The organism is Mesorhizobium sp. P2_B11 (assembly GCF_056404855.1).
This window is the reverse complement of sequence record NZ_JBFUDF010000010.1, coordinates 1-107,809: the sequence shown is the minus strand read 5'-3', so window position 1 is coordinate 107,809 and position 107,809 is coordinate 1. Positions and strand designations below refer to the sequence as shown.

At 63.5% G+C, this 107,809-nt stretch carries 119 protein-coding genes and 1 tRNA gene (1 of these 120 cut by a window edge); 67 read left to right on the top strand and 53 right to left on the bottom strand.

From position 1 onward, the window contains the following. Nucleotides 1-193, bottom strand: the start of a protein-coding gene (locus tag AC1DYJ_RS28435; RefSeq protein ID WP_477287183.1) for a putative bifunctional diguanylate cyclase/phosphodiesterase. The gene continues 1,157 nt to the left of window position 1, outside the view; 193 of the gene's 1,350 nt are visible here — the first part of the coding sequence; the start codon lies at nt 191-193; its stop codon lies off the left edge, out of view. Nucleotides 194-293: 100 nt separating this feature from the next. Next, the gene (locus AC1DYJ_RS28430) at nt 294-2,087 is read right to left on the bottom strand and encodes a GtrA family protein (RefSeq protein WP_477287181.1); all 1,794 of its coding nucleotides are present in this window, start codon (nt 2,085-2,087) and stop codon (nt 294-296) included. 124 nt (nt 2,088-2,211) lie between these two features. Between AC1DYJ_RS28430 and AC1DYJ_RS28425 the strand changes: the two genes are divergently transcribed. From AC1DYJ_RS28425 to AC1DYJ_RS28410, 4 genes are all read left to right on the top strand, one after another. Then, nucleotides 2,212-3,216: a glycosyltransferase gene (locus AC1DYJ_RS28425; protein WP_477287179.1), complete on the top strand. Its 1,005-nt coding sequence runs from the start codon at nt 2,212-2,214 to the stop codon at nt 3,214-3,216. A 4-nt stretch (nt 3,217-3,220) separates the two neighbouring features. Beyond that, entirely contained in the window at nt 3,221-3,595 is a 375-nt protein-coding gene (locus AC1DYJ_RS28420; RefSeq protein WP_477287177.1) for a GtrA family protein, read from the top strand. An 82-nt stretch (nt 3,596-3,677) separates the two neighbouring features. Beyond that, nucleotides 3,678-4,619: a glutathione synthase gene (gshB, locus tag AC1DYJ_RS28415; protein ID WP_477287175.1), complete on the top strand. Its 942-nt coding sequence runs from the start codon at nt 3,678-3,680 to the stop codon at nt 4,617-4,619. A 58-nt stretch (nt 4,620-4,677) separates the two neighbouring features. Then, nucleotides 4,678-5,235 (top strand): hypothetical protein, encoded by a 558-nt coding sequence (locus AC1DYJ_RS28410; protein ID WP_477287173.1) that lies wholly within the window; start codon nt 4,678-4,680, stop codon nt 5,233-5,235. 124 nt (nt 5,236-5,359) lie between these two features. Here AC1DYJ_RS28410 and AC1DYJ_RS28405 read toward each other — a convergent pair whose 3' ends face one another. Together AC1DYJ_RS28405 and AC1DYJ_RS28400 are read right to left on the bottom strand one after the other, a co-directional pair. Beyond that, on the bottom strand, nt 5,360-6,700 hold the full coding sequence (locus AC1DYJ_RS28405) for an aspartate aminotransferase family protein (protein ID WP_477287171.1): 1,341 nt from the start codon (nt 6,698-6,700) through the stop codon (nt 5,360-5,362). 1 nt (nt 6,701) lies between these two features. Beyond that, complete coding sequence (locus AC1DYJ_RS28400; protein ID WP_477287169.1) at nt 6,702-7,754, bottom strand: phosphotransferase; 1,053 nt, start codon at nt 7,752-7,754, stop codon at nt 6,702-6,704. Between the two features lie 318 nt (nt 7,755-8,072). On the opposite strand from AC1DYJ_RS28400, the gene AC1DYJ_RS28395 reads away from it, so the two are divergent. Further along, the gene (locus tag AC1DYJ_RS28395; RefSeq protein WP_477287168.1) at nt 8,073-9,605 is read left to right on the top strand and encodes a YifB family Mg chelatase-like AAA ATPase; all 1,533 of its coding nucleotides are present in this window, start codon (nt 8,073-8,075) and stop codon (nt 9,603-9,605) included. Nucleotides 9,606-9,660: 55 nt separating this feature from the next. On the opposite strand, the gene AC1DYJ_RS28390 is transcribed toward AC1DYJ_RS28395, so the two are convergent. From AC1DYJ_RS28390 to AC1DYJ_RS28375, 4 genes are all read right to left on the bottom strand, one after another. Beyond that, nucleotides 9,661-10,308 carry an outer membrane protein gene (locus AC1DYJ_RS28390; protein WP_477287166.1) on the bottom strand — a complete coding sequence of 216 codons (648 nt, stop codon included), beginning with the start codon at nt 10,306-10,308 and terminating at the stop codon, nt 9,661-9,663. Nucleotides 10,309-10,496: 188 nt separating this feature from the next. Beyond that, complete coding sequence (locus AC1DYJ_RS28385) at nt 10,497-12,668, bottom strand: malate synthase G (protein ID WP_477287164.1); 2,172 nt, start codon at nt 12,666-12,668, stop codon at nt 10,497-10,499. Between the two features lie 316 nt (nt 12,669-12,984). Continuing rightward, nucleotides 12,985-13,362: a hypothetical protein gene (locus tag AC1DYJ_RS28380; protein WP_477287162.1), complete on the bottom strand. Its 378-nt coding sequence runs from the start codon at nt 13,360-13,362 to the stop codon at nt 12,985-12,987. Nucleotides 13,363-13,595: 233 nt separating this feature from the next. Continuing rightward, a complete protein-coding gene (locus AC1DYJ_RS28375; protein WP_477287160.1) occupies nt 13,596-15,617 on the bottom strand; it encodes a hydantoinase/oxoprolinase N-terminal domain-containing protein in 2,022 nt (673 codons plus the stop codon). A 201-nt stretch (nt 15,618-15,818) separates the two neighbouring features. Here AC1DYJ_RS28375 and AC1DYJ_RS28370 point away from each other — a divergent pair, with 201 nt between their 5' ends. Then, nucleotides 15,819-16,796 (top strand): threonine ammonia-lyase, encoded by a 978-nt coding sequence (locus AC1DYJ_RS28370; RefSeq protein ID WP_477287158.1) that lies wholly within the window; start codon nt 15,819-15,821, stop codon nt 16,794-16,796. On the opposite strand, the gene AC1DYJ_RS28365 is transcribed toward AC1DYJ_RS28370, so the two are convergent. Then, nucleotides 16,780-17,199, bottom strand: a complete 420-nt coding sequence (locus AC1DYJ_RS28365; RefSeq protein WP_477287156.1) for a DUF5071 domain-containing protein — start codon at nt 17,197-17,199, stop codon at nt 16,780-16,782. The two genes, AC1DYJ_RS28370 and AC1DYJ_RS28365, sit on opposite strands and share 17 nt — an antisense overlap. Nucleotides 17,200-17,283: 84 nt before the next feature. Here AC1DYJ_RS28365 and AC1DYJ_RS28360 point away from each other — a divergent pair, with 84 nt between their 5' ends. Together AC1DYJ_RS28360 and AC1DYJ_RS28355 are read left to right on the top strand one after the other, a co-directional pair. Continuing rightward, on the top strand, nt 17,284-17,664 hold the full coding sequence (locus AC1DYJ_RS28360) for a nuclear transport factor 2 family protein (RefSeq protein ID WP_477287154.1): 381 nt from the start codon (nt 17,284-17,286) through the stop codon (nt 17,662-17,664). A 12-nt stretch (nt 17,665-17,676) separates the two neighbouring features. Next, nucleotides 17,677-18,276 (top strand): DNA-3-methyladenine glycosylase, encoded by a 600-nt coding sequence (locus AC1DYJ_RS28355; protein ID WP_477287152.1) that lies wholly within the window; start codon nt 17,677-17,679, stop codon nt 18,274-18,276. 3 nt (nt 18,277-18,279) lie between these two features. On the opposite strand, the gene AC1DYJ_RS28350 is transcribed toward AC1DYJ_RS28355, so the two are convergent. The 4 genes from AC1DYJ_RS28350 to AC1DYJ_RS28335 are packed head-to-tail and all read right to left on the bottom strand — an operon-like array spanning nt 18,280 to nt 21,984. Next, entirely contained in the window at nt 18,280-19,416 is a 1,137-nt protein-coding gene (locus tag AC1DYJ_RS28350) for an ABC transporter permease (RefSeq protein ID WP_477287150.1), read from the bottom strand. Further along, nucleotides 19,413-20,333 carry an ABC transporter ATP-binding protein gene (locus AC1DYJ_RS28345; RefSeq protein WP_477287148.1) on the bottom strand — a complete coding sequence of 307 codons (921 nt, stop codon included), beginning with the start codon at nt 20,331-20,333 and terminating at the stop codon, nt 19,413-19,415. The genes AC1DYJ_RS28350 and AC1DYJ_RS28345 overlap by 4 nt, the downstream gene beginning before the upstream one ends. Next, the gene (locus AC1DYJ_RS28340) at nt 20,330-21,283 is read right to left on the bottom strand and encodes an HlyD family secretion protein (protein ID WP_477287146.1); all 954 of its coding nucleotides are present in this window, start codon (nt 21,281-21,283) and stop codon (nt 20,330-20,332) included. Before AC1DYJ_RS28340 ends, AC1DYJ_RS28345 begins: the two co-directional genes overlap by 4 nt. Continuing rightward, nucleotides 21,280-21,984, bottom strand: a complete 705-nt coding sequence (locus AC1DYJ_RS28335; protein WP_477287144.1) for a DUF1956 domain-containing protein — start codon at nt 21,982-21,984, stop codon at nt 21,280-21,282. Before AC1DYJ_RS28335 ends, AC1DYJ_RS28340 begins: the two co-directional genes overlap by 4 nt. Nucleotides 21,985-22,076: 92 nt before the next feature. On the opposite strand from AC1DYJ_RS28335, the gene AC1DYJ_RS28330 reads away from it, so the two are divergent. Genes AC1DYJ_RS28330 through AC1DYJ_RS28320 form a run of 3 tightly spaced genes read left to right on the top strand, consistent with a single transcriptional unit; the run spans nt 22,077 to nt 24,361 of the window. Beyond that, complete coding sequence (locus AC1DYJ_RS28330; protein ID WP_477287143.1) at nt 22,077-22,550, top strand: CYTH domain-containing protein; 474 nt, start codon at nt 22,077-22,079, stop codon at nt 22,548-22,550. Continuing rightward, on the top strand, nt 22,547-23,488 hold the full coding sequence (locus AC1DYJ_RS28325; protein WP_477287141.1) for a CHAD domain-containing protein: 942 nt from the start codon (nt 22,547-22,549) through the stop codon (nt 23,486-23,488). The genes AC1DYJ_RS28330 and AC1DYJ_RS28325 overlap by 4 nt, the downstream gene beginning before the upstream one ends. A gap of 45 nt (nt 23,489-23,533) precedes the next feature. Continuing rightward, nucleotides 23,534-24,361: a C40 family peptidase gene (locus AC1DYJ_RS28320; RefSeq protein WP_477426320.1), complete on the top strand. Its 828-nt coding sequence runs from the start codon at nt 23,534-23,536 to the stop codon at nt 24,359-24,361. Nucleotides 24,362-24,421: 60 nt separating this feature from the next. Here the strand turns inward: AC1DYJ_RS28320 and AC1DYJ_RS28315 are convergent, their stop codons facing one another. Further along, nucleotides 24,422-25,801, bottom strand: coding sequence for an adenylate/guanylate cyclase domain-containing protein (locus AC1DYJ_RS28315; protein ID WP_477287137.1), 1,380 nt, complete (start codon nt 25,799-25,801; stop codon nt 24,422-24,424). 124 nt (nt 25,802-25,925) lie between these two features. Further along, nucleotides 25,926-26,726, bottom strand: a complete 801-nt coding sequence (locus AC1DYJ_RS28310; RefSeq protein WP_477287134.1) for a helix-turn-helix domain-containing protein — start codon at nt 26,724-26,726, stop codon at nt 25,926-25,928. A 114-nt stretch (nt 26,727-26,840) separates the two neighbouring features. Here AC1DYJ_RS28310 and AC1DYJ_RS28305 point away from each other — a divergent pair, with 114 nt between their 5' ends. After that, nucleotides 26,841-27,710 carry an SMP-30/gluconolactonase/LRE family protein gene (locus AC1DYJ_RS28305; RefSeq protein ID WP_477287132.1) on the top strand — a complete coding sequence of 290 codons (870 nt, stop codon included), beginning with the start codon at nt 26,841-26,843 and terminating at the stop codon, nt 27,708-27,710. Nucleotides 27,711-27,739: 29 nt separating this feature from the next. Here the strand turns inward: AC1DYJ_RS28305 and AC1DYJ_RS28300 are convergent, their stop codons facing one another. The 5 genes from AC1DYJ_RS28300 to AC1DYJ_RS28280 all read right to left on the bottom strand — a co-directional run bounded on the left by AC1DYJ_RS28300 (nt 27,740) and on the right by AC1DYJ_RS28280 (nt 32,284). Then, nucleotides 27,740-29,482, bottom strand: coding sequence for a SulP family inorganic anion transporter (locus tag AC1DYJ_RS28300; RefSeq protein ID WP_477287130.1), 1,743 nt, complete (start codon nt 29,480-29,482; stop codon nt 27,740-27,742). A gap of 79 nt (nt 29,483-29,561) precedes the next feature. After that, nucleotides 29,562-29,831 carry a helix-turn-helix domain-containing protein gene (locus AC1DYJ_RS28295; protein ID WP_477287128.1) on the bottom strand — a complete coding sequence of 90 codons (270 nt, stop codon included), beginning with the start codon at nt 29,829-29,831 and terminating at the stop codon, nt 29,562-29,564. A gap of 388 nt (nt 29,832-30,219) precedes the next feature. After that, a complete protein-coding gene (locus AC1DYJ_RS28290) occupies nt 30,220-31,068 on the bottom strand; it encodes a dienelactone hydrolase family protein (protein WP_477287126.1) in 849 nt (282 codons plus the stop codon). Between the two features lie 168 nt (nt 31,069-31,236). Beyond that, nucleotides 31,237-31,938 (bottom strand): phosphatase PAP2 family protein, encoded by a 702-nt coding sequence (locus tag AC1DYJ_RS28285; RefSeq protein WP_477287124.1) that lies wholly within the window; start codon nt 31,936-31,938, stop codon nt 31,237-31,239. 4 nt (nt 31,939-31,942) lie between these two features. After that, nucleotides 31,943-32,284, bottom strand: a complete 342-nt coding sequence (locus AC1DYJ_RS28280; RefSeq protein ID WP_477287122.1) for a hypothetical protein — start codon at nt 32,282-32,284, stop codon at nt 31,943-31,945. Between the two features lie 241 nt (nt 32,285-32,525). On the opposite strand from AC1DYJ_RS28280, the gene AC1DYJ_RS28275 reads away from it, so the two are divergent. Beyond that, nucleotides 32,526-32,750, top strand: coding sequence for a hypothetical protein (locus AC1DYJ_RS28275; RefSeq protein WP_477287120.1), 225 nt, complete (start codon nt 32,526-32,528; stop codon nt 32,748-32,750). A 115-nt stretch (nt 32,751-32,865) separates the two neighbouring features. On the opposite strand, the gene AC1DYJ_RS28270 is transcribed toward AC1DYJ_RS28275, so the two are convergent. From AC1DYJ_RS28270 to AC1DYJ_RS28260, 3 genes are all read right to left on the bottom strand, one after another. After that, nucleotides 32,866-33,546 carry a GNAT family N-acetyltransferase gene (locus tag AC1DYJ_RS28270; RefSeq protein ID WP_477287118.1) on the bottom strand — a complete coding sequence of 227 codons (681 nt, stop codon included), beginning with the start codon at nt 33,544-33,546 and terminating at the stop codon, nt 32,866-32,868. Beyond that, entirely contained in the window at nt 33,543-34,028 is a 486-nt protein-coding gene (locus AC1DYJ_RS28265; RefSeq protein WP_477287116.1) for a MarR family winged helix-turn-helix transcriptional regulator, read from the bottom strand. The genes AC1DYJ_RS28270 and AC1DYJ_RS28265 overlap by 4 nt, the downstream gene beginning before the upstream one ends. Nucleotides 34,029-34,430: 402 nt before the next feature. After that, a complete protein-coding gene (locus AC1DYJ_RS28260) occupies nt 34,431-35,603 on the bottom strand; it encodes a flavin-containing monooxygenase (protein WP_477426319.1) in 1,173 nt (390 codons plus the stop codon). A 150-nt stretch (nt 35,604-35,753) separates the two neighbouring features. Here AC1DYJ_RS28260 and AC1DYJ_RS28255 point away from each other — a divergent pair, with 150 nt between their 5' ends. From AC1DYJ_RS28255 to AC1DYJ_RS28240, 4 genes are all read left to right on the top strand, one after another. Next, entirely contained in the window at nt 35,754-36,785 is a 1,032-nt protein-coding gene (locus AC1DYJ_RS28255) for a phosphatidylglycerol lysyltransferase domain-containing protein (RefSeq protein ID WP_477287113.1), read from the top strand. A gap of 209 nt (nt 36,786-36,994) precedes the next feature. Beyond that, nucleotides 36,995-37,321 carry a PadR family transcriptional regulator gene (locus AC1DYJ_RS28250; protein WP_477287111.1) on the top strand — a complete coding sequence of 109 codons (327 nt, stop codon included), beginning with the start codon at nt 36,995-36,997 and terminating at the stop codon, nt 37,319-37,321. Continuing rightward, a complete protein-coding gene (locus AC1DYJ_RS28245) occupies nt 37,318-37,884 on the top strand; it encodes a DUF1700 domain-containing protein (RefSeq protein ID WP_477287109.1) in 567 nt (188 codons plus the stop codon). Before AC1DYJ_RS28250 ends, AC1DYJ_RS28245 begins: the two co-directional genes overlap by 4 nt. Before the next feature lie 34 nt (nt 37,885-37,918). Beyond that, nucleotides 37,919-38,626, top strand: a complete 708-nt coding sequence (locus tag AC1DYJ_RS28240) for a GIN domain-containing protein (protein WP_477287107.1) — start codon at nt 37,919-37,921, stop codon at nt 38,624-38,626. 21 nt (nt 38,627-38,647) lie between these two features. On the opposite strand, the gene AC1DYJ_RS28235 is transcribed toward AC1DYJ_RS28240, so the two are convergent. Together AC1DYJ_RS28235 and AC1DYJ_RS28230 are read right to left on the bottom strand one after the other, a co-directional pair. Beyond that, nucleotides 38,648-39,409 (bottom strand): ABC transporter permease, encoded by a 762-nt coding sequence (locus tag AC1DYJ_RS28235; RefSeq protein WP_477287105.1) that lies wholly within the window; start codon nt 39,407-39,409, stop codon nt 38,648-38,650. Then, nucleotides 39,406-40,332, bottom strand: coding sequence for an ABC transporter ATP-binding protein (locus AC1DYJ_RS28230; protein ID WP_477287104.1), 927 nt, complete (start codon nt 40,330-40,332; stop codon nt 39,406-39,408). Before AC1DYJ_RS28230 ends, AC1DYJ_RS28235 begins: the two co-directional genes overlap by 4 nt. 252 nt (nt 40,333-40,584) lie before the next feature. On the opposite strand from AC1DYJ_RS28230, the gene AC1DYJ_RS28225 reads away from it, so the two are divergent. Then, the gene (locus AC1DYJ_RS28225; protein WP_477287102.1) at nt 40,585-41,946 is read left to right on the top strand and encodes a cytochrome ubiquinol oxidase subunit I; all 1,362 of its coding nucleotides are present in this window, start codon (nt 40,585-40,587) and stop codon (nt 41,944-41,946) included. Nucleotide 41,947: 1 nt separating this feature from the next. Then, complete coding sequence (locus AC1DYJ_RS28220) at nt 41,948-42,952, top strand: cytochrome d ubiquinol oxidase subunit II (RefSeq protein WP_477287100.1); 1,005 nt, start codon at nt 41,948-41,950, stop codon at nt 42,950-42,952. Nucleotides 42,953-43,198: 246 nt separating this feature from the next. Here AC1DYJ_RS28220 and msrA read toward each other — a convergent pair whose 3' ends face one another. The 4 genes from msrA to AC1DYJ_RS28200 form a co-directional block, all read right to left on the bottom strand. Beyond that, complete coding sequence (msrA, locus tag AC1DYJ_RS28215) at nt 43,199-43,924, bottom strand: peptide-methionine (S)-S-oxide reductase MsrA (protein WP_477287098.1); 726 nt, start codon at nt 43,922-43,924, stop codon at nt 43,199-43,201. Between the two features lie 111 nt (nt 43,925-44,035). After that, the gene (locus tag AC1DYJ_RS28210) at nt 44,036-44,302 is read right to left on the bottom strand and encodes a hypothetical protein (protein ID WP_477287096.1); all 267 of its coding nucleotides are present in this window, start codon (nt 44,300-44,302) and stop codon (nt 44,036-44,038) included. A gap of 75 nt (nt 44,303-44,377) precedes the next feature. Continuing rightward, nucleotides 44,378-45,070, bottom strand: coding sequence for a DUF1223 domain-containing protein (locus tag AC1DYJ_RS28205; protein WP_477287094.1), 693 nt, complete (start codon nt 45,068-45,070; stop codon nt 44,378-44,380). Nucleotides 45,071-45,183: 113 nt separating this feature from the next. Continuing rightward, complete coding sequence (locus AC1DYJ_RS28200; protein ID WP_477287092.1) at nt 45,184-46,215, bottom strand: TadE/TadG family type IV pilus assembly protein; 1,032 nt, start codon at nt 46,213-46,215, stop codon at nt 45,184-45,186. Nucleotides 46,216-46,544: 329 nt separating this feature from the next. On the opposite strand from AC1DYJ_RS28200, the gene AC1DYJ_RS28195 reads away from it, so the two are divergent. Both AC1DYJ_RS28195 and lepA read left to right on the top strand, forming a co-directional pair. Then, nucleotides 46,545-46,916, top strand: coding sequence for an endonuclease domain-containing protein (locus tag AC1DYJ_RS28195; RefSeq protein WP_477287090.1), 372 nt, complete (start codon nt 46,545-46,547; stop codon nt 46,914-46,916). Nucleotides 46,917-47,126: 210 nt separating this feature from the next. Further along, nucleotides 47,127-48,932 carry a translation elongation factor 4 gene (gene lepA / locus AC1DYJ_RS28190; RefSeq protein WP_095202822.1) on the top strand — a complete coding sequence of 602 codons (1,806 nt, stop codon included), beginning with the start codon at nt 47,127-47,129 and terminating at the stop codon, nt 48,930-48,932. A 17-nt stretch (nt 48,933-48,949) separates the two neighbouring features. Here the strand turns inward: lepA and AC1DYJ_RS28185 are convergent, their stop codons facing one another. Continuing rightward, entirely contained in the window at nt 48,950-51,418 is a 2,469-nt protein-coding gene (locus AC1DYJ_RS28185; protein WP_477287087.1) for a DEAD/DEAH box helicase family protein, read from the bottom strand. Between the two features lie 266 nt (nt 51,419-51,684). Here AC1DYJ_RS28185 and AC1DYJ_RS28180 point away from each other — a divergent pair, with 266 nt between their 5' ends. From AC1DYJ_RS28180 to AC1DYJ_RS28160, 5 genes are all read left to right on the top strand, one after another. Continuing rightward, nucleotides 51,685-52,191, top strand: a complete 507-nt coding sequence (locus tag AC1DYJ_RS28180) for a hypothetical protein (RefSeq protein ID WP_477287085.1) — start codon at nt 51,685-51,687, stop codon at nt 52,189-52,191. 10 nt (nt 52,192-52,201) lie between these two features. Further along, on the top strand, nt 52,202-52,711 hold the full coding sequence (locus tag AC1DYJ_RS28175; protein ID WP_477287083.1) for a hypothetical protein: 510 nt from the start codon (nt 52,202-52,204) through the stop codon (nt 52,709-52,711). Nucleotides 52,712-52,942: 231 nt separating this feature from the next. Continuing rightward, on the top strand, nt 52,943-53,290 hold the full coding sequence (locus AC1DYJ_RS28170) for a hypothetical protein (RefSeq protein ID WP_477287082.1): 348 nt from the start codon (nt 52,943-52,945) through the stop codon (nt 53,288-53,290). A gap of 326 nt (nt 53,291-53,616) precedes the next feature. Next, on the top strand, nt 53,617-54,246 hold the full coding sequence (locus AC1DYJ_RS28165) for a CDGSH iron-sulfur domain-containing protein (RefSeq protein ID WP_477287080.1): 630 nt from the start codon (nt 53,617-53,619) through the stop codon (nt 54,244-54,246). Nucleotides 54,247-54,353: 107 nt separating this feature from the next. Then, nucleotides 54,354-54,725 carry a hypothetical protein gene (locus tag AC1DYJ_RS28160; RefSeq protein ID WP_477287078.1) on the top strand — a complete coding sequence of 124 codons (372 nt, stop codon included), beginning with the start codon at nt 54,354-54,356 and terminating at the stop codon, nt 54,723-54,725. 202 nt (nt 54,726-54,927) lie between these two features. Here AC1DYJ_RS28160 and AC1DYJ_RS28155 read toward each other — a convergent pair whose 3' ends face one another. After that, a complete protein-coding gene (locus AC1DYJ_RS28155) occupies nt 54,928-55,248 on the bottom strand; it encodes a hypothetical protein (RefSeq protein ID WP_477287076.1) in 321 nt (106 codons plus the stop codon). 166 nt (nt 55,249-55,414) lie between these two features. Here AC1DYJ_RS28155 and mbfA point away from each other — a divergent pair, with 166 nt between their 5' ends. Then, entirely contained in the window at nt 55,415-56,398 is a 984-nt protein-coding gene (gene mbfA, locus AC1DYJ_RS28150; RefSeq protein ID WP_477287074.1) for an iron exporter MbfA, read from the top strand. A 174-nt stretch (nt 56,399-56,572) separates the two neighbouring features. Here mbfA and AC1DYJ_RS28145 read toward each other — a convergent pair whose 3' ends face one another. Genes AC1DYJ_RS28145 through AC1DYJ_RS28135 form a run of 3 tightly spaced genes read right to left on the bottom strand, consistent with a single transcriptional unit; the run spans nt 56,573 to nt 57,560 of the window. Beyond that, a complete protein-coding gene (locus tag AC1DYJ_RS28145) occupies nt 56,573-56,917 on the bottom strand; it encodes an antibiotic biosynthesis monooxygenase family protein (RefSeq protein ID WP_477287071.1) in 345 nt (114 codons plus the stop codon). Further along, nucleotides 56,914-57,270: an NIPSNAP family protein gene (locus AC1DYJ_RS28140; RefSeq protein ID WP_477287069.1), complete on the bottom strand. Its 357-nt coding sequence runs from the start codon at nt 57,268-57,270 to the stop codon at nt 56,914-56,916. The genes AC1DYJ_RS28145 and AC1DYJ_RS28140 overlap by 4 nt, the downstream gene beginning before the upstream one ends. After that, nucleotides 57,267-57,560 (bottom strand): DUF1127 domain-containing protein, encoded by a 294-nt coding sequence (locus tag AC1DYJ_RS28135; protein WP_477287067.1) that lies wholly within the window; start codon nt 57,558-57,560, stop codon nt 57,267-57,269. Before AC1DYJ_RS28135 ends, AC1DYJ_RS28140 begins: the two co-directional genes overlap by 4 nt. Nucleotides 57,561-57,629: 69 nt before the next feature. On the opposite strand from AC1DYJ_RS28135, the gene AC1DYJ_RS28130 reads away from it, so the two are divergent. Further along, on the top strand, nt 57,630-58,304 hold the full coding sequence (locus AC1DYJ_RS28130) for an ArsR/SmtB family transcription factor (protein WP_477287065.1): 675 nt from the start codon (nt 57,630-57,632) through the stop codon (nt 58,302-58,304). Between the two features lie 69 nt (nt 58,305-58,373). Here the strand turns inward: AC1DYJ_RS28130 and ligD are convergent, their stop codons facing one another. Both ligD and ku read right to left on the bottom strand, forming a co-directional pair. Then, complete coding sequence (gene ligD / locus AC1DYJ_RS28125) at nt 58,374-60,884, bottom strand: DNA ligase D (protein ID WP_477287064.1); 2,511 nt, start codon at nt 60,882-60,884, stop codon at nt 58,374-58,376. A 5-nt stretch (nt 60,885-60,889) separates the two neighbouring features. Further along, on the bottom strand, nt 60,890-61,756 hold the full coding sequence (gene ku / locus AC1DYJ_RS28120; protein WP_477287063.1) for a non-homologous end joining protein Ku: 867 nt from the start codon (nt 61,754-61,756) through the stop codon (nt 60,890-60,892). 352 nt (nt 61,757-62,108) lie between these two features. On the opposite strand from ku, the gene AC1DYJ_RS28115 reads away from it, so the two are divergent. From AC1DYJ_RS28115 to AC1DYJ_RS28095, 5 genes are all read left to right on the top strand, one after another. Further along, complete coding sequence (locus tag AC1DYJ_RS28115) at nt 62,109-62,249, top strand: hypothetical protein (RefSeq protein ID WP_477287061.1); 141 nt, start codon at nt 62,109-62,111, stop codon at nt 62,247-62,249. 179 nt (nt 62,250-62,428) lie between these two features. Further along, the gene (locus AC1DYJ_RS28110) at nt 62,429-62,854 is read left to right on the top strand and encodes a thiol-disulfide oxidoreductase DCC family protein (protein WP_477287059.1); all 426 of its coding nucleotides are present in this window, start codon (nt 62,429-62,431) and stop codon (nt 62,852-62,854) included. A 63-nt stretch (nt 62,855-62,917) separates the two neighbouring features. Next, the gene (locus AC1DYJ_RS28105) at nt 62,918-64,588 is read left to right on the top strand and encodes a DUF4166 domain-containing protein (RefSeq protein WP_477287057.1); all 1,671 of its coding nucleotides are present in this window, start codon (nt 62,918-62,920) and stop codon (nt 64,586-64,588) included. Nucleotides 64,589-64,729: 141 nt separating this feature from the next. Then, a complete protein-coding gene (locus AC1DYJ_RS28100; protein WP_477287055.1) occupies nt 64,730-65,092 on the top strand; it encodes a YciI family protein in 363 nt (120 codons plus the stop codon). Between the two features lie 13 nt (nt 65,093-65,105). After that, nucleotides 65,106-66,350: an RNA polymerase sigma factor gene (locus AC1DYJ_RS28095; RefSeq protein WP_477287053.1), complete on the top strand. Its 1,245-nt coding sequence runs from the start codon at nt 65,106-65,108 to the stop codon at nt 66,348-66,350. Nucleotides 66,351-66,365: 15 nt separating this feature from the next. Here AC1DYJ_RS28095 and AC1DYJ_RS28090 read toward each other — a convergent pair whose 3' ends face one another. The 3 genes from AC1DYJ_RS28090 to AC1DYJ_RS28080 form a co-directional block, all read right to left on the bottom strand. Then, nucleotides 66,366-66,992: a glutathione S-transferase family protein gene (locus AC1DYJ_RS28090; protein ID WP_477287051.1), complete on the bottom strand. Its 627-nt coding sequence runs from the start codon at nt 66,990-66,992 to the stop codon at nt 66,366-66,368. 336 nt (nt 66,993-67,328) lie between these two features. Then, nucleotides 67,329-68,309, bottom strand: a complete 981-nt coding sequence (cysK, locus tag AC1DYJ_RS28085; RefSeq protein ID WP_477287049.1) for a cysteine synthase A — start codon at nt 68,307-68,309, stop codon at nt 67,329-67,331. A gap of 175 nt (nt 68,310-68,484) precedes the next feature. Further along, entirely contained in the window at nt 68,485-69,102 is a 618-nt protein-coding gene (locus AC1DYJ_RS28080; protein WP_477287047.1) for a LysE family translocator, read from the bottom strand. Between the two features lie 221 nt (nt 69,103-69,323). Between AC1DYJ_RS28080 and AC1DYJ_RS28075 the strand changes: the two genes are divergently transcribed. Continuing rightward, entirely contained in the window at nt 69,324-70,262 is a 939-nt protein-coding gene (locus AC1DYJ_RS28075; protein WP_477287045.1) for a hypothetical protein, read from the top strand. On the opposite strand, the gene AC1DYJ_RS28070 is transcribed toward AC1DYJ_RS28075, so the two are convergent. From AC1DYJ_RS28070 to hrcA, 3 genes are all read right to left on the bottom strand, one after another. Then, entirely contained in the window at nt 70,241-71,584 is a 1,344-nt protein-coding gene (locus AC1DYJ_RS28070; protein WP_477287043.1) for a PQQ-dependent sugar dehydrogenase, read from the bottom strand. The genes AC1DYJ_RS28075 and AC1DYJ_RS28070 overlap by 22 nt on opposite strands. A gap of 104 nt (nt 71,585-71,688) precedes the next feature. Next, the gene (locus tag AC1DYJ_RS28065) at nt 71,689-71,892 is read right to left on the bottom strand and encodes a hypothetical protein (RefSeq protein WP_477287041.1); all 204 of its coding nucleotides are present in this window, start codon (nt 71,890-71,892) and stop codon (nt 71,689-71,691) included. Between the two features lie 29 nt (nt 71,893-71,921). Next, complete coding sequence (hrcA, locus tag AC1DYJ_RS28060; RefSeq protein WP_477287039.1) at nt 71,922-73,007, bottom strand: heat-inducible transcriptional repressor HrcA; 1,086 nt, start codon at nt 73,005-73,007, stop codon at nt 71,922-71,924. A 190-nt stretch (nt 73,008-73,197) separates the two neighbouring features. On the opposite strand from hrcA, the gene rph reads away from it, so the two are divergent. The 6 genes from rph (at nt 73,198) to AC1DYJ_RS28030 (ending at nt 77,015) form a co-directional block, all read left to right on the top strand. Beyond that, nucleotides 73,198-73,914: a ribonuclease PH gene (gene rph / locus AC1DYJ_RS28055; RefSeq protein WP_023672052.1), complete on the top strand. Its 717-nt coding sequence runs from the start codon at nt 73,198-73,200 to the stop codon at nt 73,912-73,914. 185 nt (nt 73,915-74,099) lie between these two features. After that, complete coding sequence (locus AC1DYJ_RS28050) at nt 74,100-74,510, top strand: VOC family protein (protein WP_477287037.1); 411 nt, start codon at nt 74,100-74,102, stop codon at nt 74,508-74,510. Continuing rightward, nucleotides 74,510-75,172: an RdgB/HAM1 family non-canonical purine NTP pyrophosphatase gene (gene rdgB / locus AC1DYJ_RS28045; RefSeq protein WP_477287035.1), complete on the top strand. Its 663-nt coding sequence runs from the start codon at nt 74,510-74,512 to the stop codon at nt 75,170-75,172. The genes AC1DYJ_RS28050 and rdgB overlap by 1 nt, the downstream gene beginning before the upstream one ends. 1 nt (nt 75,173) lies before the next feature. Beyond that, the gene (hemW, locus tag AC1DYJ_RS28040) at nt 75,174-76,331 is read left to right on the top strand and encodes a radical SAM family heme chaperone HemW (protein ID WP_477287033.1); all 1,158 of its coding nucleotides are present in this window, start codon (nt 75,174-75,176) and stop codon (nt 76,329-76,331) included. A 9-nt stretch (nt 76,332-76,340) separates the two neighbouring features. Beyond that, on the top strand, nt 76,341-76,661 hold the full coding sequence (locus AC1DYJ_RS28035) for a hypothetical protein (RefSeq protein ID WP_477287031.1): 321 nt from the start codon (nt 76,341-76,343) through the stop codon (nt 76,659-76,661). A gap of 30 nt (nt 76,662-76,691) precedes the next feature. Further along, on the top strand, nt 76,692-77,015 hold the full coding sequence (locus AC1DYJ_RS28030) for a low molecular weight protein tyrosine phosphatase family protein (RefSeq protein ID WP_477287029.1): 324 nt from the start codon (nt 76,692-76,694) through the stop codon (nt 77,013-77,015). A gap of 288 nt (nt 77,016-77,303) precedes the next feature. On the opposite strand, the gene AC1DYJ_RS28025 is transcribed toward AC1DYJ_RS28030, so the two are convergent. Then, a complete protein-coding gene (locus tag AC1DYJ_RS28025; RefSeq protein ID WP_192258691.1) occupies nt 77,304-77,492 on the bottom strand; it encodes a hypothetical protein in 189 nt (62 codons plus the stop codon). A gap of 7 nt (nt 77,493-77,499) precedes the next feature. Further along, on the bottom strand, nt 77,500-77,733 hold the full coding sequence (locus AC1DYJ_RS28020; RefSeq protein WP_477287027.1) for a hypothetical protein: 234 nt from the start codon (nt 77,731-77,733) through the stop codon (nt 77,500-77,502). 171 nt (nt 77,734-77,904) lie between these two features. Between AC1DYJ_RS28020 and rsmI the strand changes: the two genes are divergently transcribed. From rsmI to AC1DYJ_RS28005, 3 genes are read left to right on the top strand one after another with little or no spacing between them, the layout of a single operon-like run. Continuing rightward, nucleotides 77,905-78,813 (top strand): 16S rRNA (cytidine(1402)-2'-O)-methyltransferase, encoded by a 909-nt coding sequence (gene rsmI / locus AC1DYJ_RS28015; protein WP_477287025.1) that lies wholly within the window; start codon nt 77,905-77,907, stop codon nt 78,811-78,813. Then, complete coding sequence (locus tag AC1DYJ_RS28010) at nt 78,806-79,183, top strand: YraN family protein (protein WP_477287023.1); 378 nt, start codon at nt 78,806-78,808, stop codon at nt 79,181-79,183. The genes rsmI and AC1DYJ_RS28010 overlap by 8 nt, the downstream gene beginning before the upstream one ends. Continuing rightward, entirely contained in the window at nt 79,161-79,577 is a 417-nt protein-coding gene (locus AC1DYJ_RS28005; RefSeq protein ID WP_477287021.1) for a hypothetical protein, read from the top strand. The genes AC1DYJ_RS28010 and AC1DYJ_RS28005 overlap by 23 nt, the downstream gene beginning before the upstream one ends. Before the next feature lie 44 nt (nt 79,578-79,621). On the opposite strand, the gene AC1DYJ_RS28000 is transcribed toward AC1DYJ_RS28005, so the two are convergent. Beyond that, complete coding sequence (locus AC1DYJ_RS28000) at nt 79,622-80,428, bottom strand: undecaprenyl-diphosphate phosphatase (RefSeq protein WP_477287019.1); 807 nt, start codon at nt 80,426-80,428, stop codon at nt 79,622-79,624. 168 nt (nt 80,429-80,596) lie between these two features. On the opposite strand from AC1DYJ_RS28000, the gene AC1DYJ_RS27995 reads away from it, so the two are divergent. The 9 genes from AC1DYJ_RS27995 to AC1DYJ_RS27955 all read left to right on the top strand — a co-directional run bounded on the left by AC1DYJ_RS27995 (nt 80,597) and on the right by AC1DYJ_RS27955 (nt 89,419). Beyond that, nucleotides 80,597-81,289 carry a glutathione S-transferase family protein gene (locus AC1DYJ_RS27995; protein WP_477287017.1) on the top strand — a complete coding sequence of 231 codons (693 nt, stop codon included), beginning with the start codon at nt 80,597-80,599 and terminating at the stop codon, nt 81,287-81,289. Further along, the gene (gene queG / locus AC1DYJ_RS27990) at nt 81,270-82,424 is read left to right on the top strand and encodes a tRNA epoxyqueuosine(34) reductase QueG (RefSeq protein ID WP_477287015.1); all 1,155 of its coding nucleotides are present in this window, start codon (nt 81,270-81,272) and stop codon (nt 82,422-82,424) included. The genes AC1DYJ_RS27995 and queG overlap by 20 nt, the downstream gene beginning before the upstream one ends. Further along, nucleotides 82,421-83,323 carry an SDR family oxidoreductase gene (locus AC1DYJ_RS27985; RefSeq protein WP_477287013.1) on the top strand — a complete coding sequence of 301 codons (903 nt, stop codon included), beginning with the start codon at nt 82,421-82,423 and terminating at the stop codon, nt 83,321-83,323. The genes queG and AC1DYJ_RS27985 overlap by 4 nt, the downstream gene beginning before the upstream one ends. A 112-nt stretch (nt 83,324-83,435) precedes the next feature. Next, complete coding sequence (gene mepA, locus AC1DYJ_RS27980) at nt 83,436-84,533, top strand: penicillin-insensitive murein endopeptidase (protein WP_477287280.1); 1,098 nt, start codon at nt 83,436-83,438, stop codon at nt 84,531-84,533. Nucleotides 84,534-84,651: 118 nt separating this feature from the next. Next, entirely contained in the window at nt 84,652-85,671 is a 1,020-nt protein-coding gene (locus tag AC1DYJ_RS27975; protein ID WP_477287011.1) for a glucokinase, read from the top strand. A 169-nt stretch (nt 85,672-85,840) separates the two neighbouring features. Then, a complete protein-coding gene (locus tag AC1DYJ_RS27970; RefSeq protein ID WP_477287009.1) occupies nt 85,841-87,676 on the top strand; it encodes an ABC transporter ATP-binding protein in 1,836 nt (611 codons plus the stop codon). Next, nucleotides 87,673-88,494: a 4-hydroxy-tetrahydrodipicolinate reductase gene (dapB, locus tag AC1DYJ_RS27965; protein WP_477287007.1), complete on the top strand. Its 822-nt coding sequence runs from the start codon at nt 87,673-87,675 to the stop codon at nt 88,492-88,494. The genes AC1DYJ_RS27970 and dapB overlap by 4 nt, the downstream gene beginning before the upstream one ends. 88 nt (nt 88,495-88,582) lie before the next feature. Next, nucleotides 88,583-89,203 carry a 2,3-bisphosphoglycerate-dependent phosphoglycerate mutase gene (locus tag AC1DYJ_RS27960; RefSeq protein WP_477287005.1) on the top strand — a complete coding sequence of 207 codons (621 nt, stop codon included), beginning with the start codon at nt 88,583-88,585 and terminating at the stop codon, nt 89,201-89,203. Nucleotides 89,204-89,334: 131 nt separating this feature from the next. Beyond that, nucleotides 89,335-89,419 (top strand) — tRNA-Leu (locus tag AC1DYJ_RS27955). Between the two features lie 73 nt (nt 89,420-89,492). On the opposite strand, the gene AC1DYJ_RS27950 is transcribed toward AC1DYJ_RS27955, so the two are convergent. After that, nucleotides 89,493-90,236 carry a cation efflux transmembrane domain-containing protein gene (locus AC1DYJ_RS27950; RefSeq protein ID WP_477287003.1) on the bottom strand — a complete coding sequence of 248 codons (744 nt, stop codon included), beginning with the start codon at nt 90,234-90,236 and terminating at the stop codon, nt 89,493-89,495. Between the two features lie 66 nt (nt 90,237-90,302). Here AC1DYJ_RS27950 and AC1DYJ_RS27945 point away from each other — a divergent pair, with 66 nt between their 5' ends. The 7 genes from AC1DYJ_RS27945 to AC1DYJ_RS27915 all read left to right on the top strand — a co-directional run bounded on the left by AC1DYJ_RS27945 (nt 90,303) and on the right by AC1DYJ_RS27915 (nt 94,642). Further along, nucleotides 90,303-90,728 carry a MerR family transcriptional regulator gene (locus AC1DYJ_RS27945; protein WP_477287001.1) on the top strand — a complete coding sequence of 142 codons (426 nt, stop codon included), beginning with the start codon at nt 90,303-90,305 and terminating at the stop codon, nt 90,726-90,728. A gap of 105 nt (nt 90,729-90,833) precedes the next feature. Next, nucleotides 90,834-91,166 (top strand): ArsR/SmtB family transcription factor, encoded by a 333-nt coding sequence (locus AC1DYJ_RS27940; protein WP_477286999.1) that lies wholly within the window; start codon nt 90,834-90,836, stop codon nt 91,164-91,166. Nucleotides 91,167-91,192: 26 nt separating this feature from the next. Then, on the top strand, nt 91,193-91,702 hold the full coding sequence (locus AC1DYJ_RS27935) for an arsenate reductase ArsC (RefSeq protein WP_477286997.1): 510 nt from the start codon (nt 91,193-91,195) through the stop codon (nt 91,700-91,702). A gap of 4 nt (nt 91,703-91,706) precedes the next feature. Continuing rightward, nucleotides 91,707-92,396, top strand: a complete 690-nt coding sequence (locus tag AC1DYJ_RS27930) for an aquaporin (protein ID WP_477286995.1) — start codon at nt 91,707-91,709, stop codon at nt 92,394-92,396. Further along, the gene (gene arsC, locus AC1DYJ_RS27925; protein ID WP_477286993.1) at nt 92,393-92,815 is read left to right on the top strand and encodes an arsenate reductase (glutaredoxin); all 423 of its coding nucleotides are present in this window, start codon (nt 92,393-92,395) and stop codon (nt 92,813-92,815) included. Before AC1DYJ_RS27930 ends, arsC begins: the two co-directional genes overlap by 4 nt. A gap of 68 nt (nt 92,816-92,883) precedes the next feature. Next, the gene (locus tag AC1DYJ_RS27920; protein ID WP_436262201.1) at nt 92,884-93,204 is read left to right on the top strand and encodes an ArsR/SmtB family transcription factor; all 321 of its coding nucleotides are present in this window, start codon (nt 92,884-92,886) and stop codon (nt 93,202-93,204) included. 49 nt (nt 93,205-93,253) lie between these two features. Further along, the gene (locus tag AC1DYJ_RS27915; RefSeq protein ID WP_477286991.1) at nt 93,254-94,642 is read left to right on the top strand and encodes an NAD(P)-binding protein; all 1,389 of its coding nucleotides are present in this window, start codon (nt 93,254-93,256) and stop codon (nt 94,640-94,642) included. A 35-nt stretch (nt 94,643-94,677) separates the two neighbouring features. Here AC1DYJ_RS27915 and AC1DYJ_RS27910 read toward each other — a convergent pair whose 3' ends face one another. After that, nucleotides 94,678-95,196: an N-acetyltransferase family protein gene (locus AC1DYJ_RS27910; protein ID WP_477286989.1), complete on the bottom strand. Its 519-nt coding sequence runs from the start codon at nt 95,194-95,196 to the stop codon at nt 94,678-94,680. 156 nt (nt 95,197-95,352) lie between these two features. Between AC1DYJ_RS27910 and AC1DYJ_RS27905 the strand changes: the two genes are divergently transcribed. Continuing rightward, nucleotides 95,353-96,492 (top strand): MFS transporter, encoded by a 1,140-nt coding sequence (locus tag AC1DYJ_RS27905; protein WP_477287278.1) that lies wholly within the window; start codon nt 95,353-95,355, stop codon nt 96,490-96,492. A gap of 297 nt (nt 96,493-96,789) precedes the next feature. Here AC1DYJ_RS27905 and AC1DYJ_RS27900 read toward each other — a convergent pair whose 3' ends face one another. Both AC1DYJ_RS27900 and AC1DYJ_RS27895 read right to left on the bottom strand, forming a co-directional pair. Then, on the bottom strand, nt 96,790-97,071 hold the full coding sequence (locus AC1DYJ_RS27900; RefSeq protein WP_477286987.1) for a hypothetical protein: 282 nt from the start codon (nt 97,069-97,071) through the stop codon (nt 96,790-96,792). A gap of 824 nt (nt 97,072-97,895) precedes the next feature. Beyond that, nucleotides 97,896-98,261, bottom strand: a complete 366-nt coding sequence (locus AC1DYJ_RS27895; protein WP_477286985.1) for a response regulator — start codon at nt 98,259-98,261, stop codon at nt 97,896-97,898. A 138-nt stretch (nt 98,262-98,399) separates the two neighbouring features. On the opposite strand from AC1DYJ_RS27895, the gene AC1DYJ_RS27890 reads away from it, so the two are divergent. From AC1DYJ_RS27890 to AC1DYJ_RS27875, 4 genes are all read left to right on the top strand, one after another. Then, nucleotides 98,400-99,188, top strand: coding sequence for an alpha/beta fold hydrolase (locus AC1DYJ_RS27890; RefSeq protein WP_477286983.1), 789 nt, complete (start codon nt 98,400-98,402; stop codon nt 99,186-99,188). 111 nt (nt 99,189-99,299) lie between these two features. Continuing rightward, nucleotides 99,300-100,400 (top strand): PAS domain-containing sensor histidine kinase, encoded by a 1,101-nt coding sequence (locus AC1DYJ_RS27885; protein ID WP_477286981.1) that lies wholly within the window; start codon nt 99,300-99,302, stop codon nt 100,398-100,400. Between the two features lie 101 nt (nt 100,401-100,501). Then, entirely contained in the window at nt 100,502-102,175 is a 1,674-nt protein-coding gene (locus AC1DYJ_RS27880) for an FAD-dependent oxidoreductase (RefSeq protein ID WP_477286980.1), read from the top strand. Then, nucleotides 102,172-102,480 carry a UBP-type zinc finger domain-containing protein gene (locus tag AC1DYJ_RS27875; protein WP_477286978.1) on the top strand — a complete coding sequence of 103 codons (309 nt, stop codon included), beginning with the start codon at nt 102,172-102,174 and terminating at the stop codon, nt 102,478-102,480. Before AC1DYJ_RS27880 ends, AC1DYJ_RS27875 begins: the two co-directional genes overlap by 4 nt. 30 nt (nt 102,481-102,510) lie before the next feature. Here AC1DYJ_RS27875 and AC1DYJ_RS27870 read toward each other — a convergent pair whose 3' ends face one another. The 4 genes from AC1DYJ_RS27870 to AC1DYJ_RS27855 all read right to left on the bottom strand — a co-directional run bounded on the left by AC1DYJ_RS27870 (nt 102,511) and on the right by AC1DYJ_RS27855 (nt 106,402). Then, complete coding sequence (locus tag AC1DYJ_RS27870) at nt 102,511-102,684, bottom strand: hypothetical protein (RefSeq protein ID WP_477286976.1); 174 nt, start codon at nt 102,682-102,684, stop codon at nt 102,511-102,513. Nucleotides 102,685-103,038: 354 nt separating this feature from the next. Next, nucleotides 103,039-104,217 (bottom strand): trans-sulfuration enzyme family protein, encoded by a 1,179-nt coding sequence (locus AC1DYJ_RS27865; protein ID WP_477286974.1) that lies wholly within the window; start codon nt 104,215-104,217, stop codon nt 103,039-103,041. After that, complete coding sequence (locus AC1DYJ_RS27860; protein ID WP_477286972.1) at nt 104,214-105,647, bottom strand: pyridoxal-phosphate dependent enzyme; 1,434 nt, start codon at nt 105,645-105,647, stop codon at nt 104,214-104,216. Before AC1DYJ_RS27860 ends, AC1DYJ_RS27865 begins: the two co-directional genes overlap by 4 nt. 356 nt (nt 105,648-106,003) lie before the next feature. Beyond that, on the bottom strand, nt 106,004-106,402 hold the full coding sequence (locus AC1DYJ_RS27855; RefSeq protein WP_477286971.1) for a RidA family protein: 399 nt from the start codon (nt 106,400-106,402) through the stop codon (nt 106,004-106,006). Between the two features lie 143 nt (nt 106,403-106,545). On the opposite strand from AC1DYJ_RS27855, the gene AC1DYJ_RS27850 reads away from it, so the two are divergent. The 3 genes from AC1DYJ_RS27850 to AC1DYJ_RS27840 form a co-directional block, all read left to right on the top strand. Beyond that, nucleotides 106,546-106,878 carry a hypothetical protein gene (locus tag AC1DYJ_RS27850; protein WP_477286969.1) on the top strand — a complete coding sequence of 111 codons (333 nt, stop codon included), beginning with the start codon at nt 106,546-106,548 and terminating at the stop codon, nt 106,876-106,878. Beyond that, complete coding sequence (locus tag AC1DYJ_RS27845) at nt 106,875-107,522, top strand: cysteine hydrolase family protein (protein ID WP_477286967.1); 648 nt, start codon at nt 106,875-106,877, stop codon at nt 107,520-107,522. Before AC1DYJ_RS27850 ends, AC1DYJ_RS27845 begins: the two co-directional genes overlap by 4 nt. 103 nt (nt 107,523-107,625) lie before the next feature. Further along, nucleotides 107,626-107,809, top strand: a 184-nt coding sequence (locus AC1DYJ_RS27840; protein ID WP_477426318.1) for a hypothetical protein, incomplete at its 3' end; no start/stop codon positions are given.

Sequence of the window (107,809 nt, the reverse complement as noted above, 5' to 3'; positions counted from 1 at the left end):
CGTTGATCGGCTTGAAGCCGTCGAGGTCGAGAATGCCGACGGTGAAGGGCGCGGGATCGTCGGCGCGGTCGCTGATCAGGCGATCGACCTTGTCGAAGAAGCGGCGATGGTTGCCAAGCCCGGTCAGCGTGTCGGTGAACGCCAGATCCGTGTTTTCCCTGCTTGCCTGCCCGGTGCCAAACGTCGTTTGCATCGGTATCCCTGTTTTTGACGTCCGAAATTTAGGCTGAGACTGGCAGCAAAGCGTTTAGGAACCGTATCGCGAAATCGATTTTTCGCTGGCGAATTATGCTTTAGCGGACGCGGTAGAGTTCGACCGGGCTTCCCAGTGTTTCGGCCACCGGTTCGAGCCAATCGGGGAGGCCTCCCTGCATCAGCTCGGCCAGGAAGCCTTGCGGCGCCTTGGCGGCGAGCACTTTGGTTTCGGCGCTGCCGCGGCAGAGCGCCACCAGGCCTACATGGTGCTGCGCCACGATCGCCTTGGCCTGGTCCGCCGACCCCAGGAAGGCATCGAGTGCAAGCAGGTCGCCGGCGATGTTGCGATGGTAGGGGCCGGCAAAGACACGGTGTCCCGAATAGGCCAGGATGGGCGAGCCGAGATTGGAAATGGCGAGCACCGTGGTGTCCGGCAGCGCGGCCAGCGCCGTGAAGGAGGCCTTGCTCGTGCAGGCCGGATCGGCGTCCTTGGCCGCGGCGGCGACCTTGTCTGCCTCGAACGCGCTCGAGGTGGCGGCGGCAGCGCCGGCCCAGACGGCATTGACCGACACCAGCCAGACTGCCGCCATGCGCAGCGACACGCTGCGCGAAGGGCTGATGCTGGCCCGTTCGCGCCAGCTTGCGATCCAGGCCGACAGCGGGATGACGGCCAGGGCGATCGAGAATGTCGAGCCGCGGACCTGCCAGACGCTGACGATGAAAGCGGCAACCATCAACGCGCCAACGAGACTGTCCTGGCGGCGCCATGGTCCGCGCAGGCGAAGCGCCATCAGCAGGATCGCCACCAGCGGCGTGACATAGCGCGCCGCCAGCGAGGCCGGTTCGTTGACGGCGATATGGAACAGCGACTGTGCCTCATCGATGTGGTCGAGCCACAATTCCTTGAGGCGCGGATCGAGGTTTGCGTAGGGCGCCGCAAGGCATTGCGGGAACAGTACGACCACGACGGCGCCCAGCACCAGCGCGAGCAGGCCGAGCGAGATCAGGCGGCGGGTGGCCGTGCCATTGGACGCCTTGAGCGACGTCACCACGGCAAGGCCCAGTCCGGCGACTGCCGCCACCACGAATTGCACCGCCGAGAAGGCATCGCACTGCGCCTGGCCCCAGGCCGATGGCGGGATGGTGGTGACGAAGACGAGTGCCGAGACCCCGGCGAAGCCGAGACCGAAGTCCCTTGCGATCCGATGCTCGCCGCCGGGATCGACGACAAACAGCAAGGCGATGCAGGCGCCGATGGTGGCGACATAGGGCGCGGTTTCCATGCCGACAGCCAGCGTCAGTGCCGCGCACAGGCCAGAAATCAGCGCCGCCCAACGGCGCGTCGGCGCCTCGAGCAGCAGGCTGAGGCTGGCCATGGTCAGCGTCAGCTGGACATTGTGATGATCGAGCGCACCTGGCAGGAAGATGCCGATGAAATGCAGCGCCGCCGCGCCGATGACGATGGCGGGCAGGACGGCGCCGGCGCCGGCAAAGCTGCGCGCCGCGCGGGCGAGGAAGAACACCGCCAGGCAAAACAGCAGCGCCGGCCACAGCACCTGTGCGATCGCCTCGGCCATGGCCATGCTGCCGGTCAGCGCCGAGGCGGCAAGGATGATGGCGGCGAGCGGCGCATCGACCAGCCGCGACCAGTGCATGACGAAGCCGCCTTCCGGCCCCATCCGGTACTGATGCAGGTCGAACCAGCCCTGGCCGGCCAGCATGTCGCGAACCTCGACCAGCCGCAGCAGGCTGTCATTGTCGCCGCCGGCATTGCTCAATTCGCGAAAGCCGGTGGCGGCATTGACGGCCAGCGCCACCAGCATGGCAAGCAGCGCCAGCGTCATATCGGACTTCCAGGAGGAAGCACCCGCCTTGGCTGCGTTCATCATCATGGCCTTTGTCGGAAAGAAGCTCGGCTTAAACCTAGCCTTAACAGCTTCAATAAATAGTAAAGTCGCCTGAGCGAGGCCGCATTTGAGCGCGGCCGGAGGCTCCGCCGGGCATCGGGAGACGGAAATGCCGCACGAAGTCCGCCACGAGCCGGCCATTGCCGTGCTGCTGCCCTGCTACAATGAGGAACTGACCATCGCCGAGGTGGTGCGTGGGTTTCGAGAGACGCTGCCGTCGGCCACGATCTATGTCTATGACAACAATTCGCGCGACCTGACGGCACTGAAGGCCCGCGCGGCCGGCGCCATCGTCATCCGCGAGCCGCGCCAGGGCAAGGGCAATGTCGTGCGGCGCATGTTCGCCGACATCGATGCCGATATCTATCTGATGGCCGATGGCGACGGCACCTATGCGCCGGAAGATGCGCCGCAGCTGATCAACATCCTGCTGACCGAGCGCTGCGACATGGTGGTGGGCACCAGGCGCGGCGTCACCTACGATGCCGGCCGCTCCGGCCATGCCTTCGGCAACCGCATCTTCAACAGCCTCTACAAGCGGCTGTTCGGCACCGACTTCACCGACATCTTCTCCGGCTACCGCGTCTTCTCGCGGCGTTTCGTCAAGAGCTTTCCCGCCGTTTCCGGCGGCTTCGAGATCGAGACCGAAATGTCGGTGCATGCCTCGCAGCTCAAGCTGCCGGTGAGCGAGATCGCGCTCGACTATGGCCGCCGGCCGGAGGGATCGTCGTCGAAGCTGTCGACCTATCGCGACGGCGCCAGGATCCTGTGGATGTTCGCTATGCTGATGAAGGAGACGCAGCCGCTGCGCTTCTTCGGCGCCTTTGCGATTTTCTTCCTGGCGTCGAGCCTGACCCTGATGACGCCGGTTCTGATCGAATTCGCCCAGACCGGCCTGGTGCCTCGTATGCCGACCTGGGTGCTGTCGGTCGGCCTGCTGCTGTTGTCGATGCTTGCGATGGTGACCGGACTGATCCTCGATTCGGTCTCGCGCGGACGCGCCGAGCAGAAGCGCATCTTCTATCTCTCGGTGCCGTCGGGCCGGGTCGAACGGCGCGAGCGTAGCAGTGAAACCGCGAAGGCCGAACCGGGCAAGACGCCCCGGGCCGCATGAGGCCGTGAGCCGGATCGCCCGTTTTGTCCTGGCCGGTGGCGTTGGCTTCGTCGCCGATGCCGCCGCGCTCTGGCTGCTTTTGGCGGTGACGCCGCTCGGGCCTTTCGTCGCCCGCGTGCTGTCGATCGGCTTTGCGCTCTGCGTCACCTGGCAGATCAACCGTCACCTGACCTTCTCGCCGTCGAGCCGAGGCGTGGCGCAGGAAGGTGCACGCTATGGCGGCGTCGGCATCGCCACCAGCATCGTCAACTATCTCGCCTACTGCGCCATCCTGTTCGCGCTGCCGGCAATGCCGCCGCTGGCGGCACTTGCGATTGCCTCGCTGGTGGCCATGGCGCTGTCCTTCCTCGGTTACTCCCGGCTCGTCTTCGACCGCTGAGGGCCTGGGCCAACCAAGCACGATTGGCAGAAGGCGCCGAGTTCCTTATATCGGCTGTCGTCGACCGCGCCGGAGACTGAAAATGCCGCTGAAAATCGCCGTCCAGATGGACCATGTCTCCACCGTCTCGATCGCCGGCGACACGTCGTTTGCGCTGTCTCTGGAGGCGCAGCGGCGCGGCCATCAATTGTTCCACTACACGCCCGACCGGCTGTCGATGCTGGGCGGCAAGGTGTTTGCCCGCATCGAGGAGATGAAGCTCCGGGACGAGAAGGGCAATCATTTTTCGCTGGGAGAGAAGGTGCGCACCGATCTCTCGGAGATGGACGTGATCCTGCTGCGCCAGGATCCGCCCTTCGACATGAAGTACATCACCACCACGCACATCCTAGAGCGCATTCACCCGAAGACGCTGGTCGTCAACGACCCGGCCTGGGTGCGCAACAGCCCGGAAAAGATCTTCGTCACCGAATTCCCGGACCTGATGCCGGAGACGTTGATCACCAAGGATCCGACGGAGGTTGCTGCTTTCCGAAAAGAGTTCGGCGACATCATCGTCAAGCCGCTCTACGGTAATGGCGGCGCCGGCATCTTCCATCTCAAGGAGGACGACCGCAACCTCGCCTCGCTGCTCGAAATGTTCGCCCAGCTGTCGCGTGAGCCTTACATCGTGCAGCGCTATCTGAAGGACGTGCGCAAGGGCGACAAACGCATCATCCTGATCGACGGCGAGGCGGTCGGGGCCATCAACCGCGTGCCGGCCGACCACGATTCGCGCTCCAACATGCATGTCGGCGGCCGCGCCGAAAAGACCGAGCTGACGGAACGCGAACGCGAGATCTGCGCCCGCATCGGGCCATCGCTGAAGGAACGCGGCTTCATCCTCGTCGGCATCGACGTGATCGGCGACTACATGACCGAGATCAACGTGACCTCGCCAACCGGCGTGCGCGAAGTGGCGCGGTTCGGCGGCGCCGATATCGCTGGCCTGTTCTGGGATGCGGTGGAAGCAAAGCGGAAATAAGCATCGCCCTACGACGATTTGGCGTGTTGATGGGCGCAAGCGGTTGGTAGGCTACCAGATGAGAGCAGCTCTTCTTGTCATCGTCCTTGCCATCTTGCAGTGCGAGACTGCCAGTGCATGCGTAATCCAACGTTCGTTGAGCGCCGATCAACGGGGCCGGGCTGACAGTGTTTTCTTCGGACGTGTCGTCCGCATTCAGTATGCGACAGAGCACGGCGGGATCTCTGATCGATCCGCTACAATTACCTTTGATATCCAACGAACGGTTCGCGGAAGGCCGGTAGAGGGTACCATCGAGGTCTATGGCTTCTCCAACACAGGCATTTACCAGATTTCTATAGAAGACTTCGTCGCTCGTTATGGACGCGACGTCTATGTCGGAATTGTTTTCCCCGAGACGATCAAGGCTCATACCAGGTGCCGCGACGAGGAATGGACAACCGGGTCTGGAGCCAAGTTCACAACGCCCTATTGCAGGGTTGACCTGCCGATCGTCCCCTTCGGTTATAAGCCTGCAGACGCACCCCGCATGGACCGACCACGGGTTATTGAGCAGATTTGTAGCGGCCAGTTCATCAGCAAATCGATTCCCAGCGATCTCCCAGCAGCCCAGTAACAGTTGGGCCGTCAAGAGCCTGCGCCGAACGGTCTGACCCTAGTTTCAGCAGCCGCCGCCTCCCTGCTTGCCTTCCGCAGGCCTTACGGATTCATACCGCTTCGTTATTGAAGACCGCGCGTGATCAAAGCGGTCCGGCGGTCTCGGATCGGCTGAGAATGGCCTCGAATGCCGCCACAAAAATATCGACATGCTCCGGCTGGAATATCAGCGGCGGGCGGATCTTCAACACATTGTGGCCGGCGCCGCATGAGCTGATCAGGACGCCGCGCTTGCGCATGCCGTTTACCAGTCGCGTCGTCTCCGTTTTGTCGGGCGCGCGATCGGCAGCGACGATTTCGACGCCGATCATCAGGCCGGCGCCGCGCACGTCGCCGATTTGAGGATAGCGGGCGCTGAGTGCCGCCAGCCGCAACCGAAGCGCATCACCCATCTGGCGGGCATTATCCATCAGCCTTTCGGATTGGATCGTCTCCAGAACCGCCATGGCGGCCGCGCAGGCGACGGCGTTGCCGCCGAAAGTGTTGAAGTAACGTGCGTTAAGGCCGAACTCGCGAATGATTTGGGATTGCGCGGCAATGCCGGCAACCGGGAAGCCATTGCCCATCGGCTTGCCCATGGTGACCAGATCGGGGAGCACATTGTGGCGCTCGAAGCCCCACATGTGCGTGCCGGTGCGGCCAAAGCCCGACTGGACCTCATCGGCGATGTAGAGACCGCCGGCCGCGCGTATCTTGTGCGCCGCCGCGGCGAGGAAATTGCGCGGCTCGGCGAATATGCCGTCGCTGGTGAATATGGAATCGACGATGAGCGCCGCCGGCTTGATGCCGCGCGCGGCCATCGCATCCAGCGCCACATCGACGCCGTTCAGGACGATGGCGGCGGCTTCCGCGCCAAGGCGATAATTGTCGGACGCCGGAACCTTGAAGACATGCGCGCCGAGCGGCACGTTCGGACCCAGTGACGGCGAGAACTGCGACACTGCGTCGGTTATCCCGTGATAGGCCGTCTCGGTGACGATCACCCCGGTGCCGCCGGTCTGGTATTTCGCGATCCTGTAGGCCAGGTCGTTGGCTTCGCTGCCGGAGCAGGTGAACATGACATTGTCGATGGCCGGCGGAAACGTCGCCAAGAGCCGCTCGGAATAGTCGAGGATCTCATCCTGGAGGTAGCGCGTGTGGGTGGCGAGAACCGAGGCTTGCCGGGCTATCGCCTGCGCCACGGCAGGATGGGAATGGCCGAGCGAAGATACGTTGTTATAGGCATCGAGATATTTCTCGCCTTCGGGCGAAAACAGCCAGGCGCCCTCGCCGCGCGAAACATGGATCGGCTCCTGGTACATCAGCCGATAGGCGGTGCCGAGGACGCGTTCACGCCTTTCGACCAGCGCCTGCATGGTCTGCGGGAGCGGCGAGCTTCCGGGAATGAAGGCGTTGGCCATGCTGGTATCGCGCGCGCTGCTCATGTCATGCCTTTCCACAGACGCCGTTGATCCAGGCGCGTTTCTCATCCCTCGACTGGCCGAGCAGCGCCGACAACCCCGCCTGGGCGTTGGGCCTGTTGCGCAGGATATAGTCCTTGTTGTCGGGATGCGAACTCGCCCGCCACGACGCGACCAGCACGGTCGTGGCCATGCGCGAGGCGACGAGAAAGGGCACCAGCGCGATCTCGGCATCGGTGAGCTTCAGCCGCCGGTGATAGCTCGCAATGAACTCCTCCAGCGGAAGCAGCGAGCCTCTGGCGTCGGAGAAATGGTAACTGGCCGCGACCGCGACGTCATTGACGAGCGGCGCGTGGATGATGTCGCCGAAATCGATGAGGCCGGCCACCGCCTCATTGTTGGTCTGGTCCATCAGCACATTGTAGAAATTGAGGTCGTTGTAGATGATTTGCGCTCGCAGGCCGGGAATTTCCGGCGCAACGACATCGGCGAAGTCGCGGATGGCGCGCTCGGCCAAGCCGCGCAGGGCCTCATCCTCGACTGTGCCGAGCAGCGGCTCCAGCCTTGGCAGATCCATGCTGTTCCACGGCAGGCTGTGGCTCTGCGCGGGATGGGAGAAGTTCTGAAGCCCGATATCGAGCTCGGCGAGCAGGGTTCCCAGATTTTGCCGCACGCCGCGCGTTCTGGGTAGCGCATGGAGCGGCGCGCCCGAGAGGTAGCTCAGCAGCCGAACCACGCTGGTGCGGCCTTCCCGCAGCGCGATCGGTGGCTCGACGCTGCCGTCCAGCGCCGGCACGATGCGTGGAACGCGAAGGCTTGGCCGCGTTGCCTCGAGATGAAGCAGCGCGCTCGTCTGGAGATTGGTGACGGCAGGCTCTTCCGCGGGATTTGATATCTTCAAGACATATTTCGCACCGTCCGGCGTGGTCAGCAGGAAATTCATGTCGCGCTCGGCAGTCAGCACCTGGGCTTGCGCGCTGACGCCGAAGACATCAAGACCGATCTGCTCGGCCTCGTCGGCAAGCGTCGCTGGCGCTTTCGAGGAAAGCGGGCCCTCAAGGTCGGGGATGGAAATCATTCTTGGATCGAACCTGGAGATTGGAAAGCGCCGAGACGCGCGGTGGCGAGAGGTATATCCATTTCCGATTCCCTGGTCGCTATGCCTCCAGGCGAATATCGTTTGGCAGCATCATCGCCGCTGTTTCCACGAGCGATGCCGAGCGCCGCGGCGGGTGAACACTGCGATATCTCCGCGCGAAGCGATACCGCGTGCCGCCAACACATGTTCCTGTAATGTTCTTGCCTTGGCCTGAAATCTATGGTTGTCTTGTCCTGACATCGCTCGCGGCCTGAACCACAAGGACCTGAGCGAACCGGTATCCGGGGGCAGAGCAAAATGGTGGCGCGGGTTCGCACGGTTGCTTTCCAGGGCATCGAGGCCGTGCCGGTCGATGTCCAGGTGATGATCGCGCCGGGCAAGGTCGGCATGCAGATCGTCGGCCTGGCCGACAAGGCGGTGGCCGAAAGCCGCGAGCGGGTGCAGGCGGCGCTCCATGCCTCGGGCCTGTCGATGCCGTCGAAGAAGGTGACGGTCAATCTCGCTCCGGCCGATTTGCCCAAGGAAGGCAGCCACTACGACCTGCCGATCGCGCTCGGCCTGATGGCGGCGCTGGGCGCCATCCCGGGCGACATGCTGGCCTCCTATGTCGTGCTCGGCGAATTGTCGCTCGACGGCACCATTGCCGCGGTCGCCGGAGCGCTGCCGGCGGCGATCGGCGCCAATGCCGAGGGCAAGGGCCTGATCTGCCCGTTCGGCTGCGGGCCGGAAGCGGCCTGGGCGGGCAAGGATTTCGACATTCTTGCGCCGCGCAGCCTGATTGCCATCGCCAATCATTTTCGCGGCACGCAGGTGTTGTCGCGGCCGGAGCCAGGCATCCATGTCTCGGCGCGCGATCTGCCCGACCTCTCAGACATCAAGGGCCAGGAGAGCGCAAAGCGGGCGTTGGAAGTGGCCGCGGCCGGCGGCCACAATTTGCTGATGGTCGGGCCTCCAGGCTCGGGAAAGTCGATGCTGGCGCAAAGGCTGCCGTCGATCCTGCCGCCGCTGGCGCCCAAGGAACTCTTGGAAGTCTCGATGATAGCCTCGGTGGCGGGCGAGCTCGGCGAAGGCAAGCTAACCGACCGGCGGCCGTTCCGCGCCCCGCACCATTCGGCCTCGATGGCGGCGATGGTCGGCGGCGGCTTGCGGGTGCGGCCGGGCGAGGTCTCGCTCGCTCATCACGGCGTACTGTTCCTCGACGAGTTCCCCGAATTCTCGCCGCAGACGTTGGATGCGCTGCGCCAGCCGCTGGAGACCGGCGACTGCATGATTGCGCGCGCCAACCACCGCGTCACCTATCCGGCGCGCATCCAGCTGGTGGCGGCGATGAACCCGTGCCGCTGCGGCATGGCCGGCGAACCCGGCTATCGCTGCCTGCGCGGCGAGCGCTGTCGCACCGACTACCAGGCGCGCATCTCCGGCCCGCTGCTCGACCGCATCGACCTCAGGATCGAAGTGCCGGCGGTCTCGGCCGCCGATCTGATCCGCCCGGACCGGGCGGAGAAAAGTGCTGCTGTCGCCCAGCGCGTGGCGCGTGCCCGGACCATCCAGCGCGAACGCTTCGAGCGGCTCGGCGTCACCAGCGCGACGACCAATGCGCATTGCTCGCCCTCGATCATCGAAGACATCGCCGTGCCGGATGCAGCCGGCCTCTCGCTGCTGAAAGACGCCAGCGAAAAGCTAGGCTTTTCCGCCCGCGCCTATCACCGCGTGCTGAAAGTGGCACGCACGCTGGCCGACCTCGACGCCAGCGAAACCGTCGGCCGCATCCATCTGGCCGAAGCAATTTCCTATCGCATGATGTCCGAGCGGGTAGCGCAGGCGGCGTAACGGCGCTCAGCCTGGCTTTATCGCGCGGGCTGATGGTGCCTGGCTTTGCCGAAAGTCAGAACTTGTAGGCGAAGGCTGCGCGAACGACGCTGAAATCCGTCTTCACGTTGTACGGATCGATGGGATCGAACCCGAAATCCTTCTTGCCAAGGTCGACGTATAGATATTCCGCGCGAACGGTCCAATTGTTGTTGAAAGCATATTCCGCACCGCCGCCGACCGCATATCCGGTCTGGAACTTGGTTTCGGTTTCGCTGAAGACATGCTCATCGATCTTCACATTGCCCATCGCAACGCCGGCTGTGACATAAGGAAGGAACCGATCAAAAGCGTAGCCGACGCGGCCGCGGATCGTTCCAAACGCATCCAGGCTCGCTTGCGCGCCAAGGCCACCGCCGCCAAAGCCGGGTGCGAACTCTTCCTTGAACCCCAGGTAATTGATATCACCTTCGACACCAAGAACCCACTGACCGTATTGGTAGTTGGCGCCAACCAGAACGCCGCCGGTGAAGTCGCTGATATCGGCCGATCCGGTAATGCCTATGAAATTGCCGTCGATATTGCCAAAGGCGCCACCCGCATTCGCGCCGATGTAAAAGCCGGTCCAAGAATATGTGGAGGCTACCGGCTCAACGACATCCGCTGCACTGGCCCCGGTCACAGTCATGCCGGCAACCAGCAAGATCCCTGAAAAAAGTCGCATGAATGTCCCCCGACTCGACCGTCAACTGGTCAATGTCTTGGCAAATACACCCAAATCCTTGCGAAACCTGTATCAAAACGGTCACGCTGCCGGCTAAATTAGTGATTGCAGGCACTAGGGGCAGCGTCTGCACGCGCGTGCGGTCGCGGAGTTGCATACGCCTCAGCCGACGCCTTTCCGCCGCCGGATCAGGCCCGCTCTTTCGCCTTCAGCTCCAGCCGCCGTGCATGCAGCACCGGCTCGGTATAGCCATTCGGCTGTTCGCGGCCTTTGAACACCAGGTCGCAGGCGGCCTGGAAGGCGATGGAATTGTCGAAATCGGCGGCCATCGGCCGGTAGAGCTGGTCGCCGACATTCTGCAGGTCGACGATTGCCGCCATGCGGCGCAGCGAATCCATCACCTGAATCTGCGAACAGACCTTGTGGTGCAGCCAGTTGGCGATGTGCTGCGAGGAGATGCGCAGCGTGGCGCGATCTTCCATCAGGCCGACATCGTTGATGTCGGGCACTTTCGAGCAGCCGACGCCCTGGTCGATCCAGCGCACGACATAACCCAGAATGCCTTGCGCATTGTTGTCGAGCTCGCGCTGGATCTCGTCCGGCGTCCAGTTCGGCCGCACCGCCACCGGCACCGACAGTATATCATCGAGCTTGGCCTTCGGCCGGCTCTTCAGCGCCGCCTGGACGGCATGAACATCGACCTTGTGATAGTGGGTGGCGTGCAGCGTCGCGGCCGTCGGCGACGGCACCCAGGCGGTGTTGGCGCCGGCCTTGGGATGGGCGATCTTCTGGTCCAGCATCGCAGCCATCAGGTCCGGCATCGCCCACATGCCCTTGCCGATCTGGGCGTGGCCCGCCAGCCCGCATTCCAAGCCCGTATCGACATTCCACGCCTCGTAGGCGGAAATCCAGGCCGCCTGCTTCATGTCGCCCTTGCGGATCATCGGGCCGGCTTCCATCGAGGTGTGGATTTCGTCGCCGGTACGGTCGAGGAAGCCGGTGTTGATGAACACGACGCGCTCCTTCGCCGCGCGGATGGCCTCCTTGAGATTGACGGTGGTGCGCCGCTCCTCGTCCATGATGCCCATCTTGATGGTGTTTCTGGCCATGCCGAGCAGCGCCTCGACGCGGTCGAAAATTTCCACCGCGAAGGCGACCTCTTCGGGGCCATGCATCTTGGGCTTGACCACATACATCGAGCCGGCGCGGGAATTCATCCGCCGTCCGTTGGCACCGACATCGTGCAGGGCGATCAGCGCCGTCAGCGCCGCGTCCATGATGCCTTCCGGCACCTCGTTGCCGTCACGGTCGAGAATTGCCGGATTGGTCATGAGATGACCGACATTGCGCACCAGCATCAACGAGCGGCCGGGCAGGGCGAGCGCGCCGCCATTGGGCGCCGTCCAGGCGCGGTCCGGGTTAAGTTTGCGGACAAAGCTCTTGCCGCCCTTGCTGATTTCCTCGGCGAGGTCGCCTTTCATCAGGCCGAGCCAGTTGCGGTAGACGACAACCTTGTCCTCGGCATCCACGGCCGCAACCGAATCCTCGCAGTCCTGGATGGTGGTCAGCGCCGATTCCAGCACGATGTCGGCAATGCCGGCCGGATCGGTGCGGCCGATCTGGTTGGCGCGGTCGATCAGGATTTCGATGTGCAGGCCGTTCTGGGTCAGCAGGATGGCTTCCGGGTTGGCGGCATCGCCTCGATAGCCGGCAAACTGTTTCGGGTTGGCCAGCGTGGTGCCGCCGGCGCCGGCGCTGAGCCGCAAGATGGAGCCCTGGACCGTGAGCCCGTTGACGCCAGCCCATTTGCCCGACGTCAGCTGCACCGAGTCATCGAGGAAGCTCTTCGCCCATGCAACCACCTTGGCGCCGCGCACGGGGTTGAAGCTTTTGCCCTTTTCGGCCCCGCCGGTCTCGGCAATGGCATCGGTGCCGTAGAGCGCATCGTAGAGCGAACCCCAGCGCGCATTGGCGGCGTTGAGCGCATAGCGCGCATTCATCACCGGCACGACCAGCTGCGGCCCGGCGACGATTGCGATTTCAGGGTCGACATTGTCGGTCGAGACGGAGAAGGACGGGCCTTCCGGCACGAGATAGCCGATTTCCTTCAGGAAATTTTTGTAGGCCTCCATATCGATGGGCGCGCCATTGGCGCGGTACCAAGCGTCGATCTTCTCCTGCATTGCATCGCGTTTGGCCAGCAGCGCCCGGTTTTTAGGAGCGAGATCATGCACGATGGCCGACAAGCCGGTCCAGAAAGCGTCGGCCGCAATGCCGGTGCCCGGCAGCGCTTCGTTGACTACGAAGTCGTGCAACTCGCGGGCAATCCGCAATCCGGCGATCTCGACGCGATCGGTCATCAGGGCTTCTCCAGATGAAAGGCTTTGCGGCCTTTGGCATGTCAGGGGTGAAGGGTCAATTCAGCTTAGGGTGAAGGCGGGGATTTTGGCTGATGGCGAAGGCGGCGGCGGCAGCGTCCTTCTCCCCGTTCTACGGGGAGGTGAGGAATAGTCCGCGTAGCGGACGAAAAGCCAATTGCCTGGCTTTTCGAGTGACGAACGGCGGCAGCCAGATGGGCGCGGCTTTATGTGAGGTTGCTGCTTCACAGTCATCAGCCGGAGCGATGAGGGGCAAGATCGCCACCCCAGCCCCGGAAGAAGCTATATCCCGGCTGCCCTACCGATAGAGGTTTGGGTGCCTGGCCTTCTCGGCTTTACAATTTCCCGCCCTCTGAACCGCCATCGCGAAAGCTCTCTCATAGGCGTGGATGGCCCTCTGGAACTTGGGCCGATCGGGCATCATATGCTTATCCATCCCGTCGTACAAAAGGACTGGAACAGTTATGATCGCTTTTCCATCCTCGTTCGGTCTTAACCGACATCTTTCAAATACGCCGTTCAGATCACCCGCCATGATGGCGACCTTCTTCAAATAAGCGTCGTCTTTGCCTGCCAACCAATTGATGTTGTTCTGCTCTCCTTGTCCGGCTGAGGCGGTCGATATTGCGAAGCATAGTCCTGCGGTGAAAGCAGAAAACGCAAGGCTCAACTTCATTGTTCTCTCCCAATTTGAAGCCAAGAAAGCACATTTCTGCATAGCGGAACAGGCTGGCCGGTCCCTCTCTCGATTTGAGCCGCGCAGCAAGAACACCGTCCTTGTTACCTCAAGAGAGTTAGACCTATGTCCACGCACTTTGCGACTATCATAAATGATGAAGCCGGCGTCGAAATCGTCAGTACCATCGGCCAGCTTGAAGGCGGTCCGCGCGATGTTCGCTTCGGAGGCGCTTAAACCGCAATCCTCGGCCTTCCCGACGCCACCGCCACCACATGCGCCTCGATGAACATGCGCTGGCTCTCGACGGTCGAGACCTTGAACTCCGTCGCGACCTCGATCTCGGCATTGTCCGTGCCAGCATCCTTTGCCCGCTCCGCCACAATCGCCCGCACATCCGCTTCCGCCGCAGCGATCGCCTTCGCCTCGTCGGTGAAATCACGCACCGTCTGCCCCGACGCGAGGCGAAACAGGCCTTCCTTGGGCTGGCTGACGCGGGCTTCGGCCGAGACGCGGACCTGGCCGACGACGGCGCCGAGCGCGTTGGCGACATCGGTGTCTTCCGGCACCACGCACTCATTGCCGACCAGTTCGGCCAGGCCGGCATAGTGCAGCGGGGCCGAGGCGCCGAGGCCGATGACGGGGCGGTCGAGCGCGACGCTGAGGCGTGCGATGCCGGGGTGGGCATCGACGGCGCGCTGCACCAGCGCATGCGCGACGGTGGCGGCGCCATCCAGCCCGTCCTCGGCAAAGGCGGTCTCCAGGATATACTCGGCCGACCAGCGCGTCAGCGTCAGCAGCACGCGTTCGGAGATCACTTCCGGCGAGGCGGCAATGTTCTGGCCGCGGCCATCGCGCTTGCGGGCAAACAGCTCGGCGCCGAGCCGGGCAGTCGCCGCATCCCAATTGGCCTGCTTGCCCAGCACATGGGCAGCATCCGACGGGGTGAAGCCGGAGATGTGCACGAGGCCGCGCGAGACCAGCCGGTTCAACGTGGCGTTCTGGGCGTTCGACGCCAGCAGCCTGTCGATGGCGAGCGGCACAGCACCGATCTGCTCATAGAGTTTGGCTTCAGGCGCGGTCAGGCCAGCGGCGAGCCGGTCCGGCACGCCGGTGCGCAGCGCAAAGCGGCCATCCATGCGGCCGGGGTTTGGCGCGCGCAGTTGACGTTCAAGCTCCGACGTCACGGCAACACCATGCATCATGCCGGCCAGCGCCAGCGGCACCAGACGGCGTGGGCCGAGCAGGATCTTTGGGTTGAGCGCGCCATCTTCCAACGCCACTTCGGAATCGCCGCCGAGGCCGAAGGTGCGCATCGCCACCGCCTCGACCATGGTGCGGAAGCCGCCGACAGTGGCGCCTTCGGGATCGAGCCGGGGCCGGCCGCCATCGAGCACGGCAACGTCGGTGGTGGTGCCGCCAATGTCCGACACCATGGCGTTGTCCAGGCCGGTCATATGGCGGGCGCCGACCAGGCTGGCGGCCGGGCCGGACAAAATGGTCTCGATCGGACGCTGGCGGGCGAACGCGGCCGAGACCAGCGCACCGTCGCCACGCACCACCATCAGGGGTGCGGCGATGTTGCGAGCTTCCAGAAACCCTTCGGTCGCCGCCACCAGCCGGTCGATCATCGAGATCAGCCGGGCGTTGAGCAACGTGGTGAGCGCGCGTCGCGGGCCACCGAGTTTTGCCGACAATTCATGGCTGGCGGTGACCGGCAGGCCGGTCTTTTCACGGATGAGGTCGCGGGCGGCGAGCTCATGCGCCGGGTTGCGGGTAGCGAAATAGGCGCAGACGGCAAAGCCCGACACCGAGGCGCCGAGCTCGGGGAGTGCCGCTTCCAATCCCGACAGATCGAGCTTGGCCGCATTGCCGTGGACATCGTGGCCGCCGGAGCAAAACACCACCGGATCGGTGCCGAGCGCCGTCTTCAGCCCGTCGCGGGCAAGATCGCCCTCGGTAAAGCCGATCATGATCAGCGCCACACGCCCGCCCTGGCCTTCGACCAGCGCATTGGTGGCAAGCGTCGTCGACATCGACACGAGTTTGATCGCCGTCGGGTCGGTGGCGGATTTTTCCAGCACCGCATCGACCGCGCCGGAAATGCCGACGGCAAGATCGTGGCGCGTGGTCAGCGCCTTGGCCTTGGCCAGCACCTTGCCTTTTGGCCCACCTTGTTCCGACCACAGCACGGCATCGGTATAGGTGCCGCCGGTGTCGATGCCGAGGAACAGGGGGGTTGATTTGGCGGTCATTTCTGGTGGTCCGGAATTCTGCTTCCCCCGCCCTTAACCGATACGGCCCTGCGGATAAAGGCGGGAGCGGTGGGCCAGTTTGACCCTCCTCCTCGCGAACCATGCCCGGCAAACTTTGTAACGGTCACATTTTTTCATTGGTGCGCCGCCTGCCTTTGCGTGCACCATACGCCTAATCTCCATCCCTCGCAGGACTTCGCCATGACCATGCTTCCCGGCATTGCCGACATCCACGCCGCCGCCGCGCGGCTCTCCGGCCTGATCGTCGAAACGCCGTTGATCGAATCGGAGGAACTCAACAAGCGCTTCGGCGGCCGTATCCTGTTCAAGCCGGAGACACTGCAGCGCACCGGCTCGTTCAAGTTCCGCGGCGCCTACAACAAATTGTCGACGCTGAGCGAGGAAGAGCGCGGCCGCGGCGTCGTCGCCTTTTCCTCCGGAAACCATGCGCAAGGCGTTGCCGCGTCGGCCGCCATGTTCGGCGTCAAGGCGGTTATCGCCATGCCGGCGGATGCGCCGGCGATGAAGATCGCCAATGTCCGCAAGATGGGCGCCGAAGTGGTGCCGTTCGATCGTTTTCGCGACGACCGCATGACCGTGGTGCGCCCCTATATGGACAGAGGCATGGTGCTGGTGCCGCCCTTCGACGATCCGGCCATCATCGCCGGACAGGGCACGATCGGCCTTGAACTGATGCGCCAGGCCAAGGCGCTCGGCGTCAGCCTCGACGCGGTCGCCATCCCTTGCGGCGGTGGCGGCCTGTCGAGCGGCATTTCGATCGCCGTCAAGGATGCTTCGCCGGGCACTGCCGTGTGGGCTGTGGAGCCCGAGCATTTCGACGACACCCGCCGCTCGCTGATCGAGGGAAAAAGGGTTTCGAACGAACCGGGCTTCAGCTCGATCTGCGATGCCATCCTCACCGCCGAGCCCGGCGCCATCACTTTCGAGATCAACCGCAAGAACCTCGCCGGCGCCATCGCAGTCTCCGACAAGGCAGCCGCGCAGGCGATGCGCGACGCCATGGCCCATCTCAAGCTGGTGGTCGAGCCCGGTGGCTGCGTGGCGCTGGCCGCGCTCTCGTCAGGCGAGATCGAGCTGTCGGGCAAAACCGTCGCCGTGGTGCTGTCGGGCGGCAATGTCGATTTCAGCACCTATGCCGAGATCATGGCCGCGGCTTAGGCTGGCGGCTCATGCGCTCGAAACGAAGCAAAGCCTCACGCGCTTCGATATCAACCTCTTCTCGTTTGTCGTCTTCGCTTGGGTGATCCGCCAGTCGCCGCAGGTCGTCTTCCAAGCCGCGGAAAATGTCGATCGGCGGTTCTCTTGCGAACAGATTGATGCAGTGCCACTTTTGAGTCCCATCCGTTCCTCGAAGAACCCGCAAAATCGGATCAATCAGCGGTGTGCCCAAGGTGAGAAGGAAATCGGCGAGTGGTCTGGCTACAGGCCAATTGCTGTCGGCAGTCCAATCCATCAGTTCGTCCAGTATCGGCGCAATCGCAGGATACCCCGCTTCGGCAATCCGACGGATAGCGTCGCAATCATGCTTGTTGCGCGGCAATAGCCCCTGTGCATCAATCATCTGAGATCTCGCGGCCGCCGACCTTCCGTGTTTGAGACGGCGACATCTGGAAGGCCTGTCCCGCCGAGGGTCAAGGAGATTTTTATGGACGACCAGAAGATAAGAGCAGCTCTGGATCGCCATTGGGCCGCTTCCGATGCCGATGATTTCGAGACCGAGCATCAGATCTACCGTGACGACGCGGTGCTCGACTATCCGCAATCGGGCGAACGCATTGTCGGGCGGCACAACATCCAGTCGTCGCGCGCCGCGCAGCCGAACCGGAAGCGCTTTACGGTGCGGCGGATCACTGGCTCAGGCGACCTCTGGATCACCGAATATGTCCTGACCTATGACGGGATTCCATCCTATACGGTGAGCATCATGGAGTTCCTCGATGGCAAGGTGGCCCGCGAGACCCAGTATTTTGGCGATCCGTTCGAGCCGGGCCCTTCGCGCGCGCAATGGGTCGAGCGGATACCTTGAAACGGCGTTAGCATGACCGGCCACCGCCCGCTCGACCGCGCAGACCTGCCGGATGATACGGCCGCCCTCGCCCGCTACCTCATCGGCAGGCTGGTGGTGCGGGAGCTGCCGGAAGGCGTTGTCAGAGGACGCATAGTCGAGACCGAGGCCTATGTCGTCGGCGACGCTGCCGGCCACGGTTTTCGCGGCATGACACCGCGCAATCACTCGCTGTTTCTCGAGGCCGGCCACGCCTATGTCTATCTCGCCTATGGTGTCTCCTGGATGCTCAACGTTTCAAGCGAAGGGGCGGGGACCGGCACCGGCGTGCTGATCCGGGCGCTCGAACCGCTCGAAGGCATTCCGTTTATGCAGCAGAACCGGGGCGTCGAGCGTTTGCGTGATCTGGCGCGAGGGCCGGGGCGGCTTGCCCAGGCATTGCGGATCGACCGTTCGCTCGATGGCCTCGATCTTTGCCGCAAAGGCCCGCTATGGCTGGCGGAAGATGGGCATCAAGCCGGCGACATCGGCCAAGGCATCCGGATCGGCATTACCAAGGATGCGGACCGCCCGCTGCGATTTTATGTCAGGGGCACTCCCTTCGTCAGCGGCCCAAAATCGCTCAACCCGTGAGAACTAGTCGAGCGTGCGCCTGAACCGCACCAATGCGACGCCGGCAAACAAAGCCACGAACGCAACCAGCCAGGTGATCTCGCCCGCCACCGCCGGCAGCTCGGCGCCCTTCAGCATCACCGCCCGGGTGATGCGCAGGAAATGCGTCAGCGGGAAAATCTCGCCAAAAATCTGCGCCCAGCCCGGCATGCCGCGATAGGGGAACATGAAGCCGGACAAGAGGATCGACGGCAGGAAGAAGAAGAAGGTCAGCTGCAGTGCCTGCATCTGCGTGCGGGCGATGGTCGAGATGGTGTAGCCGAGCAGCACCAGCGCCAGCACGAACACCAGCACGGCCGTGAGCAGCAGCGACATCGAGCCGGTGAAGGGGATGGCAAACAAAAGCTTCGACGCCGCCAGCACGACCACCACCTGCACCGCGCCGACCGCGAGGTAGGGCAGCACCTTGCCCATCATGATTTCAAGCGGACTGGACGGCATCGCCAAAAGGTTCTCCATCGTGCCGCGCTCGGTCTCGCGCGTCAGCGCGATCGAGGTCATCATCACCATGGTCATCTGCAGGATGACGCCGAGTAGCCCGGGAACGATGTTGTATTGCGAGATGCCTTCCGGGTTGTAGCGCCGGTGCACCACCACATTGAGCTGGCCCCTGGCGTTCTCGGTCGCCGCCTCCTGCATGCCTTGCGCCCGAAGCAGCGCCTGGTTGGCGACGGTGCTTAGCGTCGAGATGGCGCCGCTGGCGGCGGCCGGGTCGGTGGCGTCGGCCTCGATCAGAATCTGCGGATTGTCGCCGCGTTCGACCCGGCGGCTGAAATCGGCGGGGATGGTGACGACGAAGGTAACGTCGCCGTGTGCCATCAGGAACTCGGCTTCCTCGGCGCTTTGCGCGACATGGTCGAAACGGTAATAGCCGGTCGTCTGCAGCGCCGCGACAATGGCGCGGGTGTAAGGGTCGTTGCTGGTCGCCACGAGCGCGGCCGGCAGGCTCTTGGGGTCGTTGTTGATGGCGTAGCCGAACAGCACCAGCTGAACCAGCGGCACCCCCAGCATCATGGCGAAGGTGATGCGGTCGCGCCGCATCTGGATGAATTCCTTGATGAGCAGCGCGCCAAGCCTGGCGAAGGAGAAGATGCCGTTCATGCCATATTGTCCTTCGAGCCGGACATGAACTGGATGAACACATCCTCGAGACTGGTCTCGCCGGGCTTTACGCTGACGCCCTTGTGCTCCTTCTCGACATCGGCCAGCGCCTTCTCGAGCTTTGCCTTGTCGGAGCCGACGACATGCAGCGTCGCGCCGAATGGCGCCACCTGGTCGACGCCCGGCCGTTCCTTGAGAGCATCGGCGACCTGGTCGAGGCGCGGCCCCTGCAGCACGAAGGTGGTCAGCCCGGCATTCTTGACCACCTCGTCCACCGTGCCGGTGGCCAGCATCTTGCCGTAGGAGATGTAGGAGATGCGGTGGCAGCGCTCGGCTTCGTCCATATAGTGCGTGGAGACCAGCACGGTCAGCCCGCCGCTGGCGAGGCGATGGATCTCGTCCCAGAATTCGCGCCGCGCCTTAGGGTCGACGCCGGCGGTCGGCTCGTCGAGCAGCAGCAATTTCGGCTTGTGCATGATGCAGGCGGCGAGCGCCAGCCGCTGCTTCCAGCCGCCCGACAGCGTGCCGGCGAGCTGGTTGCGGCGCGTCGTCAGGCCGAGTTCTTCCAGCGTTCGCGCGACATGCTCTTCCACCGGCTTCAGCCGGTAGAGCCTCGCCACGAATTGAAGATTCTCGCCGATCGTCAGATCCTCGTAGAACGAGAATTTCTGCGTCATGTAGCCGACTTCGCGCTTGATGCGGAGCGACTCGGTGCGGATGTTGAACCCCAGCACCGTGCCTTCGCCCTCGTCAGGCGTCAGCAGCCCGCACATGATGCGGATGGTCGTCGTCTTGCCGGAGCCGTTCGGGCCGAGGAAGCCGACGATCTCGCCTTCGGCCACCGTCATCGTCACATGGTCGACGACGGTCTTGTCGCCAAAACGCTTGACCAGGCCATGGACGTCGATGGCGTTCATGGAGCCGAGGCCGCCAGCTCGACGTCGACGATCTGGCCCGGCTGCAGCGGGCCTGCATTGCCCTCGGGCCGTGCTTCGACGAGGTAGACCAGCTTCTGCCGGTTCTCGAGCGAATAGATCACCGGCGGGGTGAATTCCGGATCGGGCGAGACATAGCTGACGCGCGCCTTCACGCCCTCGCCGCAGCCGTCGCAATGGACGGCAAGCAGCGTGCCGACCTTGATCGACGAGAAGGCGCTTTCCGGGATATAGACGCTGAGCTTCACGGCGCCGTCCGGCAAAATCGAGATGACCGGCGCCGTTGGGCCGGCGGTGTCGCCGGGGTTGCGGATGACATCGTTGACGCGGCCGGGCGAAGGGGCGGCCAGCACCCGCTTCGACAGCCGCCACTCAGCCTGTTCCAGTGCCGACTGCGCCTGCTTGACCTGGTTGTCGGCTGCCTTGATGGTTTCGGGCCGCGCCGGCAGGCCGCCGACGGCGAGATTTGCCTCCGCCTGGCCGACTTGCGCAGTGGCTGTCTCCAGCGTCGCCGACGCGGTGTCGTAGTCGGCCTGCGTGCCGGTGCCGCGCTTGAACAGGTCGGCGGCGCGGTCATAGCGGCGCTTGGCGTCGGTAGCCTGCGCGCGGGCCATGTCGACCTCGGCCTTCAGCACGGCGATCTCTTCCGGTCTTTTGCCGACCTGCAGATCTGCCAGCTGCGCCTGCGCCTGGGCGAGCGCCGCTTCGGCTTGCGCCACGGCAATCTTGGCGTCGGCGCTTTCCAGCGTCACCACCGGCGTGTCTGCTACAACACGGTCGCCGCGCTTGACTCTGACGGTCTCGACCTGCGCCACCTCGATCGGCGCCAGCAGGACATAGTCGCCTTCGACATAGCCGACGGCGAGAGGCGCAGCCGGCGCGCAGGCGCCGAACAGCTGGGCCGCGAGCGGCAGGGAACAGAGAAAGCTCATCGCTTGCCCTCCTTGCGGGCGGCGGGTTTGCGCGCGCCCAGCATGGCCTCGAGATTGTTGGTGGCGACCGCAACCACCTTGGCGGCTTCCGCCGCGCCGATCTCGCGCCAGCCCATCCGGCGCAGCACCGCCTCGCGGCCGATGCGGAAATAGATGACCTGGCCGATCATGGTGAAAACGGTGAGCTTGGTGGCCTCGCTCTCGGCTGGCTCGCCGGTCGCCTGTTCCCAGACCTGGCAGAGCCGGCGATGCGTCGGCTCGAACACGCCGGCATAGATACGGTCGAGCGCCGCCGTGGGATGTGAGAGCTCGCGGAGTACGAATTGTACGATCTCGCCGGCCTCGGGACTGGCAACGATGAACCCAACCATCCGCTCCAGCGCGGCGACCAATTGCGCCCTGGCAGCCTCAGGGGTTGATGGAGCCGGCGCCTGCGCCGGACCGATCGCCTGTCCGGCAACGGCCTGGATGGTTTCGACGATATGGTCGGCGGCCGCGATGCGCAGCCCCTCCTTGCCGCCAAAATGATAGGCGATGGAGCCAATATTGGCCTTGGCCTCGGCGGCGATTTCGCGCGTCGAGGTGCCATCAAAACCCTGCCGTCCGAACAGTTTGAGCGCCGCCAGCACGAGTGCGGCGCGCGTCTGCTCGGCGGGCGATGTCTCCTGACGGGGCATTTTGTCGGGTACCGGTTTGATCATGATGGCATGTTTAATCAATCGATTGATTAAAGTCAAATTGATTCTCTGTGCCGGCTTGCCATGTCGATCCGCAGACGCTTTAGTGCGCGGCCATGGGCAAGGAAGTCGAACGCAAATTCCTGGTCTCCAGCGCCGAATGGCGTAGTCTGGCCGAGGCGGATATCCGCATTCGCCAGTTCTATCTTGCCGCAGCCCCCGGCCGCACCGTGCGGGTGCGCATCAGCGACGGCACCTCGGCGAAGCTGACGCTCAAATTCGGCAGTCGCGCCCGCGAGCGCGACGAATACGAGTATCCGATCCCGCTGGCCGATGCCGAGGAGATGCTGGCCTTCGCCATCGGACATGTCATCGAGAAGACACGCCACCATGTTAGGCATCGCGGCTATCTCTACGAAGTCGATGTTTTCGGCGGGATTCTTGCCGGCCTTGTGGTGGCCGAGCTCGAGACGCCGGAGACTGTACCAGACGAAATGCTGCCCGATTGGCTCGGCCGCGAAGTGACCGGCGAGCAAAGGTTTTACAACGCGTCGCTCGCCCTTGGGGGGATTCCGGAGATCGCCGCATGAGTTTTCGCATCGATCCGCGCCTGCCGCTGACCGGCGAGGTCAGGCGCATCCTTGGCGAGGAAATCGGCAAGGCGCTTGCCCATCTGGCCGCGGCGCACGACCGGCCGGAGCAGGCATTGCACAAATGCCGCAAGCGGCTGAAGAGCGCGCGCGCCTTACTGCGTCTCGTCCATTCCGGAAACGAAACGTTTTGCCAGACCGAGAACCAGTGCTACCGCCAGGTGGCGGCCCTGTTGGCAGGTCCGCGTGAGGCGACCGCTTTGGTCGAGACCATCGACCGGCTGGCGGCCGCCTTTCCAGAGCAAGTTGCCGGCGGCGGCCTCGACAGCGTGCGCGACCTGCTTATCGCCCGCCAGCATGAAATGCATGCCGGCGCCGGCCTCGACGCCGCCATAGGTGCTGCGACCGCCGCCTGCGAGGAGGGCCTGGTGCGGATAGAGCGGCTGCTGCTCCCGGATTTGCCCGAACATGCCGCCGACGTGCTTGCCGACGGCGCCCGCGCCACCTTGCGCCGCGCCAGGAAGGCGCTGGACAGAGCGGGATCGCGCGGCGAGGCCGAGGATTTCCACGATCTGCGCAAGGCGGCCAAGACCCACTCGATGCATTTGTCGCTGCTCGGCCGGCTATGGCCGACGCCGATCAAGGTGCGGCGCAAGGCGGTCGACGAACTCGGCGAAAGGCTCGGCGAGTTGCACGATGTCTTCGTCATGCGCGCGCTGCTCGAAGCCGACGGCGAGCCGCTCGGCGATGCGCACGACACCAAGCTCCTGGGCAAGCTGTTGAAGCGCTCGGAAAAGAGCCTGAAGAAGGGCTGTCTCGCCGGAGCCGCCGAACTGTTCGGCGACAGCCCCAAGCGCTCGACAAAGAAACTCGCCCGCAATGCGCGCGACGACCTTGCCGGCCCGGCGTCAGAAGAGACGAACGCTACGGTCGGCTGACGCCGCTGGCCCTCGCCCGCCGGCTTGTGCTAGTCACGCTCTACCATGACCGCGCCTCGCGACACGCTTCTCGACAGGCTTGGCCGCTGGCTTGCCGGCCGGCTGCAGGATGAATCGTCGGGCTATGAGCCGTACACGCCATCCGATGCCGAGACGCTGCGGCGGACGCTCGAACCCGGCGACATCCTGCTCGTCGAGGGCAACCAGAAGATCTCGGCGGTCATCAAATACCTGACCCAGTCGACCTGGTCGCATGCCGCCTTCTATGTCGGCGATGCCTTGCCCGAACCGCCGGACGGATCGGAACGTCCCCGCCTGATCGAGGTGACGCTCGGCGAAGGCTGTGTCGCCGTGCCTTTGTCGCGCTACCGCACTTACAACACCCGCATCTGCCGGGCGAGCGGGCTGGCACCGGAAGACCGCGGCCATGTCGTCGCCTTCATGATCGGCAAGCTCGGCCTGAAATACGATCTCAAGAACATTTTCGACATGCTGCGCTTTTTCCTGCCGGCGCTGCCGGTGCCGGTGCGCTGGCGTCGCCGCATGCTGGCCTTCGGCTCCGGCGATCCGACGCGCGCCATCTGCTCGACGCTGATCGCCGAGGCCTATGGCGAAATCCGCTATCCGATCCTGCCCGAGATCACCCGTGCACCCGGCCGCGCCTCGGCGCAGTCGAGCTATTCGCGCCGGGAAATCCTGCACATCCGCCATCATTCGCTCTACACGCCGCGCGATTTCGACCTGTCGCCCTTCTTCCGCATCGTCAAACCGACGCTGGAATATGGTTTCGACTACCGGGCTGTGACCTGGGAAGACAAGGCAAGCATAGACGCCGCAGCCGCGAAGGCTGGCGCAATCGCCTCAGACACGTGACGGCTTTCGGGCTGCATCAGGACATGGCCGAGGCGCAGGCATTTCACATGGCGGCCTGCATCACGCCGAAACCGCTATAGCGTCCCGGTTTTCGGCTCTGTGTTCGACCCAGACATGAACCGGTTCGTCCCGGCCGCGGATGCTCACCGGTCCATGATCGCGCGCATTCAACTGTGTCGTCGGCGATTCCGCCTTGGCCGCCTCGATCAGTCGTGACCCAAAGCAGATATTGGCTTGAAGCTCGCGGCAGAGCGCCTGCAGGCGGCTGGCCACGTTGACGGTATCGCCCACCACGGCGAAGGACAGATTGCGCTCGCTGCCAACCGCGCCGAGGACGACCGCGCCATATTGGACGCCGATCCGGACGTCCAGCTGCGGGTATCCCCTGGACACACGCTGCACATTCCAGTCTTCGAGAGCCGCGATCATCGCTTCAGCGCACTGGATGGCCCGGGTCGCGTCGTCATGGCTGGCTTGCGGAACCCCGAATGTCGCCATGATGCAATCGCCGATATAGTTGTCGACGGTGCCATGATGGTCGAAAACGACCTGCTCCATGCGCCGGTGGAACTGACGCAGAAGTTCGAACACCGCTTCGGCCGGATGATCCTCGGAATAGTGTGTGAAGCCGACAATGTCGGCGAACAGCACCGCGATATCCTGCCGGCGGACCGGGCCGAAGGGCTCGTCATCGGTGGCGAGCTGGTCGACGACATTGGGCGAAAAATGCCGGGCGAGATTGGCGCGGGCGCGCTCTGCCTTGACATAATCATCCGACAGATGTCGGGAGCGAGAGACGACCAGCGCCATGATTGCGCCGATGATCAGCACAATCAACACGTTGGTCGCCTGTGCGAATGTGTCGACGAAATTGGGGTTGAGATAGAGGTTCAGCCGCTCTGTCATCGGCATCGAATAGAGGTTCGTCGCCGGAATGACGGTTTCCGGACGAGAAATCACCCATCCCACGCCGATCGTCCACGTCAAGGCCGCGAGCGCGCCGAGATAGAGCGCCAATCGCGTCGAAAGGGTGAGCGCGCCAAGGCATACGAAAATCAGCAGGAATTTGAAGCTGCCCTCGCGCAGTTGCATCGCCGCCGGCGCGACCTCCTGGGAAAACGGGTTGGGCGTTATCAGCAGGACGGTCAGCAGAATGATGTCCAGCGTACCGACGAGGTAACCGATCCACCATCGCGCCGTGCTGCGACGACGCGCAAAGAGAAACTGGATCAGGCCGACGAGCTGGAACAGCACGAGGCCCGCCAGCACGAAGAGCAGCGAGGCATCCCAGCGGCTGATCAATGAAAAGAAGCAGGAGATCACAGCAAGCGATGCGGTACGCGCCCAGAACTGCAATGCAGCACCCTGGCGTTCCGCGCGCTCCCGCAGATTCTTCAGGCGCGAATAGCGGCGAAGTTCAAGTGTTGGCGCGGTCGGCATGGGATCACTTCGATTCATGGGGATGCGGTCTGGCAAATCAATGCGCGAACTCTATCACGAATGTGGGTTTCGTTTTTGAAACGCGGCTGCAAAGAGCAAAAACGTCCAGAGAGGCTTGGCCGTGTCAGGCCGGCAAAGGACGGCGTCCCTTTGCCGGAGCGGCGGGCCGGCCGGACGCACCGGCATCCCTGGGGTGCGGGCCGATCGGCATGATCGCCGGAAACGGCGTCGCGCCGAAAGCAAACGTCCATTTGTAGCCGGTCAGCCCGTCTTCCGGCGTCGTGTGCTGGTCGTGATGGGCGAGCAGTTTGACGCGCTCGGCCAGTTCCTCGGCCTCGCGCTTGACCATCTCCGCCGTTTCCGGCCGCATCCGCCGCGAGAAAGAAACGAAGGTCGCTTCCCGCTCCAGATGGGTGATCGCCCAGCCGATGAAATTCTTGTTGGTCATCTCGAACAATGGCCTGAGCGGCCCTTCGAAATTCCACTGGATCGGCGTGTCGACCAGCAGCCGCGCCGACAGCCCGCGGCCCAGCGCAATCAGGCCGAGCGCCTCGAGATCGCGCAGATAGAGGAACATCGAGGCTTCGCTCAGGCCTTGCGAGCGCATGACTCCCTCCGGCGTGAATTTCTCCGACAGCATAACGAAGATGAACAGCAGCGCCGGTCGCCCGGCGAGCTTGCGCTCGATCTCCGGCGCGATGCGGTTGACCGGTCCCGGCCCCCTGTTCATCGAACCCAGCACGTTTTCCAGCTCGACGCCGGCAGCAGCGCAGATCTCCACCAGCCGGTCGAGCTTGCAATTGCGCTCGTGAAAAATGCGCTTCACCGTCGGCTCGGAAACGCCCATGCGATCGGCAAGGTCACGATAGGTGACGCCCTTGGCCTTCAGCGTCCGCTTGAGCGCCTCGAAGATCAGGCCATTCATGGGATGCACCTCTTTTGCGCCATTTGGTATCGGCTTTCGATACTAGCTGTAATCGATCTTTCCGAAAAGTATCGAAATCTCTAGCTCTCCGCTCGTCACCACAGGAGACCTCCCATGAAACCCCTCATCACCTCGATTTGTTTCGCCGCCTTCGGCATCGCGCTTGCACCGGCCGCCCAGGCCGGCGAGATCTGGCGCGCCTCCGGCTTCCAGCAGCCGGAATCGGCGCTGTTCGACGCCGCCAACAATCGCATCATCGTCTCCAACATCGTCGGCAATCCCGGCGAAGCCGACGGCAACGGTTATCTCTCGGTGCTGTCGCCGGACGGCAAGACCGTCACCCAGCACTGGACCGACGGCATGGATGCACCGAAAGGCTCGGCGATCTCCGGCGGCAAGCTCTACGTCGCCGACATCACCAAGGTGCGCGTCGTCGATCTCGCCAACGGCAAGCTCGTCTCGACCATCGATGTGCCTGGCGCCGTCTTCCTCAACGACGTGACATCGGACAGGTCGGGCAAAATCTATGTCACCGACATGCTGGCCGATGCGATCTACCGCATCGACGGCGACAAGCCTGAGCTGTTCGTCAAGGACGCATTGCTGGCGTCGCCCAACGGTGTCTTCGCCGATGGCGATCGGCTGATCGTGGCGTCCTGGGGCAAGGGCATCAAGCCCGATTTCAGCACTGCCGAACCCGGCGGCCTGCTGTCGGTCGACCTCGCCAGCAAGGTCATCACGCCTTTGCCCGGCGCGCAAAATTTTGCCGACCTCGACGGCGTCGTCGCCATCGGCGACAGCATCTACGCCACCGCCTACATGACCGGCACGCTCTACCGCTACAAGGATGGCGGCGCTCCCGAGATTGTGGCGCAGTTCAAGCCGGGCAGCGCCGACATAGGTACAGATGGGACGCGGATCTTCGTGCCGCTGATGAACGAAGGCGAGATCGCCGCGGTGAACGTCGACGCAACATCGCAGTGATCGAGCGCCGGCCGGTCCCCGGCCGGCGGCTACGCCTTCTCTTGCGCCTTCTCCGGGGCCAATTGCGCCCGCGCATCCCGGATCGAAGCGGCAAAGGTCACCAGCGGCCGCTTGACGCCGTGGTTGATGAGCATGCGCCGTGTCTGCGGCGAGGCGCCGGCGATGATGAAGCGTACCCCGGCGCGCTTCGCCTTGTGGGCCGCGCCCTCGATGACATTGGCCGCGGTGGAATCGAAGAACGGCACGGCCGAGCAATCCAGGATGAAGTTCTTGCGCTGGTCGGCGATGCGGTCGAGCACCGTGCCGACAGTCGAGGCGGCGCCGAAGAAGAAGGCGCCGGAGATGCGATAGACGACCGTGTCGGCATCGCTCGCCTCGCTGGCATCGTAGGCGCGGCCGCTGCTGTCGGCGACATCGTCCTGCACCAGAGGCAGGTCCGCCTCCACGGCGATCGATTTGGCCATGCGGTCGATGAACAGGATCGAGCCCAGCGCGAAGCCGACGACGATGCCTTCGGTGAGATCGCGGAAGACGACGATCAGGAAGGTCGCCATCAGCACCAGCGCATCGCCGCGCGAAGCGCGCAGCAGCGTGGCGAAGGCCTGCTTCTCGAACATGTTCCAGCACACCACCGCCAGCACGCCGGCAAGGGCGGCAAGCGGGATGTAGCTGGCCAGCGGTGCGGCCACCAGCATGAAGACCAGCAGGAACAGCGCGTGCAGCATGCCCGAAACCGGGCCATGGGCGCCGGCCCGCACATTGGTGGCGGTGCGGGCGATGGTGCCGGTGGTGCAGATGCCGCCGAACAGGGCCGACGCGATGTTGGCAAAGCCTTGCGCGACCAGTTCGCAATTGGAGCGGTGCCGCCGCCCCGTCATGCCGTCGGCGACCACGGCCGACAGCAGCGATTCGATGGCGCCGAGCAACGCAAAGGCCACCGCGTCCGGCAGCACCGAAATCGCCTTGTCGGGGCTGAGCGCCGGCAGCGCCGGAAATGGCAGGCTGCGCGGAATGCCGCCATAGCGGGTGCCGATCGTTTCGGCCGGCAAGGAAAGCAGCGCCACGACAAGCGAGGCCAGCCCGACGGCGATCAGCATGCCCGGCCAGCCGGGCCGCCAGCGCTTCACCGCGACGATGGTGGCGATGGTCAGCACTGCCACGAACGTCGCCGCGATGTTGATCGTGCCGGCCGCAGCGCCGATCGCCATCAGCTTCGGCAGCAGCGGCCCAGGCTCCGGCCCGGCAAGCCTGAGCCCGAACAGTTCGACGATCTGGCCGGAAAAGATGATGATGGCGATGCCGGCGGTGAAGCCGACCGTCACCGGATAGGGGATGAATTTGATGTAGGTGCCAAGCCTGAGATAGCCGATGGCGAGCAGGAAGACGCCGGCCATCATCGTCGCCAAGAGCAGCCCGTCGACGCCTTCGCGCTGCACCGTCGCCGCCACCAGCACGATGAAGGCGCCGGCCGGGCCGCCGATCTGGAAGCGGCTGCCGCCGAGCGCCGAGACGATGAAGCCGCCGACGATGGCCGTGAACAGGCCGCGCTCCGGCGTCACCCCCGACGCGATCGCAATCGCCATCGACAGCGGCAACGCCACGATGGCGACGGTCAGCCCGGCCATGAAATCGGCCCTGAACTGCGGCAGGTGGTAACCCTCGCGCCAGACCGTCACCAGCTTGGGTGTGAACAGCTCGGAAAATGTCGGCTTTGCCGACTTCCGGGCCAACTTCTGGGCCGGTTGCTGCACTGTCTGCCGGATCTGATCCATGGACTGCCTTCCGCTTGCGTGAAGGCGGCGGGATCGTCGGCAGGACTGTCGGCGGTCGCCGTCGCGACTGTATGCCGACTCAGCCTTGCGGGTTCGGCGGGGCGGTAGACTTGAGGCGCACGCCTCGGCCACCGCGCTCGCTGGTCTGGTTCTCGCCGATCAATTCCACCCCGGCCTCGTCGAGTGCCTGGATGACCTTCATCAGCGTATCGACCACGCCCCTGACCACGCCATCGCTCGCTTCCATGCGCTGAATGGTCGGAAGCGAAACCCCGGCGCGCTCGGCGAGCGTCTTCTGATCGATGCCGGCAAGCGCCCTTGCGGCGCGCATCTGCGCGGCAGTGATCATCGGCCGGAATCCCCGTCTGAGTCTGCGAGGTCGAGGTATAGTACCATCATGGTCATGTTTCAAGCATCACTATGCATGTATCAGACATGGACTCATTGAAAGGGGCCGGGTGGTGGGAAACGAGACAAGCATGCTACGCTACCATCCAGTCGCCATTGGCGGGAAGATGATGACGGCAGCCTGGCTTTTTCAGCACCGACCAACTCAGGGATAAAGCAGTTGAGGATTTTCAAGACCGCGATGACATCGGCAGCCTTGCTGTCGATGGTTTTGCTGCTGGCAGGCTGCGGGCATGGGCTGATCAACCGGTTGATTTGACCGCGGGCGGACCGGCTAGGGGGAAGACTGGCGACCCGCCTTGAAGGCTCGTTGGTCAGCGGACGCGCACTTAGTTCCCAAAGACTCCTCGCAAAAAGACATGGGCATCGCTTGCGGATTGCTCTGCCGCAGCCGCGTTGTATTCCATCCGGTGACCATAGACCTCGATGCCAATCTCTAATCCTGGGGAGTCAAATCCGTGACGAGCGCCCTTGAAGACGTCAAGCTGCACGGAGCTTCCCTTGCCGCTGCGCTCCGCCATCATCTCCTGGCATTTCTTGGCGGGGGTCCAATCATCTAGCTCGCCGATCAGGATCAAGGTCGGGACCGCCATGTCGCCGTTCGAAACCGCACAATACGGATAATAGGCAATCGCTGCCTTGAACTTGCGCTCCACAAGCTGCTCGGCGCCGCCAAGTTGCACGGCCTCGAGCGTTGCGATCCCGCCAGCGGAGAACCCCATCAACGCTATGCGCTTTGGGTCGACAAAGCTGTACTTCGATAGGAACTCCAAGGCACCGTAGGCGTCATAGACGCGATCATAGAAGAAGCGATTGCAGGTATCTTTTATGCCGCGCGTGCTGAAACTGTCGACAACGAGGACGATGTAACCCCAGGAAGACAGCCGCTCGGACCAGGTTTTCTTTACATTGGGGGATAGACCTCCACATCCGTGGAGAACAACTATAGCCGGGAACGGCCCCTCACCCGGCGGTCGCGTTAGATACCCGTTCAATAGCGTGCCGGGAATTTCTTTCAGCACTTGCCCGTTTTGTTCCGCAAGGCGCTTCTGAAATGGCGTCGGCTTCACAGCCGCGCTTTCAAATTGCACGAGCTGGTCGGCATTTGCATGCGCAGAATAGAGACAGCCAGGAATACAAAGGCAGGCCAGACAAACAACCTTCTTGAGCAGTCTCAAGGGTTTGCTCCATCGGCTGAAGAGGATCACAACCGCCTTTCCGGATGATGAGCGATTTCGTTCTGGCAATCCACAAGTTGCGCTGCCACGTCGCGCTATTGTGATCTTGCTGTGACCTCGTTGAGAGGATTGGGTTTTGGCCGCAGAGCGTTGTTCTGAACGGGCGGCTCAGTTGCCGTCCGGCTGCCCGCGCCACCGCTGCAACGCGCGGGCGGCGAGCCAGCACAGCATCGCCCAGGCGAAGCCGGCGCACCAGCCGGCGAGCACGTCCGAGGGCCAGTGGACGCCGAGATAGACGCGGCTGACGCCGACCAGCAGCGTCGTCAGAACCGCCAGGCAGAGCACGAAGATCTTGGTCGTGCGGCCGGGCAGAAAACGCGCCGCCAGCGAGCCGAGCGTCAGATAGGTCACAGCCGAGACCATGGCATGGCCACTTGGGAACGACAGCGACGTCTCGGCGGCGAGATGCGAGACAAGGTCCGGGCGCGGCCGGTCGACGCCGGCTTTCAACAGGGTGGACAGTATCTGGCCGCCGACGACCGCCACCAGGATGAACAGCGCCGTGCCCGCCTTGCGGATCAGCAGGAGATAGACAATCACCGCCGTGACGATCAGCGTCAGCACCGCCGAGCTGCCGAGGCTGGTGATGTCGCGCATCGCTCCCTGCAGCCAGAGCGGGCCGAGCGGAACGTCGGGATGGCCGGCCTGGCGAAAGGCGAGCAGGATCTCGGTGTCGAAAGCATGCGGGGTGGTGTCGCGCGCCACTTCCATCAGCTCCTCGAACCCCCACAGTCCGCCGGCGATGATCAGCCCGGCGAGCAGAACCGGAAATTCGATCCAGTTGGCGAGGGTGCGGAGGGCAGCCTTCATCGATCTACAGCCGCCCCTGCAGATAGGGCCCGAGCGTGATCAGCACCACCGCGGCGATCGCCAGCACAATGCCGGTCGCTTGCAAGGCGTTGACGCGTTCACCGAAGAACACCAGCGCCACTGCATTGACCGCCACCAGCTGGATTACCGCCGACAGGCTGAACGACACCGACATGCCGAACTCGCGGACCAGCCGCAGCATCATCAGATTGCCCGCCGTATAGAGCGCCAGCGTCAGCAGGATCTTGCCGGGGCTCGGCGCCAGCCCCCATTGCTTGGCCGCGATTGCCGCCAGCAGGAAGATCACCGTCGAAATGACGAGCTGCGCCAGTCCCCAGAAACTCACTTTGTGCCTCGCTGCCGTTGTGGCAGCCCTTGTTTCGCAAGCGTGCCGGCACGTCAAGCAGACTGCAGCGGAACAAGCCCGGCAGGTGACGAGAGGTAGCCGGGTGGGTGGCAGCAAGATCGCGGTCTGATTGCCAACGCTCGGGCCGGATTCAGCCAAACCCAGGCGACTGCTCTACTCAAGCCTCGGGAAAGATTGGACATTTATTCTCGGCGCCCTAGGTCTTGTAGAGGAGGCTGCCATGCCGAAGTCTGTTTATGACCGTGGCCTGCTCAGGCCCAATGACATCGCCAAGCTGCAACGTGTGTTCGACGAGGCCTGCCGCAGGCGCGACGTGCATCCCGATTCGGCCGAGGCGCGGGAGATCGCGCTCAACGTGCTCGCGCTCCACAATGCCGGCATGGTCGAGGAGGATATGCTTATGGAAACCGTCGGTTTCCGCCGGCTGGAGCCGAAGTCAGCCTGAGGCCCAAGGCGGCCTAGAGCGTTTCACCGTTTCACAGAAACGGCGAACCGCTCTATGTCTTTGTTTTCACGCAATTCCGGACGGGAAAACCGCACACACTTTCCCTGGAATTGCCCTAGCCAGCGCGCTGCACGACGGCCACGTTCATCTCCGACCTCAGCTTAAAGCCGATGGATTCGTATAATCCGATCGCGTTGGCATTGTTGGCATAGGCGTGCAGGTAAGGCACCTCGCCGCGCGCCATGATGCGGTTGGACACGAACAGCGACAGCAGCCTGCCGAGGCCGAGGCCGCGAAAATCCGGATGCGAGCAGACGCCGCTGAGTTCGCTGTAGCCGGGCTGCTTCATGCGCTCGCCGGCCATCGCCGCCAGCCTGCCATTGATCTTCACGCCCCAGAACTCGCCGAGGCTGAGCGCCTTGAGCGTGAACGGCCCTGGCTTGGTCAGCGACGCCAGAGCGAGCATCTCAGCCGCATCGTCCAGCGTGAGCTGCTGGACGCGCTCATCCGACACGGGGGGCAACGGCGCCTCGGCGACCATCTGAACACCGAAGGCGGTCACGGTCGCGGTCAGTTCAGACGGCAGGACAATGGGGTCCGCCTGAAGCATGAACACGCTTTCACCTGCGGGAACGAGTCTTGCGAGCGCCTGCAGGCTCTCAGCGTCATCTGCGCCAGAAGCCGCGAACGGGACGATGGACGCGGGATAACGCCTGGCGAGCTTGCCGCCATAGGCAAAGATGCGATGCCGCGTGTCGAGCGCACTCCAGACGGGGCGGTCGAGGACATGGCTCATGACGCGACACCCTGTTTTGCACGATGATCGAGCGGAGCTGCCGCCAGGCCGTCCTCGATGGCCGAGAGTTGTTCGAGAAGCGGCCCTGTCAGGCCTTTGCACAAATCGGCGACGGCATTCTCGATGCGCGGCCAGACGTCCCGCTTCGCTTTGTCGACCAGGCGTTGACCGTTCCTGGTCAGCGAAACCATTCGCCGCCGCTGGTCGCCGTCCGACTGCATGACCTCGACCAGCCCCAGTTCGGCCAGCAACGCCACACTGCGCGTCACGCCCGGCTGGGTGATGCCGAGCGACTGCGCCAGTTCGCCGACCGGCAGCGGCCCGAGGCGATCAAGTGCGGCCAGCAGCGGGTACTGGCTCGACTGGACCGGCACCTCCAGGCCATCGAGCATGCGCTGCGTATCGGCCTGCAACTGCTCGCCGATGCGCTTCAGCCTGCTGCCGAGGGTGAGGTAGCCAAGAGATCGAATGATGTCTTCCATGATCGGGACCGTTCGCTTATTTATTACATGTTATATAATGAGGCATGGAATGGATTCAAGAGCCTGCTGGAGCGATTGGGCGAACGCCTCCACGCTTCGTCATCCACGGGCGAAGCAGCCGCGCAGCGGCGTCGCGGAGACCCGAGGATCCATTCCGTGACCTTCGCCGAATGGCGCAGCAGGGCAGAACCTGCACCGTGGCAACGTATTGGTGTCGCGGCATGGATCCTCGGGTCTGCGCTGCGTCGCTACGCTCCTTGCTCCGCCCGTGGATGACGAAGGGACGGGGCGCTTCGGCTAATCGCCGAGGTATGCGATCCGTCGTGCGGATGCATCGAACCACTAGTCTGCACTACAGCAGCAATCTCGAGAGTGCGCTGTGGTTCTCCGTCCAGCGCTCGGCTACGACCCCCTGACGATCTGCCGGGCTATTGCCTCAGCCTGAAGGCCGGCGCTGTGGAAATAGCTGGTCAGGCTCGGGCGCATGCCGATGAACCATAGGCCGGGCTGGCCGCTCGGCGTGCCGCCATTGGCTTTCGGCACGCCCTTGGCGTCGAGCACGCCGAGATCGCCCAGCATGGTTTCCAGCCCGGTGCGATAACCGGTCGCAGCTATCACCACATCCGGCGAGATGACCGTGCCGTCGGTCAGCCGCACGGCCTGGCCTTCGAAGGCAGCCACCGGCGCCACCACCGAAATGCGGCCGGCTTTCAGCGCGGCGACGGCGCCGTCGTCGACGGCAATCGCGATCTGTTCGACGCCGAGCCGGCTGGCGCCGCCTTTCGGCGCCGGCGGCAGGCCGAAGCGGGTGAGGTCGCCGAACACCAGGCGTTGCGTCGCGGCGATCACGGCGTCGGCAATCCACGTCGGCAGCATCGCCATGAAGCCGCCGAAACGCGCGACGGCAACCTTGCCGATCCGCTTCGGCATCAACGAAGGACCTTGCCTGGCCGACAGCCACACGGCTTTTGTGTCGGCGCGGGCAAGGTGATTGAGCACGTCGAAGCCGGAATTCCCGGCGCCGACCACCAGCACTTTTTTGCCCGCATAGTCCTCCGCGGTGCCGAAATCGGCGGCGTGGACGAGCTTGCCGGTGAACGTCGCCTTGCCCGGCCAGTCCGGCGTCCACGGCAAGCGGTCACGGCCAGTGGCAACGATGACGTGACGTGCGCTCAGCACGCCTTGGCTTGTATGGACGACCCAGTGGCTGCCGCTGCGCTCGATCCGCTCGACGGCGGTGCCGAATTCGACCCTTATGCCGCGGGCACGGGCAAAATCCTCGAGATAGCCGACGATGACATCCTTGTTCGGAAAGGCGGCGGTGCGCGACGGGTAGGCAAGGCCGGGCAACGCCGAAAGGGCGCGATGCGTGTTGAGGGTCAGCTTCTCGTGCCGCCGCCGCCACGGTTCGGCGATCCGCGGCTCCTTCTCCAGCACGACGGCCGCCATGCCGTATCGGCCAAGCGCGTCGGCGGCTGCCAGTCCCGCCGCTCCGGCGCCGATGACGATCACCATCTCATCGGGTACTTTCGGCTCCGGGACGATAGGCATCGTTTCGCTTGTCGTTGCCGCCATTCGGTCGAGATTCCCTTTTAGCTGCGCCATGGCGACCCGTCCTATATGGCACAGCGGCCATATGATCGATAATGAGGTCGCGTCAATGCGACTGATTCGAGGCCTGGGGGGCAGGCCTCTGTTTATCATCGGCACGCGGAAGCTTCGACCATGCCCTCCTTGCGTATCTTTCTCGACAGACTGCTGGAGGGCGCCGCAGCCAAGGTGCCGCGTCTGGATTTGACGCATGTCGAGCGGCTGGCGCTGGTCCGCCGCTACGGCGACTTCTCGCTGGCCTATTCGACCGCCGTGCAGCAGAAACTGTCCTATTTCGGCGACGCCGACGGCTACATCGCCTTCGGCACCAAGATGAAGCATCACTTCGCGCTCGGCGACCCGGTGGCCCATGCCCCCGACCGGCCCGACTACATCAGACGCTTTGTCGAAGCTGCCGACAGCCCATGGTTCGTGCAGATCGGCGAACCGACGGCGCGCGTGCTGTCCGGGCTCGGCTACAAGGTCAATCGCCTCGGCATCGACACGCGGCTGGAGCTGCCGGCGCACGACTTTTCCGGCAAGCGCAACGAGACCGTGCGCTATTCCGAACGCTGGCTCCTGAAGAAGGGGTTTTCCTTTGGCGAGGGAGCGGTCTATCTCGACGAGGTCCAGCGGCTGTCGCAGAACTGGCGGGCCGACCGCATCGTCAAGCGCTGGGAGATGGCGTTCCTCAACCGCCCCTTTGCCGATCATCTCGGCATCGATATGCGCCGTTTCGTGCTCTACAGCCCGGAAGGCGAGCTTGTCGCCTTGCTCGATTTCGATCCGCTGTTCAGGGACGGCAAGGTGATCGGCTACACCACCTCGTTCAAGCGCAAGCACATCGACGCCTCGCCGCATGCCGAGATCGGCCTGACCAAATTCGCCGTCGACCGCTTTCGCAGCGAGGGCATTTCCGTCGTCACGCTCGGCCTGTCGCCGATGCTCGATGTCGGCGCCAATGACTTTGCCGAATCGAGCTTCTGGCGCAACGCCTTCGAGCGCGCCTATGAATCGCCCTGGGTCAACCGCAGCAAGTTCAACCTCAAGGGCCAGGCGGCGTTCAAGCGCCGCTTCCACGGCATCGAGGAGCCGACCTACATCGCCTTCCGCAAGGGCACGCTGGTCGAGATGCTGGGCCTGTTGCGCCTGATCAAGGCCATCTAGCAAGATCTTTGGCGGCCAGCTCGGCCGATCTGCCTCAACAAAACTGAAAATTTTGACCGACGCCACCGAGCGGCGGCGAGAGGCCCGCTATCATTGCTAACAAGCTACCTTGCATAAACAGGTAGCTTGTTATATGTATTCGGTACGCCGGAAGCTGAGCTATCCGGTAAGGACCGGAAGCTGAGCTATCCGGAAACCCGGAAGCTGACATGACCGACTCGATCCAGGTGCAGTTGCGAAAAGGCGCGCTTGAGCTGTGCGTGCTGGCCGTGCTGTCGCGCGGCGAGAGCTATGGCTACGAGATCGCCAGCACGCTGGTCGCCGCGGTCAATATGGGCGAAGGCACGATCTATCCGCTGATGCGCCGCATGCAGAATGACGGCCTCGTCGCCACCCGCATCGTCGAGTCGAGCAGCGGACCGCCGCGCAAATATTACCGGCTGACACCGCTCGGCGAGAGGGCATTCGACGTTCACCGCCGCGACTGGCGCTCGCTCTCGGCCGCCGTCGACCAACTTCTCAAGGATTTGCAATGACCAGGGATGATTTCTTGCAGAGATTGAGATTCGGGCTCGCCAGCCTGCCACCGCAGGAGATCGACGACATTGTCGGCGACTACGCCGCGCATTTTGCCGACGCGTCGGGCCGCAGCGAGGCGGAGGTCGCGGCTGCGTTGGGCGATCCCGCGAGGCTCGCCCGCGAACTGCAGGCCGAAGCCGGGCTGCGCCGTTTCGAATCCCATGGCAGCGTTTCGAACATGCTGTCGGCGACGCTGGCGCTTGCCGGCCTCGCCTTCGTCGACCTCGTCTTCCTGCTGCCGTTGCTTTTGACCGCTGTCATCCTCGGCATCGGCCTTGGCATCACGCTTGTCGCCGTCGGTGCGTTGGGGATCAAGATCATCATCACCACGCTGCTGTTCGACGCCGGCGGCGCCCTGACAGTGACGCTCGGCCGCGTCTTCATCGGCGCCGGGCTGGTAAGCTTTTTCATCGGCGGCGGCGCCTTGCTGCTCTTGGGCCAGGGCGCCGGCCTGCGGCTTCTCGGGCGCTATGCCCGGATGCATTCGCGCCTGACGCAATCGGACCGCAACCGCGCCTGAGCACATCTGTCATCACGTTGAAGGAAACCAGATCATGAGTGGAAAACTGGCATTCGCAGCGACGGTTGGACTGGTAGGCGCCGCCGTCTTCCTGGCGGTGGGCATCGGCCTTGCCGGGCCGGACTGGATCAATGCCGGCGGCTCGTGGATCGGCGGACAATCCACCTGCGGCGCGCTGACCCGGACGAAAAAAGAGGTCACGCTACCCTTCGACGCCAGTGACAGTTTCACCCTCGCCTTGCCGGGTTCGGTTCGCTATCGGCCGGGCGACAAGGCGCAGGCTGTGGTCAGCGGCGAAGCGGTTCTGATCGACCATCTGCGGCTGGAAGGCAGCCAGCTCAGCCTCGACTGCGAGACCGGCTGGTTCCCGTCCAGGCTTGATGTCACCGTGTCGGGACCGGCGATCACGGACTGGAAAGTGGTCGGCAGCGGCGACCTCGCGCTGGAGGAGATCAACCAGCCGAAGCTGCGGCTGAACATCAGCGGCAGCGGCAGCGTCACCGCCAGCGGAACCGCCCAGACGGTGGACCTCGAGATTTCGGGCTCGGGCGACGGGCGGCTGAGAAACCTGGTCGCCCAGTCCGCGCGGATCGAGATCCGCGGCAGCGGCGACGCCGAGGTAACCGCGCAGGCGGATGCGGATGTCTCGATCTCCGGCAGCGGCGACGTCGATCTCTACGGCCACCCGACGATGAAGCGTTCGCAGGTCAGAGGCAGCGGCAGCATCACGAATGTGCCGTAGCTGAGATTTGCCGGCTAGCGTTCAGTTGCGCAGCCGGTAGCCGGTCCGGAAGATCCAGCCGACAATGGCGATGCAGATGGCGAGGAACACAACGGTCATGCCAAGGCTGACGGCGACCGAGACGTCCGATTTGCCATAAAAGCTCCAGCGGAAGCCGCTGATCAGGTAGACGACCGGATTGAACAGCGTCACCGTGCGCCAGACCTCTGGCAGCATGTTGATCGAATAGAAGCTGCCGCCGAGGAAGGTCAGCGGGGTGATGATCAAAAGCGGCACCAGCTGCAACTGCTCAAAACTTTTCGCCCAGATGCCGATGATGAAGCCGAACAGGCTGAAGGTCACCGCCGTCAGCACCAGGAAGGCGAGCATCCAGACCGGATGCTGGATGTGCAGCGGCACGAACAGCGAGGCCGTGGCCAGGATGATCAGGCCGAGGATGATCGACTTGGTCGCGGCACCGCCGACATAGGCGATGACGATCTCCAGATAGGACACCGGCGCCGACAGCAATTCGTAGATCGAGCCGACGAATTTCGGGAAATAGATGGCGAAGGAGGCGTTGGAGATCGACTGCGTCAACAGCGACAGCATGATCAGGCCGGGCACGATGAAGGCGCCGTAGCTGATGCCGTCGATCTCGGTGATGCGCGAGCCGATGGCCGAACCGAAGACGACGAAATAGAGCGATGTCGAAATCACCGGCGAGACGATGCTCTGCAGCACGGTGCGGAACGCACGCGCCATCTCGACCCGGTAGATCGCCCAGACTGCGCGCCAGTTCATGGTTCTTGCCTCAGCAGATTGACGAAGATCTCCTCAAGCGAAGAGTTCTGCGTGTCCATGTCGCGAAACTGGATGCCGGCCGCCTCGAGCTCGCGCAGCAGCGAGGCGACGCCGGGGCGTTCGCTCTGGTTGTCATAGGTGTAGGTGAGCTGTGTGCCATCCGGCGAAAGCTCCAGCTTATAGCGCGAGAAAGCGTCGGGGATGGCGGTGAGCGGCGTGCGCAGCTCCAGCACCAGCCGCTTGCGGCCGAGCTTGTGCATCAGTTCGGCCTTGCCCTCGACCAGGATGATCTCGCCCTTGTTGATGACGCCGACGCGGTCGGCCATCGCCTCGGCCTCTTCGATGTAATGCGTGGTGAGGATGATGGTGACGCCATCGTCGCGCAGCCGGCGCACCATCGCCCACATGTCCTGGCGCAGTTCGACATCGACGCCGGCCGTCGGCTCGTCGAGGAACAGCACGCGCGGTTCGTGCGACAGCGCCTTGGCGATCATCAGCCGCCGCTTCATGCCGCCAGACAGCGTGATCGCCTTGGCGTCCTTCTTGTCCCACAGCGAGAGGTCGCGCAGCACTTTTTCGACGAAGCCCGGGTTGGGCGCCTTGCCGAACAGGCCGCGGCTGTAATTGACCGTGGTCCATACGGTCTCGAAAGCGTCGATGGTCAGCTCCTGCGGCACCAGCCCGATCAGGCTGCGCGCGGCGCGGTAATCGCGGCTGATGTCATTTCCGTCGACCGTGACGGTGCCCGACGAGCGGTTGACGATGCCGCAGACGATCGAGATCAGCGTCGTCTTGCCGGCGCCGTTCGGCCCCAGCAGCGCAAAGATCTCGCCACGTTCGATGTCGAGGTTGATTTCCTTCAGCGCCTTGAAGCCGGTGGCGTAGGTCTTGGTGACCCCGGAAATCGAAATAATGGAGGGCATGGCGGGGAACGGCTGCTTGAAAGGGCGGGGATTATTATTGCGCTGAATGTCGGTGCGCGCGGCCGGAAGTCAATGCCGCTGCTGACAATTGTGGACAAACGTTCTCTTTTGGCCGTTTCGCCGGCGTAGCCGGTGCCGCTGACGGATTGGCCTCATCTGCTGCGACAACGCGCCCCGCGTGGCGCCACGCCGCTTTGACCGCATCGCAGCAGCAGCCTATTCTGGGACAAGAAACAGCAGCCGGAGCCCGCCATGGACCCGCTCATCCTGTCGCGTATGCAGTTCGGGGCGAACATCTCGTTCCACATCCTGTTTCCGACGATCACCATTGCGCTTGGCTGGGTGCTGCTGTTCTTCAAGCTGCGATACAACGCCACTGGCGATTCCGCCTGGATGCGCGCCTATTTCACCTGGGTTAAGGTGTTCGCGCTGTCCTTCGCCATGGGCGTAGTCTCGGGCGTCACCATGAGCTTCCAGTTCGGCACCAACTGGCCGGGCTATATGGAAAAGGTCGGCAACATCGCCGGGCCATTGCTCGCCTACGAGATCCTCACCGCCTTCTTCCTCGAGGCCGCCTTCCTCGGTATCATGCTGTTCGGCTTCCGCCGCGTGTCGAACCGCGTCCATACGCTGGCGACCGTGCTGGTCGCCGGCGGCACCACGCTGTCGGCGTTCTGGATCATTGCGCTCAATTCCTGGATGCAAACGCCGGCCGGCTTCGAGATCATCGACGGCAAGGCGCATCCCGTCGACTGGTGGGCGATCGTCTTCAACCCGTCCATGCCCTACCGGCTCGTGCACATGCTGCTCGCCTCGGGGCTCACCGTCTCCTTCCTGATCGCCGGCCTGTCGGCGCTGCGCTATCTCAGCGGCGACCGTTCGGAATCGATGTGGAAGGCGCTGCGCACCGGCGTCTTCACCGCCGCCATCCTGATCCCGATCCAGATCTTCGCCGGCGATCAGCACGGGCTGAACACGCTGGAACACCAGCCGCAGAAGATCGCCGCCATGGAGGCCAACTGGAACACCGGCCCCAACGTGCCGCTGGTGCTGTTTGCCATTCCGGACGAGGCGACCAAGGAAAACAAGTTCGAGATCACCATTCCTGACGGCGCCAGCCTGGTGCTGCGCCACTCCACCAGCGGCATCGTGCCGGGGCTCAACGACTATCCTGGCCTGCACCCGCCGGTCTTCCCGGTATTCTGGGGTTTCCGCATCATGGTCGGCACCGGCATTTTGATGCTTGTCGTCTCTTGGTCGGCGACCTTCTTCCTAAAACGCCGGCACAGCCTGCCGAGGCCGCTGGCCATGCTGATGGTGCCGATGTCGCTGTCGGGCTGGCTGGCGACGCTTGCCGGCTGGTACACGACCGAGATCGGCCGCCAGCCCTGGCTGGTGACGGGCGTGTTGAAGACCGCCGATGCGGTCGGCCCCGTCGCCGGCAGCCATGTCGCGCTGACGCTGGCGATCTATCTCATCCTCTATGTGCTTTTGCTGATCGCCTATCTCGGCGTGCTGGTGCACCTGGCGCTGAAGGCGGCCAAGGACGGCGACACCTCGCCGCTGCCGGGCGTGATGAAGACGGCCATGTCGCAACCGGCTGCAGGAGAGTGACATGAGCTTCGACTGGCCAACCGCGCTCCCCCTCATCTTCGCCGGACTGATGGGCCTCGCCATCCTGATCTATGTCATCCTCGACGGCTTCGATCTCGGCATCGGCATCCTGTTCTCGGTCGCCGAAGATACCGAGCAGGACACGATGATCGCGGCAATAGGCCCGTTCTGGGACGCCAACGAGACCTGGCTGGTGCTGGCCGTCGGCCTGCTCCTGGTCGCCTTCCCGATGGCGCACGGCGTCATCCTCACCGCGCTATACATCCCGGTCTTCGTGCTGCTGGTCGGGCTCATCCTGCGCGGCGTCGCCTTCGATTTCCGCGCCAAGGTGCCGTCCGGCAAGAAGCATCGCTGGAACCGCATCTTCTTCCTCGGTTCCATCATCGCCTCACTGGCGCAAGGCTATATGCTGGGCGTCTATGTGCTCGGCCTCGATGTCGGCCTGGGCGGCATGGCCTTCGGCGCGCTGGTGGCGCTCTGCCTGTCGGCCGCCTATGCCGCGATGGGAGCGGCCTGGGTGATCTACAAGACCGAAGGCGAATTGCAGAAGAAGGCGGTGGCCTGGCTGCGCACCGCGCTGGTGCTGACCGCACTCGGCATGGCGGCGGTGTCGCTGGCCACGCCCTTCGCCAGCCCGCGCATCTTCGCCAAATGGTTCGTCTGGCCCGAAATGCTCTATCTGTCGCCGCTGCCGATCCTGTCGGCGCTGCTGTTCCTGTGGCTGTGGCGGCAGACTTTTCATCTGCCCAAGCCCGACGACCGCCACGCGCTCCGCCCCTTCCTGACGCTGGCCGCCATCTTCGCGCTCGGCTTTGCCGGGCTGGCCTGGTCGTTCTACCCCTTCGTGGTGCCCGACAGGCTGACCATCTGGCAAGCCGCGTCGGCGACCGAAAGCCTCGCCATCATCCTCGCCGGCACGGTGGTCGTGCTGCCGGTGATTATCTTCTATTCGTTCTACGCGTATCGGGTGTTTGGGGGGAAGGCGACGGATCTGACTTATGATTGAGGGGGCTCGCTAATAGCGGTTTGCGCGAGGCACCCCCCTCTGGCCTGCCGGCCATCTCCCCCTCAAGGGGGGAGATCAGATAGCACTTCGGCTTTCGCCAATCGCCAACGCCGGTAGCGAGGCAGAACAGCTAAGCTGCTAATCTCCCCCCTTGAGGGGGAGATGCCCGGCAGGGCAGAGGGGGGTGCTGTCCCGCCGGTGTTTCTCGGGGGCGCGCCGCCCCCGCCCTCATCCCAAGCGCAACCCTCAGCTCTTCCCCGCCAGCACCAGCACCGGCTTGTCGCTGTACAGCGCCGGGAACAGCGACTTCAAATTCGCCACCTTGGGCAGGTCGTTGTAGACGATGTAGGGGTAGGTCGGGTTGAGCGTCAGGAAATCCTGGTGATATTCCTCGGCCGGATAGAAGGTTTTGCCCGTCTCCAGCGTGGTGACGATGGGTTTTGAAAACACCTTGGCCTCGTCGAGCTGGGCGATGTAGCTCTGGGCGATCTTCTGCTGCTCGCCATTCTCGGCAAAGATGGTCGAACGGTACTGGGTGCCCGAGTCCGGTCCCTGATAGTTCAGCTGCGTCGGGTTATGCGCGACCGAGAAATAGACCTGTAAGAGCTGGCCGTAGGTCACCTTGGCCGGATCGTAAGTGATCTCGACCGATTCGGCATGGCCGGTCGTGCCGGAGCCGACAACCTCATAGACGGCGTTTTCAGCGCTGCCGCCGGTGTAGCCGGAGACCGCCTTGGTCACGCCCTTGACGTGCTGGAACACGCCCTGCACGCCCCAGAAGCAGCCGCCGGCGAAGATCGCCTTCTCTGAGCCGCTGGCGGCCTTCTCATCCATTGCCGGCGGCGGGATCACCACCGCGTCCTCGGCCGAGCGCGCGGGGCTCTGCCAGAAGGCAGCCGCCGCCGCGGCGACGATGAGCGCGGCAAGCGCGCTTTTGACGATCGGCGTTCTCGTCTTTGCAATGCCGGTCATGTCTGATCTCCTTGATGGTATCGACGACTATACGACAGATCGTCCCGTCTGGTTTCTCAAATTGCCGTGCGCCGGCCCGGCCGCTGTACAGCCGGGCCGCGGGTTCAAGCCTTAGTTGGCGGGCGCCATCGCATCCGCCGGCTTCATCGCATCCGTCGCGGGTTTCATGGCATCGGTCGCCGGCTTCATGGCGTCGGTGGCGGGCTTCATCGCATTCGTCGCCATCGGATCGACGGGCTTCATGGCATCGGTCGCCGGCTTCATCGCCTCGGTGGCCATGGGATCGGCCGGCTTCATGGCGTTGTCTTCGGCGCGGGCGCCGGCGGCGAAGGCCGTCATCGAAAGCGCAAAGGCGAGCGCCGTCAGGGTCTTGGTCATTGGTATTTCCTCTCTGAAAGGGGCGCGCGGATGCGAGCCCGGGTGTGCCGCTGTTGCGGCGTTGGGGTGGAAAAATCAGTTGGCGGCTGCGGCCAGGATCGGCCCGCCGCCGGGCGTCTGCACCAGCACCGCAGTGCTCAGGCCGCCGGAGGCCGCCGGCAGCGGCAGCGTGGTGGCGTCGCCGCTCCAGCTGCCGAGTTTCTCCAGCGAGTGCACGACATTGGCATGCGGCAGCGTGCGGCCGGTGTTCTCGCCGCGCGCCACCGGCACCTCGATGACGCCCTTGTTGTAACGAACCAGCCAGACATCGGCCTTGCCGCCCGGTGCCGAACCCGCGCCGATGCTGATCTTGCCGCCATCGAGCGACAGCGACGGACCGGCTGCGTGGGTGCTCGAGGAAATCAGCTGCTCGATCTCGCCGGGCGCAGCCCCCACCGCATCGGCACCGCCATTGACCACCACCTGCGGCGTGAACGGGCCGGAACGGCCAAGCGACGGCTCATAGCGCATCTGGCGCTGCGTGAATTCCTCGCGCCCAAAAGTGTCCTTCCAGCCGAGATAGTCCCAGTAGGTGACGTTGAACGACAGCGCCAGAACGCCCGGCTGGTCCTTGACCTTGATCAGGTTGGCATTGGCCGGCGGGCAGGACGAGCAGCCCTGGCTGGTGAAGAGCTCGACCACGGTGAGCGGCTGGGCGAAGGCGGTGCCCAGCGACGAAAACAGCGATACGGCGAGCACACCGGACAAGGCGATGAGTTTTCTGGACATTGGCAGGCTCCGTGGGGGCGCTGAATGCGCCGGTCATCTCCCACTTCGTTGCCGCCAGAAGCTTCGTTACAGTGCTCACCGGTTTGTGATTGCGGGCGCCGACGCCCGCAACATTACTGCGTCAGCACCGTCTCCGACGGCCGCTGGCTGTAATCGCATTTGCCCATCACGGTGTAGAAGAAGTCGGCGTTCGAGACCGGCGCCGGCACGGCGTTGCCACCGTCTTCCCAAGCCTGGTAGCCGGTCTGGCCGCAGGGCACGGCGGTGAAGATGTTGACGGTCGTTCCGGTCGCCACCTCGGGCATGTTGGTCGTGCTCGGGCCGAGATAGAGCCGGTTCGACGTCACCGGGTCGTCCGATTTCAGCACCTTCGGGTTGCCTGACGGCACGTCCATCTGCAGGTAAAGCGCATTCATCTGGCTGACGTCGATGACCGCGCCGGCGCCGTTGGATGGATACATGGTGTCGACGCACGTGGTCACATACTTCTTGCTGCCGCTGGTTTGCGTGATGGCTCCGACCGGCAGATTGTTGAAATTGTTTACGGTGGCGGTCGTGCACACCTGCTTCTGGACCATGGTGGTGATGTCGGCGCCGCCATTGTTGGTGATGGTGTTGACGATGGTCGTGCCATAGCCTTTCGGATCGCCAAAACCATTGTAAGCGTAGGTGATCGTCATCAGCGGCTTGGCCGAGGTGGCTCCGAACTTGGTGCCGTAGAGGGTCATCGTCTTACCCCAGTAACCCGACACCTTGGTCACCTTGAACGTTGTCTGCACCAACGCCGGCGTCTTGCGCACCGCCGAGATCACGCCGATCGGCACCGTGTTGATCCTGGCAATCGACATGAAGGTGGTCGGCATCGGATAGCTTGCCGAAGCGGTGAAGCTGGCAGTACCGAAGGCATCGACCGAAACGGTGTTGAGCGTGGCAGTGCCGAGCCCGCCATTGGCCGTATAGGTTTGCTGCAGCAGCGTCTGGCGATCGGGCTTGGTGGTGTCGGTCGGCATTGTCGTGATCGCCAATATACCGGCGTCCAGCGCGTCCTGCATGTTGCTCCTCGTGGTGACCGCCGACGTGTAGTCGACGGAAAAACCGACGGCGAGCACCAGCGGAACGGCCATGAGGACGAGAATCGGGGCCATCGAGCCATCCGTCGACCGCATGAATTTCTTCATGCGCCCGGCTATCCCAGCCGGGCTAAGTGTCTGGGCAGGTTTGAACATTTCAGCGCCTTCGCAACCACGGCTGTGAGCCGATTTACCATCCGCACGCGACGTTGAGCCAAATCGGTGCATGAATACTTAAGCGGATTTGAATATTCCGTGAGATCGCCGTGAATTGAGTTCGGAAAGGCCACGGGGCGCCGACGCCCCCTTGCCTTCTCCCCTTGTGGGAGAAGGTGGATCGGCGCGCAGCGCCGAGACGGATGAGGGGTGTTCCAGCGGAGTGAGGCGTTGGTTAATCTAACATCATGCCGCATCAACCCGTCGCTCCCGCAAAACGAAGCTTTGCCCGATCGCTGCGACGTGAAATGACGGAGGCGGAAGAGCGGCTGTGGAACGAACTCCGCGATCGCAGGCTCGACCGGATCAAATTTCGGCGCCAGGTTCCCGTTGGAAAATACGTCGCCGATTTCGCTTGTCTTGAAGCACGCCTCATTGTCGAGATCGATGGCAGTCAGCACGCGTACTCAGAGTCAGACCGGGCCCGCAAAACTGAACTGGAGGCGAGAGGCTTTCGTGTGCTACGCTTCTGGAATGACGATGTCCTGAAAGACATGGACAGCGTCTGCACTACGATCATCGCTTATGTCAGGGATGTCAGTTTGAAGCCGTGGCGGTGAAAGGGCCCTTGCCTTCTCCCCTTGTGGGAGAAGGTGTCGCCGAAGGCGACGGATGAGGGGGGTTCCAGCGGAGTGAGGCGTTGGCGTTCCCTGGAACACCCCTCATCCGTCTCGGCGCTGTCGCGCCGATCCACCTTCTCCCACAAGGGGAGAAGGCAAGCGCGCGCCCCGCTTGCCCCTCAACCCTGCCCCTGCTAAAGCCGCCCCATCATGAGCACGCCTCTCGACCACATCCGCAATTTCTCCATTGTCGCCCATATCGACCATGGCAAATCCACGCTTGCCGACCGGCTGATCCAGTCCACCGGCGGGCTGGAGCTGCGCGACATGAAGGAGCAGGTGCTGGACTCGATGGACATCGAGCGCGAGCGCGGCATCACCATCAAGGCGCAGACGGTGCGGCTGAAATACCGTGCCAACAATGGCGAGGACTATATCCTCAACCTCATCGACACGCCCGGCCATGTCGACTTCGCCTATGAGGTGTCGCGGTCGCTCGCCGCCTGCGAGGGCTCGCTGCTGGTCGTCGACGCATCCCAAGGCGTCGAGGCGCAGACGCTGGCCAATGTCTACCAGGCCATCGACAACAACCACGAGATCGTCGTGGTGCTGAACAAGGTCGACCTGCCGGCCGCCGAGCCCGAGCGCATCCGCGAACAAGTCGAGGAAGTGATCGGCATCGACGCTTCCAACGCCGTGCTGATCTCGGCCAAGACCGGCCTTGGCATTCCCGATGTACTGGAAGCGATCGTCCACCAATTGCCGCCGCCGCGCGAAGGCGATGCCACCGCGCCGCTGAAGGCCATGCTGGTCGACAGCTGGTACGACGCCTATCTCGGCGTCATCGTTCTGGTGCGCATCATCGATGGCGTTTTGAAAAAGGGCCAGACTATCCGCATGATGGGCACCGGCGCCAAATATCTGGTTGAGCGCACCGGCGTGTTCACGCCCGCCCGCATCAATGTCGACGAGCTCGGCCCCGGCGAGTTCGGCTTCTTCACCGGCTCTATCAAGGAAGTGGCCGACACGCGCGTCGGCGACACCATCACCGAGGACAAGCGCGCCACTGCGCATGCCTTGCCCGGCTTCAAGCCGGCGCAGCCGGTGGTGTTCTGCGGCCTGTTCCCGGTCGACGCCGCCGATTTCGAGGACCTGCGCGCCGCCGTCGGCAAATTGCGCCTCAACGACGCGTCCTTCTCCTATGAAATGGAAACCTCTGCCGCGCTCGGCTTCGGCTATCGCTGCGGCTTCCTTGGCCTGCTGCATCTCGAAATCATCCAGGAGCGGCTGGAGCGCGAGTTCAACCTCGACCTGATCGCCACCGCGCCGAGCGTCGTCTACCGGCTTTTGCTCAATGACGGCTCGGTCAAGGAACTGCACAACCCCGCCGACATGCCCGACGTGGTGAAGATCTCGGCCATCGAGGAGCCGTGGATCCGCGCCACCATCCTGACCCCCGACGACTATCTCGGTGGCATCCTGAAACTCTGCCAGGACCGGCGCGGCATCCAGGCTGACCTGTCCTATGTCGGCAAACGCGCCATGCTGACCTACGATTTGCCGCTCAACGAAGTCGTCTTCGACTTTTATGACCGGCTGAAGTCGATCTCCAAGGGCTACGCCTCCTTCGACTATCATCTGACCGACTATCGCGAGGGCGACCTGGTGAAAATGTCGATCCTGGTCAATGAGGAGCCGGTCGACGCGCTGTCCATGCTGGTCCACCGCACGGCGGCGGAAAAGCGCGGCCGCCAGATGTGCGAGAAGCTCAAGGAGCTGATCCCGCACCACCTGTTCAAGATCCCGATCCAGGCCGCCATCGGCGGCAAGGTCATCGCCCGCGAAACCATCTCCGCGCTCCGCAAGGACGTCACCGCCAAGTGCTACGGCGGCGACGTGTCGCGCAAACGCAAGCTGCTGGACAAGCAGAAAGAGGGCAAGAAGCGGATGCGCCAGTTCGGCAAAGTGGATATCCCGCAGGAGGCGTTTATCCAGGCGCTGAAGATGGGGGATTGAGCGGTCCGGCCATCTCATCAGCGTGTAAATGAGCGGGTGAAGCGACCCTCAAATCGCCCAGGTATCATATCTGCCGCGGTCAAAGCCGCAGCCGCATCATCGCGGGAGCGGTACTTGTTTCCAGTGCCCAGGTTAATACCCAAAGACTTAAGTGCGTCCCTCAATTCCAAAAGCTTAGCTGCGTCGATAATACGAAAATCGGGTGCGGGCGAAGCTTCGACACCAAATTTGAATTTTGGGTGGATCATTATGGGGAGTGCCGAATTTGCTGGCGGGTAGTTTTGACCAAACCAGGAAACGGAGCCTAGAAGCTGATTGCAGTCCGTCTTTGAGATGTATTCCGCTACGACAGCGCCACTTTTGCATTCAATTACGAAATAGCGATTCGCGCCAACACCCCAAAGGTTGTCGGGCCCCTTGCCAGTTTCGATTTCGGGCCTTTGGGCTGCGAACCCAATAAATTGGCCAATGTTGTGTACGGCAGCCTCAAACCTCTTTGTGGCGAGGGGATCCCACTCTAGGTCATCCAAGAGAGCGTTCATCCAAAGAACCAGATCGTTTCCATCCGGAAATCTAGCCATAAACCTGTGGGCATCAAAAAATTGATTTTCGGGTGTTCCCAATCTCTTGTATTCGATGCCCTCTATTGGCTTGATAACCCGGTTGTTTAGGGCGACCGCCGAAAGTAGAATCTTCTGTGATTCCACTCGATCAATGTAGTGATAATATTCCGCCAGCTGCTGTTTAAGATATCCCTTCACCCTATCTTCTGGAGCTGCGTTAATGGCAGCCTGCATCGCTTCGACAGAGCGATTATACTGGCGAATACGCGCAAAATCGAAGGCAGCTCTCTGACCGCCAACGTACTCTTCCATGTAGAAATAGTTGGTATCAGGCGCTTGAACGATAGCCTCCTTGGAAATTCTGATCCAATCTCCGTCAGCCTTAAAAGAATAGTCTAAAACAGACTTCAGATCGACCATCTTGTTCAGAACAATCTGCTTTGCTAGTTGTCGCGCCACCTTAAGTTGCGCTTTGGTGATCTCGGTAAAGAACTTGGCGGTTTCGTGAAAATTAATCGCCTTTGCCAGCCCGGAGCCCCACAAAAGCACCACACATCGGTCTTCACTGGATCGAACACCTCGACCCATACCTTGCTCGATTCGTTGGACCAGCTCGATATTCGAGCCGGTGGTTCCCTCCAGCGCGGCGGCATTGACCCGAGCTATTAAGCTTGAATAGGTCGGAACTCCGTCGAGGATGAGCATCTCACAGGCGGTCCCGGGCAGATCTACGCCATCATATTTGTTGACTAGAACGGCCAGCCCCAAGTGACCGGCTTTAAGTTTTTCCACGCCGTCGTGAATATTGTCCTTGTTGAGGGTCGCCGCTGCAACGTCTTTCCAATGGTTCGCTTGGTTCGTTGAAGGGACAATAACGACGACATTTCGAGTTTTCGCCACCTCTGCGGCGAAAGCTTTAAGGTCATCGAATTTGATTTCGCGATTCAGCTCTTGGGGTGTGATTATCATTCTCACCCCCATATCCCCGGCCCCTTTGGGCTTTATTGGCTTTGATATGGCTTGGGGGTCCGCACGAAAATGTGTAACCAGTATTCCATCGTTGGCTAAGGTAGCGGTCATGAATATTTTGCGACGGGCCGCACTTAACGAGGGGATGACGTCAATTGGAATGCAGCGCTGTGCAATTTCAATCCGTTGCGCCGTAACTGCGCATTGACAGAGATCTATTACGTCAATCAGCAGATCGAGCTTAAACTGTAAATCGCCCAAGCCTCTGTTTTTTATTAGAATGCCAGCGACATCGGCCGATCGATCCTTCCAAATCCAATAAGGTAGCTCACAGAGCACGGCCGGATCACCGTTGAGTATCCTAGAGTGCTCTATGGAGCTATATTGCCTAAGTGGTTCTGAAAATAGACCCCATAGGTCTTTATAGAGCTGTGTTTCTGATTTTGCTTCAATTGTAAACTGCTCTTCGATGCTCTGGAAACACGCGTGGGCGTCATCGATGACAATCGCATCGATTGGAATTTTCTTTTCCTTGACGCCGAATACTGACCGTCCGTTCACAATTTTTCGAATGTTCGTAACGAGTATACTTTCACCTCTCATGAACGCCATGTCATTTTCGGATTCGGTTGCAGAGATACCAAGCGCCGCCGCTTCCGCTAAAACTTGTGACGTTAGATATTTGTCTGGAGTGACGTAGACCGCCGGTCGAAGCCCTTCATTCGTACTGCTTTTTAACGCGAGTAGACCGACCAACGTCTTTCCAGAGCCGGTGTTCATTTTGATCGTCAGATCATGCTCATCGCGCCTTACGAACCACCCATCGAGAACTTCGGCTTGCTCATCCGATGGTCGTTTGAACTTTGGGTTGCGAGTGAGTGTCGTAAAGATTTTTCGCGGCTCTATAATTGTGCCATCGCCGCCGCCAGCTTTAAAAAGATCGAAATTTATCAAGTTTCCCCCCAACTTTCAGAACGATCACCAATTCCACCTGAGGAGTATCCTAAACAAGAAAGGCGTCACTGAACACTGCCGGTTGAAGTGTTGGTCAAAAACGTGTGCTTTTCATATTTGCTACAATTCTTGTAGAAAGTGCGCGCCCAGTAGCGCCGGTAATCCTCGGGCTGGTCGGGCCGCCGTCAGAACCATTCACTGCGTAGCGGACCCATTGAAAACACCTCGCCATGGCGTATCCTTTCCCCGGCTTGGAGAGCCATCGCATGCGCACCACATCCGACACCATCGCCGCAATCGGCCTAGCCATCGGCGGTGCCTTCGGCCTGGCCGGCACCTTCGTCGCCAGCGCCCCACTGCGCGAAACACTCTGGGCGATCGACGGCACAGCACTCGTCGTGGCCACCGCGCTGCTCACCATGAAATACCAGCGGCTGGGCAATGACTGCGTCGCGGCCGGGTTTCTCACCTTCCTTGCCGGCGAAAGCCTGCTGCTGGCCGGCAATGCGGCGGGGCTGGAGGCCAGCGTGCCCTCCTATGTCGCCGGCATCTCGCTGTGGGCGGCGGCGCTGATCCTGATCGGCTCGGCAAACACGTTTGCTCTGTGGATGCGGCTCACCGGCCTCATTGCCGCCGTCCTGTTTGTCGTCACGGTGGCCATGGTGCTGTGGGGCGCGCCCCTGCTGCCGACCTCTGCGCCGCTGCCCGCCGCCGGCTATCCGTTCCTGGTGCTGACCTTCGTCGGCTGGATCTGGACCTTGCTGAAGCGCTAGCTGGCGAAAAATGTCCGCGCCGCTCGAACTCCGCAACAGCGCCACGGGAAAGATTTTTCCGGCAATCGGGCCGTTGCTGATCGGCGCGATGTTCGGTTTCGGCGCGCTGCGCGGACTGGTGGCGGGTGCGAACAGCGGGCATGTGCTGGTCATCGCGCTGGTGGCGTTCGGCTGCCTTGGGCTCGGCTATCTCATCGCGCGCGGCGCCTTCGACAGTTCGGTCAAGGTCACCCTGGACAGCCACGGCTTCCGCGATGCTCGCGCCGGCGATGTCCTGGTGCCGTGGGCGATGGTGAAGAGCGTGCACCTGACCTCCGGCAAGGGCGCGGCAATGCTCAATTTCGAGCTCACGCGCGAGCCACCCGACGAAATCAAATACGCGCCCGCCAATGCGCTCAACCTGATGCTGCCCTTCGGCAAGAACACCGTGCATATGGAAGTGTCGTCGCTGGATGTGCGCGGCCAGGACATGATCGAAGCCATAAAGACATTCGCGCCGCATGTGGTGGTGAGGCGGTAGGCTGTAACGCTCCCCCTTCTCCCCTTGTGGGAGAAGGTGTCGCCGAAGGCGACGGATGAGGGGTGTTCCAGGGAACGCCAACGCCTCACTCCGCTGGAACACCCCTCATCCGTCTCGGCGCTATCGCGCCGATCCACCTTCTCCCACAGGGGGAGAAGGTAAGGGCGCGCCACATGTGGCGCTTCTCTCCCGACCGTGCGAGCGTGCGTCTCCGATTCGGAAACCACCATCATGCTCCGCCTCACCCTTGCCGCCCTCATCCTCGCCACCCCGGCGCATGCCGCCGACATGGCGTTCTTCGTCAAGAACCTGCGCAGCCATGCGGTGGCGGTGGAGCTGTTCAGCCGCGACCGCAAGATGTCGTGGCCGGGCGGCGACCAGGTGTTTCTGATCGAGCCGAACTCGCAGAAGTCGGTGCCGATCTCGTGCTTCCAGGGCGAAAACATCTGCTACGGCGCCTGGGTGAACGGCAATGATGCGATTTCGGCGGGGGTCGGGCCGGACAATGACCAGCCTTGCGATACGTGCTGCTTCATCTGCGTGGAGAAGACGACGGAGACGATCGATCTGGTGGAGTGAGGAGCGGTCGGCCGCAGGCCGATCAATCGACAACGATTTGTCGATTGAAGCGACGAACGCCCGGAGCCATAGCGGAGGGCAGGCGCGCCTCGTCTCCCCCCTTGCGGGGGAGATGGCCGCGAAGCGGCCAGAGGGGGTCGTCTCGCGTGGAGCGCCGACCTCGATCTGCCGCGCAGGAAGTTGAGCCCGGTCGGACGGACCCCTTCTGTCGCCTTCGGCGACATCTCCCCCTCAAGGGGGGAGATCACGCGCCCGTCCTCCCGGCGAGCTTGACGCCCTTGCCGCCGCCGCCCTAGCCTCTGTCACCCACCACGAGGAGAACCTCCATGGCAGGCATGGTCGAAGGCGAAAAGATCGACGTTTCCTTCAACGGCAAGCGCTGCATCCATTCGCGCAATTGCGTGCTCGGCAACCCGCATGTTTTCGTGCCCAATGCGCCCGGCGAATGGATCCACCCCGAGGCGGCAAGCGTTGAGCAGGTCGTTACGTTGGCTCAGAACTGTCCGTCCGGCGCCATCGGCTATGTGAGGAAGGATGGCGGGCCGCAGGAGAAGGCGCCGGTGGTCAACACGGTGCGGCTGCGCGAGAACGGGCCGCTGGCCGTCCATGCCGAGATCGTGCTCGGCGGCGAGACCTTCTTTCGCGCCACGCTCTGCCGCTGCGGCGCTTCGCAAAACAAGCCGTTCTGCGACAACAGCCACATCAAGGCCGGTTTCACCGCCACCGGGGAGCCGCCGCTCAAGGAGGCGCCGGCGACGCTGGAGGCGCGAAATGGCCCGCTGACCATAACGCCAACCACCAACGGGCCATTGAAGGTCGAAGGCAATGCCGAGATCGTCACCGGCACCGGCCACACGATCGACCGCACCACCCGCACCTTTCTGTGCCGCTGCGGCCACTCGGCCAACAAGCCGTTTTGTGACGGCAGCCACAAGAGAGTGGGGTTTGTGGGGTAAGTCGCCAATTCCCCCAAAATCAGTCACGCCCCGCCCTTCAATGTCACCCCGCATCATGCGATGCTGGCGCTCTCGGCCGGGGGGCCGATTCTCACCCGGGGAATGCCATGTCTCTCACCATCACGCGCCGCATCGTCGTTGCATTCTCGCTTGCCGCGCTGTTTGCGCCATCGGCCTATGCCGCCGACATCACCTTTGCCGTCAAGAACAGCCATCCCAACGCCATGCGCCTCGAGCTCTACAGCCAGGACCGCGACTATGTCTGGCCGGGCAACGACAAGGATTTCTATCTCGACGATGGCGAGACCAAGCAGATCCCGGTCTCGTGCAACGAAGGCGAGTCCATCTGCTACGGCGCCTGGGTCGACGGCGACGAAGGCACCTATTGGGGCGTCGGCCCCAACAACAAGGAAAAATGCGACGACTGCTGCTACACCTGCGAAGGCGGCGAGACGGAAGAGATTGATCTGGTGCCGTGAGCTGCCTTCTCCCCGTTCACGGGGAGAAGGTCCCGGCAGGGGGATGAGGGGCAGCGCGGCGCAATTCCAGCTTGGGTTCTGTTAGGCCCGCCGACATCGCATAACCGCCGCACCGGGGGCCCGCTGCCTCCGGCAGCTCCCCGGTTCGAACCCTTTGAAAGGTCCACCGGACCTTTCAATTCGCCTTCGGCGAACCGGGCTCTCACCCTAGTAACGCCCTTTGCCGCTTCGACCCGCCCGCCTTGCGCCAGGCGTTGAACCTGTGCGTGGCGGCGGCAAAGGAGATCTTCATCTGCTGGGCGACCGAATAGCGCGACTTGCCTTCGTCGAACATGCGGTAGCAGCATTCGACGCCCTCCTCGGTCAGCTTGCCGTCGGGCGCCTTGTTGTGCGGATTGGCGGGATCGAATTTCTCGACCTGCTGTTCGACCAGGCCTTTCAGCCGCTGCAGGTCGGCCTCGATGCTGGCGATGAGATCGAGGACGGGTTTGGGATCGAAGTGGTCGTGCGGCTTTTCCGTCATCTCCAGGGATTCCTTTAGCTTTGCGTGTTGCCATCTATATAGGTGAACATTCGCTGATAATGAAGATGATGTCGCAGCCTGACGCTTCAACACTTGTTGACCGGCGATTGACCGGCGAGGCGCCAGCGCCTAGTTTAGAACCATTCTAAACTAGGGTGAATTTATCATGCTTTCCCGTGTCTTCGGTTTCGGCCGCCGTCCTTTCGAAACGCTGTCGGAACAGGAGATCCTGGCGCTGGCAATTTCGTCCGAGGAGGATGACGGGCGCATCTACCGCGCCTATGCCGACGGGCTGGCCGAAGACTTTCCGCAATCGGCGAAAGTGTTCGAGGCGATGGCGGAGGAGGAGGACGGCCACCGCGATGCGCTGATCGAACTTTACCGCAAGCGCTTCGGCGAGCGCATCACGCTGATCCGGCGCGAGCATGTGAAGGGTTATTATGAGCGCAAGCCCGACTGGCTGGTGCGGCCGCTCGGCATCGAGCATGTGCGCAGCCAGGCCGAAGAGATGGAGCGGCGAGCCTATCTGTTCTATGTCGAGGCGGCCAAGCGCACCAGCGACGCCTCGACCAGAAAGCTGCTCGACGCGCTGGCTGCGGCCGAGCAGAACCACGAGAAATCGGCGCACCAGCTGGAGCAGCAGCATGTGCCGGGCGCGGTGAAGGACGAAGAGGCGACCGCCGAGCAGCGCCAGTTCATCCTGACCTATGTGCAGCCGGGGCTGGCCGGGCTGATGGACGGCTCGGTGTCGACGCTGGCGCCGATCTTTGCCGCGGCGTTTGCCACGCACGACACCTGGCAGACGCTGCTGGTCGGCCTCGCCGCCTCGATCGGCGCCGGCATTTCGATGGGCTTTACCGAGGTCGCTTCCGACGACGGCAAATTGTCGGGCCGCGGTTCGCCGATCAAGCGGGGCTTGACCGTCGGCATCATGACGACGCTGGGCGGGCTCGGCCACGCGCTGCCCTATCTCATCCCGCATTTCTGGACGGCGACTGCGGTGGCCGCGGTGGTGGTGTTCTTCGAACTGTGGGCGATCGCCTTCGTCCAGAACCGCTACATGCAGACACCGTTCCTGAGGGCTGCGTTCCAGGTGGTGCTGGGTGGGGCGCTGGTGTTTGCGGCCGGGGTACTGATCGGGAATGCTTAGCCTCTTCCTTCCCCCCTTGTGGGGGAAGGTGGCCTCGCGAAGCGAGGTCGGATGAGGGGTGTTCCAGCGGAGTGAGACGTTGGCGTTCCCTGGAACACCCCTCATCCGTCTCGGCGCTAACGCGCCGATCCACCTTCTCCCACAAGGGGAGAAGGGGGAGCTTCACCTTCACCGCTACCCATTCACCGCCCGACTATCTGCCGGCGCTTCATCCCTCTCCGTCAGCCCGTAATCGCGCACCACATGCGCAATTCGCAACCGGTAGCCGGCAAAGATTCCGCCGCGGCCGGCCTTTTGCGCTTGCCGATGCTCCTCGGTGTTGCGCCAGGCCTTCACCGCTTCCTCGTCGCGCCAGAACGACAGCGACAGGACGCGGTTGGGGTCGACCAGGCTCTGAAACCGCTCGATCGAGATGAAGCCATCGATGCCGTCGAGCAGCGGCCTGAGCTCGGCGGCGATGCCGAGATAGGCATCGCGCTTTCCTTCAGCCGGTTGCACCTCGAAGATGACTGCGATCATGCTTCCTCCTTGACCGCGGTCTGGAATAGCTGGTGCGGTCCATGCGGTCCGGACACCAGCTTCAGGAAGATGCGGTCCTCTTTCAAGATGAACTTTTCCCGACGCGCGAAATCGTAGTTGGCCTTGCCGGCGGGATCGGCGGCGAGCCGGGCGCGATAGGCTTCGTAGGCAGCGAGGCTGTCGATGTTGTAGGCGGCGTAAGCGGTGGTGGCCGAGCCCTCATGCGGGGCGTAGTAGCCGATCAGATCGGCGCCGCAGCGCGGAATGGCCTGGCCCCAGGCCTTGGAATATTGCTCGAAGGCCGCCTTGCCGAACGGGTCGATCTCATAGCGGATGAAGCAGGTGATGGTCATGGTGATCTCCTTGGGTTTTCAGCGTGAATAGTTCGAGCGGCGTCGAAACGTCGTGCCGCCGGGTCTGCTAAGCAAAATGCCGGCGGTCGGGCCTGCCAGAAGGATTTCGCGCATTCGCGGCGCACATCCCTACGGGTCAGGCCGAGATCGCGCAGCAAATGGTCGTCGATCTCGGCGAGGTCGAGCCGCTGCAAATGGCGGTCGTACCAGCGGGCGAACAGCCGCCGGTGCAGACAGGTGACGAACGGGAACGATTGGCGGCTGGCGGGTAGGACGGAAGCGGTTGGCATCGGCGTTCTCCTTGATCTCGCCCGACAATAATGATTATCTCGCAGGAATGCTTCGATGGAGACCTAACTATGCGTGAAGGACCCGACATTGCCCGCATCGCCAGCCTGGTCGGCGATCCGGCGCGGGCAAACATGCTGAATGCGCTGATGGGCGGCACGGCTTTGACGGCGAGCGAACTGGCGCTGGAGGCCGGCGTGTCGCTGCCGACCGCGTCGTCGCATCTGTCCAAATTGATGGAGGGCGGACTGCTGACCTTGGCCAGCCAGGGCCGGCACCGCTATTACGGCCTCGCCGGGCCGCAGGTGGCCGGCATGATCGAGGCCATAACCGGCGTGGCGGAAGCCGTTGGCCCCAAGCGCGTGCGGCCGGGCCCGCGCGATGGCGCGATGCGCGTCGCCCGCGTCTGCTACGACCATCTGGCCGGCGAACAGGCGGTGGCGATGCTGGACCGGCTGGTAGCGCGCGACATTCTCTTGCGCAACGAGAACGAGATCAGGCTCGGGCCGGCTGCGGCCTCGCACTTTTCGGCCATCGGCATCGATGTCGACGCCAAGCCGCGCCGGCCGGTCTGCCGGGCCTGCCTCGACTGGAGCGTCCGCCGTTCTCACCTCGCTGGCACGCTCGGCGCGGCGATCCTCGACAAGATCCTGGCGGAGAAATGGGCAAGGCGTGAGAAGGATAGTCGGGCGGTGGTGTTTTCACCGCCGGGGAAGCAGGCGTTTGAGCGGGTGTTTTTGGGGTAGTTTGCCGGTGAGAGGACCCGCCATGCCGGCGGGACAGCGCCCCCTGCGTAGCGGTGAGGCGTGCGCCCTTCACCCCCGCTTCAACACCTTCGCCTGGCTGAAAAAATCCACCCACGGGTCAGCCTTCTCCAGCTCCTTCAGCGTCGTCTTGTCGCCGATCGGGAAAGCATTCGGCGCCAGCCCCGCTTCCACCTCCGCCCATGTCACGGGAACAGACACCGTCGCGCCTTTCTTGGCGCGCGAGGAGTAGGGCGCCACCGTCGTCGAGCCCCTGCCGTTGCGCAAATAGTCGACGAAGATTTTGCCAGTGCGCGCCTTTTTCGACAGCGTCGCCGTGTAGCGGTCGGGTGCGCCCTGCTCCAGCGCCTTGGCGAAATCATGGGTGAACGTCTTGACCTCATCCCAATCCGCCGACGGTTTCAGCGGCACCAGCACGTGATAGCCCTTGCCGCCCGACGGCTTGACGAAACTCGGCAGCGACAATTCGTCGAGCTTGCCTCGGATGTCGAGCGCGGCCTCCCGCACTGCCTTGACGTCGACGCCTTCGTCGGGATCGAGATCGAAGATGATCTGGTCCGGCTCTTCCAATTCGTCGATGGTGCAGCCCCAGATGTGGACCTCGACCACGCCATACTGGACCAGGGCGGCGAGGCCGTCGAAATCGCGGATGAACAGGATTTCCTCGCCATCGGTCGGGTCCTTCATGCGGGCGATCTTGTCGCTCATGCCGGCCGAGGCGTGTTTCTGGAAAAAGCGCGGACCGCCGATGCCGTCCGGCGCCCTGACCAGGCTGAGCGGCCGGTTGACGACGAATTGTTCCATGCGCGGCCAGACCAGCGCGTAGTGCTCGAGCAAAGCCTGCTTGGAAATCTTCTCGTCGGGCCACAGCAGTTTTTCGGGGTGGGAGAGCTTGACGCTGGTCGTCACCGTCCCGGAAGTTTTTGCCCCGGCATCTTTGCCGGCGCTCCCTGTCGCGGACTTTGCTTTGCTCGCCGGTTTCGATGGCTTTTCCTGCACGACTTCCTCCGCCGGCTTGTCCTCGCGCAGTCCCTGGAACGACGCATGGCGTATTATACGGTCGGAGGTCCAGCTGCGGAACTCCACTTCGCCGACAAGTTCAGGCTGGACCCAGACCAGGCCTTTGCCCTTCGGCACAGCCGCGGCAAAGGGCGATGATTTTGCCTTGAGCGCATCGAGCTTCTTCTTCAGATCGGTGGCGCCCTTGACCGAGAAGCCGGTGCCGACGCGGCCGGCATAGTGGAGTTTGCCGCCTTCGAAATAGCCGACCAGCAGCGAGCGCAGGCCACGGCCGGTCTTTTCCGACGGCAGATAGCCGCCGATGACGAACTCCTGGCGCGCCGTGCACTTCGACTTTACCCAGCTCGGGCCGCGACCGCTGCGGTAGGGAGCATCGGCGCGCTTGGAGACGATGCCTTCGAGGCCCATGCGGCAGGCGTGCTGCAGCATGATCTTGCCGGGCTCGGCGAAATGGTCGCTGAAGCGGACGGCGGCATTCTCAGCCGGCTCACCAAGCAGGTCCTGCAGCGCCTGCTTGCGCTCGACCAGCGGTTCGCGGCGCAAATCCTTGCCGTCGAGCCGCATCAGATCGAACAGATAGTAGGTAAAGCGGTTGGTGCGATTGGCGGAGAGATCCTGTTGCAGCAGCGGGAAGGAGGAAACGCCGCTGTCGGCCAGCACGACGATCTCGCCATCGATGATGGCGTCGCTGCATTTCAGCCGGCCGAGTTCCGAGACTATCTCCGAGCCGAATTTCTTCGTCCAGTCGAGGCCGGTACGGGTCAGCAGTCGCACCTCTGTGCCGGCGATCTGCGCCTGCATGCGGTAGCCGTCGAATTTGACCTCGTGCAGCCAGTCCTTGTCGGGCGGCGCCTCGCGCTCCAGCGTCGCCAGCTGCGGCTCGATGAAATCGAGACGCTTGCCAGCTTTCGCCTTGCTGGCGGCGCCGGGCTTGTTGGAATGCCAGACTTTCGGCTTCTTGCCGTCGGCGGTCTTGCCTTCCGCAACCTGCTCGATGGTGAGGCCCGATTTCACCGATTTCGGCGCGTCCTTCAGAATGTCTTCGCCGGGGCGGGCGGCGGCATCGTCGGATTTGATCAGGAGCCAGTTGTCGCGCTTTTCGCCCGCGCGGGGTTTCAGCCGCACCAGGTGCCACAGGCCGTTCAGCTTCTTTCCCTTGAGCTCGAAGGAGATGTGGCCCTTCTTCATCGCCTTGGCGGGGTCGATCTCGGGCACCCACGTGCCTTGGTCCCAGACGATGACCGTGCCGCCGCCATACTCGCCCTTGGGGATGGTGCCTTCGAAGGAGGCATAGTCGATCGGATGGTCCTCGACATGCACGGCCAAACGCTTTTCGTGGGGATCGAGGCTCGGGCCGCGCGTCACCGCCCAGCTCCACAAGACGCCGTCATGTTCGAGGCGGAAATCGTAGTGCAGCCTCGTCGCATCGTGTTTCTGGATGACGAAGATGCCGCCGGCCTGCTTGCCGCGCGCGACCTTGCCGGCCGGCTCGGCCGTCTTCTTGAAATCGCGCTTGGACTGATACTGTTCGAGGCTGGCCATGACGCTCACGCCGATTTGCGTTTGGGCGCGGACGCTTTTGCCTTGGCCCGCTTGGCCGCCGGCCTGGCCTTCGTTGCCGAGCCTTTCGCCGTGCCGCCATCCGACAGGCTCTTCTTCAGCGCATCGAACAGATTGACGACGTTGGACGGCTTCGGCGCGGCCTGCGGCTGCGGCGCCTTCTTGCCGGCCTTCTTGGCGCGGATCAGTTCGAGCAGCGCGTCCTCGTACTTGTCCTCGAATTTCGACGGATCGAATTTGGCTTTCTTCTTGTCGATGATGAGTTCGGCCAGATCGGTCATCTCCTGGTCGGTCTTCACCGCCTTGATCTCGCCGAAGACGCTGTCGGGCTGCCGCACCGTGTTGTCGTAGCGCAAGGTGGTCAGCACCATGCCCTTGCCGAGCGGCTCGATGACGACAGGCCTTTCTCTGGCGTAGAGCACGATGCGCGCGAGCCCGGCCATCTTCTTGCCCGCCATGGCGTCGCGGATAACGGCAAAGGCCTCCTCCGACACCTTGTCGGCCGGCGCGACATAGTAGGGCGTGTCGAGATAGATTTGCTGGATCGAGGCTTTGTCGACGAAGCCGTCCAGCGCCATGGTGTGCGAGGATTCGATCTGCACCGCGGCAATCTCGTCTTCCTCGATATGGACGAAGTCGCCGTCGTCGAGTTCGTAGCCCTTGATCTCGTTGCCTTCCTCCAGCGGCTTGCCGGTTTCGGCATCGACATAGATGCGTTTGACCGTGTTGCCGGTCTTGCGGTTCAGCACCCGGAAAGAAACCTTTTCGGTGTGGGTGACGACGTTGGTCAGTTCGACGGCGCAGGTGACCAGCGACAGTTTCAGATAGCCCTTCCAGGCGGGGCGGGGTGCCATGGCGAAACTCCTGCGCTATTCGGTTCAACCGAGAACGGGCAGGGCCCGTTCCGGTTCCGGCTGCCGCCAAGCGGCTTTCTAAGCGCGCGAACGGAAATTTCGCGGGGCTCGCCGAAATTGAAACAGAACCGCGCCCAAGCGACATCCACACGAAACATATGTGATGCAAAAGTCACATTGGCCGGAAAGGCGCAAAAGGCGTTGAAAGACCCCGAAACAGCCGCATTCCGGCCACGAAGCATGGGGTTTTCGACCAAAGATTAACATCGTGTTCACCGACTATTCACGCCTCGACGCTATGATCCCCGCAATCGGACGGGACATCCGAAAATCGGGACAGGGACTAGGTAAAATGAAATTCTGGGGCCACATCGCCGGCTACGCCGCCGCCATCCGCGAGTTCATCGCGCCGACCTATCGGCCGGAGCGCTATTACATGCGCGGCCCGGGCCCGGCCTGCGCCCGTCGTGGCACCTCGCTCGGCGCGCACTGATCATGACGTTCGAGAGCCGTCACGACAGCCGGATCTGCAGACCGGGCGCCGACCACCGCGCAACCACCTATCGCGCCGAGCGCCCCGCGCTGGCCGCGAGAAGCCGTGCGACAACGCCGCGGCTTTGATCCCGCCGCCGGCAGGCTTAATGTCGCCTGACATGAGCTGCCGGATGTCCCGTGACCTCTTCTCCTGAACCCTTCGATGCCAGCCAGCCGTTGATCGTCTTCGACGGCGTCTGCGTGCTGTGCTCGGGCTTCGTGCGCACGGTGGTCCGGCTCGACGCTAAGAACCGCTTCCGCTTCGCCACCGCGCAGTCGCCCTTCGGCGAGGCGCTGTTCCACAAATACGGACTGCGCACCGACAGCTATGAGACCAATCTGGTCCTCATCGGCCGCGCGCCCTTCATGCGGCTGGACAGTCTCATTGCCGTGGCGAGCGAACTCGGCTGGCCATGGCGAGCGGCGAAAATCCTGCTGCTGTTGCCGCGCCCGTTGCGCGACTGGCTCTACGAGCGCATCGCCAAAAACCGCTATGCCATCTTCGGCCGCAAGGACAGTTGCGAGATCCCGTCTCCCGCGATGCGGTCGCGGATGATCGGCTGATCCCATGCCGCCCAAAAGTGACCTCGGTTTTGGGAAAACGGCATGTAGGGGGACAACAGCGCGATGAGGCTTCTGGTCGTCGGCGGCTATGGCATTTTCGGCGGTCGCATCGTGCAATTGCTGGAGAACGAGCCGCGCCTGATACTGATCGTCGCCGGACGCTCAGTGGCAAAAGCCGAAGCCTGGTGCAAAGCCCGCATTGGCGTGGCAGCGGAACTCCTGCCGGCGCGTTTCGATCGCGATGGCGATCTTGCGGCGCAGCTCTCATCGCTCAAGCCGGATTGCGTCGTCGATGCCAGCGGTCCGTTCCAGGCCTATGGCGCAGGGCGCTACCGGCTGATCGAAGCCTGTATCGCGCAAGGCATCAACTATTTCGACCTCGCTGACGGGTCGGACTTCGTCGCCGGCGTCTCCGCCTATGACCAAACGGCACGCAAGGCCGGCCTGTTCGTGCTGTCCGGTGTGTCGAGCTTCCCGGTGCTGACCGCAGCGGTCGTGCGTCGTCTCTCCGCCGGCATGGTGCGGGTCGACGCGATCCGCGGCGGCATCGCGCCGTCGCCCTATGCCGGGGTCGGCGAAAATGTCATTCGCGCCATTGCCGGTTACGCCGGCCAGCCGGTGGAGCTGAACCGCGACGGCGGCAAGGTGCAAGGCCATCCGCTGACCGAGCAGATGCGCTTCACCATCGCGCCGCCGGGCAAGGTGCCGCTGAACAGCACGCTGTTTTCGCTGGTGGATGTGCCGGATTTGCGCGCCCTGGCGGAGCTGTGGCCGCAAGCCAAAACCATCTGGATGGGCGCCGGGCCGGTCCCCGAAATCCTGCACCGCGCCCTGATCGGCCTTGCCTGGCTGGTACGGATCGGGCTGGTGCGCTCGCTGTCGCCGCTGGCGCCGCTGATGCATTGGGCGTCGAACCGGCTGCGCTGGGGCGAACATCGCGGCGGCATGTTCGTCGCAGTGGAAGGGACGGGCAAGACCGGCGAAGCGGTCAAACGTTCCTGGCACCTGCTGGCCGAAGGCGATGACGGGCCGCTGATCCCGGCCATGGCTGTCGAGGCGCTGGTGCGCAAGACGTTGGAAGGACAGGCGCCGGCGCTGGGCGCGCGAGCGGCGGTGCGCGACCTCGAGCTTGACGACTATCAGACGCTGTTTGCCAGCAAGACGATCTATACCGGTTTTCGGGACGACACCGCCGACGTCGGAAAGCCACTCTATCCGCAAGTGGTCGGCGACGCCTGGAACACCCTGCCCGAAGAAATCCGCGCAATGCATGAGCGCGTTGGAGCGGCTGAGGGGCGCGGTAGCGTCGAGCGCGGCGCTGGTATTATTAGCCGGCTATCCGGCTGGCTGGTCGGATTTCCTCCCGCCAGTGCCGACGTGCCGGTCCGGGTTCGTTTCGACGCCGGCAACGGTGGCGAGACCTGGACGCGAACGTTTGGCGCGCACACTTTCTCCAGCGAACAGTTCGCGGGGCGGGGTCGGTCGCAACGGTTGTTGTGCGAGGGCTTCGGGCCGCTGAGCTTCGCCATGGCGCTGGTGGCAGAGCAGGGAAGGCTGTCGCTGGTGCTGCGGCGCTGGAGCTTTCTCGGCCTGCCACTGCCGATGTGGCTCAGTCCGCGCTCGGCATCCTATGAGAGCGTCGAGGACGGCCGCTTCCGTTTCCATGTCGAGATCTCGCACCCGCTCACCGGCCTGATCGTGCGCTATCGCGGCTGGCTCGAGCCGAAAGCCTGACCCCGACGAAAAGCTGGCCCTTGCGAAAAATCGTGGCGAAGACGAAAGTTTTTTCGCGGCGCCTGTCGAAAACGGACATGGCCACACGACATATGTCCGGCACGCAACGACGCGGCCTTCCTAAAAAACGGGAGAAAACCCATGCGATACATGCTTTTGATCTACGCGAACGAAGCGGCGATGGCGGCCGCGCCGAGCGACAAGACCTACGAGATCAGCACCGCCTACGGCGCCTACACCGAAGCGCTGAAGAAATCCGGTGCGTGGCTCGCCGGCGACCGGCTGAAGCCGACCCAGCTTGCCACCGCGGTGCGCACGGCCAACGGCAAGACCAATGTGCTCGACGGCCCCTACGCCGACACCAAAGAGCAGCTTGCCGGTTTCTACATGATCGAGGCCGCGGACGCCGACGCGGCAATCGCATGGGCAGCGCGCTGTCCAGGCGCCAGCGCCGGCACCATCGAGGTGCGGCCGATCTGGGAAATGACCGAATACCCCGCTTAGAAATGACCCAGTGATGGACACTCGACCGGAGATCGCGCGCGTGGCGGCCGAGGCGGCCGCCCGGCAAAGCTACGGCAAGCTCGTCGCCTGGCTCGCGGCGCGCACGCGCGACGTCGCCGGCGCCGAGGACGCGCTGGCGGATGCCTTTGCCGCAGCCCTTGAGCGCTGGCCGAAAACCGGCGTGCCCGAAAAGCCTGAAGCATGGCTGCTGGCCGTGGCGCGCCGCCGTGGCGTCGATGCCGTGCGCCGTCGGCTGACCAGCGAAGCGAGCCGCGACCATCTCAAGCTGGTGGCCGAGGAAATGGAGGCGCGCGTGGAAGACGAAGACCTGTCTGACGAGCGGCTCAGGCTGATGTTTGCCTGCGCCCATCCGGCGATCGAGGCCAGCGTGCGAGCGCCGCTGATCCTGCAGACCATTTTGGGCTTCGACGCCGGAGCAATCGCCTCCGCCTTCCTGGTGTCGCCGGCGACGATGAGTCAGCGCCTGGTGCGCGCCAAGAGCCGCATCCGCGAGATCGGCATTCCGTTTCGCGTGCCGGAACGGGCCGAGCTCGGCGAGCGGCTGGATACGGTGCTGGAGGCGATCTACGCCGCTTTCGCCGAAGGCTGGACCGACCCCGCCGGCACCGAAACGCGAGCGCGCAATCTGGCGACCGAAGGCATCTGGCTCGGGCGGCTGGTGGCATCGCTGATGCCGGACGAGCCGGAAGCGCTCGGCCTGTTGGCGCTGATGCTGTTTGCCGAGGCGCGGCGTGCGGCGCGTCGCAGTGACGACGGCGACTATGTGCCGCTTGCCGATCAGGATTGCCTTCTGTGGGATCACGCGCTGATCGACGAGGCCGAGGCGCTGCTCGGCCACGCCGCGACCATGGGCGTCATCGGCCGCTACCAGCTTGAAGCGGCGGTGCAGTCGGCGCACGCGACGCGGCGGCGAACCGGCCAGACCGACTGGGCGGCGATCCGAAATTTCTACGATGCGCTATCGGCGATATCAGGCTCGCCGGTGGTGGCGATCAACCGCGCCGTGGCGATCGCCGAGACCGATGGGGCGGCGGCAGGTCTCGCTGCGCTCTACGTGCTTGGCGACGACAAGCGGCTCAACGACTATCAACCCTACTGGGCTGCCCGCGCCGGCCTGCTGGCCAGGCTCGGCAATACGCCGCAAGCGGTTGAAGCCTATGATCGGGCGATCGGCCTCGAGCGCGACCCGGCCGTGCGCCGCTTCCTGCAGGCGAAGCGGGCGATCCTGCGCCACTGATATTTCGCTGGCCGTTCAGGCCGGCCACATCTCATGCGCCGTGTTGAGCCGCGTCATCAGCGGATGCGCCCGCAACACCGACCATAAACGCTCAATGTTCGGCCAGTCGGCTCGCGCCTTGTCGATGTCGGGATGCCAGGCCACCAGCATGACGAGGTAGATGTCGGCCAGCGACATCGCGTTGCCGACCAGCCAGTCCCGCCCTTCAAGTGCCGCATCGACAATGGCGAAGCCGCGGTCCATCTCGGCAATGGCTGCCTGCTTGACGGCCTTTTTGCCATCGGCATCGGTGGTGTAGCGATGGGCATAGTAGAGGCGCAGGATGGCGGGGTAGAGCGCCGACGACATGAACGCGATCCAGCGCAGGAAGTCGGCGCGATCCGCCGATCCGGCGGCCGGCGCCAGACCAGCCTCCGGGTGGCGCTCGGCAAGCAGGATGCAGATCGCCGCCGATTCGGTTACCGACTGACCGTTGGGCAAAGTCAGGACCGGAACCTGGTTCAACGGGCTGATGTCGAGGAAAGCCGGATCCGGCGGATCCTTCTTCGGCACGTCGATCTGGTCGAAGTGCGCGTTTGCCAGCGCCAATGCCGCCTCGACGACGAAGCCGCCGCTGCCCGGGCGTGTGTAGAGTTTGTACATGGAATCCTCCCAACGCCCGTTCGGGCTTGTCGGAGGTTTGCACCGGCGGAGCGCGGCGCTCAAGCGGGCTGGTGTGGCGCCAGCGGATATTTTGTGAGGTCCAGGCGGAGTGAGCGCTGGAGGTGTCGGCGGGACAGCACCCCCCTCTGTCCTGCCGGACATCTCCCCCTCAAGGGGGGAGATCAGCCGTCACTCTGGCTTTCGCCAATCTCCAGCGATGCAAAGCGGTCGGGGCGCCGACGCTGCTAATCTCCCCCCTTGAGGGGGAGATGCCCGGCAGGGCAGAGAGGGGTGTGACGGATCGCTACGTATCCATCCTTCCCGCTCCGCAAAAACCTAAGCCCCCAGCCCGTCGAACAAAATTGTCGATAGATAGCGCTCGGCGAAGGACGGGATGATCACCACCAGGTTCTTGCCCTTGTTCTCCGGCCGCGAGCCGACGACGATCGCGGCTTGCAAGGCGGCGCCCGACGAGATGCCGACCGGCACGCCTTCGAGGCGGGCGACGAGGCGGGCATTGGCGACCGAATCCTCGTTGGAAACCTTGACGATCTCGTCATAGATCGAGGTGTCGAGGATCTTTGGCGCAAAGCCGGCGCCGATGCCCTGGATCTTGTGCGGACCGGGCTGGCCGCCCGACAGCACCGGCGATGCCTCGGGCTCGACGGCGACGACATGCACCGAAGGCTTGCGCTGCTTCAACACCTGGCCGACGCCGGTGATGGTGCCGCCGGTGCCGATGCCGGCGACGAAGATGTCGACACCGCCGTCAGTGTCATTCCAGATCTCCTCGGCCGTGGTGCGGCGGTGGATTTCCGGATTGGCCGGGTTTTCAAACTGCTGCGGAATGACCGCGTCGGGCAGTGTGGCGGCCAGTTCGTCGGCCTTGGCGATGGCGCCCTTCATGCCCTTGGGACCTTCGGTCAGCACCAGTTCGGCGCCGAGCAGTGCCAGCATCTTGCGGCGCTCCACCGACATGGTCTCGGGCATGGTCAGGATCAGCTTGTAGCCCTTGGCGGCGGCAGCGAAGGCGAGCGCAATGCCGGTGTTGCCGGAAGTCGGTTCGATCAGCGTCGTCTTGCCGGGCTTGATGCGGCCGGACGCTTCCAACGCCTCGATCATCGAAACGCCGATGCGGTCCTTGACCGAGGCGATCGGGTTGAAGAATTCGAGCTTGGCCAGAAGGTTGGCAACGACGCCTTTCTCCTTGGCGAATTTGTCGAGCCGCACCAACGGCGTGTCGCCGATCGTCTCGGTGATCGAATTGTAGACGCGGCCGCGGCCGGGCACGCGCGGCGAAGAGACGGGCTTGTTCATTGGTTTCGCTCCCAGATCAGGCAATTGGCATCGGCGGACAGGATAGGGATTTCAGCCGCGCAAGATAGGCTGTCGGCAAGAAATATCGAGTGGGGCGCTTGCTGAAAAGGTCTCCGCTACGGAAACGCATTCCCGGAGATCGGCCGCCTCAGGAACGGTTTGTCGCAACGAAAGCTTACTGGCGGGCCGCAATGGCTGCGGCCGCCCCCACCATGAAGCCGGCGGCGGTGCGGTTCAGCGCCTTCAGCGCGCGTGGCGATTTCAGGAACCAGCGCGCCTTGGCCGCCAGCGCCAGATAGGGCACCAGCACCACGAACAGCACGACGACGGTGAGCGCGACCAGGATGCCGTAGTCGGCCAGCGTGATGGTCTTCAGGTCGACGATGGTCGGCGTGATGGCGAGGTAGAAGATCATCGTCTTCGGGTTGCCGAGCGTGACGGTGAGGCCGGCAAGGAAGCTCGATACCAGACCGCCCTTGCCTTTCCTGGCCTCGACCGTCTCGGGCGTGATGCCTGCGGTCCAGAAACGCCAGCCGAGGAAGGCGAGATAGGCGACGCCCAGCCATTTGATGGCGAGAAACACCATGCCGAAGGTCTGCGCGACAAAGGCAAGGCCGAGCACCACGGCGGTGAGATAGGTGAGGTCGCCGAGCATCAGGCCGAACGACATGGCCAGCGATGAGCGGAAGCCGGAGCCAAGCGCCCGCGCCACAAGCGCGGTGACGCCGGGGCCGGGAATGGCGGCGGCGATGCCGAGTGCGGCGCTGTAAGCGAGAAAGCCGGTGAGGGTCATGACGGTTTGCACCCCGTGAACGGCTCCTGATGCCATGAAAGCCGGCAGGGGTAAAACGGATTCGATTGCGCCAGCAGGGTCGGACGGTCGCCCGGGCACGGCCGAAAGAGAGATGGTTCACTTACGCGCCGGGGAAGAGCGGCTATCCCCCATCCACCCCACCGCACGTTGCAATCCCTCTTGGCTGCGCGCCCGCGCAGTTACACCGGCCGGAGCCGCCCATGCTAGCGAAACGACTTCACATCCAGCTTATGCAATGGATGCCCAACAATTATTCCGAGGCGCGCGGCCACGAGCTGGAATGGTATCTGTGGTTCGACGACCGGCAGGCTTTCAGCCTGTTCGACAAGGGCGCCAGCGATATCGTCCCGGCGCCCGGCTCCTTTACCGACAGCCGGAATCCCGGCGCCCACCCCGTTCGTCCGATGATCTATCCGCTGGTCGTCAACAACCGCTTCAAGGTGCGGCTGGTCGCGCTGGAGCGCGACTCCCCGGACCCTGACGATACCGCCAAGGGCGAATTCTACATCGACCTCGACACCAAATATCCGCCGGTATCCGACTGGCGCATCATTGCTGCCGATCCGCGCAACACCGACCTCAACGTCGAAGCGTCATTCCAGCTGCAATGGCTGGATTATGTCGACACCAATGAGATCCCCGACAGCGGCGTGCCGCGCATCGTCGACAAGTCCAACTATCCCTATCCGTGGGGCGCCGAAGTGATGGTGTTCGAGCACTGGCTCGGGCTTGGCCGCAAGGGAGCGCTCAAGCTTGTCGACCGGAACCGCGCATCGCGCCGCGAATACTGGATGATCAATGGCAATGCGGCCCGACGCATGGTGCAGGATGTCTATCGCTTCAACGTCAACCAGCTGGGCGTCGCCAACGACACGATCAGCAGTGTTTACGTGCCGAAGCTCAAGGACGGCCACGCCACGGTGACGCTTTATGAACACGACTTCAGCGACAGCCGCTTCGCGCAAGGGGCGAAGAAGTCCTTCGGCTCGGTCGGCCTCTTCAATCTCAGGGATACCGGTTTCGATGACCGCGTCTCATCGGCCGAGGTGATCCATACCTATCCCAAGGCGATCCATCGGGACGTGCACTGGGGCAGTTCCTTGCCAAACCAATGGACTCAGGACGGCCCGTCGACATGAGTGATGCGCCAGATGGTGCCGTTGGCGTCCTCGGTGAGGATGAGCGCGCCGTCCCTGGCCACCGCGACGCCGACCGGTCGGCCCCAGACCGCTTCGTCGGAGAGGACGAAGCCGGTGATGAAATCCTGATATTCGCCGGTCGGCTTGCCGTCGCTGAATTTCAGCCGCACCACCTTGTAGCCGGTGCGCACACCGCGGTTCCACGAGCCGTGCAGGGCGACGAAGGCATCGCCTCTATACTCGGCCGGAAAATTGCCGCCGTCATAGAAGGCGATCCCGAGCGGCGCCGAATGCGCCTGCATCAGCACGTCGGGCACGGTGACCGAGCCGGCGAGGTCGGGCCGCGCGCCCTTGTGGCGCGGATCCTCATTGGCGCCGATATAATACCATGGCCAGCCGTAGAAGGCGCCGTCCTTGACCGAGGTGGCGTATTCGAACGGCACATTGTCGCCCAGCCCATCGCGCTCGTTGACGACGCACCACAGCGCGCCGGTCGCCGGCTGCACGGTCATGCCCGAACAATTGCGCAGGCCGGTTGCGACGATGCGGCCATTCTTCCCGTCAGTGTCGAAGGCCAGCACGTCGGCACGACCACCCTCCCGGCCCCAGGCGGCGCCTGGACGCATGGATTTGGCCCAGGCGTCGAGGCCGCCACGCGGTTCCTTGCCCATGCTCTCGGCGACATTCGATGCGGAACCGACCGAGACATACAGCGTCTTGCCGTCGGGCGAGAACGCGATGTCGCGGGTCCAGTGGCCGCCCGACGGGATGTCGGAGACGATTGTCTCCGCTTCGCCTGAGGCTTTCATGTCGCCGTCGCGATAGGCAAACCGCACCACGCTGTCGGTGTTGGCGACATAGACCCATTGCGGCTTGTCGCCGGGCGGATAGAAGGCGATGCCGTAGGGCTGGTTGAGATTGCCGGCGAAAATGCCCTCCTCGGCCGGCTTGGCGCTGCCCTTGGCCAGCCGATAGACGCGGATCTGGTTGGCGTCGCTGTCGGCGACGAACAAATCGCCATTCGGCGCCACGCGCACGACACGCGGATTGGCGATGCCGGAGGCGATCAATTCGGCTGAGAAACCTGGCGGCAGGATGGGCTTGGCGCCTTCGGGCCGATCGCCGAGGCCGGCGCCGTTGGAGGCGGATTCGGTGAGATAGGGCTTTTGCAGATCCTCCGGCTTGATCAGCCGGCGCACGCCCGGTTTGTCGGCCTTCCAATCGCCGAACGCGTCCTTGCCGGTCAGCAGCGGTTGGTCCTGAGCGAAGGCACTGGTCGCCACAAGCAGGGCAAAGCCCGCCAGGCCGGCAATCCGGATCATGCTGTCCTCCTCGAATTCACGCCGCGCCCGGCTGCTGCATCAAGCAGATATTGGGCGGGCGCATCCAAAAAGGAAGGTTGCGCTCGCAGATTCGAGGGAAACCGTCAGCTGTCTTCTTCCTCGACGTCGAGATCGTCGTCGAGACGCTTTTCCAGCTTCACGAGATCGTCCGGCAGCGGCAGGCCCATGGCGCGCATTTCGCGGAGCTTTTCGCGCAGCTGCTCCTGGATTTCGTGCTCGTCCTCGGGCTGGTTGACCATTTCCTCGAGCAGCAGACTGATTTGGGCCTTGAACGATTCAAGCGCCATTCTGCGCCCTCCTTTGCGGTGATGCCGGCTTATCTCAACATTCGGGTAATCAGTTGCGCCGTGTAGTCGACCATCGGCACGATGCGGGCATAATTCAGCCTGGTCGGGCCGATGACGCCGAGCGCGCCGACGACGCGGGCGTCCTTGTCGCGATAGGGCGCCACCACCAGCGACGAGCCGGAGAGCGAAAACAGCTTGTTTTCCGAGCCGATGAAGATGCGCACGCCGGGGCCGTCCTCGGCGAGGTCGAGCAGCTGGATCAGCCCGTCCTGCGTCTCCAGATCCTCGAACAGGTGCCGCAGCAACTCGATGTCGGCCTGGGCGGTGACGTTTTCCAACAGATTGGCGCGGCCGCGCACGATGAGGCGCGCCGGCAGGCCGCTGTCGGCGCCGGCCCACACCGCCAGGCCTTTTTCGACCAGGTCCTGCGACAGCGTGTCGAGAGCGGCCCTGGTCTCGTCCTTGATGCGGGCGATCTCGATGCGCGCTTCGGCCAACGTGCGGCCCCTGATGTGGGCGTTGAGGAAGTTCGAGGCTTCGTGCAGCTGCGACACGGTGATGCCGGCCGGCAGGTCGACGACGCGGTTCTCGACATCGCCGTTCTGCGACACCATCACGGCCAGCGCCTTGGTCGGCTCGAGCTGGATGAACTCGATGTGCTTCAGCGCCACCTCGTTCTTGGTCGCAAGCACCAGGCCGGCGCCCCGCGACATGCCCGACAGCATCTGGCTGGCCTCGGTCAGCATGTGTTCCAGCGTCGCGCCCGAGCCGGAGGCGCGCACCTGCGCCTCGATGACCCGGCGTTCCTCGTCGGAGAGATCGCCGAGCTCCATGAAGGCATCGACGAAGAAGCGCAGTCCGGTCTGCGTCGGCAGGCGCCCGGCCGAGATATGCGGGGCATAGATCAGGCCGAGATGTTCGAGGTCGCTCATCACATTGCGGATGGTGGCCGGCGACAGCGACGATGGCAGGATGCGCGACAGGCTGCGCGATCCCACAGGCTCACCATCCCTAAGGTAGGACTCGACGATGCGCCGAAAGATGTCGCGTGAGCGCATGTCGAGCGACTGCAGCGCGGGCGCCAGCAGACTGGGTTCGGTGACTGCCTTGGTCATTCGGCCAAAAACCTCCGGCTAAAGGATATAGACTTCCTCCGCCCCTACGCAACCCGGCGTCTGTGTCAGATCGCCCGCTGCCGCCCTTGCGGTCACGGCGCCGCGATTGCGGCCCTTTTCCTTTGCGCCATGGGCTGCATGCGTCTACAAGCCGCCGACGCAACTGCAAAAAGAACAGAAAGAGGCCTCGATGCGCCCCTCCAAACGCCAAGCCGACGAAATGCGCGCCATCTCCTTCGAGCGCGGCGTGTCCAAACACGCTGAGGGGTCGTGCCTGGTGAAATTCGGCGACACGCATGTCCTGTGCACGGCGAGCCTGGAGGAAAAGGTGCCGGGCTGGATGCGCAATTCCGGCAAGGGCTGGGTGACGGCCGAATACGGTATGCTGCCGCGCTCGACCGGCGAACGCATGCGCCGCGAAGCTTCAGCCGGCAAGCAAGGCGGCCGCACGCTGGAAATCCAGCGGCTGATAGGCCGCTCGCTGCGCGCCGTTGTCGATTTGCAGGCGCTGGGCGAACAGCAGATCACCGTCGACTGCGACGTCATCCAGGCCGATGGCGGCACCCGCACGGCATCGATCACCGGTGGCTGGGTGGCGCTCTACGATTGCCTGCGCTGGATGGAAGCACGGCAGATGGCCAGCGTTGCCAAGGTGCTGAAAGACCATGTCGCGGCGATTTCCTGCGGCATCCATGACGGCCAGCCGGTCATCGATCTCGACTATATCGAGGATTCGTCGGCCGGCACCGACGCCAATTTCGTCATGACCGGCAAGGGCGGCATCGTCGAGATCCAGGGCACCGCCGAGGGCGAGCCTTTTTCCGAAGGACAGTTCGCGGAACTGATGGGCCTGGCGAAGAAGGGGATTCAAAGGCTGGTCAGTTTGCAGCAGATGGCTGTGGCGTAGGTTTTTGTGATGCCGAGCCTAGGCCCCCCTCTCTGGCCTGCCGGCCATCTCCCCCTCAAGGGGGGAGATCAGATGTCCCTTCTGCTTTCGCCAATTGCCAACGTGGCAAGAGTGGAGCCGGCGCAGCCACAGCTAATCTCCCCCCTTGAGGGGGAGATGCCCGGCAGGGCAGAGAGGGGGGCCTCGTGACACCCTCAGTGATCCTGGAATCCGCTCTTTACGTCACCGATCTCGCCGCCGCCGAAGCGTTTTACCGCGACATCCTCGGCCTCGACCTGCTCGGCAAGGTCGATGGCCGCCATCTGTTCTTTCGCTGCGGACCCGGCGTGTTGCTGATCTTCAACGCCGAAGCCACCAAAATCCCGCCGGCGCCGGATGCGCGGCTGAAAGTGCCGCCGCACGGTACGGTCGGCGACGGCCATCTCTGCTTTGCCGCAAGCGCGGATGAGCTCGCCCGCTGGAAGGCGCAGCTTGAGGCGAAAAACATCGCCATCGAAAGCGAGTTCGAGTGGCCGCAAGGCGGGCGTTCGATCTACATACGCGACCCCTCGGGCAATTCGATCGAGTTTGCCGAGCCACGGATCTGGGGCCTTTGATGCATTCTCTCGATGGAAAGAAGATCGTCGTCGCCAGCCACAATGCGGGCAAACTGCGCGAATTCGCCGATTTGATGGGTCCGTTCGGCTTCGAGGCGAAGTCGGCCAAGGACTACGGCCTGCCGGAGCCTGATGAGACCGGCACCACTTTTGAGGAAAATGCCTACATCAAGGCTTTTGCCGCGGCTAAAGCCACCGGCATGCCGGCGCTGTCGGACGATTCGGGCCTCTGTGTCGACGCGCTGGACGGCGCACCCGGCGTCTACACCGCCAACTGGGCCGAAACCCCGGAAGGCACGCGCGATTTCGGCATGGCCATGCAGCGCACCGAAGTGGCTTTGCAGGAGGTCGGCGCGGCCGAGCCCAAGCAACGAACCGGCCGCTTCGTCGCCGTCATCTGCCTCGCCTTCCCCGACGGCGAGGCCGAATATTATCGCGGCGAGGCTGAGGGCACGCTGGTCTGGCCGCCGCGCGGCGAACTCGGCTTCGGCTACGACCCGGTGTTCCTGCCCGACGGTTTCGACAAGACGTTTGGCGAGATGAGCGCCGAGGAAAAGCATGGCTGGAAGCCCGGCCAGCCGACGGCGCTGTCGCACCGCGCCCGCGCCTTCCAGAAATTCGCGCAAGCGCGATTGAATCTGGCCCGACTTGGTTCGGTCTGAGATGTTGACCGACCGCAGCCCGGGCTTCGGCGTCTATATCCATTGGCCGTTTTGCGCGGCCAAGTGCCCGTATTGCGACTTCAACAGCCATGTTCGCCACCAGCCGGTCGACCAGGAGCGCTTTGCCCGCGCCTTCGAGACCGAGCTGCAGCATATGCGCGAGCGCACCGGGCCGCGCGACGTCACCAGCATCTTTCTCGGCGGCGGCACGCCGTCGCTGATGCAGCCGCAGACGGTGGCGGCGGTGCTGGATGCCGTGGCCAAGAACTGGACGGTGCCGGACGGCATCGAAGTGACGCTGGAAGCCAACCCGTCCTCGGTCGAGGCCGAGCGTTTTCGCGGCTATCGCGCCGCCGGCGTCAACCGCGTCTCGCTCGGCGTGCAGGCATTGAACGACAAGGATCTGCGTTTTCTCGGCCGGCTGCACAATGTCGAGGAAGCGCTGCATGCGATCGGCCTGGCGCGGGAGATTTTTCCGCGCCTCTCCTTCGATCTGATCTATGCCCGTCCCGGCCAGACGCTGGACGCCTGGCAGGCGGAGCTCGAACAGGCGATCGGCCACGCCGCCGACCATCTGTCGCTCTACCAGCTGACCATTGAGGAAGGCACGCCGTTCCACGCGCTGCACGCGGCGAAGAAATTCACCATTCCGGATAATGATAGGGCCGCCGACCTCTACGCGCTGACGCAGGAGGTCACCGCGGCACATGGTTTGCCGGCTTACGAAATTTCCAACCACGCCAGGCCGGGCGCCGAGAGCCGGCACAATCTGACCTACTGGCGTTATGGCGAATATGTCGGCGTCGGGCCGGGCGCGCATGGCCGCTTCATCGAGAATGGCCACCGCACCGTGACCATCGCAGAGCGGATGCCGGAAACATGGGCCAATCTGGTCGAGGCCAAGGGCCATGGCGTTACCGGCGGCGAGATTTTGACGCGCTCGGAAGAGGCCGACGAGTTCCTGCTGATGGGGCTGCGGCTGGCCGAAGGCATCGACCTCGCCCGCTACGAGGCGTTTTCCGGCCGTGGCCTGTCCAGCGCGCGGCTGTCGGTGCTGCAGGGCGAAGGGCTGGTGGCGCCGATCGGCAATGCAAGGCTGCGCGCCACGCCAGCCGGCATGATCGTGCTCGACGCCGTGGTGGCGGACCTGGCGAGATAGGGGGCCGCTATGAAGTTCCTGATCCATGAGACACTTCGAACGTTGAACACGGATGACGTTTTCGAGTTTGGATTGGGCGAGATTTCCAAATCTCTCGAACTTGACGCCCTCCATGAGGCAGAGGCCGTGTTCCGCAGAAATACGAATGAGCAAAAGCACAAAGTGTCGGGGCTTACAGAGTTCGACGTAGTTCGCAATTTTATGACGTATATCGGAATAAACCTTAGAGCGTCGGCAAAAGACAATTCGGTCGAATTCGACCTGAACGGACTTACCTTGGATCAGTACATACCGCTGACCAAGACGGTCCGGGATTTATGGGATGAGTAATTGCCGCGCTCGAATCGGTGCTGACAGGTCTTGAAGAACGTCCTCTTCGTCTGCAGCCAGAACCGCTTGCGCAGTCCGACCGCCGAGCAGGTGTTTTCCAAGCGCCGGGATATCGAGGTGGCCTCCGCCGGCACCAATCACGATGCCGACACGCCGCTGACGCATGAGCTGGTGGCGTGGGCCGACATCATCTTCGTCATGGAAAAGGCGCACCGCACCAAGCTGCAGAAGAAGTTCAAGGCAAGCCTGAAGAAGGCGCGGGTGATCTGCCTCGACATACCGGATGACTATGAATTCATGGACCCGGAACTGGTGCGATTGCTGGAAGTGAGGGTCCAGAGGTACCTGGGTTAGCGGGTTTCTTCGAGGCCGCGTATCAACCACGCGGTCGTCGTCCTAGGGCGAAGCAGGAGCGAAGCTCCGTCGCGCAGACCCTAGGATCCATTCCGTTACATCAGCCGAAGAGTGCAGCGGTGCAGAATTCTGGATCGCAGCAACGCTTCAACGTCACGGAATGGATCCTCGGGTCTGCGCTGCGTCGCTGCGCTCCTTGCTCCGCCCGTGGATGACGAAGGCGCGGATGGCGAAGCCAATCGCCAAGCGTTGCAGATTGCGCTTCTGGTGGTGCGCGCTTCTGTGGGATCAAGCGTCGTGCTTGAAGCGGCGCTTGCCGCGGTCCTTTTCGGCATGCGCGTCGCCGGGTCGGGCCGGCTTGGCGTCGGCCTTGTCGCGGCGGACGCTGTGCTGGTCGTTCATCGGATGCGGCGGCACGCCTTCTCTGGCGCTTTTGGTTTCAAGACGGGTGATGAAGATATCGAAGCGATTGGGCATCGTCCGGTCAGTGCTCCGTCGTGCTTTCGGTGTCGGTCTCGATTTCGTTGCGGGCCTCGGCGAGCACACGGCGCAGAAGCCGCTTTCCAGCTTCCCTGCGAATAGCTTCGTCCTTGGCTTCGGCGGATTGGCTTTTGGCGCGTGGCGCGGCGAAGCGCTTGCGGCCGGCATAATAGGGCTCGAAAACGTCCTGCAGTTTCAGGCTTTCCATCCTGTCCTCCTCCTCAAGAGACTCAGGCATTCAATCCGCCGGCCACGGTTTCGTTCCCCACTATGGCAAAGACATGGCGGCCGGATTACTTCCGCGTGAGATTTGGCGCGTGAGATTTGGGCCTGAGGTTCGGGCCGGGACGCCGGGCGTTTTGCAACCGCGCCTGCGCCGTGCCAAACAGGGCTGAACGGAGAATGAGCGGTGACCGGCGAAAAACGTAGCTATGTGATCGGCCAGACCGAGATGCCGGCCCGGCCGCTCGAGCCGGCGCTGTATCTGGTGGCGACGCCGATCGGCAATCTCTCCGACATCACGCTGCGTGCGCTGGAGACGCTGGCCGCCGCCGACATCGTCGCCTGCGAGGACACCCGCGTCTCGCGCGTGCTGCTCGACCGCTACGGCATCCGCCGCCGCACCACCGCGTATCACGAACACAACGCTGGCGAGGCAGGGCCGAAGCTGATCGCCGCCCTTGAGGCCGGGCAGAGCGTGGCGCTGATCTCGGATGCCGGCACGCCGCTGATCTCCGACCCCGGCTACCGGCTGGTCGGCGAGGCGCAGGAGCGCGGCCTGCGCGTCGTGCCGATCCCCGGTCCGTCCGCGCCGCTGGCGGCACTCACCGCTTCCGGCCTGCCGTCCGATGCCTTCCTGTTCGCAGGGTTTTTGCCGGTGAAATCAGGGCAGCGGCTGACCAAGCTGGAGACGTTCAGGACGGTGCCGGCGACGCTGATCTTCTTCGAATCGCCGCGCCGGCTGGCCGAGACATTGGTCGCCATGGTCGAGGCGCTGGGGGGGACGCGCAACGCCGCCATCGGCCGCGAGCTGACCAAGACCTTTGAGGAAATGCGCATCGGAACGCTGCAGGCGCTGGCCGACCACTATGCGGCGGCCGACACGCCGAAGGGCGAGATCGTCATCTGCGTCGGCCCCGCCGAGGTCAAGGCCGACCAGCCCGCCGACATCGACCGGCTGCTTTTGTCGCTGGCCGCCGAAATGCCGGCCTCCAAGGCAGCCGCCGAAGCTGCGAAAATGACCGGCGGGCAGAAACAGGCACTGTACCGGCGACTGCTTGAGCTCAGGGATGCCGCTGGAGACGGCGGCGATGGCTGAGCGCCCGAGCGCCAGCCGCCAAAAGGCCTATCGGCGCGGCCATCGCGGCGAATGGCTGGCGGCAGCGGCGCTGATGCTGAAGGGCTACCGCATTCTGGCGCGCCGCCACCGCACAAAATTCGGCGAGATCGACCTGATCGCCAGGCGCGGCGACCTCGTGCTGTTCGTCGAGGTCAAGGCGCGACGCACGCTGATGGAAGCGATGGAGGCGATCGGCCATGAATCGGAACGCCGCATCGAGGGCGCCGCCGACATCTGGCTGTCGCGGCAGCCGGACTATGGCAGATTGTCCATGCGTTTCGACATGGTGGCGGTGCTGCCCTGGCGCTGGCCGGTGCATGTCGAGAATGCGTTTTATGGGCGGAGTTGAAGCCAAGAGTGGTGTACAGATGACGACAGCCCGAGATCAGATTTCCGCACTGGTCCGAAAAGGCTGGAGCGTAGAAAAAGCCAAGGACATTATTGCTCGAGGTCTACCCATTGGTTCCAGCAAGAGCGAGGTAATATTTTACCTCGAATCTCAATTGTTCCCAGGAATAGAGACGCCATATCTTGAGATGATTATCTCAAACCCACATGAAGACCAGATCCTTCCAGCGGGTTATGTATTTAGCGTCGATTTTGTAAATCACACCTGCGCGGACGGGGTCTTCACTTGCCTGATTAGCTACCCTAAAGTGACAGGATTCGTACAGATTGCCCTTTGGTTTCGAAACGAAAAGCTCACGCTAATCAATATCGAAAATAGGGGCAGAATAATCTGACTGGGGCGACTGGCATGCACCGACCGCGAGCGTTGGTTTGACGCTCAACCCCAGACCATGAGCGCCACCAGCCCCACGCCACCCACCAGCAGACGCCACCAGCCGAACAGCGAGTAACCGTTGCGGGAGACGTAATCGAGCAGGAAGCGCACCACGATCAGCGCGGTGACGAAGGCGGCGACGAAGCCGATGGCGATGATCGGCAGGTCGGCTGTGGTCAGCACATTGCGGTTCTTGAACAGGTCGAAGGCGAAGGCGCCGACCATGGTCGGGATGGCGAGGAAGAAGGAGAATTCCGCCGCCGCCCGCTTGTCGACGCCCAAAAGCAGCGCGCCGACGATGGTCGAACCGGAGCGCGACGTGCCGGGGATCAGCGACAGGCACTGGAAAAGGCCGATCTGCAGATAAAGCCTGGTCGGGAAGCGCTCGACGTCGCGGTAGACCGGCTGCAGCTTCATGCGGTCGACGACCAGGAGCACGACGCCGCCGATGATCAGCATGATGCAGATCAGCCGTGGCGATTCGAACAGCACCGTCTTGATGAAATCATGCGCCAGCGCGCCAATGATCGCCGCCGGCAGGAAGGCAATCAGGATGCCGAGGACGAAATGCCGCGTCAGCCGGTCATGCGGCAGATCGAGCAGCATCTGCCACAGGCGGCGGAAATAGACGCTGAGGATCGCCAGGATGGCGCCGAGCTGGATCAGGATCTCGAAGGCCTTGCCGGTGGAATGGAAGCCGAGAAAGTGGCCGGCGAGCAGGATATGGCCAGTGGAGGAGACCGGGATGAACTCTGTCAGCCCCTCCAGCAGGCCGAGCAGCAGGGCTTCGACGATGGTGTGGCTATCCATGGCAACCTCGGCATTCAAGGGACTGACGGAAACGGCTTGCAAATGGCTTGCTTGTCACGGCGGGCAAGTCCCCCTATAGGTCGCAACACCGTGACGGCCGCATGACGGGCCGCCAAGACTTACCGGTGCGCCCTGCGATTCGCCAGTGCGCTGAATTATCGCGGAACCATGCTGACGCTTTTCCATCATCCGATGTTCGCCACCTGCCGCTTCGTTCGCCTCGCCTTTGGCGAGTATGGCGAGGAGCTGGCGCTGATCGAGGAAAAGCCGTGGACGCGGCGCAAGGAGTTTTTGGCGCTGAACCCGGCCGGGACCTTGCCGATCCTGCTTGCCGAAGGCGATGTGCCGATCGTCGGCGCCATGGTGATCGCCGAATATCTCGACGAGACGCGCGGTGTGTTGAAGCGCGACAAGAGGCTGTTTGCCGAAGATCCTATGCAGCGCGCCGAAATCCGCCGTCTCACCGACTGGTATCTCAACAAGGCCGAGGGCGAAGTGACCAGGCATCTGGTGCGCGAACGCGTGCTGAAGCCGGTGATGCCCGAAACGGCGGGCGGCGGCTCGCCCGATTCGGCGGCGATCCGCGCGGCGCGCGCCAACATCCGCCAGCACATGAAATACACCAACTGGCTGGCCGGCACCCGCCACTGGCTGGCCGGCAGCAAGGTGACCTATGCCGATCTGGCCGCGGCGGCGACGCTGTCGGTGCTGGATTATCTCGGCGAGATCGACTGGCGCGAACACACTGCTGCACGCGAATGGTACACGCGGGTGAAATCGCGGCCCTCGTTCAGGCCGCTGCTCTCCGACCGGGTGCGCGGCCTGTCGCCGGTGTCGCATTATGCGGACCTCGACTTCTAGAAGCGAAACCTTGCGCGCGCTGATCGACGCGGAGGCGCGGCGCGCCGGCTTCGATGCGGTCGCCGTCACTTCTCCCAACGCGATCCCGCTGGCGCCGGCAAGGCTCGCCGAATTTGTCGCCGACGGCTTTCATGGCTCGATGGCGTGGATCGCCGAGACGCTCGAGCGCCGCAGCGAACCCTCGACGCTGTGGCCCGACGTGCGCTCGATCGTCGTGCTGGCAATGAATTACGGCCCCGACCATGATCCGCGCGCGCTACAGGCAAGACACGACCGCGGCGCGATCTCGGTCTATGCGCAAAACCGCGACTATCACGACATTATGAAGGGTCGGCTGAAGGAAATCGCCGGCAAGATCGTGGCGCGGGCCGGCGGCGACGTGAAGGTTTTCGTCGATACCGCACCGGTGATGGAAAAGCCGCTGGCCGAGGCCGCCGGGCTCGGCTGGCAAGGCAAGCACACCAACCTGGTCAGCCGCGAACATGGCTCATGGCTGTTCCTCGGCACCATCTTCACCACCGCCGAGCTCGAGCCGGACGCGGCCGAGGCAGACCATTGCGGCTCCTGCCGCGCCTGCCTCGATGCTTGCCCGACCGATGCATTCCCTGCGCCCTATAGGCTCGATGCGCGACGCTGCATTTCCTACCTCACCATCGAGAACAAAGGGCCGATCCCGCACGAATTCCGCGAAAAGATCGGCAACCGCATCTATGGCTGCGACGATTGCCTTGCCGCCTGTCCGTGGAACAAGTTCGCCCGCGCCGCCTCCGAGGCAAAACTTGCCGCCCGCGCCGAATTGCGCGAGCCGAAGCTTTCGGAGCTGTTGCAGCTGGACGATTCGGCGTTCCGCGCTTTCTTCTCGGGCTCGCCGATCAAACGCATCGGCCGCGACCGTTTTGTCCGCAACGTGCTAATCGCCGCCGGCAATTCCAGGGATACTTCGCTTGACGGCCCGGTTCGCGCCTTGCTTGGCGATGCCTCGCCGCTGGTGCGCGGTGCGGCGGTGTGGGCGCTGGCGCGGCTGGTGCCGGATACCGAATTCAGCGAGCTGGCCGCCACCGGCTCGAAAACCGAAACCGATGCCGCAGTGCGCGACGAATGGCTGTCCGCGCTGCCAATTGAGGCGCATGCATGAGCGAAAAGCGGATTTTTATCTTCGGCGCCGGCTATTCCGGGAGGGCCTTTGCCCGGGCCAACAAAGAGGCGGCGACGGTTTTCGGCACCACGCGTTCGCCGGAAAAATTCGAATCGCTAAAACAGGCCGGCATCGTGCCGCTGCTGTTCGACGGCGCGCTGACACCCGAGATCAGCGACGCGCTGGAGAAAACCACCCACATGGTCATCTCCGTGGCTCCCGAAGAAGCCGGCGACCCCGTGCTTCTTGCTACACGCCAGGCGATTGCGGCGATGCCGGCGCTTGAATGGATCGGCTATCTCTCGACCGTCGGCGTCTACGGCAATTATGACGGCGCCTGGGTCGACGAAACGGCAGCATGCCGGCCGGTGTCGAAACGCTCGGCAATGCGGGTGGCGGCCGAGCAGGAATGGCTGGAGCTCGGCAGCGAGATCGGCAAGCCGGTGGCAATTCTGCGGCTTTCCGGGATTTACGGGCCGGGCCGCAATGGGCTGGTCAATCTGGAAAACGGCACAGCACGACGGCTGGTCAAGCCCGACCAGGTGTTCAACCGCATCCATTGTGACGACATTGCCGGCGCGCTCTGGCATCTCATCGGCGGCAATACGGGCGGCATTTTCAATGTCACCGATGACGAGCCGGCGCCGCCGCAGTGTGTCGTCACCTATGCCGCGTCGCTGATGGGCGTCGAGCCGCCGCCGGAAATTCCTTTCGAGACTGCCCAACTTTCGCCCATGGCGCGGTCCTTCTATGGCGAGAACAAGCGCGTCGCCAACACAGCGATCAAGGCGGCGGGCTACCGGTTCCATTATCCGGACTACCGCAAGGCGTTCGACCGGATGTGGGCCGACGGGAGTTGGCGCGACGGCGAGCCGCGCAGCCCGATGAAGGGTGGATAATCGAAACGCGGCGCCGGGCGTGGTATGATTCGGCGGTTTTTGTTTTGATGCATGTCGTTATCCCAGAACCGCTGCACACTTCTGGGCGACATGCATGAGGCTCTGGGGGCTCATGACGATGTCGATGCGATCCTTGCCCGGCAGACGGCCGTTTCTGACGGCGGCGCTGGCGATTGTCGCGCTGGCCGGACTGGTGGCGGGCGCAATCACCGCCGAGCCGCGGGCCAAAGACCTGTTCGGCGCCAAGAAACTGCCGGCCGTGGCCGCGGCGCAATCCTTCGGCTTCTACTCCAAGGGGTGCTTCACCGGCGGCGTCGCCATTCCGATGGACGGCCAGAACTGGGAGGTGATGCGTCCCTCGCGCAACCGCCGCTGGGGCCATCCGACGATGATCGCGCTGATCGAGAAACTGTCGCGCGATGCCGCTGCCGATGGCTGGCCGGGCCTTCTGATCGGCGATATCTCGCAGCCGCGCGGCGGGCCGATGCTGACCGGGCACGCTTCGCACCAGATCGGCCTCGACGCCGACATCTGGCTGACGCCTATGCCCAACCGCAGGCTCACCACCCAGGAGCGCGAAAACATCAGTGCCACGCTGATGGTCGACGACAAGACGCATCTGGTGAAGGACAGGCTGTGGAAGCCGATGCACACGCAGCTGCTGAAGCGCGCGGCGAGCTATCCGGAGGTCGAGCGCATCCTGGTCAATCCCGGCATCAAGAAGAAGCTCTGCGACACCGTCACCGGCGACCGCACCTGGCTGCGCAAGATCCGGCCGTTCTGGGGCCATGACTATCATTTCCACATCCGAATCGGCTGCCAGCCGGGTTCGCCCAACTGCAAGGGACAGGAAGCGACGCCCGACGATGACGGCTGCGGCAAGCCGCTGGCCTGGTGGTTCACCGAGGAGCCGTGGCGCCCCAACAAGAACCCGGATGCGCCCAAGGCGCGCGACGTGATGACGATGGCGAACCTGCCGAAACAGTGCCAGTTCGTGCTCGACCAGCCCGATGCCGACTCGGTCGAAGCCGTCACCTATCGCGGTGGCGGTGTGCCGATCGCTGCCAGGGCGCCGGAACCCGACGCGCCTGCGCCGCCGATTGCCGGCAACGCCGGCGGCTTGCCAGGCACGGCCAACGCCTTCACCGCCACGCCCGAGATCGGCATTCCCCTGCCAAGGCGACGGCCGCCGGCAAACGTCGGTCAGTAATGGCGAACTGACGCTTCCCCTTTTCCGGGCCATGCGCTAGTCAATCGATTGAAAAGCGGCGATTGAAAAACGGCGATTGAAACCGGCGCAACGCCGCCACAAAGGGGACGACCAAGGTATGTCAGGCGACGACGACGCAGCGTTGCGGTTTCCAGTGCTGATCGGCGATATCGGCGGCACCAATGCGCGCTTTTCGATCGTGCTGGACGCCAATTCGGAAGCCGGCGAGCCGCAGATCGTGCAGACGGCGAATTTCAACACCATCGACGAGGCGATCCAGGCGGCGGTGCTCGACCGCTCGTCGGTGCGGCCGAATTCGGCGGTGCTGGCGATCGCCGGGCCGGTCGATGGCGACGAGATTCCGCTCACCAACTGCCCCTGGGTGGTGAAGCCGAAGCAGATGTTTTCCAATCTCGCCTTAAGCGACATCGTCGTGCTCAACGATTTCGAGGCGCAGGCGCTGGCTGTCGTCGCGCTCGGCGAAGAGCATATGGAAAAGATCGGCGGTGGTACGCCGGAAGAGAATGCCGGACGCGTCGTGCTCGGCCCCGGCACCGGGCTCGGCGTCGCTGGGCTGGTGCATGCGCTCAACCATTGGATACCGGTGCCGGGCGAAGGCGGCCATATGGATATCGGCCCGCGCACACCCCGTGATTTCGAGGTTTTTCCGCATATCGAGAAGCTTGAAGGCCGCATTTCGGGCGAACAAATCCTGTGCGGGCGCGGCCTGGTCAATGTCTACCGGGCGGTGGCGAAGGCGGATGGCAAGCCTGCCCCCTTCACCACGCCGGCCGAGATCACCGGGGCGGCGCTGGCCAAGACCGATGCGGTCGCCGAGGAAGCGCTGGCGCTGTTCGTCACTTGTCTCGGCCGCACCGCCGGCGATCTCGCGCTGGTGTTCATGAGCCGCGGCGGCGTGTTTTTGACCGGCGGCATCGCGCAAAAGATCGTGCCGGCGCTGAAAGAGGGAAATTTCCGCGCCGCCTTCGAGGACAAGGCGCCGCATAGCGCGCTGATGGCCTCGATGCCGGTCTATGTCATCACCCACCCGCTGGCAGCCCTGCTCGGCCTCGCCGCCTATGCCCGCAACCCCTCGCTGTTCGGCGTGCAGACCGCGGGTCGACGCTGGCGGGCRTAATCCGCTTGCCTTCCCTTGGGGCCGTTTCGGGCTGCGATCCCGGCCGCGACGAAGTTTCGCCATAGGCAAGCTGTAGCCGGGGCGCTAAGAGGGGGCCGAATTCCAGCCCGCTCTACCCCTCGGAAACCGACGAAGCGCTGCAGATTTGACACTTGAAAGCCCAAACAAAGTGAAGGTGAGGCCGACCGAGGTCTCGGCGGTGCTGCGCCGCATCCTGACTGAAAACAGCCGCGACTATCACTGGCACTATGCCGTCGCCATCATCTGCTCGCTCCTGGTTTCGGGCACGACGGCCTTCAGCGCCTGGATCATGGCGCCGATGGTCAACCAGATATTCTACGAACGGCAAGGCGGCGCCATCTGGTGGATCTGCGCCGGTTTCATGGGCGCCTTCATGATCCGCGGCTTCGCCGGTTATGGCCAGGCGGTGGCGCTGGCCACGATCGGCAACAATCTGGTCGCCCGCTACCAGAGACGCATCTTCGATCATCTGATGAAGCTTGGCGTCGACTTCTTCAACGACACGCGTTCGGGCCGGCTGGCGGCGCAGGTCAACGAGAATATCGGCGGCATTCGCGACCTGTTGTCGTTGACCATCGTCTCGATCACCCGTGACGCCGTCACGCTGGTCGGCCTTGTCGGCGTCATGATCTACCAGGACCCGGTGCTGTCGCTGAGTTCGTTGCTAATCGGGCCGCCGCTGATCTGGGCTGTCGTCTACATCACGCGGCGGGTGCGCAAGATCAACCGGGAATCGGTGCTGATCAACTCCCGGCTGATCGGGGCGGTACAGGAGGCCACGCAAGGCATCGCCATCGTCAAGGCCTTCACCATGGAGGACGAGCTGTCGCGCCGCATCGGCGAGCTTGCCGCAACGGCGGAGCAGCGCAGCAACAAGATCGCCCGCGTCTCGGAACGGCTGTCGCCGATTTCCGACATGCTGGCCGGCCTCGCGGTGACCGCGGTCATCGGTTATTCCGGCTATCGGGCACTGGTGCTGGGCCAGCCGCCGGGCGCGGTGTTTTCGTTCATCACCGCGCTGATCCTGGCCTATGACCCGGCCCGGCGGCTGGCGCGCATGCAGGTCGCGATGGAGCGGGCGCTGGTCAATGCCCGCATGATCTACGAACTGCTCGACCGCGAGCCGAAGCAGGGCGACGCGCCAGACGCCGCAGAGGCGCATTTCACCACCGGCGCCGTGCGCTTCAACAACGTGTCCTTCCACTATGTTGAGGAGGTTCCGGTCCTGCAGGATCTGAGCTTTACCGCCGCCGCCGGCAAGATGACGGCCATCGTCGGTGCCTCGGGCGCCGGCAAGACGACGCTGGTGGCGCTGCTGCAGCGCTTCTACGATGTCGATGCTGGCACGATCGAAATCGACGGCCAGGACATTTCCAAGGTCACCAAACACTCGTTGCGCGGCTCGATCGCCTATGTCTCGCAATCGCCCTATCTGTTCGAAGGCACCATTCGCGACAACATCCGCTACGGCCGCCTGTCGGCCACGGACGCCGAGATCGAACAGGCGGCGATCCAGGCGGCAGCCGACGACTTCATCCGCCAGCAGCCGCAAGGCTACGACACGCCGGTCGGCGAAGGCGGCGCGACGCTGTCGGGCGGCCAGCGCCAGCGTGTCTCGATCGCTCGCGCCATCGTGCGCAACGCACCGATCCTGCTGCTCGACGAAGCGACCTCGGCGCTGGACAACGAGGCCGAGGCCCGGGTCCAGGAAGCGCTCACCCAGGTCATGGCCGGCCGCACCACCATCGTGATCGCGCACCGGCTGTCGACCGTGGTCAATGCCGACCACATCATCGTCATGGAGCAGGGCCGGCTGGTCGAGGAAGGCACGCATGCCTCGCTGATGGCCGATCCGCACAGCGTCTATGCCCGCTTCCACCGCGTGCAGGGCAAGAAGGGGCTGGGGCTTGTCGACGACGCCAAGCCAATCCAAACTCCGCTGCCGCGCTCGCGTGGAAAGAAGGTGGTTGGGAGGACCGTATGAGCGAATCCGGCGATATGGGCCTGGTGGTGGTGGGGGCGGCCGGCCGCATGGGCCAGACGCTGATCCGCGCCATCCATTCGATGCCGGGCGCGCGCGTCGTGGGCGCGGTCGAGCGCACCGGGTCGCCCTATCTCGGCAAGGATGCGGGCGAGCTCGCCGGCATCGGCATCATCAACGTGACGATATCGGACGACCCGCTGCCGGTGTTCGCCAAGGCCGACGGCGTGCTCGATTTCACCGCGCCGGCCGCCACCGTCGAATTCGCCGGCTATGCCGCGCAGGCGCGGATTGCCCATGTCATCGGCACCACCGGCTGCTCGGCGGAAGACAATGCGAAGATCGAAGCGGCGGCGCGCCACGCGACCATCGTCAAATCCGGCAATATGAGCCTTGGCGTCAATCTGCTGGCAGTGCTGGTCGAGCAGGCCGCGCGCGCGCTCGACGCCGACGATTTCGACATCGAGATCCTCGAAATGCACCACAAGCACAAGGTCGACGCGCCGTCGGGCACCGCACTGTTGCTCGGCGAAGCGGCAGCGGCGGGTCGCGGCATTCCCCTTTCCGGCAACGATGTGCGGGTGCGCGACGGCCATACCGGCGTGCGCAAGCCTGGAACCATCGGCTTTGCCAGCTTGCGCGGCGGCTCGGTGGTCGGCGACCACAGTGTGATCCTGGCCGGCACCGGCGAGCGCATCACGCTGTCGCACCATGCCGAGGACCGCGCCATCTTTGCCCGCGGCGCGGTGAAGGCGGCGCTTTGGGCAAGAGGGAAAAAGCCTGGTCTCTATTCCATGCGGGACGTGCTGGGCCTGAGCTGAGGCGTCTGTTTTTCTTACGCAATTCCGGACGGAAAACCGCTAAACACTTTTCCTGGAATTGCTCAACCACAAACTCGAAGGAGCAAACATGTCGGGAACTCTCGTGCTCGTGCGCCACGGCCAGAGCGAATGGAACCTGAAGAACCTGTTCACCGGCTGGCGCGATGTCGACCTGACCGAGCAGGGCCACAAGGAGGCCAAGGAGGCGGGTGCGAAGTTGAAGGCACGCGGCTTGAAATTCGACATCGCCTTCACCTCGGCGCTGATCCGGGCGCAGAAGACCTGCCAGCACATTCTCGACGCCGTCGGCCAGAGCGACCTGAAGACGATCCGCGACCAGGCGCTGAACGAGCGCGACTATGGCGACCTTTCCGGCCTCAACAAGGACGACGCCCGCAAGAAGTGGGGCGAGGACCAGGTGCACATCTGGCGCCGCTCCTACGATGTGCCGCCGCCCGGCGGCGAAAGCCTGAAGGACACCGGCGCCCGCGTCTGGCCGTACTATCTGCACGACATGCAGTCGCATGTGCTGAAGGGCGGCACGGTGCTGGTCGCCGCGCACGGCAATTCGCTCAGGGCGCTGATCATGGCGCTGGACGGCAAGAGCGGCGAGGAGATCGTCAAGCTCGAACTCGGCACCGGCGTGCCGGTGATCTACAAGCTCAACGCCGATTCCACCGTTGCCTCGAAGGACGTGCTTGAAGGCTGAGCCGGCGCATCACTGCGGGTGTTTCTTGATTGGCATGATCTTTTCCGAAAACCGGTTCCCACTTTTCGGGATCATGCTCAGAAAAAGCGCGTTGACACCCGTCGCTTGCCCGCTTACATGAGCCCGCACCAGCCCAGATGGCGGAATTGGTAGACGCGCACGGTTCAGGTCCGTGTTCCGCAAGGAGTGGAGGTTCGAGTCCTCTTCTGGGCACCAAATTCCCGTTTCGAGCCATGCACCATGGTTCAGACGACCAAACAAAAAAGCCCGGTTCGCCCGGGCTTTTTTGTTATTCGGCGGCAGCGAGCTGCCGGCCGTGGCTGTACTCAACCCAGGCCTGTCTCAGGATCTGGACCGACGAGGTCAGGAATATTCCCGCCATCAGCGCGGCGACGACGAGATCCGGCCAGGCGGTGGACGTGCCCCATACGCCCAGGGCGGCAGCCATCACCACCACATTGCCGATGGCGTCGTTGCGCGAGCAGAGCCAGACCGAGCGGACATTGGCATCGCCATCCTTGTAGGGACGCAGCAGCAGCACGGAGCCGAGGTTTGCCGCCAGCGCCATGAAGCCGATGACGCCCATCACCTCCGCGCTCGGGACACCGAGGATCAAGCTCTGGTAGACGGTCGAGCCGAACACCCAAAGCGCCATGCCGAACAGCGACAGCCCCTTGAACAGGGCCGCGGTCGCGCGTGTCTGCAAGGTGGCGCCGATCACGGCGAGGCTGAGACCATAGGTGACGGTATCGGCGAGAAAATCTAGGGCATCGGCCTTGAGGGCTTGCGATCCGGCAAGCTGGCCGGCGACCGTCTCGGTGAGGAACATCGCGCCGTTGATGGCAATGACCGCCCAAAGGATGCGTTTGTACCTGATGTCCATGCCGTCGAAGACGGCCACGCCGCCCGAGCAGCATGAGGCATTCGCCGAACCATGGCCTGCCGGCTCTGCCTTGTCGGTTCTGGCTGGCAACACGAGGGGTGGCGGGCCAGCGCAGGCCTTTGTTTCGTGAGCGCAGCAATCCTTGGCCATTGAAAATCTCCATGTTTGCGATCACCCTAGTTCCTCTAGCGACTAGAGGTTCAAGAGGTTTTTTTCATGGATTTCTCAATCGGCGAACTTTCGCGGCGAACGGCGGTGAAAGTCCCCACCATCCGCTACTATGAGCAGATCGGCCTGCTGCCGGCGCCACCGCGCACCGAGGGACAGCAGAGACGCTATGCCAAGGCCGCCATTTCGCGACTGGCTTTCATCAAGCACTCCCGCGAACTGGGCTTCGAGGTCGACGCCATCCGGACGCTGCTGTCGCTTCAGGACAGGCCGGACCACTCCTGCGCGTCAGCCGATGCGATCGCCAAGGCCCGGCTGGCGGAGGTCGAGAGCAGGATCGCCAGTCTCAACGCGCTGCGGCTGGAGCTGACGCGCATGGTCGATGAATGCGCCTGCGGCCGGGTGGCGGAATGCCGTGTCATCGAGACCTTGGCGGACCGGAGCCATGCACACGGCCCTTTGGCTCAAGGATGAGCTATCACGAAGCGCTGTCTAGCCAACGATCGATCCGGCCTCCTGAATGTCATCTAGATGTCATACGCCGTGGCTATACGACGATAAATCTGGATTTATGGATACGTGAACAAAGAGACCGCCCTTCTCGCGCTTGCTGCGCTTGGCCAGGATACTCGGCTGGAGGTGTTCCGGCTGCTGGTTCGGGCCGGCGCCGAAGGCGTGCCGGCCGGCGAGGTCGCATCGCGCCTGAGCATCGTCCAGAACACCATGTCGGCGCATCTGAAGATACTTGGCCATGCCGGGCTGGTCCGCGCCGAACGCGAGGGGCGCACCATTCGCTACGTCGCTGACATGACCGGTTTTCGCGACTTGCTTGCTTACCTCATGGAGGATTGCTGCAACGGTGCGCCGGAGCTTTGCCAGCCAGTAATCCAGGCGGTGACTTGCAAGTGTTAGGCCGGCAAATGGCAGGGGAGGAAGCAATGAGCGATCAGACTTACAACGTGTTGTTTCTGTGCACCGGTAATTCGGCGCGGTCGATCCTCGCGGAGGCGATCCTGAACCGCGTCGGCGCCGGAAGGTTCAAGGCCTTCTCCGCCGGTTCCCATCCGAAGGGTGCGGTCCACCCCTATACGCTGCAGCTTCTAATGACCCTCAACCACGATACCTCCTTTGCCCGCTCGAAGGACTGGGAGGAATTTGCGGTGCCGAGCGCACCGGAGATGAATTTCGTTTTCACCGTCTGCGACAACGCAGCCAATGAATCCTGTCCCGTATGGCCCGGTCAGCCGATGACGGCGCATTGGGGAGTACCCGATCCCTCAGCCGTCGAGGGCACGGATGCTGAAAAGCACCTGGCATTCGCCGATGCCTACCGCATGCTCAACAATCGTATCTCGATCTTTGTCAGCCTACCGATGGATATGGTCGACAAGCTCGCTTTGCAGAAGCGACTGGACGAGATCGGCCGCACTCTTCCCAAGGCTGGCTAGCAGCATGGCCGCTGATTTGTCACGACGCCTTGTCGCCGAAGCACTCGGGACCGCCATGCTGGTTGCCGCCGTTGTCGGTTCGGGCATCATGGCCGATCGCCTGACCGACGACGTGGCGCTTTCGCTCCTCGGCAACACGATCCCGACCGGCGCTATGCTGGTGGTGCTGATCACCATTCTTGGGCCGATTTCCGGGGCGCATTTCAATCCGGCGGTGACGCTGGTCTTTGCCTTGCGGCGGGAAATCCAGACAAAGGCGGCCATCGCTTACGTCATCGCCCAAATCACGGGCGGCATCGCGGGTACTTTCCTGGCGCATGCCATGTTCGACCTGCCGATCCTGCAAATCTCCCAGACCGTGCGGGCCGGAAGCGGCCAGTGGATCGCCGAGCTGGTGGCTGCTTTCGGCCTGGTCTTCACCATCCTCGCCGGTCTGCGTTTTCGAAGCGACGCCATTCCGTGGCTGGTGGGGCTCTACATCACATCGGCCTACTGGTTCACCGCCTCGACCTCGTTTGCCAATCCGGCCGTCGCCGTCGCGCGTGCCTTCTCCAACACTTTTTCTGGCATCCGGCCGCTCGACGTCCCGGCCTTCATCGTCGCCGAATTGCTGGGCGCGCTGCTCGCCATGGCGCTGGCCGGCTGGCTGCTTTCAGTACCCAAACCCGAGCCAGAGATGAAAGCCGCGCAATGACCATCACCATCTATCACAATCCCGATTGCGGGACGTCACGCAACACGCTGGCGATCATCCGCCAGTCCGGCGAAGAGCCGGAGGTGATCGAGTATCTGATTACGCCGCCGTCGCGCGAAAAGCTCGTCGAGCTGATTGCGGCGATGGGGATGACACCACGCGACTTGCTGCGCGAGAAGGGTACACCCTATGCCGAGCTCGGCCTCGGCGATCCCAAATGGAGCGACGACGAGATCCTCGATTTCATGCTGGCGCATCCGATCCTGATCAACCGGCCGATCGTGGTGACACCGCTCGGCGTCATGCTGGCGCGGCCGTCGGAAGCCGTTCTCGACATCCTTCCGAATCCACAGATCGGCGCCTTCACCAAGGAGGACGGTAAGGTCGTCATCGATGCCGATGGCAAACGCGTCATCTGAGCGTCACTTATTTCGAGGATAGTCGAAATAGCGCTTGACGGTCGCGGTCACTGGCATATGGTATTTCCATGAAACTCGAACAAGCAGCAAAACAGCTTGAAGCGCTCGGCAACCCGACGCGGCTGAACCTCTATCGCACGCTGGTCAGAGCCGGTGCAGCCGGCAGGCCGGTCGGTTATTTGCAGGAAAGTCTCGGCATCGCTGCCTCGACGCTATCGCATCATCTGCATCGGCTGATCCTGACCGGCCTGGTGACTCAGGAACGGCAGGCGACGACGCTGATCTGCCGCGCCAACTATCCTATCATGCAAGATCTGATCGGTTTTCTCGCCGACGAATGCTGTGCCGATGCCGCCTGCACTCCCGCCACCGGAGAAGTGGCCGCGTAATTTTTTTGCTTGTTATTTCGATAATCCCGGAATGATGGAAGGTATAGAAATGACCACGCAAAGCGATCTGCCCATTGCCGTCATCGGCGCCGGTCCGGTTGGGTTGGCGGCAGCGGTCCATCTGTTGGAACAAGGCTTGCCGGTGAAGGTCTATGAGTCCGGCAGCGGCGTTGCGTCCAACCTCAGGGATTGGGGCCATGTCAGGGTGTTCACGCCCTGGCGCTATTGCATCGATCGCGCGGCGAGAAAATTGCTCGAGGCCCATGGTTGGCACATGCCAGAGCCCGAGGCATTCCCCACCGCTGGCGAGCTTGTCGAGCATTACCTGGAACCACTTGCCGGGCTGCCGGAACTGGCGCCGGCGATCGAAACCGGCGCTCGCGTCATTGGCATCTCGCGCTGGGGCGCCGACAAGGTGCGCAGCCGGGGGCGCGAGGCACGGCCCTTCATGCTGGTGGTCGAAACGGCCAATGGCACAAGGCGCGACAGCGCCCGTGCCGTCATCGATGCGTCGGGCACCTGGCAGACGCCAAATCCGTTAGGTGCCGGCGGCATTGCAGCCGAGGGAGAGGCGGAATTCGCCGATCGCATCGCTTATGGCATTCCCGATATTCTCGGTCGCGACCGGAGCGCTTATGCCGGCCGCACCACGTTGGTTGCCGGCTCCGGCCATTCGGCCGCCAGTGCCTTGCTCGACTTTGCCAGGCTGGCTGATGATGAGCCGGGTACAGCGTCCATCTGGACGACGCGCGGCACCGATCTCGTGCGCATCTATGGCGGCGGCGATCTTGATGCCTTGCCGGCCCGCGGCGAACTTGGATCCGACGTCAGAGATCTTGCCGAAAGCGGCCGCGTCCAATTGCTCACAGGATTTGCCACGACGGCAATTCGCGAGGAGGGCGGCCGCCTCATTGTCGAAGGCGAGACAGCGGAAGGTCGGCGTGAGATCGGTCCGGTCGATCGCATCATCGCCGCAACAGGCCAGCGGCCCGATCTCAGCCTGACCAGGGAGCTTCGCCTCGACCTCGATCCGTGGCTTGAAGGCGTCAAGGCGCTGGGGCCGCTCATCGATCCCAACGAGCATTCTTGCGGTGATGTGCCGCCGCATGGCCATCGCGAGCTCAGCCATCCCGAGCCCGACTTCTACACGGTCGGCATCAAGAGCTATGGCAGGGCGCCGACCTTCCTGTTGCTGACGGGTTATGAGCAGGTCCGCTCTGTCGCTGCCGCGCTGGCCGGCGACATGGTTTCCGCCGACGCGGTGCAACTGGTGCTGCCGGAAACCGGCGTCTGTACGGTGCCGTCTTCTTCACTTGGCGATGCCTCAAAAGGCTGTTGCGGCGGCCCGGCAGCAAAGGAGGCGGATGCCTGCTGCGTCGCCGATGCCGAGGCAAAAGCTGGCGGCAAGGGTGGCTGCGGTTGCGGCGTCGCCGCGTGAGCCCGCTGCCACCATCGACGTCCGGCATGCGCAGCCTAAAGCTGCAGATGCTTCATGAAGTAGATCGAGACTTTCGGCTGGCCATGCGGGTCGACAAAGTGATGCGGGACAGAGCCGACCTCGTGCCAGTCGAGCCGCCTGTAAAGCCGCTCGCTGGCCCCGCCCTCGACCGTATCGAGGAGGAGCAAGGACCGTTTTCTAGCCATGGCCTCACGCTCGACAGCCTGCATGAGAGCGAGACCGATGCCTTGCCGCTGGAAGTCGCGATGAACGAGGAGCTTGTAGACTTCGGCCCGGTGTGGCGCGTTAGGCTCCGGCGAAAGATAGAGCTGAACCGTGCCGACGACACGGCCGTCCATATCGGCGCAGATGAGGAGCCGTTCGCCTTCCCTCACCGAACGGAAAACACCCTCCCAATGTGCCAGCGCCTGAGGCTCATCGAAAGGAAGCACGAAGCCGACGAGCGCGCCGTCTTCGACGCTCTGGGCCAGCATCTCGGCCAGGGCGCGCACATGAAGCCTTGCCTCAGTCTCATCAAACACCGCGATGCGCATCGGATCTTTCCTCTAGAGAGCTCACAGATAGCGGGCTTTTGCGGGCGCGTGAAGGCACCGACGATGGCCGCTGCACGCGCTTTTCGGGAGCATGCCTGAGTGGCTACAATCCCAAGCCGTCCTGTCATCGTCACGACGCTCGGCCTCACGCAGATCATGGCATGGGGCTCCTCCTACTATCTGCCGGCGGTCATTGGCCCTGCCGTGTCGGCCCAGACCGGCTGGCCCTTTCCCTGGGTGATCGGCAGCCTGTCGCTCGGGCTCTTGGTCGCGGGCCTGATATCGCCGCATGTCGGGGCGGCGATCGAACGCCATGGCGGGCGCATGACGCTCGCCTTCAGCGCCGTTTGCCTCGGCGTCGGCCAGGTGGTGGTGGCAGCGTCGCCGACGCTGGCCGTCTTCGTCGCCGGCTGGCTGATCATGGGTTTCGGCATGGGCGCTGGCCTTTACGACGCCGCCTTCAGCACGCTCGGACGGCTGTATGGGCGCAATGCCCGTTCGACCATCACCAGCCTGACGCTGTTTGGCGGTTTCGCCAGCACGGTGTGCTGGCCAATTTCGGCCTATCTGCTCGATGCGTTCGGCTGGCGCGGCGTGTGCCTGGTCTACGCGGCGATCCAGCTTGTGGTGGCATTGCCGGCCTATCTGCTCATCCTGCCGCGCGGCGTTCCCGCCGAAGCGTCTGCCCACACGGCTGCCGCGCCGGAAATGGGCCTGGCGCCGCGCAGCCTGCCGCTGATGGCGACTTTGGCGGCAAGCATCACGCTGTCGGCGGTCACATCATCGACCTTGTCGGTGCATCTGCTGACCGTGCTGCAATCCACCGGCCTGGCGCTGGGCGCGGCGGTCGGCCTTGGCGCGCTGGTCGGCCCTTCCCAGGTCGGCGCCCGCGCCATCGAGATGGCCATCGCGCGCTATCACCATCCGATCTGGACCAAACTGGCCTCGGTGACCTTTGTTGTCATCGGCGTGGCGACGCTCTGGACCGGCCTGCCGGTGCTGCCGGCCGCTCTCATTTTCTACGGCGCCGGCATCGGGCTGGAATCGATCGCGCGCGGCACGCTGCCGCTCGCCCTGTTTGGCGCCAGCGGCTATGCGAAGCTGATGGGCCGGCTCGCCATGCCGAGCCTGATCGCCCAGGCCGCGGCGCCGTCCGTCGGCGCGCTGCTTTTGCAACATACCGGTGAGCGCGGATTGCTGAGCGTGCTGCTCGGGCTTGCGCTGATCAACGTCGCGCTGGTCGGCGCGCTGTTTGCCTTGACGCGCGGGGCCATGCGGCCTGTTCGCACCAGCTAGCGGCAAGTTGCGACGCGCGCCATTCGGCGTCGAAAGGTGTTTCAGGTCAGGATCAGGCCGGCCAACAAGACCGCGAAGAGCACCGAAGCCGGCACAGCAAGAAGCCACCGGGCTTCCAATACGCTGTTGTGTGGATCATCCATTGTCTTGTTCCCCTAGAGCTCTTTGTTTTCCCGCAATTCCCAAGGGAAGCGCTTCGCGCTTTTCCCGGGAAAACCGCACACACTTTTCCTGGAATTGCTCTAGTGAAAAGCTGGCTCCAGCGCTCCTCCCGCGCTGGAGCCGCAGCCTGTCGGCTCAACCGCCGGAGGCAGGAGCCGGGGCTGGAGCCGCCGGCGCGGGCGCAGGTGCCTCAACCTTGGGTGCAGAGGCAGGCGCCTCGGCCTTGGGAGCAGCGGCGGGCGCCTCGACCTTGGGCGCCTCGACTTTCACGTTGATGTCTTGTCCACCGCCGCCGCCATTGAGATTGATGACGCCGGTGACAAAAAGCAGGGCAACGATTGCGACGATTGCGACAACAATCGCTACCGCCGTTCCTGCGCCCCCTCCAGAATTCACAACAGTTGGTCCGTCGGCCATGTCTTCCTCCTTTTAAGTTTCTCGAGGGGCAACGGCGGCTGTATGCCTTTGTTCCTGCTCAGGGTATTCAGTCGTAGCGCTTTAGGACTTCAGTCTGAACCGGAGCAGCTTCGAGACGAAAGCGTCTCCCATGTCTGGTCAGCCGGGGAAGCCAACGCCAGCTTGCTGGTCGCCAGACATTCGCGGATCGTGTTTCGGCCTCATGGGACTTAAGTCCGACAAAGCGCGCAATGGTCCTAAGGGCAGGACTGTTGGGAACAGGGAGCACGTCTGGCTGTTGTTTGAGATCGCGGATTGAAGAGCTTGGCTGCGATTTGGGTTTTGGCATGAACAGGGAGAGCCGTCGTGAACAGGATTATTTGGGCCGTTGGGGCTGTCGTCATCATCATCGCCATACTGAGCTTTTTTGGGCTCCGGTAAGACCGGCATTTGAGGTGCAATGGTTATGACGCAATCCGTGCAAGCGCCGCTCGTGTCCGAAACCAGCCAAGATCGGGAGATCAATTGTGAAGTCGCCTTGGAGGCGGCATTTGGAGAGCTAGTGGCGGCGGCATTGGCTCAAGGGTGGACACCCAGGGAAACAGCTGCCGCTTTGGTCAACATAGCAGCCGAGCACGCCCAGAAAGTCGACGAACTTGTCGTAGACGCTTCCCCCGCTGACGCTGCATAGATCGATCTGACCGCCGGCGCGATCGCCGACGTCGTCACCCATGGCCGGCAATTTCATCGACTGACGCAGCTTTCGGGCCCCGTCTCGACGGTGAATGCCGGGGCATCATGCTGGCCTGCGCGGTTGAAGCACGGGTGCCCGAAACCAGTCCGGATCAACCTCCCGTAATTTTCCTGAACGCCGTGGCGACCTCACCATGCCTGTAGGGCTTGGAGAAGAACACGCCTCCGTCGGGCAAATCGGTGATTTCAACGATCCGGTGGCCCGAGGTGATGACGATCTTGACCGGCGGCCACCTGTCTCGCACAGCGGCGGCCAGTTTCAATCCATCCATGCTGCCGGGCATGTCGATGTCGGTGAAAAGGACGCTGATGGGCGGGTGAATTTCGAGCAGGTGAATTGCCGCGTCGGCCGTGGCGGCTTCGTAGACAAGGAAGCCCTCCTGCTGCAGAAAATCGACTATATCCAGGCGTATAAGCTCTTCATCTTCGACGACGAGGACTGAAATGGGCAATGTCATTTGCGTTATTCGATCGTCTTCATCATGCCCAACGTTTAGACCGGCGTTACGATCCCGCCGCAAATCATTTGGTTGTTATTTGTGGCTCCCGTCGAAAGACGCTATCTGCATGGTTTGAGATTTTATGAAAGAGTTAAAGTGGACGTTCTGAAGCGCAACAATGTCAAGTTGAATGGGACCGGCCCGGCGACGATGGTTTTCGCCCACGGCTTCGGTTGCGACCAGAACATGTGGCGCTTCGTCGAACCGGCATTCCGCAATGACTTTCGCACGGTGCTCTTCGACCAGGTCGGAGCCGGGCAATCCGATCTTGCCGCCTACGAGCCCGGCAAATACGCCTCTCTCGACGGTTATGCCGATGATCTCGTCGAAATCGGCCGCCAGCTTGGCCTGAAGGGCACTGTTTTTGTCGGACACTCGGTCAGCGCCATGATCGGTGTCGTGGCTTCGCTGAAAGCCCCGGAACTGTTCGAAAGCCTCGTCCTGGTCGGACCGTCACCACGTTACATCGATGACGGTGCCTATGTCGGCGGCTTTTCCGAACGAGACGTTGACGACCTGCTTTCCTCGCTTGCCGACAACCATATGGGCTGGTCGGCGGCGATGGCGCCGGCGATCATGGGCAATCCGGATCGCCCTGAACTGGGTGAGGAGTTGACCAACAGTTTCTGCCGAACGGACCCCGATATCGCCCGCCAGTTTGCGAGCGCGACGTTCAAATCGGACAACAGGGCGGACCTGCCGAAGGTAAGGGCGCGCACGCTGATCCTGCAATGCTCCGACGACATCATCGCCGGCGATCAGGTCGGCGCCTATGTGCGCGACAACATCACCAGCAGCAGACTGGTGCATCTGGACGCGGTTGGCCACTGCCCGAACCTGAGCGCTCCGCAGGAGGTGATCTCGGCGATCCGGTCCTTTGTCTAGAGCGTTTCACCGTTTCAGAGAAACGGCGAACCGCTCTATCTCTTTGTTTACGCAATTCCGGACGGAAAACCGCTCACACTTTTCCTGGAATTGCTCTAGGCGGTTCAAAAAATGCCGGACACCCAAAACAAATACCTGGATCTTTTCGAGAACGCACCTTGCGGCTACCTCGCGATCAAGGCCGACGGCGTGATCGTGGAGGTGAACGCCACCTTCTGCGAGTGGACCGGCTTCGAGAAGCAAGCCATCGTCGGCAAGCGCTTCCGCGAATTGCTGAACATGGCCGGGCGCATTTTCTATGAGACGCATTTTGCGCCGCTGCTGCGGATGCAAGGCTTCTTCGACGAGGTCGCCCTGGACATCGTCAAGGCCGACGGCGAAAGCCTGCCGGTGCTTGCCAATGCACGGGAGAAACGCGCGCCGGACGGCAGTGTGATCGACACGCGCATCACCGTGTTTCGCGCCACGCAACGCCGCCGCTACGAGCGGGAGCTGGATGCCGCGAGACGCAATCTGCAGATCGGTCTCGATACAGCGCAGGAAACGTCGGAGTTGCGCGATCAGTTCATCGCGGTTCTGGGTCACGATCTGCGCAATCCTCTGGCTTCGATATCGGCCGGTAGCCATATGCTTGCCCGCAACATCAACGATGAGAAGACCGCCAAGGTCTTGAGGCTGATGCTGGCGAGCGTGTCGCGCATGAGCGGCCTGATCGACAACGTGCTCGACTTTGCCCGGGGCCGTTTGGGGGGTGGTCTTGAGCTGGTTCGAGATCGCGGAAAATCCATCCAGCCGGCGCTGGAGCAGGTCGTCGATGAGATCCGCAGCAGCTTCCCGGAGCGCGAAATCGACGCGGTTTTCCATCTTGAAGGCAGTATCGAGGCCGACCACGCCCGGATTGCGCAACTGTTCTCCAACTTGATGGGAAACGCCATCACCCATGGCGATCCCGACACGGCAATCGGCGTCAGTGCGGTCATTGCCGACGGCAGCTTCGAACTTTCGGTATCGAATGGCGGCGATCCGATCTCGAAGGCCGCCATGGAGCGTCTGTTCCAGCCTTTCTATAGGGGCGAACCGAAGGGCCGCCAGCAAGGACTCGGGCTTGGCCTCTACATAGCGTCCGAGATTGCGCAGGCCCATGGTGGACGTTTGGACGCGTCCTACGACAATGGCCGCACGTCCTTCACATTCCGCATGCCCGCATCGTAGTGCGAAGCGGCAAGCAGCGGGGCATTGGACAACCTGCCCTCGCGGCTAGGCGCTGAACAAAGCGCTTCAAACCCGGCGCCCATGACGCTACGCTCCCATTCATGGCCCCACCCGCCCAGCCGATCACCGTCACCCGCCGCGACCAGATGTTTCCCATCCTGGCCGAAGCCGATATCGAGCGCATGCGGCGGTTCGGCGAGGCGAGTTCCTATGAAGCGGGCGAGCATATCGTCACCGCTGGCACTGTCGCGCCGGGGCTGATCGTCATCCTGGCGGGCACGGTCGATGTCACCCAGGATGTCAGTCCGGGCCGGCGCGAGACCATCATTACCCACGGGCCGGGCAATTTCGTCGGCGAGCTAGCGCAGCTTTCCAGCCGGCCGTCGCTGGTCAATGCCGTGGCCAAGGAACCGGTCGAGGCCTTCGTCATTCCCTCGCAACGGCTGCGCGACCTGATGGTGCAGGAGGCCAGCCTTGGCGAGCGGATCATGCGGGCGCTGATCCTGCGCCGCGTCGGGCTGCTGGAAAGCGGCTCGAGCGGGCCGATCGTCATCGGCCCGGCCGGCAATGGCGACACGCTGCGGCTGCAAGGCTTTCTGCGCCGCAGCGGCCAGCCGCACCGGGCGCTGGATTCCGACAGCGATCCGTGCGCGAAAACGCTGATCGGGCATTTTCATGTCGACCCGCACCATCTGCCGATCGTGCTCTGTCCCAACGGCAAGCTGATGCACAATCCCGGCGAAACCGAGCTCGCCCGCTGCATCGGCCTGCTGCGGCCGATCGACTCAGACATCGTCTATGACGTCGCCATTGTCGGCGCCGGGCCGGCCGGGCTGGCGGCGGCGGTCTATGCGGCGTCCGAAGGGCTGTCGACCATCGTGCTCGATTGCCGCGCCTTCGGCGGCCAGGCCGGCGCCTCCGCGCGCATCGAAAACTATCTCGGCTTTCCCACAGGCATCACCGGCATGGCGCTGATGGCGCGCGCCTACAACCAGGCGCAGAAATTCGGCGTCGAAATGGTCATCCCCGACGAGGCGAAGCTGCTCGGCGCCGCCAGCGACGGCTACACGCTTGCCGTCGGCGACGGCGAGAACCTGCGCGCGCGCACGGTGGTGATCGCCAGCGGCGCCCGCTACCGCCGGCTCGACATCGCCAATCTGGCCGGGTTCGAGGGCACGTCGGTGCATTACTGGGCCTCGCCGATCGAGGCGCGGCTCTGCGCCGGCCAAGAGGTGGCGCTGGTCGGTGGCGGCAATTCGGCGGGCCAGGCAGCGGTGTATCTCGCCAGCCAGGTCCGCAAGGTGACGATCCTGGCGCGCCGCGGCGGCCTCAGGGAAACCATGTCGCGCTACCTGGTCGAGCGCATCGAGGCGCAGCCCAACATCGAGGTGCTGGGCGAGACCGAGATCGTGTCACTGGAAGGCGAAGGCGGCAATCTCACCGCGCTCAGCTGGCGCAACCAGGCGACTGGCGATGTCGAGACCCGCCCGATCCAGCATCTCTTCCTGTTCATCGGCGCCGACCCCAACACCGACTGGCTGGCCAACTGCAATGTGGCGCTGGACGCCAAAGGTTTCGTGCGCACCGGGGCCGACGTCGCAGCGGGGCTGATGGAGACCAGCCGCAGCGGCGTGTTCGCCATCGGCGATGTGCGCTCCGGCTCGGTCAAGCGGGTGGCGGCCGCCGTCGGCGAAGGCGCCCAGGTGGTTGCGGCCTTGCACGCCTATCTCGCGCGAACCGACGCAGCAGCGCCCGAACTGGCCAGGAGAGCATGATGGACGAATGCAGACACACGACAGGCATCAGAAAGGTGACGCCGAGCGCGCTCGGCTGCGAGGAATGCCTGAAGAGCGGCTCGATGTGGGTGCATCTCAGGCTCTGCCGCACCTGCGGTCATGTCGGCTGCTGCGACGACTCGCCCAACCGCCACGCCACCAAGCATTTTCACGCCACCAAGCATCCGGTCATCGAAGGCTACGACCCGCCGGAAGGCTGGGCCTGGTGCTTTGTCGACGAGGCGTTCATCGATCTCGAAGGCGACGTGACGCCACAGAACGGCCCGATCCCGAAGTTTTTCTGAGGCAGTGGCTGCTATAAGCTAACCGCGCCGTTATTTCACCGAGCCGGTGACGGTGCGGTCAACAGCATCGGCATCGCGCCCGTTGCCGGCTAGCGTGGCGATGATCAGCAGGCTGACGACGACAGGGACAAACAGGATGGCCACGCGGGCCTGCACGTAAAAAATGGCGCGCCATTCGCTGCGCTTTTCGGGGCTGTTGTCCATCACACTCACTCTCGTCACGCCTCCCTGGAGGGGCATAGCGGGGAACGGTTAAGCAAAGGCTTCCGATTGTGTTAACGCGGCGGTGGTTCCGCTCCGAAAGCGGATGGCTTTGGACACTGGTTGGTCTGCGATCTAATCTCGTCAGTCAGCGCTGCCCCTCATTGTCCTGCCGGACATTTCTCCCCGTAAACGGGGCGAAAGGGGCAGCTCCAGCGGCGGCCCTTTTCTTGCAACGCCGGCGATTGGCGAAAGCGCCGACAACAGCCTTTTCTCCCCGTCACTATACGGGGAGAAATGTCCGGCAGGACAATGAGGGGCGGCGTCGACGTCAGACACCTTGCGCAAACCGACGGGCTACCCCCGCAGCGCCTGATCCAGATCAGCGATCAAATCATCGCCGTCCTCGATGCCCGCGGACAGTCGCACCAGCGAATCCGATATGCCGATCGCGGCGCGCTTCTCGGCGGGAATAGAGCCATGCGTCATCAGCGCCGGGTGCTCGATCAGGCTTTCGACGCCGCCGAGGCTTTCGGCCAGCGTGAACAGCTGGGTGCGCTCGAGGAAGCGTTTGGTGCCGGCGAGGTCGCGGTCGAGGTCGACCGAGATCATGCCGCCGAAGGCATGCATCTGGCGCTTGGCGATCGCGTGCTGCGGATGGCTGGCAAGGCCGGGGTAGACGACGCGGCGCACGTCTTTGCGCGCCTCCAGCCATTGCGCGATCTTCAGGCCGTTGTTGGAGTGACGCTCCATCCTGAGCGCCAGCGTCTTGATGCCGCGCAGCGCCAGAAAACTGTCGAACGGGCCGGAGATGGCGCCGATGGCGTTCTGGAGGAATTTCAGCTGGGCGGCGAGATCCTTGTTGTCGCCGACGATGGCGACGCCGCCGACCATGTCGGAATGGCCGTTGAGATACTTTGTCGTCGAGTGGACGACGATGTCGATGCCGAGCTCCAGTGGCCGCTGGATGTACGGGCTGCAGAACGTGTTGTCGGCGACCGTCAGAACGCCCTTGCGCTTGGCGAGTGCGGCAAGCCCTTCGAGGTCGACGATGCGCAGCAGCGGGTTGGTCGGGGTCTCGACCCAGAGCAGTTTCGTCTCCGGGCGGATCGCGGCTTCGACGGCGGCGAGATCGGTGAAGTCGACGAAGCTGACCTGCAGATTGGCCGAGCGCTTGCGCACCCGCTCCATCAGCCGGAACGAGCCGCCATAGATGTCGTCGGTGGCGACGATATGGGCGCCGCTGTCGAGCAGCTCGAGCACGGTCGAGATCGCCGCCAGGCCGGAGGCGAAAGCGAAGGCATTGCTGCCGCTTTCGAGATCGGCGACCGCTCGTTCGAAGGCGAAGCGCGTCGGATTCTGGCTGCGGGCGTATTCAAAGCCCTTGTGCACGCCGGGCGACTGCTGACCATAGGTCGAGGTCGCGTAGATCGGCACCATCACCGCGCCGGTCAACGGGTCGTGGCTCTGGCCGCCATGGATGGTGCGGGTCGAAAACGCCAGGCGGTTCTTGCCCGTCGGGGTGTGTGCGGTCATCGTGCGCGCCTCAAATGGTTGATCAGGTCGATACGGGTTATCAGGCCGACGAACTCGTCGCCATCGAAGATGATGGCGACCTCGTTGCGGTCGAACACCGGCAAAAGCGCATCCAAGGTCTGGCTGGCCTGCAGCGTGTGCAGGTTGGAGGTCATGGCCGAGCGCACCGGGCCGTTGAAACGGTCCCAGCGGCCATCATAGGGCCCGTCGACCTTCGCCAATATGTCGCTCTCGTCGACGATGCCGACCAGCTTGCCCTCGTCCAGCACCGGCAGCTGCGAGACATCGGAGCGGCGCATGCGGCCATAGGCGTTGAGCAGGCTCTCGTCGGGGCCGACGAACACGGTGTCGCCGGTGCGGTGCGAGCGCATGACGAGATCGCGCAGGTCGCCATGCTGCTCCTGTTCGGCGAGGCCCTGCTCGGCCAGCCAGAAATCGTCGAACACTTTCGACAGATATTTGTTGCCGCTGTCGCAGACGAAGGTGACGACGCGTTTGGCTGTCGTCTGTTCGCGGCAATAGCGCAGGGCTGCCGACAACAGCGTGCCGGAGGACGAGCCGGCCAGAATGCCTTCCTTCGACAGGAGATCGCGCACGGCCAGCATGCTCTGCTTGTCGGGGATGGAGTAGGCCTTCTTGACCAGCGACAGATCGGCATTGGGCGGCACGAAATCCTCGCCGATGCCTTCGACGGTCCAGCTGCCGGCCTCTTCCATCTTGCCGGTCTTGATCAGCGGCGCCAGCACCGATCCGACGGGATCGGCCAACACCATTTCGGTCTTCGGCGACACTTTTGCGAAGTAGCGGCCAAGCCCGGTCAGCGTGCCGCCGGAGCCGACGCCGACGACCACGGCATCGAGATTGCCATCGAGCTGGGCAAAAATTTCCGGCCCGGTGGTGGTTTCATGCGCGAGAGGATTGGCCGGATTGGCGAACTGGTTGGCGTAGAAGGCGCCGGGCGTTTCCGCCGCGATCTTCTCTGCCATGTCCTGATAATATTCGGGATGGCCCTTGCCGACATCGGAGCGCGTCATGCGCACTTCGGCGCCGAGCGCGCGCAGATGCTGGATCTTTTCGCGCGACATCTTGTCGGGCACGACGAGGATGATGCGATAGCCCTTGGGGATGCCGACCTGGGCGAGACCGAGGCCGGTGTTGCCGGCGGTCGCCTCGACAATGGTGCCGCCGCGCTTGAGCTTGCCCTGTTTCTCGGCCGCGGCGATCATCGACAGCGCGATGCGGTCCTTGATCGAGCCGCCGGGATTCTGGCTTTCGAGCTTGATGAACAGGCGGCATTTTCCGGTGTCGAATTTGGTCAGCTCGACCACCGGCGTCTGGCCGATGAGGTCGAGCACCGAGGCGTAGGGCGGACGCAGGCGCGACAACGCGCCGTCCGAACTGCCTGGCGCAGCTTCTTTTTGCTCGCTCATGTCGATGTGCTCCCTGATCCAAGCGACCGCCTCGGGGGCAGAGCGGCAGCGTAGCTTCTTTTCCAGCCGTTTGCAGGCGGAAAGAAGGTAGATCGTGCCAATCAACTGGCGAGAGGGGGAATGTAATTCCAGGAACGGAAGCGTCAAAGTTGAAAGCTGGCGGGACAGCGCCCCCCTCTGTCCTGCCGGACATCTCCCCCACTTGGGGGGAGATCAGCTGTTCTGGCCGACGGCGCTTTTTCTGCAAACGTTGGAGATTGGCGAAACCGCCGACACAGCCAATCTCCCCACTTGTGGGGGAGATGTCCGGCAGGACAGAGGGGGGCGCCGTAGAGCACTGGCGCCAAAAACAATCCTCACTCAACCGCCGCCTGGCCCTCGATCTCAATGAGGAAATCCGGATTGGCGAGGCCGAGCACCCGTATGGCGGTAACCACCGGCGGCGGCCCGCGATCTCCCCAGAATGCCATCCAGGCGCCGAAAGCCCGCCGAAGATCGGCGTCACCGACGATGGCGATCGACAGGCGCACGAGGTTTTCCGGCCGCGCGCCACCGGCCTCGAGCACCATGGCCAGATTGGCCAGCGCCTGCGCGGTCTGCGCGGCGACGTCGCCCTTGCCAACGATCTGGCCATTGGCGTCGACGCCGTTCTGGCCGCCAACGAGCACGATGCGAGCCGAGGCCGGCAGCGCGACGCCTTGCGAATAGGCCGGGCTCATGTGCAGGCCCTTCGGGTTCAACCGCTCGATGCTCATCGTCCGTCGCTCTCCTTGCCTCGTCCCGAACCTCAGGAAAGGGCGACCGACCGGTTCTTTCAACGAACCATCTCGTTCGTTGCCGCTGCCGATTTCGCCATGCTAGCCGAATGGCCTGCGGGGCCAACGCAAGGGAAAGCTCGATGAAGATCATCGCCTACGACAATTTCAAGCCCGGCGTCACCCTGGACAATCTGAAACCCTATCTGCGCGACGAGGTCTCGAATGTCTGGCGGCTGTGGAAGGCCGGCATCGTGCGGGAGAATTATGCGCGCGCCGATGTCGGTGGCGTCATCATTGTCTTCGAGCTCGACAGCGTCGAGGAAGCCCGCCGCTACACCGACGACTTTCCGCTGTCCAAGGCCGGCCTGCTGGAGTGGGTTTTCCTCGCCTTCGATTCCGCGCCCTTGCCGCTCGAATACCTGTTCGATCCGAGCGTCGACATCGCCAAGCCATGGGACCGGACGGCAGCATGATCCGGTCGCGCGAAGGCATCGAGATCGCCACCAGCCTGGTGGAATGGTGCGATCCCAGCCGGATGGCGCTGGTGGTCTATGACATGCAGGTCGGCATCTGCCGGCAGGTGGCCGGCGCGGCGGGTATCGTCGAGCGCACCGGCATCGTGCTCGAGTCGGCGCGTTCGGCCGGCATGCGGGTGGCGTTCACCCGCCATCTGTCGCTGCCGCTGAAATGGATGGGCGCCACACAGCTGCGCACCGCCACGGCCTGGCAGCGGCGCGACGACCCCGATGCGGTCGAGCCGTGGTTTTTGCGCGATGCCGAGGCGACGCAGATCGTGCCTGAGCTGGCGCCGCGCGCGGACGAGGCGGTGTTCGACAAGCTGACCATGTCGGCCTTCGATTCCACGTCGCTCGGCTTTGCGCTCAACGATTGCGGCGTGCGCGCCGTGGCGCTTGCCGGCATCGCCATGGAGATCGGCATCGAGCCGACCGCGCGCCAGGCGACCGACAATGGCTTTGTCGCTGTTGTGATCGAGGACGCCTGCGGCTTCGGCAGCAAGGAAGCCCGCGATCGTTCTATGGAGACGCTGCGTTTCCTCGGCGAGGCCATCATCACCGACGTCGCCGGCTTTTGCGGTGCGCTGGCCGCTGTGGGCTGAGGGATGGGATTCTTGTGAAGAAGGACCCCCACCCTAACCCTCCCCACTGTTTGGACCGGGGACATCGCGAACAGGTGTGCGAGGACATCGCGAACAGTTTTGCATGCTATCGAGCCAGAGTGTTGAGGTCGATTGTTTCTATTTTCTGATGTCTGAACCATGCGTCGAAGACGCCGTCTGTGGCGGTAGGCCTGAAGGCGACGGACTTTCCCGCGAAGGCTTTGCACACGTGGGTTTTGCGACCGAGGATCGAGACGAAGCCTTGCTGCTCGACACGGCAGATGAGG

Bases quoted from the DNA above. Each gene is read 5' to 3' on its own strand.
- AC1DYJ_RS28430 (WP_477287181.1), bottom strand. From the start codon at position 2,087: ATGATGATGAACGCAGCCAAGGCGGGTGCTTCCTCCTGGAAGTCCGAT.
- AC1DYJ_RS28425 (WP_477287179.1), top strand. From the start codon at position 2,212: ATGCCGCACGAAGTCCGCCACGAGCCGGCCATTGCCGTGCTGCTGCCC.
- gshB (WP_477287175.1), top strand. From the start codon at position 3,678: ATGCCGCTGAAAATCGCCGTCCAGATGGACCATGTCTCCACCGTCTCG.
- AC1DYJ_RS28410 (WP_477287173.1), top strand. From the start codon at position 4,678: ATGAGAGCAGCTCTTCTTGTCATCGTCCTTGCCATCTTGCAGTGCGAG.
- AC1DYJ_RS28405 (WP_477287171.1), bottom strand. From the start codon at position 6,700: ATGAGCAGCGCGCGCGATACCAGCATGGCCAACGCCTTCATTCCCGGA.
- AC1DYJ_RS28400 (WP_477287169.1), bottom strand. From the start codon at position 7,754: ATGATTTCCATCCCCGACCTTGAGGGCCCGCTTTCCTCGAAAGCGCCA.
- AC1DYJ_RS28395 (WP_477287168.1), top strand. From the start codon at position 8,073: ATGGTGGCGCGGGTTCGCACGGTTGCTTTCCAGGGCATCGAGGCCGTG.
- AC1DYJ_RS28390 (WP_477287166.1), bottom strand. From the start codon at position 10,308: ATGCGACTTTTTTCAGGGATCTTGCTGGTTGCCGGCATGACTGTGACC.
- AC1DYJ_RS28385 (WP_477287164.1), bottom strand. From the start codon at position 12,668: ATGACCGATCGCGTCGAGATCGCCGGATTGCGGATTGCCCGCGAGTTG.
- AC1DYJ_RS28380 (WP_477287162.1), bottom strand. From the start codon at position 13,362: ATGAAGTTGAGCCTTGCGTTTTCTGCTTTCACCGCAGGACTATGCTTC.
- AC1DYJ_RS28375 (WP_477287160.1), bottom strand. From the start codon at position 15,617: ATGACCGCCAAATCAACCCCCCTGTTCCTCGGCATCGACACCGGCGGC.
- AC1DYJ_RS28370 (WP_477287158.1), top strand. From the start codon at position 15,819: ATGACCATGCTTCCCGGCATTGCCGACATCCACGCCGCCGCCGCGCGG.
- AC1DYJ_RS28365 (WP_477287156.1), bottom strand. From the start codon at position 17,199: ATGATTGATGCACAGGGGCTATTGCCGCGCAACAAGCATGATTGCGAC.
- AC1DYJ_RS28360 (WP_477287154.1), top strand. From the start codon at position 17,284: ATGGACGACCAGAAGATAAGAGCAGCTCTGGATCGCCATTGGGCCGCT.
- AC1DYJ_RS28355 (WP_477287152.1), top strand. From the start codon at position 17,677: ATGACCGGCCACCGCCCGCTCGACCGCGCAGACCTGCCGGATGATACG.
- AC1DYJ_RS28350 (WP_477287150.1), bottom strand. From the start codon at position 19,416: ATGAACGGCATCTTCTCCTTCGCCAGGCTTGGCGCGCTGCTCATCAAG.
- AC1DYJ_RS28345 (WP_477287148.1), bottom strand. From the start codon at position 20,333: ATGAACGCCATCGACGTCCATGGCCTGGTCAAGCGTTTTGGCGACAAG.
- AC1DYJ_RS28340 (WP_477287146.1), bottom strand. From the start codon at position 21,283: ATGAGCTTTCTCTGTTCCCTGCCGCTCGCGGCCCAGCTGTTCGGCGCC.
- AC1DYJ_RS28335 (WP_477287144.1), bottom strand. From the start codon at position 21,984: ATGATCAAACCGGTACCCGACAAAATGCCCCGTCAGGAGACATCGCCC.
- AC1DYJ_RS28330 (WP_477287143.1), top strand. From the start codon at position 22,077: ATGGGCAAGGAAGTCGAACGCAAATTCCTGGTCTCCAGCGCCGAATGG.
- AC1DYJ_RS28325 (WP_477287141.1), top strand. From the start codon at position 22,547: ATGAGTTTTCGCATCGATCCGCGCCTGCCGCTGACCGGCGAGGTCAGG.
- AC1DYJ_RS28320 (WP_477426320.1), top strand. From the start codon at position 23,534: ATGACCGCGCCTCGCGACACGCTTCTCGACAGGCTTGGCCGCTGGCTT.
- AC1DYJ_RS28315 (WP_477287137.1), bottom strand. From the start codon at position 25,801: ATGCCGACCGCGCCAACACTTGAACTTCGCCGCTATTCGCGCCTGAAG.
- AC1DYJ_RS28310 (WP_477287134.1), bottom strand. From the start codon at position 26,726: ATGAATGGCCTGATCTTCGAGGCGCTCAAGCGGACGCTGAAGGCCAAG.
- AC1DYJ_RS28305 (WP_477287132.1), top strand. From the start codon at position 26,841: ATGAAACCCCTCATCACCTCGATTTGTTTCGCCGCCTTCGGCATCGCG.
- AC1DYJ_RS28300 (WP_477287130.1), bottom strand. From the start codon at position 29,482: ATGGATCAGATCCGGCAGACAGTGCAGCAACCGGCCCAGAAGTTGGCC.
- AC1DYJ_RS28295 (WP_477287128.1), bottom strand. From the start codon at position 29,831: ATGATCACTGCCGCGCAGATGCGCGCCGCAAGGGCGCTTGCCGGCATC.
- AC1DYJ_RS28285 (WP_477287124.1), bottom strand. From the start codon at position 31,938: ATGAAGGCTGCCCTCCGCACCCTCGCCAACTGGATCGAATTTCCGGTT.
- AC1DYJ_RS28275 (WP_477287120.1), top strand. From the start codon at position 32,526: ATGCCGAAGTCTGTTTATGACCGTGGCCTGCTCAGGCCCAATGACATC.
- AC1DYJ_RS28270 (WP_477287118.1), bottom strand. From the start codon at position 33,546: ATGAGCCATGTCCTCGACCGCCCCGTCTGGAGTGCGCTCGACACGCGG.
- AC1DYJ_RS28265 (WP_477287116.1), bottom strand. From the start codon at position 34,028: ATGGAAGACATCATTCGATCTCTTGGCTACCTCACCCTCGGCAGCAGG.
- AC1DYJ_RS28260 (WP_477426319.1), bottom strand. From the start codon at position 35,603: ATGGCGGCAACGACAAGCGAAACGATGCCTATCGTCCCGGAGCCGAAA.
- AC1DYJ_RS28255 (WP_477287113.1), top strand. From the start codon at position 35,754: ATGCCCTCCTTGCGTATCTTTCTCGACAGACTGCTGGAGGGCGCCGCA.
- AC1DYJ_RS28250 (WP_477287111.1), top strand. From the start codon at position 36,995: ATGACCGACTCGATCCAGGTGCAGTTGCGAAAAGGCGCGCTTGAGCTG.
- AC1DYJ_RS28245 (WP_477287109.1), top strand. From the start codon at position 37,318: ATGACCAGGGATGATTTCTTGCAGAGATTGAGATTCGGGCTCGCCAGC.
- AC1DYJ_RS28240 (WP_477287107.1), top strand. From the start codon at position 37,919: ATGAGTGGAAAACTGGCATTCGCAGCGACGGTTGGACTGGTAGGCGCC.
- AC1DYJ_RS28235 (WP_477287105.1), bottom strand. From the start codon at position 39,409: ATGAACTGGCGCGCAGTCTGGGCGATCTACCGGGTCGAGATGGCGCGT.
- AC1DYJ_RS28230 (WP_477287104.1), bottom strand. From the start codon at position 40,332: ATGCCCTCCATTATTTCGATTTCCGGGGTCACCAAGACCTACGCCACC.
- AC1DYJ_RS28225 (WP_477287102.1), top strand. From the start codon at position 40,585: ATGGACCCGCTCATCCTGTCGCGTATGCAGTTCGGGGCGAACATCTCG.
- AC1DYJ_RS28220 (WP_477287100.1), top strand. From the start codon at position 41,948: ATGAGCTTCGACTGGCCAACCGCGCTCCCCCTCATCTTCGCCGGACTG.
- msrA (WP_477287098.1), bottom strand. From the start codon at position 43,924: ATGACCGGCATTGCAAAGACGAGAACGCCGATCGTCAAAAGCGCGCTT.
- AC1DYJ_RS28210 (WP_477287096.1), bottom strand. From the start codon at position 44,302: ATGACCAAGACCCTGACGGCGCTCGCCTTTGCGCTTTCGATGACGGCC.
- AC1DYJ_RS28205 (WP_477287094.1), bottom strand. From the start codon at position 45,070: ATGTCCAGAAAACTCATCGCCTTGTCCGGTGTGCTCGCCGTATCGCTG.
- AC1DYJ_RS28200 (WP_477287092.1), bottom strand. From the start codon at position 46,215: ATGGCCCCGATTCTCGTCCTCATGGCCGTTCCGCTGGTGCTCGCCGTC.
- AC1DYJ_RS28195 (WP_477287090.1), top strand. From the start codon at position 46,545: ATGCCGCATCAACCCGTCGCTCCCGCAAAACGAAGCTTTGCCCGATCG.
- lepA (WP_095202822.1), top strand. From the start codon at position 47,127: ATGAGCACGCCTCTCGACCACATCCGCAATTTCTCCATTGTCGCCCAT.
- AC1DYJ_RS28180 (WP_477287085.1), top strand. From the start codon at position 51,685: ATGCGCACCACATCCGACACCATCGCCGCAATCGGCCTAGCCATCGGC.
- AC1DYJ_RS28175 (WP_477287083.1), top strand. From the start codon at position 52,202: ATGTCCGCGCCGCTCGAACTCCGCAACAGCGCCACGGGAAAGATTTTT.
- AC1DYJ_RS28170 (WP_477287082.1), top strand. From the start codon at position 52,943: ATGCTCCGCCTCACCCTTGCCGCCCTCATCCTCGCCACCCCGGCGCAT.
- AC1DYJ_RS28165 (WP_477287080.1), top strand. From the start codon at position 53,617: ATGGCAGGCATGGTCGAAGGCGAAAAGATCGACGTTTCCTTCAACGGC.
- AC1DYJ_RS28160 (WP_477287078.1), top strand. From the start codon at position 54,354: ATGTCTCTCACCATCACGCGCCGCATCGTCGTTGCATTCTCGCTTGCC.
- AC1DYJ_RS28155 (WP_477287076.1), bottom strand. From the start codon at position 55,248: ATGACGGAAAAGCCGCACGACCACTTCGATCCCAAACCCGTCCTCGAT.
- mbfA (WP_477287074.1), top strand. From the start codon at position 55,415: ATGCTTTCCCGTGTCTTCGGTTTCGGCCGCCGTCCTTTCGAAACGCTG.
- AC1DYJ_RS28145 (WP_477287071.1), bottom strand. From the start codon at position 56,917: ATGATCGCAGTCATCTTCGAGGTGCAACCGGCTGAAGGAAAGCGCGAT.
- AC1DYJ_RS28140 (WP_477287069.1), bottom strand. From the start codon at position 57,270: ATGACCATCACCTGCTTCATCCGCTATGAGATCGACCCGTTCGGCAAG.
- AC1DYJ_RS28135 (WP_477287067.1), bottom strand. From the start codon at position 57,560: ATGCCAACCGCTTCCGTCCTACCCGCCAGCCGCCAATCGTTCCCGTTC.
- AC1DYJ_RS28130 (WP_477287065.1), top strand. From the start codon at position 57,630: ATGCGTGAAGGACCCGACATTGCCCGCATCGCCAGCCTGGTCGGCGAT.
- ligD (WP_477287064.1), bottom strand. From the start codon at position 60,884: ATGGCCAGCCTCGAACAGTATCAGTCCAAGCGCGATTTCAAGAAGACG.
- ku (WP_477287063.1), bottom strand. From the start codon at position 61,756: ATGGCACCCCGCCCCGCCTGGAAGGGCTATCTGAAACTGTCGCTGGTC.
- AC1DYJ_RS28115 (WP_477287061.1), top strand. From the start codon at position 62,109: ATGAAATTCTGGGGCCACATCGCCGGCTACGCCGCCGCCATCCGCGAG.
- AC1DYJ_RS28105 (WP_477287057.1), top strand. From the start codon at position 62,918: ATGAGGCTTCTGGTCGTCGGCGGCTATGGCATTTTCGGCGGTCGCATC.
- AC1DYJ_RS28100 (WP_477287055.1), top strand. From the start codon at position 64,730: ATGCGATACATGCTTTTGATCTACGCGAACGAAGCGGCGATGGCGGCC.
- AC1DYJ_RS28095 (WP_477287053.1), top strand. From the start codon at position 65,106: ATGGACACTCGACCGGAGATCGCGCGCGTGGCGGCCGAGGCGGCCGCC.
- AC1DYJ_RS28090 (WP_477287051.1), bottom strand. From the start codon at position 66,992: ATGTACAAACTCTACACACGCCCGGGCAGCGGCGGCTTCGTCGTCGAG.
- cysK (WP_477287049.1), bottom strand. From the start codon at position 68,309: ATGAACAAGCCCGTCTCTTCGCCGCGCGTGCCCGGCCGCGGCCGCGTC.
- AC1DYJ_RS28080 (WP_477287047.1), bottom strand. From the start codon at position 69,102: ATGACCCTCACCGGCTTTCTCGCTTACAGCGCCGCACTCGGCATCGCC.
- AC1DYJ_RS28075 (WP_477287045.1), top strand. From the start codon at position 69,324: ATGCTAGCGAAACGACTTCACATCCAGCTTATGCAATGGATGCCCAAC.
- AC1DYJ_RS28070 (WP_477287043.1), bottom strand. From the start codon at position 71,584: ATGATCCGGATTGCCGGCCTGGCGGGCTTTGCCCTGCTTGTGGCGACC.
- AC1DYJ_RS28065 (WP_477287041.1), bottom strand. From the start codon at position 71,892: ATGGCGCTTGAATCGTTCAAGGCCCAAATCAGTCTGCTGCTCGAGGAA.
- hrcA (WP_477287039.1), bottom strand. From the start codon at position 73,007: ATGACCAAGGCAGTCACCGAACCCAGTCTGCTGGCGCCCGCGCTGCAG.
- rph (WP_023672052.1), top strand. From the start codon at position 73,198: ATGCGCCCCTCCAAACGCCAAGCCGACGAAATGCGCGCCATCTCCTTC.
- rdgB (WP_477287035.1), top strand. From the start codon at position 74,510: ATGCATTCTCTCGATGGAAAGAAGATCGTCGTCGCCAGCCACAATGCG.
- hemW (WP_477287033.1), top strand. From the start codon at position 75,174: ATGTTGACCGACCGCAGCCCGGGCTTCGGCGTCTATATCCATTGGCCG.
- AC1DYJ_RS28035 (WP_477287031.1), top strand. From the start codon at position 76,341: ATGAAGTTCCTGATCCATGAGACACTTCGAACGTTGAACACGGATGAC.
- AC1DYJ_RS28025 (WP_192258691.1), bottom strand. From the start codon at position 77,492: ATGCCCAATCGCTTCGATATCTTCATCACCCGTCTTGAAACCAAAAGC.
- AC1DYJ_RS28020 (WP_477287027.1), bottom strand. From the start codon at position 77,733: ATGCCTGAGTCTCTTGAGGAGGAGGACAGGATGGAAAGCCTGAAACTG.
- AC1DYJ_RS28010 (WP_477287023.1), top strand. From the start codon at position 78,806: ATGGCTGAGCGCCCGAGCGCCAGCCGCCAAAAGGCCTATCGGCGCGGC.
- AC1DYJ_RS28005 (WP_477287021.1), top strand. From the start codon at position 79,161: ATGCGTTTTATGGGCGGAGTTGAAGCCAAGAGTGGTGTACAGATGACG.
- AC1DYJ_RS28000 (WP_477287019.1), bottom strand. From the start codon at position 80,428: ATGGATAGCCACACCATCGTCGAAGCCCTGCTGCTCGGCCTGCTGGAG.
- AC1DYJ_RS27995 (WP_477287017.1), top strand. From the start codon at position 80,597: ATGCTGACGCTTTTCCATCATCCGATGTTCGCCACCTGCCGCTTCGTT.
- queG (WP_477287015.1), top strand. From the start codon at position 81,270: ATGCGGACCTCGACTTCTAGAAGCGAAACCTTGCGCGCGCTGATCGAC.
- AC1DYJ_RS27985 (WP_477287013.1), top strand. From the start codon at position 82,421: ATGAGCGAAAAGCGGATTTTTATCTTCGGCGCCGGCTATTCCGGGAGG.
- mepA (WP_477287280.1), top strand. From the start codon at position 83,436: ATGACGATGTCGATGCGATCCTTGCCCGGCAGACGGCCGTTTCTGACG.
- dapB (WP_477287007.1), top strand. From the start codon at position 87,673: ATGAGCGAATCCGGCGATATGGGCCTGGTGGTGGTGGGGGCGGCCGGC.
- AC1DYJ_RS27960 (WP_477287005.1), top strand. From the start codon at position 88,583: ATGTCGGGAACTCTCGTGCTCGTGCGCCACGGCCAGAGCGAATGGAAC.
- AC1DYJ_RS27950 (WP_477287003.1), bottom strand. From the start codon at position 90,236: ATGGCCAAGGATTGCTGCGCTCACGAAACAAAGGCCTGCGCTGGCCCG.
- AC1DYJ_RS27945 (WP_477287001.1), top strand. From the start codon at position 90,303: ATGGATTTCTCAATCGGCGAACTTTCGCGGCGAACGGCGGTGAAAGTC.
- AC1DYJ_RS27935 (WP_477286997.1), top strand. From the start codon at position 91,193: ATGAGCGATCAGACTTACAACGTGTTGTTTCTGTGCACCGGTAATTCG.
- AC1DYJ_RS27930 (WP_477286995.1), top strand. From the start codon at position 91,707: ATGGCCGCTGATTTGTCACGACGCCTTGTCGCCGAAGCACTCGGGACC.
- arsC (WP_477286993.1), top strand. From the start codon at position 92,393: ATGACCATCACCATCTATCACAATCCCGATTGCGGGACGTCACGCAAC.
- AC1DYJ_RS27920 (WP_436262201.1), top strand. From the start codon at position 92,884: ATGAAACTCGAACAAGCAGCAAAACAGCTTGAAGCGCTCGGCAACCCG.
- AC1DYJ_RS27915 (WP_477286991.1), top strand. From the start codon at position 93,254: ATGACCACGCAAAGCGATCTGCCCATTGCCGTCATCGGCGCCGGTCCG.
- AC1DYJ_RS27910 (WP_477286989.1), bottom strand. From the start codon at position 95,196: ATGCGCATCGCGGTGTTTGATGAGACTGAGGCAAGGCTTCATGTGCGC.
- AC1DYJ_RS27905 (WP_477287278.1), top strand. From the start codon at position 95,353: ATGGCATGGGGCTCCTCCTACTATCTGCCGGCGGTCATTGGCCCTGCC.
- AC1DYJ_RS27900 (WP_477286987.1), bottom strand. From the start codon at position 97,071: ATGGCCGACGGACCAACTGTTGTGAATTCTGGAGGGGGCGCAGGAACG.
- AC1DYJ_RS27895 (WP_477286985.1), bottom strand. From the start codon at position 98,261: ATGACATTGCCCATTTCAGTCCTCGTCGTCGAAGATGAAGAGCTTATA.
- AC1DYJ_RS27885 (WP_477286981.1), top strand. From the start codon at position 99,300: ATGCCGGACACCCAAAACAAATACCTGGATCTTTTCGAGAACGCACCT.
- AC1DYJ_RS27880 (WP_477286980.1), top strand. From the start codon at position 100,502: ATGGCCCCACCCGCCCAGCCGATCACCGTCACCCGCCGCGACCAGATG.
- AC1DYJ_RS27875 (WP_477286978.1), top strand. From the start codon at position 102,172: ATGATGGACGAATGCAGACACACGACAGGCATCAGAAAGGTGACGCCG.
- AC1DYJ_RS27870 (WP_477286976.1), bottom strand. From the start codon at position 102,684: ATGGACAACAGCCCCGAAAAGCGCAGCGAATGGCGCGCCATTTTTTAC.
- AC1DYJ_RS27865 (WP_477286974.1), bottom strand. From the start codon at position 104,217: ATGACCGCACACACCCCGACGGGCAAGAACCGCCTGGCGTTTTCGACC.
- AC1DYJ_RS27860 (WP_477286972.1), bottom strand. From the start codon at position 105,647: ATGAGCGAGCAAAAAGAAGCTGCGCCAGGCAGTTCGGACGGCGCGTTG.
- AC1DYJ_RS27855 (WP_477286971.1), bottom strand. From the start codon at position 106,402: ATGAGCATCGAGCGGTTGAACCCGAAGGGCCTGCACATGAGCCCGGCC.
- AC1DYJ_RS27850 (WP_477286969.1), top strand. From the start codon at position 106,546: ATGAAGATCATCGCCTACGACAATTTCAAGCCCGGCGTCACCCTGGAC.
- AC1DYJ_RS27845 (WP_477286967.1), top strand. From the start codon at position 106,875: ATGATCCGGTCGCGCGAAGGCATCGAGATCGCCACCAGCCTGGTGGAA.